The 114,370-nt window shown below is 61.0% G+C and carries 101 protein-coding genes and 1 riboswitch (2 of these 102 only partly in view); of the genes, 37 read left to right on the top strand and 64 right to left on the bottom strand.

Features of this window, described 5'->3' with window-relative positions; all coding sequences use genetic code 11:
- Positions 1-338, bottom strand: partial view of a thioesterase family protein gene (locus JTP94_RS08190; protein WP_204850029.1) — the 5' portion only. It extends 64 nt beyond the left edge of the window; 338 of the gene's 402 nt are visible here — the first part of the coding sequence; the start codon lies at positions 336-338; its stop codon lies off the left edge, out of view.
- Positions 339-506: 168 nt separating this feature from the next.
- Between JTP94_RS08190 and JTP94_RS08185 the strand changes: the two genes are divergently transcribed.
- From JTP94_RS08185 to dxs, 4 genes are all read left to right on the top strand, one after another.
- On the top strand, positions 507-1,448 hold the full coding sequence (locus tag JTP94_RS08185) for a histone deacetylase family protein (protein ID WP_204850028.1): 942 nt from the start codon (positions 507-509) through the stop codon (positions 1,446-1,448).
- A gap of 2 nt (positions 1,449-1,450) precedes the next feature.
- A complete protein-coding gene (locus JTP94_RS08180; RefSeq protein WP_034488124.1) occupies positions 1,451-1,702 on the top strand; it encodes an exodeoxyribonuclease VII small subunit in 252 nt (83 codons plus the stop codon).
- Between the two features lie 72 nt (positions 1,703-1,774).
- A complete protein-coding gene (locus JTP94_RS08175) occupies positions 1,775-2,698 on the top strand; it encodes a pirin family protein (RefSeq protein WP_204850027.1) in 924 nt (307 codons plus the stop codon).
- 125 nt (positions 2,699-2,823) lie between these two features.
- A complete protein-coding gene (gene dxs, locus JTP94_RS08170) occupies positions 2,824-4,740 on the top strand; it encodes a 1-deoxy-D-xylulose-5-phosphate synthase (protein ID WP_204850026.1) in 1,917 nt (638 codons plus the stop codon).
- A 306-nt stretch (positions 4,741-5,046) separates the two neighbouring features.
- Here the strand turns inward: dxs and JTP94_RS08165 are convergent, their stop codons facing one another.
- Complete coding sequence (locus JTP94_RS08165; RefSeq protein ID WP_204850025.1) at positions 5,047-6,987, bottom strand: methyl-accepting chemotaxis protein; 1,941 nt, start codon at positions 6,985-6,987, stop codon at positions 5,047-5,049.
- A 223-nt stretch (positions 6,988-7,210) separates the two neighbouring features.
- Positions 7,211-8,218: a DUF4424 domain-containing protein gene (locus JTP94_RS08160; protein WP_204850024.1), complete on the bottom strand. Its 1,008-nt coding sequence runs from the start codon at positions 8,216-8,218 to the stop codon at positions 7,211-7,213.
- A gap of 112 nt (positions 8,219-8,330) precedes the next feature.
- Between JTP94_RS08160 and JTP94_RS08155 the strand changes: the two genes are divergently transcribed.
- Positions 8,331-9,071 carry a TlyA family RNA methyltransferase gene (locus JTP94_RS08155; RefSeq protein WP_204850023.1) on the top strand — a complete coding sequence of 247 codons (741 nt, stop codon included), beginning with the start codon at positions 8,331-8,333 and terminating at the stop codon, positions 9,069-9,071.
- Positions 9,068-10,318, top strand: a complete 1,251-nt coding sequence (locus JTP94_RS08150; RefSeq protein WP_204850022.1) for a class I SAM-dependent RNA methyltransferase — start codon at positions 9,068-9,070, stop codon at positions 10,316-10,318. Before JTP94_RS08155 ends, JTP94_RS08150 begins: the two co-directional genes overlap by 4 nt.
- Positions 10,319-10,402: 84 nt before the next feature.
- Here the strand turns inward: JTP94_RS08150 and JTP94_RS08145 are convergent, their stop codons facing one another.
- Both JTP94_RS08145 and JTP94_RS08140 read right to left on the bottom strand, forming a co-directional pair.
- A complete protein-coding gene (locus tag JTP94_RS08145) occupies positions 10,403-11,155 on the bottom strand; it encodes a crotonase/enoyl-CoA hydratase family protein (RefSeq protein WP_204850021.1) in 753 nt (250 codons plus the stop codon).
- A gap of 9 nt (positions 11,156-11,164) precedes the next feature.
- Positions 11,165-12,943, bottom strand: coding sequence for an acyl-CoA dehydrogenase (locus JTP94_RS08140; RefSeq protein WP_204850020.1), 1,779 nt, complete (start codon positions 12,941-12,943; stop codon positions 11,165-11,167).
- Between the two features lie 288 nt (positions 12,944-13,231).
- On the opposite strand from JTP94_RS08140, the gene JTP94_RS08135 reads away from it, so the two are divergent.
- On the top strand, positions 13,232-14,233 hold the full coding sequence (locus tag JTP94_RS08135; protein WP_204850019.1) for a transporter: 1,002 nt from the start codon (positions 13,232-13,234) through the stop codon (positions 14,231-14,233).
- 73 nt (positions 14,234-14,306) lie between these two features.
- On the opposite strand, the gene JTP94_RS08130 is transcribed toward JTP94_RS08135, so the two are convergent.
- On the bottom strand, positions 14,307-14,768 hold the full coding sequence (locus JTP94_RS08130) for a BA14K family protein (RefSeq protein ID WP_204850018.1): 462 nt from the start codon (positions 14,766-14,768) through the stop codon (positions 14,307-14,309).
- Between the two features lie 291 nt (positions 14,769-15,059).
- Between JTP94_RS08130 and JTP94_RS08125 the strand changes: the two genes are divergently transcribed.
- Entirely contained in the window at positions 15,060-16,019 is a 960-nt protein-coding gene (locus JTP94_RS08125) for a glycoside hydrolase family 25 protein (RefSeq protein ID WP_246754727.1), read from the top strand.
- Between the two features lie 89 nt (positions 16,020-16,108).
- Here the strand turns inward: JTP94_RS08125 and JTP94_RS08120 are convergent, their stop codons facing one another.
- The 3 genes from JTP94_RS08120 to JTP94_RS08110 form a co-directional block, all read right to left on the bottom strand.
- Positions 16,109-17,197, bottom strand: a complete 1,089-nt coding sequence (locus tag JTP94_RS08120; protein WP_204850016.1) for a hybrid-cluster NAD(P)-dependent oxidoreductase — start codon at positions 17,195-17,197, stop codon at positions 16,109-16,111.
- 2 nt (positions 17,198-17,199) lie between these two features.
- Positions 17,200-18,444 (bottom strand): SRPBCC family protein, encoded by a 1,245-nt coding sequence (locus JTP94_RS08115; RefSeq protein ID WP_204850015.1) that lies wholly within the window; start codon positions 18,442-18,444, stop codon positions 17,200-17,202.
- 97 nt (positions 18,445-18,541) lie between these two features.
- Positions 18,542-18,747, bottom strand: a riboswitch (cobalamin riboswitch).
- Positions 18,748-18,964: 217 nt separating this feature from the next.
- A complete protein-coding gene (locus JTP94_RS08110; RefSeq protein WP_204850014.1) occupies positions 18,965-19,378 on the bottom strand; it encodes an ACT domain-containing protein in 414 nt (137 codons plus the stop codon).
- A 104-nt stretch (positions 19,379-19,482) separates the two neighbouring features.
- On the opposite strand from JTP94_RS08110, the gene JTP94_RS08105 reads away from it, so the two are divergent.
- The 3 genes from JTP94_RS08105 (at position 19,483) to JTP94_RS08095 (ending at position 22,691) form a co-directional block, all read left to right on the top strand.
- Entirely contained in the window at positions 19,483-20,094 is a 612-nt protein-coding gene (locus JTP94_RS08105; protein ID WP_204850013.1) for a DUF6656 family protein, read from the top strand.
- A gap of 58 nt (positions 20,095-20,152) precedes the next feature.
- Positions 20,153-21,127, top strand: coding sequence for an L-threonylcarbamoyladenylate synthase (locus JTP94_RS08100; protein WP_204850012.1), 975 nt, complete (start codon positions 20,153-20,155; stop codon positions 21,125-21,127).
- A 133-nt stretch (positions 21,128-21,260) separates the two neighbouring features.
- Positions 21,261-22,691, top strand: coding sequence for an FAD-binding oxidoreductase (locus JTP94_RS08095; RefSeq protein ID WP_204850011.1), 1,431 nt, complete (start codon positions 21,261-21,263; stop codon positions 22,689-22,691).
- Positions 22,692-22,976: 285 nt separating this feature from the next.
- Here the strand turns inward: JTP94_RS08095 and JTP94_RS08090 are convergent, their stop codons facing one another.
- Positions 22,977-25,946 (bottom strand): DNA translocase FtsK, encoded by a 2,970-nt coding sequence (locus tag JTP94_RS08090; protein ID WP_204850010.1) that lies wholly within the window; start codon positions 25,944-25,946, stop codon positions 22,977-22,979.
- Between the two features lie 218 nt (positions 25,947-26,164).
- Entirely contained in the window at positions 26,165-28,672 is a 2,508-nt protein-coding gene (locus JTP94_RS08085; protein WP_204850009.1) for a DUF1217 domain-containing protein, read from the bottom strand.
- 328 nt (positions 28,673-29,000) lie between these two features.
- Between JTP94_RS08085 and JTP94_RS08080 the strand changes: the two genes are divergently transcribed.
- Positions 29,001-29,567, top strand: a complete 567-nt coding sequence (locus JTP94_RS08080) for a DUF6101 family protein (protein ID WP_204850008.1) — start codon at positions 29,001-29,003, stop codon at positions 29,565-29,567.
- 123 nt (positions 29,568-29,690) lie between these two features.
- On the opposite strand, the gene ubiA is transcribed toward JTP94_RS08080, so the two are convergent.
- On the bottom strand, positions 29,691-30,653 hold the full coding sequence (gene ubiA / locus JTP94_RS08075; RefSeq protein WP_204850007.1) for a 4-hydroxybenzoate octaprenyltransferase: 963 nt from the start codon (positions 30,651-30,653) through the stop codon (positions 29,691-29,693).
- Positions 30,654-30,717: 64 nt separating this feature from the next.
- On the bottom strand, positions 30,718-31,527 hold the full coding sequence (locus JTP94_RS08070) for a MipA/OmpV family protein (protein ID WP_204850006.1): 810 nt from the start codon (positions 31,525-31,527) through the stop codon (positions 30,718-30,720).
- Positions 31,528-31,798: 271 nt separating this feature from the next.
- On the opposite strand from JTP94_RS08070, the gene JTP94_RS08065 reads away from it, so the two are divergent.
- Complete coding sequence (locus JTP94_RS08065) at positions 31,799-32,230, top strand: hypothetical protein (protein WP_051976594.1); 432 nt, start codon at positions 31,799-31,801, stop codon at positions 32,228-32,230.
- A 96-nt stretch (positions 32,231-32,326) separates the two neighbouring features.
- On the opposite strand, the gene JTP94_RS08060 is transcribed toward JTP94_RS08065, so the two are convergent.
- Both JTP94_RS08060 and JTP94_RS08055 read right to left on the bottom strand, forming a co-directional pair.
- The gene (locus tag JTP94_RS08060; protein WP_204850005.1) at positions 32,327-33,586 is read right to left on the bottom strand and encodes a cyclopropane-fatty-acyl-phospholipid synthase family protein; all 1,260 of its coding nucleotides are present in this window, start codon (positions 33,584-33,586) and stop codon (positions 32,327-32,329) included.
- Positions 33,587-33,731: 145 nt separating this feature from the next.
- Positions 33,732-36,041 (bottom strand): Tex family protein, encoded by a 2,310-nt coding sequence (locus JTP94_RS08055; protein WP_204850004.1) that lies wholly within the window; start codon positions 36,039-36,041, stop codon positions 33,732-33,734.
- Between the two features lie 248 nt (positions 36,042-36,289).
- Between JTP94_RS08055 and purD the strand changes: the two genes are divergently transcribed.
- The 3 genes from purD (at position 36,290) to JTP94_RS08040 (ending at position 40,302) form a co-directional block, all read left to right on the top strand.
- Positions 36,290-37,558, top strand: coding sequence for a phosphoribosylamine--glycine ligase (purD, locus tag JTP94_RS08050; protein ID WP_204850003.1), 1,269 nt, complete (start codon positions 36,290-36,292; stop codon positions 37,556-37,558).
- Between the two features lie 112 nt (positions 37,559-37,670).
- The gene (locus tag JTP94_RS08045) at positions 37,671-38,099 is read left to right on the top strand and encodes a plant virulence effector HPE1-like domain-containing protein (RefSeq protein WP_204850002.1); all 429 of its coding nucleotides are present in this window, start codon (positions 37,671-37,673) and stop codon (positions 38,097-38,099) included.
- 385 nt (positions 38,100-38,484) lie between these two features.
- Entirely contained in the window at positions 38,485-40,302 is a 1,818-nt protein-coding gene (locus JTP94_RS08040) for a methyl-accepting chemotaxis protein (protein WP_204850001.1), read from the top strand.
- A gap of 72 nt (positions 40,303-40,374) precedes the next feature.
- On the opposite strand, the gene JTP94_RS08035 is transcribed toward JTP94_RS08040, so the two are convergent.
- The 10 genes from JTP94_RS08035 to JTP94_RS07990 form a co-directional block, all read right to left on the bottom strand.
- Complete coding sequence (locus JTP94_RS08035) at positions 40,375-40,869, bottom strand: DUF523 domain-containing protein (protein WP_204850000.1); 495 nt, start codon at positions 40,867-40,869, stop codon at positions 40,375-40,377.
- 13 nt (positions 40,870-40,882) lie between these two features.
- Positions 40,883-42,997, bottom strand: a complete 2,115-nt coding sequence (glyS, locus tag JTP94_RS08030) for a glycine--tRNA ligase subunit beta (RefSeq protein ID WP_204849999.1) — start codon at positions 42,995-42,997, stop codon at positions 40,883-40,885.
- A 169-nt stretch (positions 42,998-43,166) separates the two neighbouring features.
- Positions 43,167-45,113, bottom strand: a complete 1,947-nt coding sequence (locus JTP94_RS08025) for a DUF2207 domain-containing protein (RefSeq protein WP_204849998.1) — start codon at positions 45,111-45,113, stop codon at positions 43,167-43,169.
- Positions 45,114-45,204: 91 nt separating this feature from the next.
- Entirely contained in the window at positions 45,205-46,461 is a 1,257-nt protein-coding gene (locus JTP94_RS08020; protein ID WP_204849997.1) for a 3-phosphoshikimate 1-carboxyvinyltransferase, read from the bottom strand.
- Between the two features lie 87 nt (positions 46,462-46,548).
- Positions 46,549-47,100 carry a LemA family protein gene (locus tag JTP94_RS08015; protein WP_204849996.1) on the bottom strand — a complete coding sequence of 184 codons (552 nt, stop codon included), beginning with the start codon at positions 47,098-47,100 and terminating at the stop codon, positions 46,549-46,551.
- 151 nt (positions 47,101-47,251) lie between these two features.
- The gene (locus JTP94_RS08010; protein WP_204849995.1) at positions 47,252-48,211 is read right to left on the bottom strand and encodes a glycine--tRNA ligase subunit alpha; all 960 of its coding nucleotides are present in this window, start codon (positions 48,209-48,211) and stop codon (positions 47,252-47,254) included.
- Positions 48,212-48,335: 124 nt separating this feature from the next.
- On the bottom strand, positions 48,336-48,527 hold the full coding sequence (locus tag JTP94_RS08005) for an NfeD family protein (protein WP_204849994.1): 192 nt from the start codon (positions 48,525-48,527) through the stop codon (positions 48,336-48,338).
- 16 nt (positions 48,528-48,543) lie between these two features.
- Positions 48,544-49,404, bottom strand: coding sequence for a S49 family peptidase (locus JTP94_RS08000; RefSeq protein WP_204849993.1), 861 nt, complete (start codon positions 49,402-49,404; stop codon positions 48,544-48,546).
- Positions 49,405-49,509: 105 nt separating this feature from the next.
- On the bottom strand, positions 49,510-50,286 hold the full coding sequence (locus JTP94_RS07995; protein WP_204849992.1) for a tRNA1(Val) (adenine(37)-N6)-methyltransferase: 777 nt from the start codon (positions 50,284-50,286) through the stop codon (positions 49,510-49,512).
- Between the two features lie 8 nt (positions 50,287-50,294).
- On the bottom strand, positions 50,295-50,525 hold the full coding sequence (locus JTP94_RS07990; protein ID WP_034508396.1) for a DUF2007 domain-containing protein: 231 nt from the start codon (positions 50,523-50,525) through the stop codon (positions 50,295-50,297).
- A gap of 108 nt (positions 50,526-50,633) precedes the next feature.
- On the opposite strand from JTP94_RS07990, the gene JTP94_RS07985 reads away from it, so the two are divergent.
- The 4 genes from JTP94_RS07985 to moaB all read left to right on the top strand — a co-directional run bounded on the left by JTP94_RS07985 (position 50,634) and on the right by moaB (position 55,104).
- A complete protein-coding gene (locus JTP94_RS07985; RefSeq protein ID WP_204849991.1) occupies positions 50,634-51,650 on the top strand; it encodes a polyprenyl synthetase family protein in 1,017 nt (338 codons plus the stop codon).
- Between the two features lie 123 nt (positions 51,651-51,773).
- Positions 51,774-53,627, top strand: coding sequence for a tetratricopeptide repeat protein (locus JTP94_RS07980; protein WP_204849990.1), 1,854 nt, complete (start codon positions 51,774-51,776; stop codon positions 53,625-53,627).
- Between the two features lie 8 nt (positions 53,628-53,635).
- Complete coding sequence (locus tag JTP94_RS07975) at positions 53,636-54,550, top strand: 4-(cytidine 5'-diphospho)-2-C-methyl-D-erythritol kinase (RefSeq protein ID WP_204849989.1); 915 nt, start codon at positions 53,636-53,638, stop codon at positions 54,548-54,550.
- The gene (gene moaB / locus JTP94_RS07970) at positions 54,550-55,104 is read left to right on the top strand and encodes a molybdenum cofactor biosynthesis protein B (RefSeq protein ID WP_204849988.1); all 555 of its coding nucleotides are present in this window, start codon (positions 54,550-54,552) and stop codon (positions 55,102-55,104) included. The genes JTP94_RS07975 and moaB overlap by 1 nt, the downstream gene beginning before the upstream one ends.
- A gap of 31 nt (positions 55,105-55,135) precedes the next feature.
- On the opposite strand, the gene JTP94_RS07965 is transcribed toward moaB, so the two are convergent.
- Together JTP94_RS07965 and JTP94_RS07960 are read right to left on the bottom strand one after the other, a co-directional pair.
- Positions 55,136-55,450, bottom strand: a complete 315-nt coding sequence (locus tag JTP94_RS07965) for a hypothetical protein (protein WP_204849987.1) — start codon at positions 55,448-55,450, stop codon at positions 55,136-55,138.
- Between the two features lie 176 nt (positions 55,451-55,626).
- Complete coding sequence (locus JTP94_RS07960; RefSeq protein WP_204849986.1) at positions 55,627-56,145, bottom strand: glycosyl transferase; 519 nt, start codon at positions 56,143-56,145, stop codon at positions 55,627-55,629.
- Positions 56,146-56,351: 206 nt separating this feature from the next.
- Here JTP94_RS07960 and JTP94_RS07955 point away from each other — a divergent pair, with 206 nt between their 5' ends.
- The gene (locus JTP94_RS07955) at positions 56,352-57,509 is read left to right on the top strand and encodes a PA0069 family radical SAM protein (protein ID WP_204849985.1); all 1,158 of its coding nucleotides are present in this window, start codon (positions 56,352-56,354) and stop codon (positions 57,507-57,509) included.
- A 110-nt stretch (positions 57,510-57,619) separates the two neighbouring features.
- Positions 57,620-58,279 carry a ribonuclease HII gene (locus JTP94_RS07950; protein ID WP_204849984.1) on the top strand — a complete coding sequence of 220 codons (660 nt, stop codon included), beginning with the start codon at positions 57,620-57,622 and terminating at the stop codon, positions 58,277-58,279.
- Between the two features lie 25 nt (positions 58,280-58,304).
- Here JTP94_RS07950 and JTP94_RS07945 read toward each other — a convergent pair whose 3' ends face one another.
- The 12 genes from JTP94_RS07945 to JTP94_RS07890 all read right to left on the bottom strand — a co-directional run bounded on the left by JTP94_RS07945 (position 58,305) and on the right by JTP94_RS07890 (position 70,490).
- A complete protein-coding gene (locus JTP94_RS07945; RefSeq protein WP_246754725.1) occupies positions 58,305-59,069 on the bottom strand; it encodes a phosphotransferase enzyme family protein in 765 nt (254 codons plus the stop codon).
- Between the two features lie 128 nt (positions 59,070-59,197).
- Positions 59,198-59,689 (bottom strand): F0F1 ATP synthase subunit B, encoded by a 492-nt coding sequence (locus JTP94_RS07940; protein ID WP_204849983.1) that lies wholly within the window; start codon positions 59,687-59,689, stop codon positions 59,198-59,200.
- A 3-nt stretch (positions 59,690-59,692) separates the two neighbouring features.
- Positions 59,693-60,286, bottom strand: coding sequence for a F0F1 ATP synthase subunit B (locus JTP94_RS07935; protein WP_204849982.1), 594 nt, complete (start codon positions 60,284-60,286; stop codon positions 59,693-59,695).
- A 78-nt stretch (positions 60,287-60,364) separates the two neighbouring features.
- A complete protein-coding gene (locus tag JTP94_RS07930; RefSeq protein ID WP_004109844.1) occupies positions 60,365-60,592 on the bottom strand; it encodes a F0F1 ATP synthase subunit C in 228 nt (75 codons plus the stop codon).
- Positions 60,593-60,658: 66 nt separating this feature from the next.
- A complete protein-coding gene (locus JTP94_RS07925; RefSeq protein ID WP_034508423.1) occupies positions 60,659-61,411 on the bottom strand; it encodes a F0F1 ATP synthase subunit A in 753 nt (250 codons plus the stop codon).
- A gap of 79 nt (positions 61,412-61,490) precedes the next feature.
- The gene (locus JTP94_RS07920; protein ID WP_204849981.1) at positions 61,491-61,835 is read right to left on the bottom strand and encodes an AtpZ/AtpI family protein; all 345 of its coding nucleotides are present in this window, start codon (positions 61,833-61,835) and stop codon (positions 61,491-61,493) included.
- A 307-nt stretch (positions 61,836-62,142) separates the two neighbouring features.
- Positions 62,143-63,324: a cell wall hydrolase gene (locus JTP94_RS07915; RefSeq protein WP_409456594.1), complete on the bottom strand. Its 1,182-nt coding sequence runs from the start codon at positions 63,322-63,324 to the stop codon at positions 62,143-62,145.
- 169 nt (positions 63,325-63,493) lie between these two features.
- A complete protein-coding gene (locus tag JTP94_RS07910) occupies positions 63,494-65,359 on the bottom strand; it encodes a potassium transporter Kup (RefSeq protein WP_409456593.1) in 1,866 nt (621 codons plus the stop codon).
- A gap of 53 nt (positions 65,360-65,412) precedes the next feature.
- Entirely contained in the window at positions 65,413-66,390 is a 978-nt protein-coding gene (locus tag JTP94_RS07905) for a magnesium transporter CorA family protein (RefSeq protein ID WP_204849978.1), read from the bottom strand.
- A 414-nt stretch (positions 66,391-66,804) separates the two neighbouring features.
- Positions 66,805-67,953 carry an iron-sulfur cluster carrier protein ApbC gene (gene apbC / locus JTP94_RS07900; protein WP_204849977.1) on the bottom strand — a complete coding sequence of 383 codons (1,149 nt, stop codon included), beginning with the start codon at positions 67,951-67,953 and terminating at the stop codon, positions 66,805-66,807.
- A gap of 664 nt (positions 67,954-68,617) precedes the next feature.
- Positions 68,618-69,358: a LuxR family transcriptional regulator gene (locus tag JTP94_RS07895; RefSeq protein WP_204849976.1), complete on the bottom strand. Its 741-nt coding sequence runs from the start codon at positions 69,356-69,358 to the stop codon at positions 68,618-68,620.
- A 322-nt stretch (positions 69,359-69,680) separates the two neighbouring features.
- Positions 69,681-70,490: an IclR family transcriptional regulator gene (locus JTP94_RS07890; protein ID WP_204849975.1), complete on the bottom strand. Its 810-nt coding sequence runs from the start codon at positions 70,488-70,490 to the stop codon at positions 69,681-69,683.
- A 135-nt stretch (positions 70,491-70,625) separates the two neighbouring features.
- On the opposite strand from JTP94_RS07890, the gene JTP94_RS07885 reads away from it, so the two are divergent.
- The 5 genes from JTP94_RS07885 to JTP94_RS07865 all read left to right on the top strand — a co-directional run bounded on the left by JTP94_RS07885 (position 70,626) and on the right by JTP94_RS07865 (position 74,856).
- Positions 70,626-71,396: an SDR family NAD(P)-dependent oxidoreductase gene (locus JTP94_RS07885; RefSeq protein WP_204849974.1), complete on the top strand. Its 771-nt coding sequence runs from the start codon at positions 70,626-70,628 to the stop codon at positions 71,394-71,396.
- 22 nt (positions 71,397-71,418) lie between these two features.
- Entirely contained in the window at positions 71,419-72,351 is a 933-nt protein-coding gene (locus tag JTP94_RS07880) for a 2-dehydro-3-deoxygalactonokinase (protein WP_204849973.1), read from the top strand.
- Positions 72,351-72,986 (top strand): 2-dehydro-3-deoxy-6-phosphogalactonate aldolase, encoded by a 636-nt coding sequence (locus tag JTP94_RS07875; protein WP_204849972.1) that lies wholly within the window; start codon positions 72,351-72,353, stop codon positions 72,984-72,986. Before JTP94_RS07880 ends, JTP94_RS07875 begins: the two co-directional genes overlap by 1 nt.
- Positions 72,987-72,989: 3 nt before the next feature.
- A complete protein-coding gene (locus JTP94_RS07870; RefSeq protein WP_204849971.1) occupies positions 72,990-73,880 on the top strand; it encodes an SMP-30/gluconolactonase/LRE family protein in 891 nt (296 codons plus the stop codon).
- A gap of 358 nt (positions 73,881-74,238) precedes the next feature.
- Entirely contained in the window at positions 74,239-74,856 is a 618-nt protein-coding gene (locus JTP94_RS07865) for a PRC-barrel domain-containing protein (protein WP_204849970.1), read from the top strand.
- 72 nt (positions 74,857-74,928) lie between these two features.
- Here the strand turns inward: JTP94_RS07865 and JTP94_RS07860 are convergent, their stop codons facing one another.
- Together JTP94_RS07860 and JTP94_RS07855 are read right to left on the bottom strand one after the other, a co-directional pair.
- Entirely contained in the window at positions 74,929-76,284 is a 1,356-nt protein-coding gene (locus JTP94_RS07860; protein WP_204849969.1) for a bifunctional diguanylate cyclase/phosphodiesterase, read from the bottom strand.
- A 125-nt stretch (positions 76,285-76,409) separates the two neighbouring features.
- On the bottom strand, positions 76,410-78,146 hold the full coding sequence (locus tag JTP94_RS07855; RefSeq protein ID WP_204849968.1) for a response regulator: 1,737 nt from the start codon (positions 78,144-78,146) through the stop codon (positions 76,410-76,412).
- Positions 78,147-78,491: 345 nt separating this feature from the next.
- On the opposite strand from JTP94_RS07855, the gene mutL reads away from it, so the two are divergent.
- Positions 78,492-80,324 carry a DNA mismatch repair endonuclease MutL gene (mutL, locus tag JTP94_RS07850; protein ID WP_204849967.1) on the top strand — a complete coding sequence of 611 codons (1,833 nt, stop codon included), beginning with the start codon at positions 78,492-78,494 and terminating at the stop codon, positions 80,322-80,324.
- Positions 80,325-80,407: 83 nt separating this feature from the next.
- Positions 80,408-80,638, top strand: coding sequence for a DUF2093 domain-containing protein (locus JTP94_RS07845; protein ID WP_047560846.1), 231 nt, complete (start codon positions 80,408-80,410; stop codon positions 80,636-80,638).
- A gap of 36 nt (positions 80,639-80,674) precedes the next feature.
- On the opposite strand, the gene lpxK is transcribed toward JTP94_RS07845, so the two are convergent.
- From lpxK to JTP94_RS07815, 6 genes are all read right to left on the bottom strand, one after another.
- Positions 80,675-81,724 carry a tetraacyldisaccharide 4'-kinase gene (lpxK, locus tag JTP94_RS07840; protein ID WP_204849966.1) on the bottom strand — a complete coding sequence of 350 codons (1,050 nt, stop codon included), beginning with the start codon at positions 81,722-81,724 and terminating at the stop codon, positions 80,675-80,677.
- A gap of 84 nt (positions 81,725-81,808) precedes the next feature.
- A complete protein-coding gene (locus tag JTP94_RS07835) occupies positions 81,809-82,540 on the bottom strand; it encodes an HAD family hydrolase (protein ID WP_204849965.1) in 732 nt (243 codons plus the stop codon).
- Positions 82,541-82,552: 12 nt separating this feature from the next.
- Positions 82,553-83,872 (bottom strand): lipid IV(A) 3-deoxy-D-manno-octulosonic acid transferase, encoded by a 1,320-nt coding sequence (gene waaA, locus JTP94_RS07830; RefSeq protein WP_204849964.1) that lies wholly within the window; start codon positions 83,870-83,872, stop codon positions 82,553-82,555.
- Between the two features lie 180 nt (positions 83,873-84,052).
- Positions 84,053-84,298, bottom strand: a complete 246-nt coding sequence (locus JTP94_RS07825; protein WP_034508466.1) for a DUF4170 domain-containing protein — start codon at positions 84,296-84,298, stop codon at positions 84,053-84,055.
- Between the two features lie 61 nt (positions 84,299-84,359).
- A complete protein-coding gene (locus JTP94_RS07820) occupies positions 84,360-85,169 on the bottom strand; it encodes a 3'(2'),5'-bisphosphate nucleotidase CysQ (protein WP_204849963.1) in 810 nt (269 codons plus the stop codon).
- A gap of 27 nt (positions 85,170-85,196) precedes the next feature.
- On the bottom strand, positions 85,197-86,549 hold the full coding sequence (locus JTP94_RS07815; RefSeq protein ID WP_204849962.1) for a TldD/PmbA family protein: 1,353 nt from the start codon (positions 86,547-86,549) through the stop codon (positions 85,197-85,199).
- 150 nt (positions 86,550-86,699) lie between these two features.
- On the opposite strand from JTP94_RS07815, the gene JTP94_RS07810 reads away from it, so the two are divergent.
- Complete coding sequence (locus JTP94_RS07810; RefSeq protein WP_204849961.1) at positions 86,700-88,520, top strand: monovalent cation:proton antiporter-2 (CPA2) family protein; 1,821 nt, start codon at positions 86,700-86,702, stop codon at positions 88,518-88,520.
- Here JTP94_RS07810 and JTP94_RS07805 read toward each other — a convergent pair.
- The 3 genes from JTP94_RS07805 to JTP94_RS07795 are packed head-to-tail and all read right to left on the bottom strand — an operon-like array spanning position 88,517 to position 92,038.
- A complete protein-coding gene (locus tag JTP94_RS07805) occupies positions 88,517-89,383 on the bottom strand; it encodes a patatin-like phospholipase family protein (RefSeq protein ID WP_204849960.1) in 867 nt (288 codons plus the stop codon). The genes JTP94_RS07810 and JTP94_RS07805 overlap by 4 nt on opposite strands.
- A gap of 18 nt (positions 89,384-89,401) precedes the next feature.
- The gene (gene rsmD / locus JTP94_RS07800) at positions 89,402-89,968 is read right to left on the bottom strand and encodes a 16S rRNA (guanine(966)-N(2))-methyltransferase RsmD (protein ID WP_204849959.1); all 567 of its coding nucleotides are present in this window, start codon (positions 89,966-89,968) and stop codon (positions 89,402-89,404) included.
- Positions 89,969-89,974: 6 nt separating this feature from the next.
- Positions 89,975-92,038: a pseudouridine synthase gene (locus tag JTP94_RS07795; RefSeq protein WP_204849958.1), complete on the bottom strand. Its 2,064-nt coding sequence runs from the start codon at positions 92,036-92,038 to the stop codon at positions 89,975-89,977.
- 72 nt (positions 92,039-92,110) lie between these two features.
- Here JTP94_RS07795 and JTP94_RS07790 point away from each other — a divergent pair, with 72 nt between their 5' ends.
- Complete coding sequence (locus tag JTP94_RS07790) at positions 92,111-92,569, top strand: nucleoside deaminase (RefSeq protein ID WP_204849957.1); 459 nt, start codon at positions 92,111-92,113, stop codon at positions 92,567-92,569.
- Between the two features lie 118 nt (positions 92,570-92,687).
- Here JTP94_RS07790 and JTP94_RS07785 read toward each other — a convergent pair whose 3' ends face one another.
- The 10 genes from JTP94_RS07785 to JTP94_RS07740 form a co-directional block, all read right to left on the bottom strand.
- Positions 92,688-93,323 carry a hypothetical protein gene (locus JTP94_RS07785; protein ID WP_204849956.1) on the bottom strand — a complete coding sequence of 212 codons (636 nt, stop codon included), beginning with the start codon at positions 93,321-93,323 and terminating at the stop codon, positions 92,688-92,690.
- Between the two features lie 135 nt (positions 93,324-93,458).
- Positions 93,459-96,341 (bottom strand): isoleucine--tRNA ligase, encoded by a 2,883-nt coding sequence (gene ileS / locus JTP94_RS07780; RefSeq protein ID WP_204849955.1) that lies wholly within the window; start codon positions 96,339-96,341, stop codon positions 93,459-93,461.
- A gap of 297 nt (positions 96,342-96,638) precedes the next feature.
- Positions 96,639-98,114 (bottom strand): monocarboxylate uptake permease MctP, encoded by a 1,476-nt coding sequence (gene mctP, locus JTP94_RS07775; RefSeq protein ID WP_204849954.1) that lies wholly within the window; start codon positions 98,112-98,114, stop codon positions 96,639-96,641.
- On the bottom strand, positions 98,104-98,301 hold the full coding sequence (locus JTP94_RS07770; RefSeq protein WP_007699805.1) for a DUF3311 domain-containing protein: 198 nt from the start codon (positions 98,299-98,301) through the stop codon (positions 98,104-98,106). The genes mctP and JTP94_RS07770 overlap by 11 nt, the downstream gene beginning before the upstream one ends.
- 271 nt (positions 98,302-98,572) lie before the next feature.
- A complete protein-coding gene (locus tag JTP94_RS07765) occupies positions 98,573-99,214 on the bottom strand; it encodes a response regulator transcription factor (protein WP_204849953.1) in 642 nt (213 codons plus the stop codon).
- Positions 99,211-100,587 (bottom strand): cache domain-containing protein, encoded by a 1,377-nt coding sequence (locus JTP94_RS07760; RefSeq protein ID WP_204849952.1) that lies wholly within the window; start codon positions 100,585-100,587, stop codon positions 99,211-99,213. The genes JTP94_RS07765 and JTP94_RS07760 overlap by 4 nt, the downstream gene beginning before the upstream one ends.
- Before the next feature lie 275 nt (positions 100,588-100,862).
- Positions 100,863-101,846: a bifunctional riboflavin kinase/FAD synthetase gene (locus JTP94_RS07755; protein WP_204849951.1), complete on the bottom strand. Its 984-nt coding sequence runs from the start codon at positions 101,844-101,846 to the stop codon at positions 100,863-100,865.
- A 15-nt stretch (positions 101,847-101,861) separates the two neighbouring features.
- Positions 101,862-102,710, bottom strand: a complete 849-nt coding sequence (locus tag JTP94_RS07750; RefSeq protein WP_204849950.1) for a TIGR01459 family HAD-type hydrolase — start codon at positions 102,708-102,710, stop codon at positions 101,862-101,864.
- A gap of 92 nt (positions 102,711-102,802) precedes the next feature.
- Positions 102,803-104,239, bottom strand: a complete 1,437-nt coding sequence (gene chrA / locus JTP94_RS07745) for a chromate efflux transporter (RefSeq protein ID WP_204849949.1) — start codon at positions 104,237-104,239, stop codon at positions 102,803-102,805.
- Entirely contained in the window at positions 104,236-105,057 is an 822-nt protein-coding gene (locus tag JTP94_RS07740) for a sulfurtransferase/chromate resistance protein (RefSeq protein ID WP_204849948.1), read from the bottom strand. Before JTP94_RS07740 ends, chrA begins: the two co-directional genes overlap by 4 nt.
- A gap of 265 nt (positions 105,058-105,322) precedes the next feature.
- On the opposite strand from JTP94_RS07740, the gene groES reads away from it, so the two are divergent.
- The 3 genes from groES to JTP94_RS07725 all read left to right on the top strand — a co-directional run bounded on the left by groES (position 105,323) and on the right by JTP94_RS07725 (position 108,258).
- Positions 105,323-105,619, top strand: a complete 297-nt coding sequence (groES, locus tag JTP94_RS07735; protein ID WP_034508496.1) for a co-chaperone GroES — start codon at positions 105,323-105,325, stop codon at positions 105,617-105,619.
- A gap of 75 nt (positions 105,620-105,694) precedes the next feature.
- Positions 105,695-107,332, top strand: a complete 1,638-nt coding sequence (gene groL, locus JTP94_RS07730; protein WP_204849947.1) for a chaperonin GroEL — start codon at positions 105,695-105,697, stop codon at positions 107,330-107,332.
- A 467-nt stretch (positions 107,333-107,799) separates the two neighbouring features.
- Positions 107,800-108,258 carry a hypothetical protein gene (locus tag JTP94_RS07725; protein WP_271024402.1) on the top strand — a complete coding sequence of 153 codons (459 nt, stop codon included), beginning with the start codon at positions 107,800-107,802 and terminating at the stop codon, positions 108,256-108,258.
- 256 nt (positions 108,259-108,514) lie between these two features.
- Here JTP94_RS07725 and JTP94_RS07720 read toward each other — a convergent pair whose 3' ends face one another.
- Positions 108,515-109,222 (bottom strand): glutathione binding-like protein, encoded by a 708-nt coding sequence (locus tag JTP94_RS07720; RefSeq protein ID WP_204849946.1) that lies wholly within the window; start codon positions 109,220-109,222, stop codon positions 108,515-108,517.
- Between the two features lie 215 nt (positions 109,223-109,437).
- Between JTP94_RS07720 and JTP94_RS07715 the strand changes: the two genes are divergently transcribed.
- The gene (locus tag JTP94_RS07715) at positions 109,438-109,881 is read left to right on the top strand and encodes a DoxX family protein (protein ID WP_204849945.1); all 444 of its coding nucleotides are present in this window, start codon (positions 109,438-109,440) and stop codon (positions 109,879-109,881) included.
- A 77-nt stretch (positions 109,882-109,958) separates the two neighbouring features.
- Here the strand turns inward: JTP94_RS07715 and hisG are convergent, their stop codons facing one another.
- The 3 genes from hisG to hisS form a co-directional block, all read right to left on the bottom strand.
- Positions 109,959-110,654, bottom strand: coding sequence for an ATP phosphoribosyltransferase (gene hisG / locus JTP94_RS07710; RefSeq protein WP_204849944.1), 696 nt, complete (start codon positions 110,652-110,654; stop codon positions 109,959-109,961).
- Entirely contained in the window at positions 110,654-111,772 is a 1,119-nt protein-coding gene (locus JTP94_RS07705; RefSeq protein ID WP_204849943.1) for an ATP phosphoribosyltransferase regulatory subunit, read from the bottom strand. The genes hisG and JTP94_RS07705 overlap by 1 nt, the downstream gene beginning before the upstream one ends.
- Before the next feature lie 204 nt (positions 111,773-111,976).
- Positions 111,977-113,500: a histidine--tRNA ligase gene (gene hisS, locus JTP94_RS07700; RefSeq protein ID WP_204849942.1), complete on the bottom strand. Its 1,524-nt coding sequence runs from the start codon at positions 113,498-113,500 to the stop codon at positions 111,977-111,979.
- 115 nt (positions 113,501-113,615) lie between these two features.
- Between hisS and JTP94_RS07695 the strand changes: the two genes are divergently transcribed.
- Entirely contained in the window at positions 113,616-114,143 is a 528-nt protein-coding gene (locus JTP94_RS07695) for a 2'-5' RNA ligase family protein (RefSeq protein ID WP_204849941.1), read from the top strand.
- 63 nt (positions 114,144-114,206) lie between these two features.
- A protein-coding gene (locus JTP94_RS07690) for a hypothetical protein (protein ID WP_246754723.1) crosses the window boundary here: on the top strand, positions 114,207-114,370 show its 5' end (the start). The gene runs 205 nt beyond the window's last position; 164 of the gene's 369 nt are visible here — the first part of the coding sequence; its start codon is at positions 114,207-114,209; its stop codon lies off the right edge, out of view.

Raw genomic sequence — 114,370 nt, 5'->3', positions numbered from 1 at the left:
TCGCCGCGCACGGCGAGCCAGAGAATCTCGACCTCCGCCGCCAGTTCATTGCCGGTCTCGACCATGACGACGAAGCCGACGGACTTGCCGCCGATCTTGTTGACGCTGATCGAGAAGCGGGCAAGGTCGTCGTAACGCAAGGCCCGGTGCAGGACGCAGGAGGCCTTGGTGGCGACATAGGCCGGTTCATCGTCGACCAGCGGCCGCGTGCGCCAGAAATTCGAGAGCGCCGCCTCCGCCTGCGAGATATAGGAGGCGATGAACATATGACCGTGCCGGTCGACATCACGCGGCGGCACTCTCAACTCGATGACATCGGATCGCTCTACACTCGTCATCCCGTGAAAACCCTGTCCGACGCCATGCGCATCTTAATGAAAGCTTAACATCGCACCTCAATAAGTAAACGGGCGCTGCTCCAAAGTGGTTAAGATGGATTGTTGACATTGTAGTGACATTGTCCATGTCCTGTAATAGGCGTCACACCTCATTTATAGATTGGCCCCATGAGCACACGTCTTTACGAACACCCGATTTTTCTTGAGCATATTGTACCGCCCGGCCACCCGGAACGGCCCGACCGGCTGCGCTCGCTGAACATCGCGCTGGAGCATCCGAATTTCGAGCGGCTCGACCGGCGAAAAGCCCCAGCGGCCAATGAAGACTCGGTCCTGCTTGCCCATCCCGAAGAGCATCTGGAATTCGTCCTGCGCTCGATGCCGGACAAAGGCGACGACGGCGAGATCAATCAGATCGAGGCGGATACCTATGCCAGCCCGAAGACGCTGCAGGCGATCATGCACGGCGTCGGCGGCGCCATGGCAGCGGTCGACGACGTGTTTTCCGGCGCTGCCGACAATGTCTTCGTCGCGGCCCGCCCGCCCGGCCACCATGCCGAGAAGAGCAAGGCGATGGGCTTCTGCTTCTTCAACAATGCGGCGATCGCCGCCCGCCATGCGCAGAAAGCTCATGGTGCCGAGCGCGTCGCCATCGTCGACTGGGATGTGCACCACGGCAACGGCACACAGGACATCTTCTGGAACGATCCGTCCGTGCTCTTCTGCTCGACCCACCAGATGCCGCTCTATCCGGGCACTGGCAAGAAGGACGAGCGCGGCGCGCATAATACCATCGTCAATGCGCCGCTTTCGCCCAATACCGGCGGCGATCATTTCCGCGAAGCCTTCAAGTCGCGCATCCTGCCGGCGCTCGATGACTTCCGCCCAGACATCATCATCATCTCGGCCGGCTTCGACGCCCACCACCGCGACCCCTTAGCACAATTGAACCTCACCGGCGAGGATTTCGACTGGGCGACGGGGCGGATCCTGGAGGCTGCCGATCGCAGCGCCAACAACCGGGTCGTCAGCCTGCTCGAAGGTGGCTATGATCTGGAAGGCCTCGCCGAGTCGGCGGGGATGCATATTCTGCGCATGATGAAGGGTTGACGATGAGCGAGAGCGCCAAGGTGGATGTATCAGGCTATTCCTTCGAGAAGGCCGTGGCGGAGCTTGAAAGCATCGTTGCGCGGCTGGAACGCGGCGACGTGGCACTGGATGAATCCATCACCATCTACGAGCGCGGCGAAGCCCTGAAGAAGCATTGCGAGGCGCTGCTCTCGGCTGCCGAAAACCGCATCGAAAAGATCAGGCTCGACCGCGCCGGCAAGCCTCAAGGCACGGAACCGCTGGACGGCGCGTGAGACAAGACGGGAAAGTTTGAGTTTCCCTGACATTCCCGGTAGGTTGAGCCTCAACCGAAAGGAGCGCCCGCCATGTCTTTCTTCCCAGGAAACGATCCACAGCCCGGCGATGCCTTCACCTGCGATGCGATCGAGAATCTCATCATTCCGCGTACCAGTGACCTCGGCGGTTTCTCCGTGCGGCGGGCACTTCCGAGCAGCCGGCGACGGCTGGTGGGGCCGTTCATCTTTTTCGACCGCATGGGGCCTGCAATTTTTCGGCCGGGCCAAGCGGTTGATGTGCGCCCGCATCCGCATATCGGCCTTTCCACCGTCACCTATCTGTTCGACGGCGAGATCCGCCATCTCGACAGCCTCGGCACGGCCAAGGTGATCCGTCCCGGCGACGTCAACCTGATGACGGCCGGACGCGGGATCGTGCACTCTGAACGCACCCCGGAAAATCTGCGCGACCATCCCTTTGCGATGTCAGGCCTGCAGACATGGTTGGCGCTCCCCGACGACAAGGAGGAGATCGATCCTTCCTTTGCCCATACAGAGAAAGACGAACTGCCTGTCATCGCCGATGGCGGCGTGACCGGGCGCGTGGTGATCGGAGATTTCGAAGGCCTGAAATCACCGGTGAAATCCTTCTCCGACACGCTTTACGTCGATCTGCAGCTTCAGCCGAACACGACGTTTCCTTTTGGTGCAGCGCACGAGGAACGCGCTGTTTATATCCTCTCCGGATCGCTCATCGTGGCCGGTGATCGCTTCGCGCAGGATCAGCTTCTCGTTTTCCGCCCCGGCGATGCCATAACCCTGGAAGCTGCGGAAAAAGGCTGTCATCTCATGCTTTTTGGAGGTGCGGCGCTCAATTCGAAGCGCTATATCTGGTGGAACTTCGTATCCTCTTCCAAGGAGCGCATCGAAAAAGCCAAGGAAGAATGGCGCACGGGCCGCTTCGATATCGTGCCGGGCGACGAGGAAGAGTTCATTCCCTTGCCGGAGGGCTAACGGGTTCATAACAGTGCCAAATGTTTCTTGTTCGGGCACTCCTTGAATTCGGCGTCTTTTGTCGCAATCTGTTTTGACGTAAAGGCGGGCAACCGCCCAAGAATAGCAAGAAAGAGGCTTCTGCCTTGACACAAATGCCAGAGACGCCGCTGCTGGACCGGGTCCATTATCCTTCCGACCTGCGAAAGCTGGAGGACCGGGACTTGCCGCAACTCGCCCGCGAAGTCCGTGACGAGATGATCGATGCGGTATCGCGCACGGGCGGACATCTCGGCGCCGGCCTTGGCGTCGTCGAACTCACTGTTGCCATCCACAGCGTCTTCGACACGCCGAACGATCGCCTCATCTTCGATGTCGGGCATCAGTGTTATCCGCACAAGATCCTGACCGGACGGCGCGATCGCATCCGCACGCTGCGCCAGGAAGGCGGCCTTTCCGGCTTCACGCGCCGCGCCGAAAGCGAATATGATCCCTTCGGTGCCGCGCATTCCTCCACATCCATTTCCGCCGGCCTCGGCATGGCGGTGGCCGCCGAGCTTGATAAAACCGACCGCCGCGTCATTGCCGTCATCGGCGACGGCGCGATGTCGGCCGGCATGGCCTACGAGGCCCTGAACAATGCCGGCGCGCTCGACGCGCGGCTGATCGTCATCCTCAACGACAACGACATGTCGATCGCGCCGCCGACGGGCGCGATGAGCGCCTATCTCGCCCGCCTCGCCTCCGGCCGCACCTATATGGGCTTCCGCGATTTCGGCAAGAAACTGACGGCCTATCTCGGCAAGAAGGTCGATCGCGCCATCACACGGGCGGTCGAGCATGCACGGGGCTATGTGACCGGTGGAACGATGTTCGAGGAGATGGGCTTCTACCATATCGGCCCAATCGACGGCCATTCCTTCGAGCATCTGCTTCCGGTGCTGCGCAACGTGCGCGACAATGCGCAAGGCCCGGTGCTGATCCATGTCGTGACGCAGAAGGGCAAGGGCTATCCCCCGGCAGAAGCCGCCGCCGACAAATATCACGGCGTCAACAAGTTCGACGTCATCACCGGCGCGCAAGCCAAAGTGAAGCCGAACGCGCCAAGCTACACCAGCGTCTTTGCCGATGCTCTCGTGCAGGAGGCGATGCTCGACGACAAGATCGTCGGCATTACCGCCGCCATGCCTAATGGTACCGGCCTCGACAAGCTGCAGGAATTCTTCCCCAAGCGCTGTTTCGACGTCGGCATCGCCGAGCAACATGCAGTGACCTTCGCCGCTGGCCTTGCCGCCGAGGGCTACAAGCCTTTTGCCGCGCTTTATTCCACCTTCCTGCAGCGCGCCTATGACCAGGTGGTGCACGATGTGGCGATCCAGGGTCTGCCGGTGCGCTTCCCAATCGATCGCGCCGGCTTCGTCGGCGCCGATGGGCCGACGCATGCCGGTTCCTTCGACACGACCTTTCTTGCGACCCTGCCCGGTTTCGTCGTCATGGCTGCCGCCGACGAGGCGGAACTGAAGAATATGGTGCGCACCGCGGCCGCCTACGATCTCGGGCCGATCTCGTTCCGCTATCCGCGCGGCGAAGGCGTCGGCATCGAAATGCCCGAACGGGGCCAGATCCTGGAAATCGGTAGGGGTCGCGTGGTCAAGCAGGGTTCGAAAGTCGCCTTGCTCTCCTTCGGCACGCGCCTCGCCGACAGCCTTGCCGCGGCCGAGGATCTCGACGCTGCCGGCCTGCCCACGACAGTCGCGGATGCCCGCTTCGCCAAGCCGCTCGACCACGATCTCATTCGCCAGCTTGCCGCCCACCACGAGATGCTGATCACCATCGAAGAGGGCTCGGTCGGCGGCTTCGGCAGTCAGGTCATGCAGTTCCTCGCCAGCGAGGGCCTGCTGGACAACGGGCTGAAGATCCGCACGCTCGTCATGCCCGATATCTGGATGGACCAGGCAAAGCCGGAAGTCATGAATGCCAAGGCCGGCCTCGACCGTGCGGGCATTGTGCAGACGGTGTTCAGGGCGCTCGGCCACGGCCGGATCGTCGAAGTCGCCGGGTGAGGCGCAGTCGCTGCAATCGATCCAGTGAATCGATTGCAGCGACGAACGCCCTGAGCCAAAGCGAAGGGCCGGTGGTGCGACCGGCTCCAGGCTTTCGCCTTCTTCGCTCGGGGAGAAGGTGCCCGCCCTTCGGCAAATTCGGGAAACGGATGAGGGGGCGTTTCTGCACACTGGAGCGGCTTTTCGCTTGCCGCTCAAAGCACCGTCGCTAACGCTCCGCGTGCCCCCTCATCCGGTCTCTCTCGATTTCGTTTCACTCAATCGTTCGTGCCCACCTTCTCTCCGGCGGAGAGAAGGTGTTTGTCGTCAGAACTCTTCCCATTCGTCCTGAGCGGCCGCAGCTGCGGTTGCCTTGCCGCCGAAGGCCTTGGCCACCGTGCGGCCGAGCGCCCGGGCCGGCGATACAGCAGGCTTCGAGCGTGTCGTTGCGGCTGCGGGACGCGCGGACGCTGCCTGCGGCGCATTGCTGAGCCGGAACTGGCGCAGCAGCTCGTTCAGTGCCGCGGCTTCGCGGGCGAGTGCGTGGCTGGCAGCCGTCTGTTCCTCGACCATGGCGGCATTCTTCTGCGTGCCCTGATCCATGTTGTTGACCGCAGTGTTGATCTCCTGCAGGCCGATCGACTGCTCGCGGGTCGCCGTGACGATCGCGCCGACGTGGCGATTGATTTCCTGCACTTCGGAAACGATCAATTCCAGGGCCTTGCCGGTCTCGCCGACCAGGGACACGCCGGTATTGACCTGATCGCTCGACGTGGTGATCAGCGCCTTGATTTCCTTGGCTGCGTTGGCGGACCGCTGGGCAAGCTCGCGGACTTCCTGGGCAACGACGGCAAAGCCCTTGCCGGCGTCACCGGCGCGGGCGGCTTCGACGCCGGCATTCAGTGCCAAAAGGTTGGTCTGGAAGGCGATATCATCGATGACGCTGATGATGTTGCTGATCTCGCCAGAGGACTTTTCGATCTGCTGCATGGCGGATACTGCCCTGCGCACGACTTCACCGGACTTTTCGGCACCGAGACGCGCACGCTCGACGAGATGGCCGACATCCTCGGCGCGCTTGGCCGAATCGCGAACCGTCGTGGTTACCTGTTCCAGGGCTGCAGCAGTTTCCTCGACGGAGGCAGCCTGCTGCTCGGTGCGGTGAGCAAGGTCATCAGCAGCCGAACGGATCTCGCCGGCGCCGGCATTGATGGCGGCGGCATTGGTGCCGACCGACTGCAAGGCCGCTTCCAGCTTTTCGACGGCATTGTTGAAATCAGCACGAACGCTGTCGAACTGCGGCGCAAAGGTGCGGTCGAGACGCGCAGCGACATTGCCGGCGGCAAGAGCGGAGAGCCCACCTGCGAGCGTCTCCATGGCGAAGCGGATTTCACCTTCTTCGCGCGCCTTCTGCTCATCGCCCATCTGGCGCTGACGCTCGGCGTCATCACGCATGCGATCGGTCTCGCCGGCAAGGCGCAGCTTCTCGATCGCCGCCTGCTTGAAGACAAGGACGGCATCGGCCATGCTGCCGACTTCATCGCCACGACCGAGGGCCGGAACGTCGATATCGTGCTCGCCACTAGCCAGACGGCCCATAGCGGCAGTCATGCCGACGATCGGGCGAACGATGATGCGCGACAGCAGCCAGGCGAGAACGGCAGCGATCAGCGCTACGAGGATGCCGCCCACGATGAGCGTCAGGCGCAGATCGCCATTGGCCTCATCCTGCGTGGCCGCCAGATCGCCGGCCTTGGCGCGGGCTGCCTGCTTGATCTTTGCGGCAGCCTCGCGGAAGCCATCGAGCTGGCCCTTGGTTTCGTTCTGACCGATCTTGACGATCTGATCGAGCGGCATCTCGGTTTCCTTGCGAGCCTTCGTCTGCGGCTCTGCAAGCTGATGGAAATAGATATCCGCGGCCTTCTGCATGTTATCGATGGCCTGCAGCAGATCCGGAGAGTCAGCGGCGACCTGCTTGGCTGCGGCGATGCTCTTCAACATCCGGTCGCGATTGGCGAAAACATCGCCATAGGTGCTGTCGCTGCGGAGCAGGAGGAAGCCGCGCAGGTTGACCGCCTGTTCCAGCATCGCCTGCAAGGAGTCGTCGATCAGATTGACGAGCTGCTGCGACCTGGCCTGCTCCGCCGCGGCGCCGGCCGACATCTCTTCCTTGGAATAGACGAATGCGGAAACGCAGGCGAAAATGGCGATCAGCGCCGTGAACGTTATGGCAAGCTTGCCATTCAGCGAGAGTTTTTTCGCAAACATAAGCGAGCGCCTCCTGAGCGCCGGTCCTGGCGAGCATCGATAGGCCGTGGGGGAAGGACGGCTGATGCTCGAAAAATTCAGGGAAAGGCATGATTGGGACGCGGAAGCGTGAAGCCGTCATGGCAGGCGATGATCTTGAAACAGACCATCGCAATCCCAAGCATCAGTAGAGGTTACGGCTTTAAAATTATTTAATTTTGACGATCTGCCGTTTAAATTTGGCTCAGTTCACGGGGGTCGCGGCGAGGATCAAAATATCCAGATCGTGTTCGGGATAAAAATCCTGCGCCGTCATCTGAAAGGTCGTCGGCCCGGTCTTTTTGACGTCGGTGCCGCAGAAGCTGATGTAGTTTTCCGGGCTGCCCTTGTCGACCGTCAGCTCGAAATGCTTGATCGGGCCGGACCAGTTGGCGCCCGTCGTCAGCACATAGGAGATCCAGCTTTCGATATAGGTGCGGCCGCCCTTGTCGGCGGTGGCGGAAAGCTTGGTCGCAGTCTTCAGAAAGGCATCGTCAACGCAATACTTGCTGCGGTAGGCCTGCAGCTGCTGTTTCTGGTAGTCCTCGTCGCCGGCAAAGGTGATGGCAACGGTGCCGCCGACGCTCGGCTTGTAGCTATGCTGTACGCCGATCCTGGCTTTGGCCGGAAACTTGGTGCGCCACCAATAGGTGGTATGCAACGTCCACATCGGCGTCGGATGATGCTTCATGCCCTGGCCATCATTGTCATATTCGTCATCCACGATCAGGCCGCGAGCCGTCCAGTCCTCCAAGACATCAACGGGCAGCTTGGCGACGGCATCCATCGCCGCCTTGCTGAGCGGCAGCAACGGTACGGCGTGCGCCTTCAATTCATCCGTCATGTCGACGCCGGCGACCGTGACGCTCTGCTGAAGGGTCGGCGCGATGGCCTTGCCGTCCTGTGTGACGGTGAAGCCGAGGAAATTGTCGGCATCGACATTTCCAGCATCGACCATGCTGTCGACATCGCCCTTGATATCGGGCATCGGGAAAGCGACGAGACTTTCGACATCCTTGTCCGATGTGTTTGCAAAGACGTAGTCGACGCGCACCTCGGCCGCCGAAATGAAGAGCTTCTCCTGATCCATGCTGATATCGCCGGTGCGGACGTAGGCGAGACCGCCGGTCTTCAACTCGGCCATGGTATCGTTCGCAAAGGCCGGCGCGGCGAACATCGCCAATAGCGCCGCATAGCCACCGATTCTTCGCATGATGCCCTCTCAACCGCTGATTTGTGCGATTATCGCCGGCTGCAGCCCGGCGTCAACGCGACATCGGCACAAAAGGCTTGCAACGCACTGCATTGCCCTGCATGGACAGCCTATGTCCGAACCGCAACGCCTCGACCAGCTTCTCGTCACCCTTTCGCTTTTCGCCAGCCGATCACGGGCGCGCGATGCAATTCAGCGCGGCACAGTCACCGTCGACGGCAAAGTCGTGACCAAACCGGGCACGCTGTTCACCGAAGAGGCGCAGATCGCCATCGACGATCCGGCCCAGGATTATGTCTCGCGGGCGGCCTTGAAACTGGTGGCCGCGCTCGATCATTTCCAGCTCGATCCGCAGGGGCAGCACTGTCTCGATGTCGGGGCATCGACCGGCGGCTTTACCGAGGTATTGTTGCAGCGTGGCGCCGTGCATGTCACATCCATCGATGTCGGCCACGGCCAGATGCATCCGCGCATATCGGCCGATCCGCGCGTGACCAGTATAGAGGGGCTGAATGCCCGCAACCTCACTGCCGAGGATATCGGCAAGCCGATCTCGTTCATCGTTTCCGATGTCTCCTTCATCTCGCTGAAGCTGGCGCTGGCGCCGGCGCTCGTTCTTGCCGAGCCGGGCGCGCGCGCCGTGTTGCTGGTGAAGCCGCAATTCGAGGCGGGACGAGATGCGATCGGCAAGGCCGGCTTGCTGAAAGACCCCTCCTCCGCGCCGGCTGTCGCTGCCGAGCTCGAACGCTGGTTCACTGAAGATATGGGCTGGCAGAGTCTCGGCCTCATAGCCTCGCCGATATCAGGCGGCGACGGCAATCACGAATTTCTTCTCGCAGGGATCAAGCCATGAGCACCGAAACCGTCACCATCCAGAAGCTCGGCGCCCAGGGCGACGGCATCGCGCAAGGCGCTGATGGCCCGATCTACGTACCCTTCACGCTGCCGGGCGAAAGCGTCGCCATCGCGCGGGTGAAAAGCCAGGGCACGTTGATGTCGATCGCATCGGCCTCGCCGGACCGGCAGGAGCCGCACTGTCGGCACTTCGGTCCCGATGGCGTCAACGGCACCTGCGGCGGCTGCACCTTGCAGCACTATGCCGATGCGCCCTACCGCGCCTTCAAGCGGCAGCTCGTGATCGACGCGCTACGCTCCAAGGGCCTGACGCCCGAGGTGGATGATATTATCGCTGCCCATCCCGGCGAGCGCCGCAAGGTCGTCTTCGCGGCGCGCAAGACCGAGAAGGGCACGCTGATCGGCTTCAACCAGGCCGAAAGCCACCACATCGTCGCGATCGAGGAATGTCCCATCGCCTCGGCCGGGATCATGTCGCAATTGCCGGCGATCACGGCGGTCGCGGCGGCACTCGCCGTCAACGCGGAAGCCTTCCGCATCTCCGTTTTGGAGATGCCTTCCGGCCTCGACCTCGCCGTCGACGACGTCAAATCCCTTTCCGACAAGCACCGTCGGAGCGCTATCGAAACCGTGCTGACGCTTCGCGGCATCGCTCGCGTCTCGCTGAACGGCGAAATCCTGGTGGAACCGGCAAAGCCGATGATCGATTTCGGCGGCGCGCAGGTCTCGCCACCTCCCGGCGCCTTCACGCAGGCGACCAAGCAGGCTGAAGATGCCATGGCCGAGCTGGTCAAGACCCATGTCGGCAAGGCGAAGCGCATCGCCGATCTCTTCGCCGGCAGCGGCACCTTCTCGCTTCGCCTGGCGCGCATCGGACGGGTGCACGCGGTGGAAAGCGAAGCCAAGCCCTTGGCCGCGCTCGATTACGCCGCCCGCAACACGCAGGGGCTAAAACCTGTCACCATCGAGCGCCGCGACCTCTTCCGCCGGCCGCTGATGACGCAGGAATTGAAGGTCTACGACGCCGTCGTCTTCGACCCGCCGCGCGCCGGGGCGGAATTCCAGTGCAAGGAACTGGCCCGCTCCCAGGTCAAGAAGATCGTCGCCGTCTCCTGCAACCCGCTGACGCTGGCCCGCGATCTCGCGCTGCTGACCGAAGGGGGCTATCGCATCAACAAAGTGACGCCCATTGACCAATTCCTGTGGACCTCGCATGTCGAGGTTGTCGTGGCGCTGGAGAAGTAGTTCTTTTCACCGCAAGTTGTGTGGCCGACCCTCGTGGTGAGGAGGCCCGCAGGGCCGTCTCGAACCACAAGGGCGGATGGTGATTCACCGCTTCATGAACGCCTCGAATGCGGCGCGTGCTTCCGCACTTTTCAGCCGTGCGGCGAAAAGCTCGGCTTCCTCGGCGATACGACCAAGGATGGCGTCCGGTTCGCCCCGCATCAGAGCCCTGGCAATCCTCAGCGCCTCAGGCGGCTTGGCTGCAAGCTTGGCGGCAAGCGATAGCGTTTCGGCCTCCACTGCCTCGGGCGCGGTCACTTTCCAGATCAAACCGGCCTCTTTCGCTTCGGCGGCGGAGAAGCCTTCGCCGAGGGCAAGCAGGGCGAAGGCGCGCTGATGACCCATGAGGCGCGGCGCGATCAGGCTCGAGGCGGCTTCGGGGACGAGGGCAAGATCGACGAAGGGCGTCTTGAACAGGCTGCGGTCGGAAGCCACAGTCAGATCGCAATGCAGGTGGATCGTGGCGCCGATGCCGATCGCCAGACCATCGACGCCCGAAACGACCGGTTTCTTCGCCGTCGCCAGTGCGGCGAGAAAATCCAGGACTTCGCGGCCCATGCTCCCGCCCACGGCGAAAGCCAGGAAATCGGCCATGTCGTTGCCGGCGGAGAAGCAGCCTTCGGTACCGAGGAAGACGTTGACGCGGATATCCGGCGTGTCGTCCGCCGCCTTCAGCGCATCGGTCATCACCTGATACATTCCGCGCGTGATCGCATTCTTCTTTTCCGGACGGTTGAACCGGATGATCTGGACATGCGGCGCGGTCTCGGGACGTTCGATGATAATATGGTCGGTCATTAGATCTCCTCAGGCAAGCGCGATGCGGGCGGCTTCAAGGCTCGACGCGCCGGCGACGATACGGTCAGTGAGAGCCGCTGTTTCGGCCAGAAGATTTTCGGCAGCAAAGCGGCAAAGCGCGATGCGCTTTCCGCCCTCGCCATCCGCCGCATCGACCAAGCCGCCTTTGGCCAGATAGGCTCCGGTCAGCACGAGACCGAAGAGCCGCTGATAGGGCGTCGCACCCGCCAGCGCCTCGGCGACGGCGCCTTCGGCCTGGCGCGAGAGCAGCCATTCGCTTGCCTTTTCGAGATCGTCGATGGCCGCTTCCAGCCGCGGCGCCGATTCCCCGAAACCGTCGAGATTGGATTTTGCGACGGCATCGGCGATCCCGCGCAATTCACCGAGGAAGGCGCGCACGTGATCGCCGTTCGCAATGGTCAGCTTGCGGGTCACGAGGTCGATGGCCTGAATGCCGTTGGTGCCTTCATAGATGGGGGCAATACGGGCATCCCGCAGCAGGCGCGCCGCTCCCGTTTCTTCGATGAAGCCCATGCCGCCATGGACCTGGATGCCAAGCGAGGCGACATCGACGCCGGCATCGGTGGAGAAGGACTTGGCAATCGGCGTCAAGAGCGCAGCCCGCTCCTGCCAATATCGTGCCTTCTCGGGATCGCGATGCGACATATCGATCGCCTCGGCGCAAGCATAGCAAATGGCGCGCGAACCCTGCGTCAGCGCCTTCATGGTCAGCAGCATGCGGGCGACATCGGGATGTTCGATGATCGGGCTCATGCCCGCCGCCGTCGCTCCCGGCGCGCGGCCCTGCGTGCGCTCCCTGGCATAGGCGATGGCTTTCTGGGTAGCGGCTTCCGCAATCGCGACGCCCTGAATGCCGACGGCGAGGCGCGCATTGTTCATCATCGTGAACATGCAGGCGAGCCCCTTGTTCTCCTCGCCGACAAGCCAGGCGACGGCCCCTTTTTCGGCGCCATATTTGCCATCGCCATAGATTATCGTGCAGGTCGGCGAGCCATGGATGCCGAGCTTGTGCTCCAGCGAATGGGCGAAATAATCGTTACGGGCGCCAAGCGATCCATCATCGTTTGCGAGGAATTTTGGCACGAGGAAAAGCGATATGCCGCGCGTGCCGGCCGGTGCATCCGGAAGGCGGGCCAGGACGAAATGGACGATGTTTTCCGCCGCCTCGTGATCGCCCCAGGTGATGAATATCTTCTGGCCGAAGAGACGATAGGTGCCGTCGTCGCGGCGTTCGGCGCGCGTGCGCAGCGCCCCGACATCGGAACCGGCATGCGGCTCCGTCAGGTTCATGGTGCCAGCCCACTCGCCTGATACGAGCTTCGGCAGGTATGTCTTTTTCAGGTCTTCGCTGCCGTGGGCAATGAGTGCCTCGACCGCCCCCATGGTCAGCGTCGGGGCTAGACCAAACGCCATCGAAGCAGAATTCCACATTTCCAGCGTCGCGATATTCAGCATATGCGGCAGGCCCTGTCCGCCGAACTCCTCCGGCGCGGTCAGCCCGTTCCAGCCGCCGGCGATCCAGTCGCGATAGAGCTTTTCCCATCCGTCCGGAAGAACCACCTTGCCGTCGACCAGCTTCGCGCCCTGCCGGTCGCCGATTTCGGCAAGCGGCTCCATCTCGTCGCCGGCGAAACGTCCAGCCTCCGCCAGGATGGCATCGAGGACGTCGGCGCTGAGATCGCCGAGGATGCCCTCTTCCATCGCCCGCTCCATGCCGGCGACATGCTTCAGCGTGAACGCGATTTCCTCGACAGGCGCCTTGTACATGATGCTTTCCTCCGCATTTGTGGTGCCGATGGTCCGCCTCACCCAGGCCATCGGCGACGTGTGGCTATTGCTAGTTGATTTTTACGTAAACGTCAATTTTACAAAGGCGATGCGATGCTCATTTCCACTTGATCGCGAACTCGAACAACACCTTCGCCCTGCACGCGCTGCGCGGCTACGACATCTGCGCCCGCGCATGCGATTATTCCAACAATGGGCAGACTTGCATAAACAATCGTCATGAACGAAGACTAAGGCAACTGTTCCGACAATGCGAATGATCCGGCCATGAACACGATCACGACTGCCACCACGATACCCGGCTTTGTCTGGGCCTATCGTCTGCATCCTGGCGCGGATAAGGCGGAACGGCTCCCCGACAATACCGATCGCGCCTCGCTCTTTGCCGGAGATGGTTTCCTCTGGCTGCATCTCAATCTCGTGGATGCCCGCGTCCCGACCTTCCTTGCGGATGCACCGGGATTGAACGAGGCAGCGCGCATAGCGCTGACCACACATGAGACGCATGCGACGCTTACCGTCGATGAACAGATGCTCTTCGGCACGCTGGTCGACTTCCAGCATGAGTTCGGTCAGGACACCCGCGACATCGGCTGGCTGCATTTTGCGCTGACCGACCGCATGCTCATCACCAGCCGTCTGCAGCCGCTTCGCAGCCTGGACCGAGGACGTATGCTGATCGAAAAGAACGCGGCGAGATTTTCCCGCCCGCTGGATATTTTCGAGCTGCTGGTCGTCGAGTTCCAGCGCACGCTGATCTCGCTCGTCATCGAGATCAGCGAAGAGCTGAATTCTATCGAGGACTTTCTCCACGGCAACACATCGCGTGACGAACGCACGCGGCTTCCGCCCATTCGACGGACGATCGTGCGGCTGCATCGCCATTTGCGCACCGTGTTGTCGCTGATGCGCCACGCCGCCGCCTCGGACGACGAGGAAATGCCGCTCGGTTTCGAGGATGTCGCGGGACGCTTGACGGGCCGGCTGGAAGCGGTCGAGCACGATGTCTATGCACTACAGGAGCGCGCCAGGCTGCTTCACGAGGAAATCGACTCGAAGCTCGCCTCCGAGATCAATCGCCATCTCTACGTCCTGTCGATCATGACGGCGCTTTTGTTGCCGCCGACGCTGGTGACCGGCTTCTTCGGCATGAACACATCGAACCTGCCGCTCTCGGGCGGGGGAGCCGGCACGGAATATGCGATCGGATTCATCGTCGCGTCGATGCTGCTGGCATGGTGGCTGCTTAAGCGGGTCAATATTCTCTGACATCAGAACATTGCATAAAAAAACCGCCCGGCATGTGCCGGGCGGCTCGCATCGATGAAGCCGTAAGCTCTGCTCAATAATAGGGTGAGTAGCACTGACGGCGCGAGCCCTGATTGGGCTGGAAGGTGTTGTCGTAGGCCCTATAGGAGCGATAGCGATCCTCGCACCATTCGACGTGACGCGGATTGATGCCGCCGGCCGGAGGAGGAGCGGCATAATAGCGCGGCTGGCTGGCTATCGCGCCGCCGATGATGGCGCCGGCGCCGAAGGCGGCCAGCGGGAACCAATAGCCGTCATGGTAGCGATAGCCATGGCGATAGCCCGAGTAACCACGATAGCCGCCATACCAACCGCGGCGATAGTAACCACCGTCATAGCGGCGCCATTGAATCTGCTCGATATTGGCGGGCGCGGTGTTTTCGGCGGTCGCAACCGGTGCGGCAGGCATCTGCAGTGCAAAGGACGGCGTGAAGCTCGTCAGGGTAACAGCGGCCGAAATAGCGATGGTCGCAATTCTCGCACGGAAACCAAGCATTTTTATCTCCATTCCCTGGTTTGTCTTGTGCTCAAGCGTATAGCGTTTGATATCGGGTATGCTTCCCGAGCAGGATTTAATTGCCTGCTTCGTCGCATGTCCGAATAGACGACAAGAAACGCGGCAACACGTTATTCTGTTCCTCAAATTGCTACCAATTTAAGGAGTTATGCGAGGGCTCCACGATGAATTTATAGTGATTTCATCCTTAACCCAAGATTAACCAGCAATCCTTACTATTATTTCATGAAAGGATCCCGGCAGACGTACGCCTTGATTTGCAGCTTTCTGATGGTCCTGGCCCTCATGGGGCCGGCTTCGAAGCTTTCGGCCGGCGAAAGTCCACCCTGGACGGATCCGAGAAACGCCCTCATCATCGACGCCTATGAACTGAACACCATCGACTGGACTGCGTTTCTGCAGGACAAGCGGATCGCCGGCTTCATCTCCAAGGCCTCCGACGGTCTGCCCGAAAGTTTCAGTTGTACAGGCGACCATGCCGGCGACACGGTCGCCCATTGCAAGACGATGTGGCGCAAATACGCCGTCAGTCGCGAGCTTTATCAGACGCGCCGCATGCTGGCGAAGATGAACGGCTTGTTGTGGGGCGCCTACCATCTGGGGCGGCCCGGCAATCCCATCGACCAGGCCAATCACTTTCTCGACTATGCCGATCCGCAGCCGGACGAGCTGATGGTGCTCGATATCGACGGCATGGACTCCACGCAATTCATGTCGCTGGAGGATGCTCAGGTCTTCGTCGCCCATATCAAGGTCAGAACCGGTCGCTACCCCATCCTTTATACCAACCACAACATCGCGCGCTATATCGCCGATCATCGCGACGTCTATCCGCTGCTGTCGCGGCTGCCGCTGTGGTACGCGCGCTACAAGACGGACGTAACGGGCACCTTCCCTCTCGGCAATTGGGACAGCTATGCCATCTGGCAGTTCGCTTCATCGGACAATTGTTCCGAAAAGAGCTGCCCCTACCGCGTTCCGGGCACATTGACCGATATCGACGTCAATGTCGTACCAATGACCAAGATACAGCTTGCCAAGATCTGGCCGCAAGGCGAGCTGCTGCCCGCCAAACCGCTGCCTGCGCCCGACTTGATGATCGCTCAGGGACCGACCTGCAACGGACCACGACAGACGCTTATCTCGCTGATGGTCGATCCCATCGTCACGGCCTCTACCCTTCAGTCTGAGCCGGTCGAGATCAATGAGCTGAATTACCAGGATTTCTAGAACGGTAACGGAGTAGCGTTACCACTCTATCATATTGTTTTCACGCAATTCCGGACGGAAAACCGCTGCGCGCTTCTCCTAGAGTTGCGCTAAGCTTCGACCTGGACATCCGTCTTCGGCCGCGAGCAGCAAGCCAGGATATAGCCTTCCTCGATCTCGTCATCGAGGATGCCGCCATTGTGGTTCATCTCGACCTCGCCCGAAAGCTTCATGACACGGCATGTGCCGCAGAGGCCGGATTCGCAGGCCGCACCGATGCGTACGCCCGCGCCGCGCGCGGCCTGAAGCACGGTCTGCCCCGCCGCGCAGACGACGTCCCTGCCGGCCATGGTGAAGCGGATCGTGGTTGCGGCTTCAGTCGACGCATCGTCGGTGACCTCAGCAAGCGGCGTTGCCGCATTCGCCGGCTGGAAGCTTTCCTGATGGTAGCGGGACATGTCGAAGCCATGCGCTTCCAGCATGGAGCGGACGGCATCCATGAAGACTTCCGGACCGCAGCAGAAGATCGTGCGATCCATGAAATCCGGCGCGAGCAAGCCGATCTTGGCCTTGTCGATGCGACCCTTCAGCCCTGACCAGAGCTCGGTGCGGCCGCAGCCCTCGACGATCAGGCCGAGATTGAGGTTCGGCATGAAGCGGGCGAGATATTCCAGCTCCGAACGGAAGATGATGTCGGCCGGGCTGCGCGAGCAATTGACGAAGGTGATGTCGGACAGCGGCGCCGTGTCTGCCATGTAGCGGGTCATGGCCATCATCGGGGTGACGCCGGACCCAGCTGAGACGAAGAGGTATTTCTCGCCGGGATGGTGGATATGGCTGAAATCGCCGAGGGGACCGAAAGCCTTGATGCGCATGCCGGGCTTGAGGTTCTCGAACATCCAGCGCGTGCCGATGCTGTCCTTCTGCGCCTTGACGGTCACGGCGACCGAAAAGGGCCGCGACGGCGTCGACGACAGCGTATAGGTGCGCATGACCGGCTCCGGCGCCGTCGGCAGCTCAAGCGTCACGAACTGGCCCGGCAGATAGCGGAACCAGTTGTCCTTGTCGGACCCGAATGTGAAGGTCATCACATCGGGCGCTTCCGGCGTGACCGAGAGGCATTCGAGCAGATGCTGCCTGTCGCTCCAGGGTTGCATCTGGTCGAGGTGTCGATGACGGAGGGAGACGGTCATGTTCATGCTCAGGCAACCGCCGACAGCTTGGCCTGATCGCCCTGCAGCCGGTTGATCATGAAATTCGTGTACCATTCGACGAATTGCATGACGCCGCCTTCATGGACTTCCGAATAAGGACCGGGCTCATAGGCAGGCGAGCGGATGCCGAAGGCATTTTCCTCGACGATGCGGCGATCCTGGTCGTTGGTCTCGGTCCAGACGTGGGTCAACTCCTCGAGATCGTAGTCGACACCCTCGACCGCATCCTTGTGGACGATCCATTTCGTGGTGACGGCGGTCTCGTCGGCGCTGATCGGCAGCACGCGGAAGGAAATCGCATGATCGCCGAGCATGTGGTTCCAGGTCGTCGGATAGTGGAACAAGAGCATCGTGCCGATGCCGTTGATCGTCACATCGGGCGAGAGCGGCCGCTTGACGGCATTCTGGCCGGACATGGTGTAGCTTTCGGCCCCTTCGATCAGCGGCATGCGAGCGGCGCGGAACTGGCCGTCCGGCGAAAGCTTGAATTCGCTCGGCAGGCCGGCGGCTTCACAGCGCTGCCAGTGCGCGGTGATGACGGGATCGCTCATCGCGCCCTGCACGCCACTCACGGTCGGCGCTTCCGGGAAGGTGCGGCAAAGCTCGGGGTGATTGGCCGCACAGTGGTAGCACTCGCGATTGTTTTCCCAGACGAGCTTCCAGTTGCCCTTTTCGATGATGGTGCTCTGGAAGGCGATCTTGGCCTCGCCGATGCGATGCGGCGCCATGTAGGGTTCGACCATGGCGCGAACCGGCTCGAAATCCGGAGCATTGTTTGCGAGGCAAATGAAGATGTAGCCGCCGACGCTTTCGCAGTGAACCGGCTTCAGCGAGAACTGGCTCTTGTCGAAATCCTCGGCCATCTGGCGGGCGAAGAGCAGCGAGCCGTCCAGCTCGTAGGTCCACTGGTGATAGGGGCAGACGAGCTTTGCCGAGGAGCCGCGCTCGCTCGAGCAGACGCGCGAGCCGCGATGGCGACAGCTGTTGTGGAAGGCACGGATGACCTTGTCGCGGCCGCGGACGATCACGACGGGATAGTCACCGATCTGGACGGTGAAATAATTGCCCGCGCGAGGCACTTCGCAATCATGGCCGATGAACAGCCAATCCCGATAATAGATCATCTCCATATCGAGCTTGAAGTAATCCGGGTCGGTATAGAAGGGCTGCTCTAGGCTGAAACCCTCACGGCGATTCTTCAATTGCCGCAGAACATTGCTGCTGATATCCATTTGCCTATCCTTGCGCAGTACCAAGAAACGGGCGAAGGACATGCATGGCCGGTCGGGAACGGCCCAAAGCAATGTCCCGACCGCCCGCCGCGGTCAGTAAACCATATGTGCCCAAGGCTGGTTTCCGGGCTCTGGAGCGGCCCTGTTGCCAGGACCCCATGGCACCTTCCCAGGTCGACCCGACCCAGTGGCTTTATCCGCCATGCCTTACTCCACCACCGTTGCGGGGGCAGCGCCGGATTTTGACCGGCTTCCCAATTCTCCGTCTCCCTAGCAGACGACACCTCGAGATTGATAACATCATAGCTCTGAGCCCCCTCAGCTGCTGCGCTACAATGCGACATCGGCTTCGAAATTGGCGACAGATGAAACGAGACGCCGGGACGGTTGCGTATAGCGGCAATATAGGAAGACAATTCAATCTCTTATGCATCGCCATGGGACGCAGGAATTGTGATGCCCCCACCTCTTGCGAGCGACGCTTTATTCTGAATGCGACAGGTCCGCCGATGGCAGGCGATCAGAGGGGTGCGTGCGCCTCGGAAAACGCCTGCAGCGCCGCCACCGCACGGTCGGCATCAACAGCCGGAACGAAGATATGATCGTGATAATAGCCGGCGACGACATTGGCGCTGATGCCCTCATTTCCCAAGGCCGTGGCAAAGGCTGCGGTCAGGCCGACCGCCTCCAGCGAGGAATGGATATCGAGTGTAATCATCCGCATGGCGGGGGCCGTCGCAAGCCCCGCCTGCCGTGCTGCTTCCAGAGGAAGGATCAGCGTCACTCCCTCCCTTTCCCGAAAGAGCCCGATCGGCTCCAGGTGAATATGATCGGCGAGCGCCGAAGCCGGCACGCTGCAATAGACGAACTCGCCCTCGGCAAGATTCGGCTTCATGCCTGATAGCAGCAGCTTGAGATCGGTAATGCCGGGCATGGTTCTGATCCTCTTCAACAATCCGCCCGCAAGAGCGCGCGCTTCAGCCCGGCTCAAGCTAGACGATCTATTATCCTGCATCCAGACCTCGATGGCGAGCCGGTATGGCAAAACTCAGATATTTCGATGCCAAGAGACCCGCCAACCCCGAGCCGGTGCTGCCGGCGGCGGGGTATACGGAATTCCTGCGCACCGGCCGCATCAATCGCGACAAGACACATTGGCTCGCTGAGGAGCGACGTTACCTCACGTTCGAGGAAGTGGCCGAACGCACGGCGAGCAAGCTGCGGAACGCCGGCGAGACGACCCATGACCGTCTCAACAGCTTTCACCAGTCGATCCGCTTTCCGAAACTGATCTTCCATCACACCTTGCGGGATACGCCGCATCTCGGCTATTGCCACGTCACCGCGGCGCGAACGCAATTCGCGCAATATGAGGAGGTAAGCTGGGCCTTCTACATCGCCAATTTCTTCGCCCGCCTCGGCCAGAACGATCATTTCTTCGAAGACATCAGCCTGAAATATTCGCGAATGTATTTCGCCGTCGCCGTCCATCCGGACAAGGAAACGTCTGAAAAGAAGCTGACGATCAATCGCGACATCCGGGGCAACGGCGTGCTGTTCCACACCCATGATCCGCAGAGCGCCATCCGCAACGTCCTGCTGCTCGGCGCCCGCAACGAGCAGCTTCGCGACATCATTCGCCAGCTTTGATCATTGATCCGAAAACTTGAAAAGCATAAGAACGGCCTGAACTGCAAACGGGCAGGCCATGGCACGACATATAGACATCCTTGAACATCCGCAAACGGCGATAGAAGTCGCCTCGGCAACGCTTGCCGAGGGCTTGCCGATCGGGTTGCCGACGGAGACCGTCTATGGGCTTGCTGCCGATGCCACCAATCCGGCCGCCATCGCCCGCATCTACGAAACCAAGGGCCGGCCGCGTTTCAATCCGCTAATCTGCCATATGAGCGATCTGGCCATGGCCGAACGCTACGCAATCTTCGATCCTATCTCCCGCAAGCTGGCGGAAGCCTTCTGGCCCGGTCCGCTGACGCTGGTGCTGCCGCTACGACCGGAGAGCGGCATCCATCCGCTGGCGACGGCCGGTCTCGACACGGTCGGCATCCGCGTGCCGCAGGGCTTTGCCGGCGAGCTGATCCGCGCCTTCGGAAAACCTCTTGCCGCCCCGAGCGCCAATACGTCAGGCAAGATCAGCGCCACCAGCGCCGATCATGTCGATGACGATCTCGGCGAACGGATCTCGCTGATCCTCGATGCCGGCGCCTCGGTCGTCGGCGTCGAATCGACCATCGTCAAGGTCGAGGACGGCGAGCTGCGGCTGCTGCGGCCGGGCGGATTGGCGGCGCGCGAAATCGAACGGATCGCGGGCAAGGCCGTGAAGCGCAAGAGAGGCGCGGCACCTGCCATCGAAGCACCCGGCATGCTTGCTTCGCATTATGCGCCGGGAGCAGCCGTTCGGCTCGATGCGACCGATGTTTCGCCGGACGAGGCGCTGATCCGCTTCGGAAAACCCGAGATTGCCGGCATCGGAAATGCCGTCGCCGTGCTGGATCTCAGCCCTAGCGGCGATCTTTCGGAAGCCGCCGCCAATCTCTTCGATTTCATGAAGCGCGCCGATGCGACAGGTGCCGTGACGATCGCCTTTTCCCACATTCCCGACGAGGGCCTCGGCGAGGCCATCAACGACCGGCTGCGCCGCGCGGCCGCGCCCCGAGCATGATCCCCAAAAGTGCGAAGCGGTTTTGGGATAAGATCATGCAAAAGCAAATAACTGGGACTTGATGACAATTCGAAGAAGGTCAGCAAGTTCCAGAGACTAAATCGGCCCGAACCCTATTGGCAAAGGACACGCCATGAGCAGCTTCGCCCCCTCCTCCGCCCTTCTCGACCGCTTCGCCGCCATCGTCGGCGAAAAGCATGCCATGCGGGACCCTGCGGAGATCGCACCGCATCTGGTGGAAAACCGCGGCCTCTACCACGGTGCCTCGCCGATGCTGCTGAAGCCCGGCTCAGTGGAAGAAGTGTCAGCGATCCTCAAGCTCGCCAGCGAGACCGGCACGGCCATCGTGCCGCAGACCGGCAATACCGGCCTCGTTGGCGGTCAGACGCCGCGCGAGGGCGGCTCCGACATCATCCTGTCGCTGGAGCGCATGAACCGCGTCCGCGACATCGATCCGGTCGGCAACACGATGATCGTCGATGGCGGCTGCATCCTGGCGGACGTCCACAAGGCGGCAGCCGAACATGGCCGCATGTTTCCGCTGTCGCTTGGCTCGGAAGGCTCCTGCCGCATCGCCGGCAACCTCTCCACCAATGCCGGCGGCACGGCCGTTCTCGCCTATGGCAACATGCGCCAGCTTTGCCTCGGCCTCGAGGTGGTGCTTCCCACAGGCGAAATCTGGAACGGCCTTCGCCGCCTGAAGAAGGACAATACCGGCTACGACCTGCGCGATCTCTTCATCGGCGCCGAAGGCACGCTCGGCGTCATCACCGGCGCGGTGCTGAAGCTCTTTCCGCAACCGCTCGGCCATCAGGTCGCCTTTGCCGGCCTGCAATCGGTCGACGAGGCGCTTACCCTGTTCAAAAACGCTTCCAGCCTCTGCGGCACTGCACTGACCGGCTTCGAGCTGATGCCGCGCATCGGCGTCGAATTCACCGTCCGCAATATTCCTGGCGTGCGCGATCCACTGGAGACAGCTTATCCCTGGTACGTGCTGATCGATATCTCCACCTCGGACTCAGCCGAAACCGCAGAGCGGATGATGACGACGCTGCTGGAGCAAGGCTACGAGGCAGGCCTGATACAGGATGCGACGATTGCCAGCTCCGAAGCGCAGCAGAAGGCCATCTGGCACATGCGAGAAAGCATGTCGGACGCGCAGAAGCCGGAGGGCGGTTCGATCAAGCACGACGTTTCCGTGCCGGTGGCGCAGGTCCCGCAATTCATGGCCGAGGCGGAAAAGGCGGTTATCGCAGCCCTGCCCGGCGCCCGCATCTGCGCCTTCGGCCATATGGGCGATGGCAACATTCACTACAACATCTCGCAGCCCGTGGGCGCCGACAAGGAAGAGTTCATCGGTCGCTGGCACGAAATGAACAAGATCGTGCATGGATTGGTCTTGAGGCACGGCGGTTCGATCTCCGCCGAGCATGGCATCGGCCAGCTGAAGCGCGACGAACTGGCTTCGATCCGCCCGGATATCGAGATGGACCTGATGCGCCGGATCAAGATGGCGTTCGACCCGGCAGGCGTGATGAATCCGGGCAAGGTTTTGAAGGTGTGAGGGTTCTCCCTTCACCACCGTTAGCTCCGTGTATGCCGAGCTTCTGATACCCCCCTCTGTCACTTTCGTGACATCTCCCCCACAAGGGGAAGATTGGTAACCCGCAGCATTTAGCCGCCTCAAATGAGCATCGCATCCGCAGAGACCAAATTACGATGACTTGGCGGTGCGGTACGACATACTCCCAACAATCTCCCCCCTTGTGGGGGAGATGCCACGACAGTGACAGAGGGGGGTGGCAAAGGTTCCGCATATTCGGAACCCGCGTCCATCACCCCCACTGAATCAATCAAAATCCTCATTGCTCGTATTGCCGCCGCCATTGCGGTTGCCCGAGATGATCTCGCGCTTGCCGACATGGTTGGCCGGACCGACGAGGCCGTCCTTTTCCATGCGTTCGACGAGCGAGGCGGCGCGATTGTAGCCGATGCCGAGGCGGCGCTGGATGTAGGAGGTGGAGCACTTCTTGTCGCGCATGACGACCTTGATCGCCTGTTCGTAGAGGTCGTCGCCGTCTTCGGAGGCGATCGCGCCCTTGTCGAAGACTGCGGTGTCTTCTTCTTCGTCTTCCTCGTCCTCGTCGGCGGTAACCGTATCGAGATATTCCGGGCGACCCTGCAGCTTCAGATGGGCGACGACCTTTTCGACTTCCTCATCCGAGACGAAGGGGCCGTGGACACGGGAAATGCGGCCGCCACCGGCCATGTGCAGCATGTCGCCCTGGCCGAGGAGCTGTTCGGCGCCCTGCTCGCCGAGGATGGTGCGGCTGTCGATCTTCGACGTCACCTGGAAGGAGATGCGGGTCGGGAAGTTTGCCTTGATCGTACCCGTGATGACGTCGACGGACGGACGCTGTGTCGCCATGATCAGGTGAATGCCGGCCGCGCGCGCCATCTGCGCCAGCCGCTGGATCGCGCCTTCGATCTCCTTGCCGGCAACCATCATAAGATCGGCCATCTCGTCGACGATGACGACGATGTAGGGCATCGGCGTCAGGTCCATTTCCTGGCTCTCTTCGATCGGGGCGCCCGTGCCCTTGTCGAAGCCGGTCTGGACCATGACGTGGATCGTCTCGCCCTTTTCGCGGGCTGTCGCAACGCGGCTGTTGTAGCCGTCGATATTGCGCACGCCGAGGCGCGACATCTTCCTGTAGCGATCCTCCATCTCGCGCACGGCCCATTTCAGCGCCATCACGGCCTTCTTGGGATCGGTAACGACGGGGGTCAGGAGATGCGGAATGCCATCATAGACCGACAGTTCCAGCATCTTCGGGTCGACCATGATCAGGCGGCACTGTTCCGGCGACATGCGATAGAGCAGCGACAGGATCATCGTGTTGATGGCGACCGACTTGCCCGAGCCCGTGGTACCGGCGACGAGCAGATGCGGCATCTTCGCCAGTTCGGCGATGACGGGTTCGCCGCCGATCGTCTTGCCGAGGCCGAGCGCCAGCTTGTAGCCGCTCTTCTCGAAGTCGGGGGACTCGATCATCTCGCGGAAATAAACGGTCTCGCGGGTAACGTTCGGCAGTTCGATGCCGATGACGTTGCGGCCGGGAACGACCGCGACGCGGGCTGACAATGCCGACATCGAGCGGGCGATATCATCGGCGAGATTGATGACGCGCGAGGATTTGACGCCGGGCGCCGGCTCGAATTCATAAAGGGTCACCACCGGACCCGGGCGGACATGGATGATCTCGCCCTTGACGCCGAAGTCCTCGAGCACGCTTTCCAGCAGGCCGGCATTCTGCTCCAGCGTTTCCTGGGTCATGATCACGCCGGAGCGAACCGCGGGCTCCTGCAGCAGCTCGCGCGGCGGAAACTCGTATTCTCCCTCGCCGCTCTTGGCGATCGGGCGCCATTCAGGCGGCGTCAGCGATGCGGGTCTGCGCGGCGCGATCCGCGAGGGCGGCGCATCGATCAGGCGCTGGGCGGCGGCTTCGACGGCGGGAACGGTCGGTGCTGCCTTGGCAACCGGCCCGGCAGGTGCAGGTGCTGCGACCTTGGCCGGCATAGGTGCCACGACCATTACCGGGGCCGGACGAGATTCGGCAACTGGAGCGGCCTCAGCGCCGTAGACGGCCGTTACGAAAGCGGGCGGTACGAATACTTCCGGCTGGGCTACGATTTGCGGCTCGACAACGGCAGGTGCGGCAATCTCTGATGCCTCTTCTACAACCGGCGCCAGAACGGCAGCTTCCCAAGCCGCCAGTTCGTCCATGGCCGGCGTGCTGACGGTTGCCGTCGAGCGGCTGAGAACGGCTTTGGCCAACACAACAGCTTCGACGGCAGAAGGCATTTCGACAGTCGGCAGGATCTCTGCAACCGCAGCTGGCCGGCGGCATTCCACGATGCGGAATTTCGCAACGATCGATTCGGCCTCGACCTCGAGCTGGGGCAGCATCACCGGCTGGGTTGGCGTACCCCTGATGGCGGACACAAATTCGCCATCGAAGGGCATCGCATCCCAGAAGGCAAAATCGGAGAGATGAACGAGCCGCGACTCGACCGCAGGTGCTGCAATGGATTCGGAAACACTCAACGATACTGGGGAAGCATCCAGCGCGATCGCCGGAGCCTTCGAAAATGCGGTAGCGATAACGGTCATCTCCAATGCGTCCGGCTCGGTTGCCGGAGATTTCTGAATTACTGAAGGCACGTAGCTCTCCACCGCAAAAGGCATGTCCTCAAGCAGCGGCAGATGGAACTCGGCGGGCGGCACCGGCTGCAGAGCAGCGCCGGTGGTCGGCGCTGCGATGACGGGCGGTTCCATGACCCGCATCGCGGCGTGAGCGGAGACCTGGGGCACGATTTCGGCCTGCGGCTCGGCGGGCGGGCGACGGCTGATGATCTCGTTTTCCCGCGTGCGGGTGAACCGAACGTTCGGACCCATCAGAAAAGCGTTCTGCCAGCCGGGCGAGGCAAGATCCTCCGCGGAAATCCCATGCGGCAGGACGGTCATCACCGGATCCTTCTCCGCGGGTTTCGCCTGCAAAGCCTCGACGACCGGTTTCGGTACGGCGGCGGTCCGCTGCCTTGCCTCTTCGGTACGCCGCAATTCCTCGGCGCGACGATGCTCTTCCGCCTTGCGCTTGGCTTCGCGGGCGTTGCGAATCTTCTCTTCCAGGAATGCACGGCGGGCAGCAATCTGCTCGATCCGACGCGCCTCCTCGGCGGCCTGTTCCGGGTCGAGTTCGCCCTCCGGCTGGACGCCTTGTGACGCATTCGAAAGTGTCGTTCGGGAAAGACGCATGAGACCTGCAACCCAGTCATTGATATTGCCGATGGCTTCTCAAATCGAATAGGGCAAGGATGGTTAATAAGTTCCTTCCTGTCGCATAGGAAAGCACTGATTTTCCCCTCTCTGTGCCGCCCGGACAACACCGGAAATTCCGCGCAAATAGGCGCGCATAAACACCTATGCCGCGTGGAAACGCGGCACGACGCAGATCAGATTTTTTTCGGGATTCGTTACTTGGACGAGGACAACTGCGCAATCGACAGCAGCGTGTCGGCGCTGATGCCGACGCCCGATGAAGAGCTCGTCAGAATCGACAGGGCCGGCGACGTGGACGACGCGGTATTGTTCTCCAGGTCGTACATGGCAGAGAATCGCTGCAGCAGCTTGTTGACCTTGTCCGGATCCTGAAGATCGGAAACGTTAACGATCTTGCTCAGCATATTGGCCTGGGTAGTGACATCCATCGAAGAGATCGAGCTCGGCAAGCTGTAGGTGGTGGTGATGACTTGGTAGAGCGCGGAGTCACCCATGATGTCGTAGATCGAATTGATACCCGGCGCCTTGCGCTGGAAGTAGAGGGCCAGGCGCACACCGGCGTTGGTCTGTCCTTCCTGATCCTCGAGCGTCTGGTGCAGGTAGAGATCGTTGGTCTCCGCGAGCGCGCCCTCGTTCTGCGCGGTGCCGAGCTTGCTGTCCGTCAAATTGCCATCGGTATCGAAATTGAACGCCTCGACGATGCTCTTGAACTTGGCACCATCAGTGGTATTGATAAAGCTCGTAGAGTCGGACGGATCGGAGGCGAAAGCCTTCTTCAGCGTTGCCGTGTCGACGGTTTTCGGGTCGATGCCGTTGGCGGTCAGGACGAAATCGGTGAGCTTGCTGTCGGCAAGCAGGTCGGTGACGCTGGTGACATTGACGATGTTGGTCGCGAAATAGGTGCCGGCATCCTTGGCATCGCTGGTCGCCTTGGTCAGCAGGGCGCCTGTCAGCCCGGTAGTGGTGCGGCTGGAATACTCGGAAATATAGCTGTTGATCTGCGTTTGCGACAGCGACTGGACCGGAGCCTTCAGATTGCCGTCACTGTCGAAATTAAAGGCCTTGGCAAGCGCGGTAAAGCGCGAATCCTTGAGCGAGCTGACATAGCTTGTGGAATCGTAGGGATCGCTTTCGAGGATCTTGGTGAGCTGGGTCTTCGTGACCTCGTTCGAACCGATGCCATAGGCGCGCAACGCCATCTGGTAGAGCTCGGGCATGCTGTCGTTGGTCGTGTCGCTATCGGCCGTGTTGCTCGTGAAGAAATCCTTGATGGTCTTCACGTCGGCGATGCGGTTCTTATAGTTGGTGACCGCATCGGTCGTCAGGTTCGACTGCGAAGACTGATAGTTCGTCATATAAGCGGTCGAGGCAGCATCGATCGCGCTCTGGGACTGGGCCGTATCGCCGGAAGCAAGCGTGCCGTCCGATTGGAAATTGAACGCGGCGACGACATCCGTCAGGCCGAAGATGGAAGCGGTCGTCGAATCGGAAAAGGCATTTTTGAAGACGATGGCGGGTGTGCTCTCGTCGATGCCATAGGCCGTCTTGATATAGTCGAAGAGACGGCTGTCCGACGTCAGCTGGTCGACTGACGTGACGGAGCCGATATGGTCCTTGTAATAGAGATCATTATCGGCGGCGCCGACACTCGTGGTGTATGAGGGCACGGTGGCGTTATAGGCGCTCATGACATCGGCCTGCTGGCCGAGGGTCTGCGGCCCTCCCGGGTAATTCGTCGTATAGGCCGTGGTCGTGGCGCTCATCTGAGTGGATGTCTGCGCCAGCGAGCCGGAAGCGACCGTGCCATCGCTTTGGAAATTGAATTCGGCCATGACGCTGGTCAGCCCGTTCGTACTCGCAACGCCTGCATCCTTGGCCGAGGCATTGAACTGGTCGGCGGTGATATAAACAGGAATATCGAAGGCTGTTTTGACGTACTGGAACAGCCGCGGATTGGACGTCAGCTGATCGACAGATGTGACATTGCCGATATTGGCCTCGTAATAGGCGGTGTCGCTATCGGCCGTGGATGTCTTGACCGTGCCATCCGCGTTGAAATTGAACTCCGCTACGAGAGCCTTGTCGGCAGCGCTGCCGTTCAGATTGACGTAGCTGTTTGGATCGCTGGTGTCGCTCGTCAGCATCTGCTTCAGGATCGAATTCGATGCGTTAGTCGGATCGATCCCGTAGGCCTGCAGGACGTAGTTCCTCAGGCGCGTATTGCCGAGCAGATCATCGACGGATGTAACGGAGCTGATGTTCTGGCTGTAGTAACTCGTTTCCGTGGCGGCAGCCGTCGCTTCATTCGTATATGATTGCTGATAAAGGCCGATCAGATCGTCTTCCTGCGCGCTGGATTGCGCCGTGTTCGTGCTGCCCGTACCGAAATTGAACGCTGCTGCAAATTCCTTGTAGCGCGGATCGGTCAATTTATTGGCAAAACTGGTGGAATCGCTGAGGTCGCTGGTCAGGACCTGTTTCATAAAGGCCTTGGCGTAGGTCATGTCGGAGAGCCCGTAGGCCTCCATTGCATAACTGTACAGCTGATAGTTATTCACGAAGTCATCGGCGTTGGTTACTTTGCCGATATTGGCATTGTAATAGTCGATCAGGCGCTTATTCTGAGACTGTGCTGCCACCTGATTGAGCGACGTTGACATATCTCTGGTTGCAACCGTATAACCAAGATAGGTGGAAATCATCAGCAGAATCCCAATAGATCTCTAATATAAGCTCGCACAAGCCCGCGAATCTAGAAGCATTGTCCCATACAAACCTTACCTGAGACTTACAACATCTCATCTTTTGCGTGTACCGCGATGGCGCAGCCGCTACGCCGTGTATTCACTTTATGGAAACCCTGATGCATTCGATTTCGCTAACCATTTGAGGACGCAAAGTTTTCTTAACCGCAATTTTTAAGCTGTCTGGAAGGGACGGCGCCTAATCTGCCCAACAACGAGAGGACAAAAGTTCTCCGAGAGAAAGACCGGAAAACCGGCTCTCAGGTAAAGCAAGGGTAGAGAATCGATGACAAATACCGTCCTAAAGCCCGACTGGGCTGGAACCACACTGCGGCTTGATCCGGCGCGCTTTCCGCAACAGGTCAGTTATGCCATGCGGGGTGCCGAGGGAGACGTTACCATCACGATCGACGAGCGTGGCGCCGTGCTGCGTAAGATCCTGCCGTCCAGCGGCTTGCCGCTGTCCGTCGCCCTGCCGAAACGCGCCTTCAAGGGCGTCGCCGCCCGCGCCATTGATCATGGCGATGGCGAAGTCACCGTTACGCTGGAACTGCATCACTCCGATCCGGACCTGTGCATCCCCCTCCTCGTCGCCCACGATCTCAGCGACATCGCTGCCGACTGGCGCTCCTGGTCGGAAGCTTTCCATATCCCGATGCTGATGATCGAGGCCGATGGCGTTGCCCGCCCGCTGGAAGAGCATCTGGGCAGTGTCCGCGCGCAGGACAGCCAGCCGCGTCGTCGTCATTCTTATTTCGCCGATCGCCGCCCGCGCTTCCTCGTGCGCCGCTCGACCGGCAAACTTGGCATCAAGATGAAGATCGAAGGCCGCGAGATCATCGCGCGGCACTGAGCTTGCCGGGATTAGAATTCGACATTACCAGAGATCGGCCGTGGGACACCCAATCCCGCGGCCGAAAGCTTTTAGGACTTCAACGAATGCTCATCGCCCAGTCATGCCCAAAGGGTACATCCCTCACGGAACAAGAAGCAGGAACGACAGGAAGAGCCCGGCAAAGATAATCAGGCCGACCCGGTTGTTGGATAGGAACAGGGCTCGGCACTGCTCGCCATCATTGATGTCAAGCACGGCGATTTGGTAGGCGAACATGCCGCCCGCGACGATCAAACCGACATAGGAAAGCCAGCCCGCTCCAGCCAGCGCAAAGGCAATCAGCATCAAAAGCACTGTCGCGCCGTAAAGGCCGATCAGCCAGAGGCGCGTCTGGTCGCCGAAGAGCCGCGCGGTCGAGCGCACGCCGATCAGCTCGTCATCCTCCTTGTCCTGATGCGCATAGATCGTGTCGTAGCCGATCGTCCAGAGGATGGCGGCGCCGTAGAGCGCGATCGGGGCAAGCGACAGGCTGCCGAACAGTCCGGCCCAGCCCATCAAGGCACCCCAGGAAAAGGCAAGGCCAAGGAAGAACTGCGGCCAGTCGGTGAAGCGCTTTGCGAAAGGGTAGAGCGCGACGATGGCAAGCGACAGCACGCCGAGAAGGACGGCAAACCAATTGAACTGCAAAAGCACCAAGAGGCCGACCAGAGCCTGGAGCACAATGAAGACCTTGGTCTGGAGGCGTGTCACGCGGCCTGACGGCAGCGGGCGCGAGCGCGTCCGCGCCACCTTCATGTCGATCTCATGATCGACCAGATCATTATAGGCGCAGCCGGCGCCGCGCATGGCGACCGCGCCGATGAAATAGAGGACGAGGTGATAGATCACCACAAAACCCGGCGAACCATGCCCTGTGGAAATGGAGGCATTAGCGGCAAGTGCCGCCGACCAGAAGCACGGCCACATCAGAAGCTGCCAGCCGATCGGCCTGTCCCAGCGCGCAAGCTGCGCATAGGGCCAAAGTACCGGCGGCAGAACGCGGTAAACCCAGTTTCCGGATGGCGCGTCAGCGACGCGCCCGTTGATGTCGCCTGTCTTTTGCATAGCCGATTAGTAGTGATATCCGGCGCTGAAGGTCAAGCGGCGGGGCCTAAGCCCCGCTCATTTCTCAGTTCATCGTGAAGTTGAACTTATAGCTGGCGGAGACGCCGACCAGCAACTGGTTGCGGTCGCCGCGCTCGCGCACGAGGCTGCTATCGGCAGCCGGGCCGGTCAGGCGGGTATACTCGATGAAAGTGCTGGTGGTCCAGTTTTCGGATGGCTTCCACGTCAGCGCGCCGCCGGCACCGACGGACTTTACGCCGCCGCCCGGGCTGTAGCGGCTGAGGCCGGATGCAGCCGACTCCCGTGCATTGACGCCGTAATAGGTGTCGAAATAATCGTTGGAGGCGAGCGTCATGCGCGGGCCGCCGGACAGGCGCAGTTCCGGGGTGATGTCGGTGAAGGCGTCGACAGCGGCATCGGCAACGATGCCGCTATGGGCGCGAATGCCCTGGCGGACTTCGACGCGAGCACGCAGCCAGTCGGTCGGATAGGCTTCGGCAAAGCCGCCGGCCTCAAGGCCCCACTTGACCTTCTTAAGGCCCCTCAGCTCACGGCCGTCGCTGCTGTCGCGGCTCGGCACGAACTTGCCGACGATACCGACGCGGAAGGCGTCACTCTCGATCAGAGCAAAGGACGGATTGTCGTTGCGCGAGGAGAAACGCGGACCAGGGCCTTGCTTGCCGACGGAGATCAACGGCGACCACTGCAGCTTGTTGTGCTTGCTGCCTTCGAATTTCGGCGCCGAGAAACCGGCCGCGCCGACGCTTAGATACCAGTTACCCGACCAGAAGTACTGGCCGTCTCCAGCCGAAGCCGCACCAGCGGAGGCAACAAGCAAGCCGAACGTGAAGAACAGACGCGATTTCGTAGACACAATGCAACTCCATAATACGCAATACAAAGGGCCATACACGCGGCCCCAGAGTTGCCTCAAACTATTCGGATCGCGTTACCGCTCTCTTAACCACGCGTGATTGGATTGAGGACCGACGACAAAATTCTCGATGAGACTCGCGTTGGTCTCCGACTTGCGCCGATCTGTCGCAGCGATTTAATTTCGGCATGCGCTACTCAATCAAAGGTAATGGCGCGACGCCAGAATTTGAGCGATCACCTAGTCATATTAGGGTTGAACAAGGGGCAAAATGAAAACCACATCTTGGATTTATCTCGGTGCGTTTCTCAGCGTCGGCTTGATGCTTTCAGGCTGCGTCAGCGCACCGATCGGGGGCGCCAAGCAAGATCAATATTCGCACAGAGTCATTTCCGGCAAGAAGACCGCGCTCGGAATGGCTTCGTCGGTGAAGCGGGACTGCACCTTCAACTCCTACCCCTATACGGCGGTGGTCAAGCAGCCCAGCCATGGCAAAGTCACATTCGAACATGGCACGGTTCACGTCAAATACGACAAGGATAGCGATGCCTATATCTGCAGTGGCAAGCCCATTGAAGGTACTACGATATACTACACGTCCGATCCTGGTTTCGTCGGCACCGATCAATTCACCCTGCGGGTGACCGTGTTGTACGGAAGCAAAGTCAGCGACGAGAATCTGACTATCAAAGTGGTCAAATAGCACCCATATCCTCGCTACCTGGCGGGACTGAACGCTAAAACGCCGGACTTTGGAAATCCAAAATCCGGCGCAACCATTCCAAACAATGGCGAAGGTTTAGAACACTATCTTTTCCAGAGGCGCCCGTGTTGCCTCGAACTCCTTCAGCTTCGCCTCGCGTTCCCCAATGTAGTTGCGGTTGTCGGGTACGGCGAACTGGTTCTTGGTGATCTGAATCTGCATGATGAAGAGCTCATCCCAGCGGAACCCCATTTCCGAGCCGGCCAGATAGAATTCCCACATGCGGAAGAAATTCTCGTCGTAGAGCGCCACGGCCTCGGCCCTGCGCGCCACGAAACGCTGGCGCCAGTGCCGCAGCGTATGGGCATAGTGCATCGGCAGGATTTCGACATCCTTGACGAGAAGCCCGGCCTTTTCCAGCGGCGGCAAGGTCTCGCCGACTGAAGGAATATAGCCACCCGGGAAGATATACTTCTCGATAAAGGCATTGGTGGCAAAGCTCGGCTTCGGACGCGCAATGGAATGCAGCACCATGACACCATTGTCGTCGAGCAGTTCCGAAACCTTCTTGAAGAACCTGCGATAGGCGCCGATGCCGACATGTTCGAACATGCCGACCGAGACGATGCGGTCGAACTTCCGGCCCGCCATGTAACGATAGTCCTGCAGCTCGAAACGGACGCGGTCGGACAATCCGCGCTTGGCGGCGCGTTCGCGGGAGACCTTGAGCTGCTCTTCGCTGAGCGTGATGCCGGTGAAATCGAGGCCGGGATTGGCTTCGGCGAGATACATGCCCATGCCGCCCCAGCCGGAGCCGATCTCCAGAACGCGCTGGCCGGGCTCCACCAGCAGCTTGGCGGCGATATGGCGCTTCTTGGCCACCTGCGCTTCGTCCAGGCTGATGCCAGGCGGCACGAAATAGGCGCAGGAATATTGCCAATCATCGTCGAGGAAGAGATCGAACAGCTTGGCCGAAAGATCGTAATGATGCGCAACATTGTATTTGTTGCGATTGACCGGCGACCGGCTCTTGAGCTGCTGCCAGACGATGCGCCCCATCAGCAGCGCCGCCATGCGCAGATCAAAGATTTCGTTGGTGGTGTTCTGCTTCACCAGAGAGAGGAATTCATAGATATCCCCCTGCTCGAGAATGAAGCGCCCTTCCATATACATTTCGCCGAGCTTCAAGGTCGGATCGCGCGCGATCGCGTCCTCCGCCTGCTGGTCGGCGAGGCGGATGGCGACCATTTCGCCGGACCCATCGCCGATCATGTGCGTCTCGCCGGACGCGAGCGTAAGTTTCAGCGAGCCTTTACGGACAAGTTTCGTAACAAGAGAGAAGAGTGCCGACGCCATGGACGCCTCGAATGTTATGACATGACATTAGGGCTGACTCTAGCGCTTCAGAACATTGTGGCAAGCGCACCTTTTCGCACTCTGTAGCACTCCGGCAACAACACTGCCAGAGTGTGACATTCTTGCAATGTCTCTCGCTAAGTCCTTATTTTCGCTTGAGTGCGTCGGCCAGAGCAGCACCGAAACTGCCCTGCTGCTCCGCCTTCGGGCGACTATCACCCCTACCGCCAGCGTTGCGTGCCCCACCTTGCTCTCGCGAATCACGTGCCGGCGGCGGCGCCACAGTGCCGCCATCTTTGCGCATCGAGAGAGCGATTCGCTTCCGTTTCACGTCGATTTCCACGACCGTGACCTTCACGACGTCGCCAGCCTTCACCACCTCATGCGGGTCCTTCACGAACCGATCGGCAAGCTGCGAGACATGCACCAATCCGTCCTGATGGACGCCTATATCGACGAAGGCACCGAAGGCGGCGACATTGGTCACCGTGCCTTCGAGAAGCATTCCGGGCTTCAGGTCGCCGATCTCGTTGATGCCCTCGGCGAAGGTCGCGGTCTTGAAGCTCGGGCGCGGATCGCGGCCGGGTTTTTCCAGCTCGGAAATGATGTCGCGCACGGTCGGCAGACCGAATTTCTCGTCGATGAACTGCCTGGGATCGATGGCCTTCAGCTTTGCCGTGTCGCCCATCAGGGTGCGCAGGTCGCGTCCGCAGGCGGCAACGATCTTCTTGGCGACGCCATAGGCTTCCGGATGCACCGACGAGGAATCGAGCGGCTCCTTGCCGTTGGGAATGCGCAGGAAGCCGGCGCATTGCTCGAAGGTACGCTGGCCAAGACGGGCAACCTTCAACAGATCGCGGCGGGTTTCGAAGGCCCCCTCGCCATCCCGATGCTTGACGATCGCATCGGCGATCGACGGGCCGAGGCCCGAGACACGGGCGAGCAGTGGGGCGGAGGCCGTGTTCAGATCGACACCGACGGCATTCACCGCGTCCTCGACGACCGCGTCCAGCGAACGCGACAGCTTCAGCTGATCGACATCGTGCTGGTATTGGCCGACGCCGATCGACTTCGGCTCGATCTTGACGAGCTCGGCCAGCGGATCCTGCAGGCGGCGGGCAATGGATACGGCTCCGCGCAGCGAGACGTCGAGACCGGGAAACTCCAGCGCCGCCGTCTCCGAGGCGGAATAGACAGAGGCGCCGGCCTCCGAAACAATAACCTTGGTCGGTTTCGGCGCCGGCAGATCGGCGAGCATGTCGGTCACCAGCTTCTCCGTCTCGCGGCTGCCGGTGCCGTTGCCGATGGAAATCAGCTCGACCTTGTGCTTGCGGACCAGTGCCGCCAAGGTCGCCTGCGTGCCGCGCACGTCGTTTTTCGGTGGGAAGGGATAGACCGTCGTCGTCTCCAGCAACTTCCCCGTGCCGTCGACCACCGCCACCTTGACGCCGGTGCGGATGCCCGGATCGAGACCCATCGTGGCACGCGAACCGGCGGGGGCTGCGAGCAGCAGATCCTTCAGATTGCGGGCGAAGACGTGGATCGCCTCCTCCTCGGCCCGCTCGCGCAGCTCGCGCATCAGGTCGAGCGACAGCGACATGGAAAGCTTCACGCGCCACGTCCAGCTCGCGACCTCCATCAGCCAGCGGTCACCCGGCCGGCTCGGACCGATTTCATAGGCCGTGGCGATCATCCGCTCGACCGGCTTGTTCGGCGAGATGGCGTCAACATCGACGTCGATGGTCAGTGTCAGAACCTCTTCGTTCCATCCGCGCAGCATGGCAAGCGCGCGATGACCTGGCGCGGTTGCCCAGCGCTCCTGATGCGAGAAATAATCGGAGAACTTGGCGCCCGCCTCCTGCTTGCCGTCCACGACCGTTGCCTTCAGGATGGCGGTGGTCTTCATATGCCCGCGCAGCTTGCCGAGCAGGTCGGCATTTTCCGTAATGCCTTCGGCGATGACGTCGCGCGCGCCCTCGAGCGCCGCCTTCACGTCGGGCACGTCGGCGGTGATGAAGCCTTCGGCGAGAACCGCAGGCTCCTTTGTCCGGTCTGCAAGGATGGTGTCGGCAAGCGGAGCGAGGCCACGTTCCCTGGCGATCTCGGCGCGGGTGCGACGCTTCTGTTTGTAGGGCAGATAAAGGTCTTCCAGCTCGGCCTTGGTGGCAACCTTGGCGATCTTGCCCATTAGCTCGTCGGTCATCTTGCCCTGACCGGTGATGGAATCGACGATGGCGGCGCGGCGGGCTTCCAGGTCGCGCAGATAGACGAGCCGCTCCGCCAGCGTCCGCAGCTGCCCATCGTCGAGACCACCGGTCACTTCCTTGCGGTAACGGGCAATGAACGGCACCGTCGACCCTTCGTCGAGAAGCTCGATGGCGGCCTTGGCCTGATCCGGGCGGGATTTGATCTCGGCGGCGATGGTTGCGGCAAGGGAACGGATATCAGCGGCCATGTGACTCTCTGGACTGGACAATGGTGAGGGGACCATAAGCACGATCCCGCGAACATAAGAAACTGTTTTCGACGCAGATCACCCCGATCCGGCTGGGGAAAGGCGACCTTACATCCAAAACCGCACCCCGCTTTAGCGACATAAAAAGGCATGGCAATGTTGGCCGCCATGCCTCCACAGGATTTGATGCTTGACCTTTGGCCCAACCCCCCTTAACCGCGCAAATGGATGCAATAAGAGGGCAAGCCATGAGAGTTCTGTTGATCGGATCGGGCGGACGCGAGCACGCACTGGCCTGGAAGCTGGCGCAATCACCACTCATGACGGAATTCTATGCCGCCCCAGGCAATCCTGGCATTGCCGAACATGCGACGCTTGCGGCGCTCGATATCGACGATCATGAAGCCGTCGTCGCCTTCTGCAAGGAAAGAGCCATCGACTTCGTCGTGGTCGGCCCGGAGGCGCCTTTGGTTGCCGGTATTGCCAACAAGCTCCGCGCTGAAGGCATCACGGTGTTCGGCCCTTCCGCCGCCGCGGCGCAATTGGAAGGCTCCAAGGGCTTCACCAAGGATATCTGCGCCCGCTACGATATTCCGACCGGCGCCTATCAGCGCTTCAACAACGCGCCAAAGGCCAGGGCCTACGTCCGCGCGCAGGGGGCGCCGATCGTCGTCAAGGCCGACGGGCTTGCCGCCGGCAAGGGCGTAACGGTCGCCATGACGGTCGACGAAGCCCTTGCTGCCATCGACGACTGCTTCGAGGGCGCATTCGGCGAGGCAGGGGCAGAAGTGGTGATCGAGGCCTATCTGGACGGCGAGGAGGCAAGCTTCTTCTGCCTCTGCGACGGCAAGCATGCGCTGGCTCTGGCCACCGCCCAGGATCACAAGCGCGTCGGCGACGGCGACACCGGCCCGAACACCGGCGGCATGGGTGCCTATTCCCCAGCCCCGGTCATGACGCCTGATATGGTCGACCGCACGATGAAGGAAATCATCGAGCCGACGATGCGCGGCATGGCGGAGAGCGGCCATCCCTTCTCCGGCGTCTTCTTTGCGGGGCTGATGATCACCGCCAAGGGACCGGAACTGATCGAATACAATGTCCGCTTCGGCGATCCCGAATGCCAGGTGCTGATGATGCGCCTGAAGAGCGATCTGCTACCGCTGCTTCTCGCCTGCGCCAACGGCACGCTGGATCAAGTCGGCGCCGAATGGAGCGATGACGCCGCGCTGACGGTGGTCATGGCTTCGAAAGGTTATCCAGGCTCCTACGCCAAGAACACGCCGATATCAGCGCTGCCGGCAGACGCCGATGGGGCGAAAGTGTTTCATGCCGGCACAGCCCTCAAGGACGGGGCGCTGGTTGCGACCGGCGGCCGGGTGCTCAATATTACCGCGACCGGCAAGACTGTGAGCGAAGCGCAGAAGCGCGCCTATGCCCTTGCCAGCGAGGTACAGTGGGAAAACGGCTTCTACCGAAGCGACATCGGCTGGCGCGCGGTCGAGCGCGAGACGTGAACGGCGCACCGCTCTCTCAATCCGCGGTCCACTAAATTTTTACCTAATCTCCTGACGGTATGGAAACAAAGGCTCGCTAGTGTCTTCGTCAACATAGACGGAGTTGTTTGTTATGCGTTCCTTCTTCCTGACCTTGGCATGCGTACTGGCCGGCGGCTCCGCTATGGCCTCGTCTATCCAGCCTATCGACGGCAAGTTGCTCGACCGCAACAGCAGTATTGTCGACAAGACGTGCGTCCAGTGCCCTCCCCTCAAGCCGAAGGCGGTCGAAAGGGAATATGTCGTGCCGACGCTGACGCCCGGTACGCAATCCATCGTCATCCGCAGCATCGACGGCGAGAAGAAAGTTGTGCGCACAGAGGCCTGGATGGGCGGCTCCCCCGTCGTCTTCGTCACCAAGCCGACCCCCGAGGCCCTGGCTGCGGCCGGCGAGCCCGTCGACGGCATCGATGTGGCGGTAAAGACCGCAGCCTTGCCGAAAATCGCCCAGGCTCCCGAGCTTGCGCCGCTCGATCTCTCCGGCTTCCAGCTTCGTCAATAGCCGCGAATTGTCATGTCCTGCTTCGCCCGCCCACCTTTCGGGTCGGCGGGCAGAGCCATGATGACAAGACAATACGCTCAGGCTAAGTCCCCGAGCGCATTTGCTATTTCTAAAATAAATCCCCGGAAATTCTGATTTTCACTCAAGTTATTCTCGAGTCTAAATAAATATTACTTATCCCGCCACGCCATATCCCAGGTTTCAACTCCCGGTAAGTACAACCAGGCTGCTCAAGTTAAAGGTTTTTTAGACATAAAATGAGATTTTACTGTCTACCGGACAGCAGCATGTCATTTCGAGCGGCGGCAAGCGTATTGGGAATCTCTCAGGCGATCGCACAGGCGGTAGGATACCGCACCGGTATTCACCTACCTGTGGAGGTATTATGAAGAATCTCAAGATCGCACATCAATTATTCGCCCTGCTTGGCGTCCTGATGGCCGCCTTTGCCGTGGCCACCTATTTCCAGATCCGGTCGCAGGCCGATTCCATCTATGACGACCGCTTTGACATGCTGCGCACGCAGGTCGAATCCGGCATATCCGTTTTGAATCAATATTACGAACGCGAAAAGTCCGGCGAGATGACGCATGAGGCAGCCCAGGCCGAGGCCTTCAAGCTGCTGTCGCATGTAAGCTTTGCGCCGGCCGGCTATTTCTTCGGCTTCGACTACAATGTCGTGCAGCGCATCCACCCGAGCCCGGTCAATATCGGCAAGGACATGTCCTCGCAGGTTGACAAGAACGGCACCCATTTCAGCAAGGAAATGGTGGAGAAGGGTATCAAGGGTGGCGGCCGGACGATCTACTACTGGAACAAGCCCGGCCATCCCGACAGCGATTTCTTCCTGAAGGGCAGCTATTCCGCCGCTTTCGCTCCCTGGCAGATCGTGCTGGGTTGCGGCGTCTACATGGACGACCTGCAGACCCAGATCAACGCGACGATGTGGCGCGGGCTGCTGATCTGCGGCCTCGTCTTCTTGATTGGCATCGGTGCAGCTTTCTATTTCATTCGCGGCATAACCAAACCGCTCGCCAATGTTCACGCCGCTCTCAAGGCCGTGGCCGATGAAGATGTCAAGATCGTTATCCCGCATGCCGATATGCGCAACGAAATCGGCCTGATGGCCAAGGCCACCCAGGCGCTTCAGGAAAAGATCCGCGAGCGCCATACCTTGGAGGAACGCCAGGTCGCGCAGGAGCTGGAGATCAGCAGCGAGCGCGAACAGAACCTGCGCCAGCAGCAGGACGAGGCGCACGAACAGGCGCGCGTCGTCTCCGTCATCGGCCGGTCACTCGAAGAACTCGCCCGGGGCGATCTGACGGTGCGTTGCAGCGACCTCGGCGCGGGTTACGAAGGCCTGCGCAACAATTTCAACGAGGCACTGTCGCATCTGGAGGCAGCCATGGGGCGCGTCACCTCCAAGGGCAACGATATCGGTCTCAGCAAGGAGGAAATTCGTCGCGCCTCCAATGAGCTGTCGCAGCGCACCGAGCGCCAGGCCGCCAGCCTGGAAGAGACCTCGGCGGCACTCGACGAGCTCACCGTCGCCGTCCGCCAGACCGCGGAAGGCGCTGACGAAGCCAGCAAGCGCGTTCATGCCGTCAGCGCCGAGGCGTCACGCAGCGATGCCGTGGTTGCGCAGGCAATCGAAGCGATGAGCGGTATCGAAAAGTCTTCGTCGGAGATCGGCAAGATCATCGGCGTCATCGACGAGATCGCCTTCCAGACCAATCTTCTGGCTCTGAACGCCGGCGTCGAAGCCGCCCGCGCCGGCGAATCCGGCAAGGGTTTTGCCGTCGTCGCCCAGGAAGTACGCGAACTGGCCCAGCGTTCCGCGGCAGCCGCCAAGGAAATCAAGGACCAGATCGCTCGCTCCTCTGGCCAGGTCAACCAGGGCGTTCGCCTCGTTGGCGAGGCCGGCGAAGCGCTGAAGCGCATCTCCGACCAGATCAAGGCGGCCAACGAGATCGTCTCGAAGATCGCCCACAGCGCCTCCGAGCAGGATACGACGCTGCGTTCGATCTCGTCCTCGATGAACCAGCTCGACGCCGCCACGCAGCAGAACGCCGCCATGGCGGAGGAGACGACGGCATCGGCCGAGACACTCGCTGCCGATACGGAAGATCTGCTCGCCCTGATCCGCGGCTTCCGCGTCACGGATGGGCGCCCGGCAATGGATCATCGTCGCCGGGCCGCCTAAGCAGATAGAATCAGTAAGAGCAAAACCGCCGGGCTCGCGTCCGGCGGTTTCTTTTTGAGCCGCAATTCTCCGTCAGTCCGCCGCGTCAAGCCGCTCGACCAGCCTGTCGATCTCGCGATCGGAATAGACTTCGATGCCGGCCTGCTTCAGTAGCGCAGCCGTAACGCCACGGCCCGAATGCCGGCCTCCGGAAAAGGAGCCGTCATAGATGAAGCCGGAACCGCAGGACGGGCTGCCATCGATGAGGAGAGCGTAACGGCAGCCGGTTTCGCGCGCGAGCGCCAAGGCGTTTTCGGCCGCCCGGAGAAATCCCTGCGTGACATCGTTACCGGTGATTTCCCTCACGCGCGCGGTGCCGGCAAGCACATCCTCGCCGCTCGCCCCACCGGCAATCTCAGCCGGTGGCCGGGGCACGACCATGCCGGCGGACATTTCCGGACAGATCGTCACCAGCCGCCCCTTCGCGCGCCAGCGATCGATCGCCGGATGCACAAGCGGCTTGGAACGGCCGTCATAACGGACGGCATGGCCCATGAGGCAGGCGCTAACGAGGATCTTTCCGGTCATCGCGCCTCCGGTTTTATCCCGAGATCTTCGAGAAGTCCGCAACGGTGCCTGTCGCCTCACGAATCAGGCGCAGCAGCGCCAAACGGTTGGCGCGGATGGCGGCGTCTTCATCGTTGACGAGTACGTCCTCGAAAAAGCGGTCGACAGGCGCACGCAGCTTGGAGAGTGCTGCCATGGCCGAACGAAAATCTTCCTTGGCGATCGCATCGGAGGCCTCGGCGGAAGCTGCCTTAACGGCCGCAAAGAGATCCCTTTCCGCATCGAGCTTCAGCAGCGCTTCCGAAACGCTGTCGGCGACAACCGTGCCCTTCTTCTCTTCGGCGGCCAGAAGCTGCGTGGCGCGCTTGGTGCCGGCGAGCAGGTTCTTGCCGTCTTCGGAGGTGATGAAGGCTGTCAGCGCCTCGACGCGGCGAGCGATCATCAGAAGGTCGTCCGTTTCCGGCGTCAGCACGGCGTCGATCAGGTCGTGGCGGGCGCCGAGATCGCGCAGGTAGACCTTGAGGCGATCATGGAAGAAGGCCAGCAGATCAGCATCCTTGGTCGTCGCCAGCAGTGGTAGGCGCACGCCTCGCTCCAGCAGGATACGAACGACGCCAAGAGCGGCCCGGCGCAGCGCGTAAGGATCTTTCGAGCCTGTGGGCTTCTCGTCGATCGCCCAGAAACCAACGAGCGTATCCAGCTTATCGGCGAGCGCTACGGTAACCCCTACCTTGTCCTCGGGGACGCGGTCCGAAGGGCCTTGCGGCTTGTAATGATCTTCGATGGCGGCAGCGACCGAGGCGTTCTCGCCCTGCAGTGCCGCATATTTGCGGCCCATGAGGCCCTGCAGTTCGGGGAATTCGCCGACGGCTTCGGTGCGCAAGTCGGCCTTGGCGAGCACAACGGCGCGATCGACCAAAACGGGATCGGCGCCGGTGATCTTGGCGAGTTCGGCTGCAAGTGCACGGATGCGGGCGACACGCTCTCCCTGGCTGCCGAGCTTGGCATGGAAGGTGACTTTGAGCGCGTCGAGCTTGGCCATGCGCTGATCGAGCGGCTTCTTCAGGTCGAGGCCAAACTTGGCGGCGGCAGCTTCCAGCGTTTCGAGGTCGGGCAGATCGCCCTGGTCACGCTTCCAGAAATGTAGCGCATCGGACAGGCGGGCACGCACGACCTTGCCATTGCCGTGAATGATCTCCTTGCCGCCATCCGTCGCCTGGATGTTCGAGACGAGAATGAAGCGGTTGGACAGCGTTTCGCCCACCTGCGGGCGGGTAACAAAACACTTCTGGTTGGTCTTGATGGTCAGACGGATGATTTCCGAGGGGATCGACAGATAGTCTTCCTCGAAGGAGCCCATCAGCACCTGCGGCCACTCGACCAGACCGGACACTTCTTCCAGCAGGCCCTCATCCTCGACCAGCTCCAGGCCATTGGCAAAGGCGATGTCGCGGGCATCGTGCAGGATGATATCCTTGCGGCGCTCGGCATCAAGGATGACGCTGGCCTTTTCCAGGCTCGCGACATAGTCGTCGAAACGCTTGACCGTGATCGCCTCAGGCGCATGGAAGCGATGGCCGTAGGTGACGTTGGAAGCGACGATGCCGTCGATCTCGAAGGGGATGACGACGGTCTCTTCATGCTCAGTGCCGAAGGTGCAGACGATCGACTGCAGCGGGCGCACCCAGCGCAGCGAGCCGGGCTTGGCCGAGGCCTTGCCCCAGCGCATGGATTTCGGCCAAGGGAAATTACGGATAATATCGGGCATCACGGCAGCGACGATTTCCTCGGCGGCGCGGCCGGGCTTCGAAATGATCGCAACGTAGAAATCGCCCTTCTTCGGGTCGCTCTGCACCTGCGCTTCGGAGATGGACGAGAGGCCGGCACCGCGCAAAAAGCCTTCGATCGCCTTTTCATTGGCGTCGGTGCGCGGCCCCTTGCGCTCCTCGCGCACATCGGCGGAGCGCGCCGTCAGGCCGCGAATATCGAGCGTCAGCCGCCGCGGCGTCCAATATTCCCTGGCGCCCTCATAGGAAAGACCCGCTTCGACCAGGGCATCAGTCACCAGCTTCTTCAGATCGCCGGCAGCCTTGCGCTGCATACGGGCGGGAATTTCCTCGGAGCGGAGTTCGAGCAGGAGATCGGGCATGTCAAGGTTCCTCACCCTCCCCTTGAGAGAGAGGGTCGGCACGGTGTGCCGGAGTGGGGTGAAAACGGTCGGCCTCTGCTAGCAAAATTTGCCGCTGCTGCACAATGGCAAATATCGTATCCAGAACAGCCTGCGCGGCGACCTCCCCCCTCAAGGGGGAGGTTGACAACTACCATCCCCCGCCACCTCCACCGCCGCCGCCACCCCCGGAGGAGCCGCCACCGCCTCCGCCCCCACCGCCCGAAAAGGCAGAAGATGAGCTGGATACCGGTGCGGGAATGGTGGAGGCGATTGTCGAAGCCATCGACGAGGAGAAATCGCCGATGGTTCCGCCGATATTGCCGGGGTTGAAATTGCCGGAATACCATACCGGCGCATAGGCTGCCGCCACGGTCGCTCCCGCGGCGGTGGCGAGCCAGGTTTCGAAAGCGCTCGACCAGGGCTTTTCGACGCCGAGGGCCACCGCATAGGGCAGCAGCTTCTCGAAATGCTGCGGCGACATCTGCGGCACGCCCTGCATGTTCATCCGATCGCGTTCGGCCAGCGTCAGATATTGCCGGAGGCCGTCGATGCCATCCATCATCTTGCGCCCGAGCGGCGTCGGCGCGCCCATCAGGAAGTAGAAGACGACGTTGAGGGCGAAAATGCCGACGATGCCGGCCGTCAGCGGCAGCAAGCCCGCCTCCCATAAAGGCACGACCGCGGCCCCAAAGCCGTTGACGACAGCGGATACCAAGATGAAGCCGAAGAAGGCGCAGATCAAAACGGAAAGAATTCGCTGGCCGAGACCGGCGTTATGACGGCGGAATCTCCGGCCGATGATGTTGGTAAAGATCGTCACGAAGATCGACAGGAAGCCGGGCATGATGATCAGCGGCACCACATTCTCGTGCAGCCGCCCGAAGATGATGATGGACGCCAGGATCAGAACCGATAGGGCAACGCCGATAATGACGTAGAGCGCATTAGCCTTGTAGTATTCATCGCGATGGTCGCGCTCGATGGCGCTGCGGAACTTCGAGCCGAGCTTCTGCACCGCCTCGCCGTTTTCCTTGTCGATGACAAGCGGGGAAAACGGCCCGACAGCCTGCATCAGCACCTTTTCGCCGCCGCCCAGATTGCTGCCGGCCGCCTTGCCTGTGGGGCGGATGACCACTTTTTCCTTCAGATCATCGAGGATGACATAGCCGCGCACAGCAAGATCGATCGCCGTCGCCGACAGCGCCGTCCATCCCGAGCGGGTGAAGCCCTTGTTGTCGATATAGTTGACCAGCGCCGGAGAAATACCGTCAGGCGGATCCCAGCGCGGAACCATCACGCCGCGCGCCGGATCGCGCCCGACTCTGACCCAGCTCCGCATATAATAGACAAACAGCACGATCAGGCCGCCGATGGCGATGACCGTATCGATATGATCGAGAATGAACCAGCTCCACTGCTGGCTATTGCTCGGCGGCTCGATCGCGCCTTTCGCGAGCTTGATGGCGATCGTCAGGCCTTCGGCCATGGCGAGCGGGCGGGTGGTGACGAATGTGGCAGTGTTGCCCTGCGTGCTGGCGCTTGCACTCTGCTCGCTCGCTCCGAGCGGCCCGGTGAAGAAAGCGAGCTGTTGGGGCTGGACACCATCAGGCAACGCAACAGTCGCCATGACGCGGAGAATCGGGAACTGCCAGCCGTTGCCGGTGACGTTCCAATAGAGCTCTTCGTGATCGTCGAAATAGCGGATCTGCCTGTTGGTGTCGTAGGTGATGCGGAAGGTGTGCGGGCCTTGGTTCAGGATTCGATCGGCGTTGCCGATATAGATGCGCTCGCCGCCCTCGATGCGTTCGCGGCGCCAATCCTCCGGTTGCCCGTCCCGCTCGACAGAGATGACCTTGAAATCCACCTCGGCCTTGCGGCCGTTGGCATCGGTGAATGTCAGCGGAAAATCCCGGAAGATGCCGCGCCGGATGGCACGGCCTTCCGCGTTCACGGCGATGGTCTCAACCACCCGCATCGAGCCGTCGCGATGCAAGGCGATGGCCTGATCGAAATTGGTGATGAGTTCTGCCGCCGATGCCACGGTTGCGCAAAGCAGCAGGAACAAAGCCAGGAGAAGCCCGGAAAGCCGCGTCATCACACCCCCAAGAGATATCCGCGGCGCCCTACAGGACGCCGTCTGGCGTAAAACATAGTTTCCGCACTCGGTTCCCTTATGAAGCGAGGCGTCAGTCTTCGTAGGCGACACCGAGCGATGCCAGCACATCCCAATAGGCCGGGAAGGTCTTGGCAACGCAATCAGGGTCGAGAATAGTGATGCCACCGATCTTCAGGCCGGCGAGCGCAAAGCTCATGGCGATGCGATGATCGGCGAAGCTGTCGATCTCGGCCGGCAGCACCTTGCCCGCAAGGCTCGGATCGGAAGCGACGATCAGATCATCGCCCTCTTCGGTGCCGAGGTTCGGCACGATGCGTGACAGACCGCTCGACAGCGCCCGGATACGATCGCACTCCTTGACGCGCAGGTTCTCGATGCCGACGAAGCGCACCGGTGTCTCGTTGAAGGCGGCGAGAACGGCAAGCGTCGGGATGGCGTCCTGCATCTGCGAACCGTCGATGACAGCAGGCAGGTGCGGAAATTTCGCGATGAAATCATAGGCGCGCGCATCCGGCTGCGAGAATTCCGTTGCCGGCGTGCCGAGATCGATCTTGCCGCCGCTCAGCACTTCCGCCGCCCAGAGATAGGTTGCGGCCGAGGCATCCGGCTCGATCAGGAAATCAGCGGCGTGGTAGCCCGTGGCCTCAACGCGCCACGCAACCGGGCTCACGCGCTCGACCTTGGCGCCGAAAGCGCGCATGGCTGCAACCGTCAAGTCGATATAACCGAGCGCGCCGATATGCTCGCCAAGCAGTTCGACATCAACAGGGCGATCGCCGCCGGCGGCCATCATCAGGAGCGCAGAGACATACTGGCTGGAAAGGCCGCCATCGATCTGCACGTGGCTTGCCTCGAAGCGGCCGGTGCCGTTGATGGTCACGGGCGGGCAGCCGGTCTCGGTCGAGGCGTCGATACCGAGCGAACGCAGCGCATCGACGAGCGGGCCGATCGGCCGCTTGCGCATATGGGCGTCGCCATCGACCACCACCTTGCCGTCAACCAAGGCGGCGGCAGCGGTCAGGAAGCGTGTTGCCGTGCCGGCATTGCCGAGGAAAAGCGGCTCGGCCGGCGGCTTCAGCTCGCCACTGCCTGTCACGATGAAGGTCGTGGCATCCGGCTCGTCGATCACAACACCCATGGCGCGCAGCGCTTCGGCCATATAGCGGGTATCGTCGCTCTTCAGCGCGCCGGTCAGCCGGCTCGTACCCTTGGCAAGGCCTGCGAGCAGCAGCGCGCGGTTGGTGATCGACTTCGATCCCGGCGGCATGGCGCGGCCGGTCAACGGCTTGCCAGGCGGGATAATCGTGAGTTTGGCTCTACCCATCATCATTCTCTTTGGTCAGTCAGGAAGGCGGCCGATGGCCGTCGGTCGGCCTCCTTTACCGCCTCGCATGAAAAACCGATAGCGGGAATCTCAGAACTTTACCGTGGGAACGGCGCGATCCGCTTCGTTGGTGATCTCGAAGTAGGCCTTCTTGACGAAGCCGAAGGGGCCGGCGATGAGATTATTGGGGAAGGTCTCGACCTTGACGTTCAGATCGCGCGCGGCACCGTTATAATAGCGGCGCGACATCTGGATCTCGTTTTCCGTCGTCTCCAGCGACTGCTGCAGCTCGACAAAACCCGTATTGGCCTTCAGGTCGGGATAGGCTTCGGAAACGACCATCAGACGGCCAAGCGCCTGGCTGAGGATGCCCTCGGCAACGGCGCGGCCGGCAACATCGCCTGATGGTACGGCCTGGGCCGCAGCGCGCGCCTGGGTGACCTCGATAAGTGTCTTGTTCTCATGGCCGGCATAGCCTTTGACCGTCTCGACCAGATTGGGGATGAGATCAGCGCGGCGCTTCAACTGCACGTCGATGCCGGACCATGCCTCTTCCGCGACCTGGCGCGCACGAACGAGCCCGTTGTAGATGAAGACGACATAGAGTGCTGCCAGCACTATGATCGCTAGAAGAATATACATCTCGACTCCCCGTGGCGACTGCAACCGCAGGGACACTAGGCAGATTTGCCGGCAATGTCACTCGGCTTTCGCCGCAGCGAAGGCCCAAGATTGGGCCGCGGAGCGATGCCGCAGCGCAAAAGCACACCCGCGCGCCGCTGCTTCTTGCCGTTCAGGCGGCCCGCTGGTTCCAGTTGATGCCGCCTGCATCCGTCAGCAGAAAGGCCTCGCCGCAGGCCTTGGCCAGCGTGCGCACGCGCAGGATGTAGCTCTGCCGCTCGGTCACGGAGATGACGCCGCGGGCATCGAGCAGATTAAAGACGTGGCTGGCCTTGATGCACTGGTCATAGGCCGGGAAAACGCATTTGTGCAGGCGCTGGTTATCGCTGTCGCCGGGCGCCCCGGCTGCCAGCAGCGCCAGGCATTCCTTCTCGGCATCGATGAAATGGCGATGCAGCATTTCGGTATTGGCATATTCGAAATTATGCCGCGAGTATTCCTGCTCGGCCTGGAGGAAGATATCGCCGTAGCTGATCTTGTCTTCGCCCTCGAGGCCGTTGAAATTCAGATCGTAGACGCTGTCGACGCCCTGGACATAGGTCGCCAGGCGCTCCAGGCCATAGGTCAATTCGCCTGCGACCGGCGCGCATTCGATGCCGCAGACCTGCTGGAAATAGGTGAACTGCGACACTTCCATGCCGTCGCACCAACACTCCCAGCCGAGACCCCAGGCGCCGAGCGTCGGGCTTTCCCAGTCATCCTCGACGAAGCGGATGTCATGCAGAAGCGGATCAAGGCCGATCGCCTTCAGCGAGCCAAGATAGAGCTCCTGCAGGTTCGGCGGATTGGGCTTCAGGATGACCTGATACTGATAATAGTGCTGCAGGCGGTTCGGATTCTCGCCATAGCGGCCATCGGACGGACGGCGCGACGGCTGGACATAGGCTGCCCGCCAGGGCTTCGGACCCAGCGCACGCAGCGTGGTCGCCGGATGGAACGTGCCGGCGCCAACTTCCATGTCGTAGGGCTGCAGAACCGCGCAACCCTTGTCGGCCCAATAATTGTGCAGCGTCAGGATCAGCGCCTGAAAGGAGCGCTTCGGGTTCATATGGTCGGGCACGTTGGCAGTCATGGGAATTGATTTCTTCCGCTAGCGAATGGTTTGGCGGACAGGTGCCACGACGGGGCGAAAGGGTCAAGACTTTGACAGGTAAACTGTCGACTGGCCATTGCCCGGCCCGCGGCATCCGCGAATGCTACTCATCATCCCGCTTGACCCGGTATTCCCCGGTCTTCGGATCCTTGACCAGGGTTCCGATCGCGCCCGTGCGCCGTTCCGTTTCGGCGCGGCGGGACTTCTCGGCAAGCCTCTGTGCGTCGCGGACGAAGCGCCGATATAAAAACCACAGGCCGCCGACAGCGGCGACAAAGAAGATGATCTGGGGCATTACCCAGCGCTCCCGATTACAATCCGTACCGGCTCCACAATGCCTTTTCCTCTGCCACTTCCGCAAGCCCGGAAGCAAGGCCGGCACCGAGACCATCGATACCAGACAGAGAAACGCCGGGCGCGCGACGGCCGAAAAGGCTGCGTGGCGTCGTGATCAGCGCGAGCTTGACCTTGTCGCCGAAACGCTTCCTCAATTCCTGGCGCATGTCGCCGAGACCGTCGATGAGGCCGAGCTCCAGCCCGCGGCCTCCCGTCCAGAAGAGGCCGGAAAACACCGTATCGTCCGCATCAAGCTTTCCCGCCCGCCGCTCGCGCACCATGTCGATGAAGACCTTGTGGATCTCGAGCTGCAGGCTCTTCAGATAGTCGATGTCCTTTTCCTTTTCCGGCTGGAACGGATCGAGGATCACCTTGTTCTCGCCGGCGGTATAGACGCGGCGCTCGATGCCGATCTTCTTCAACAGCTCCGGAAAGCCGAACCCGCCGGAGACGACGCCGATCGAGCCGACGATGGAGGTGGCATCGGCGATGATCTCGTCGCCGGCCAGCGCGATCATATAGCCGCCGGAGGCCGCCACATCCTCGACGAAGACCAAAACCTTCTTCTTTTTCTCAAGAGCCAGATCGCGGATACGATTATAGATCATCCGCGATTGCACCGGAGAGCCGCCCGGCGAGTTCACGGCGATGGCGACGGCCGGCGCGTCCTTCATGTCGAAGGCCTTTTCCAATGCCTGCGCGACACCCGCCAGATTCAGCGATTGCCGCAGCGGACCTCCGCCGGTGGAGATGACACCGCTCAACCGCACGACAGGTATGACTACCCTTTCCTTGCGAAACCGCTTCGGAAGCATGCGCCTGAAAAACCCAACCATTCGTCACCTTGAATCATGATGTTTGCTGCCCGTGATGTATGCATGGAAACGGCAAACGCAACATCGCCGATCGCATTTCATGCGCAGATTAACGCCAGCAACGCTTTATTTGCGCGGATAGGCGGCACGGCCGTTGTTCATGTCGTCGACGAAATCGGAGAATTTGTGCGTCCCCTCGCCGTGCATGATCAGTGGCGCGCGCAGCGCCAGCCTCGCCCTCGATCCCTTGATCGCCGTCACCAGGATGCGCACCGCGTTTTCGCCCTCGCGCGGATGGATCGGCGTGATCTCAATGCCACCGAAGCGGCGGCCGCAGGCGGCGATGATCTCGCCGATCGATTGCGGCCGGGCAATGAGCGACAGCTGGCCGCCGGGGATCATGATGGCGCCTGCCGTGCGTATCCATCGCTCGAACAGCCCCTCGGTCATGGCATGCGCCTCGGCCTTCAGCACGTCGGGCGTCAGCCGGTCGCTGGCGTCGTTGAAGGGCGGGTTCATGATGACGTGATGGAAGCTGTCGTCGACCAGCCCCGCCTCGTTGCGGTCCTTGCCCGTCAGCGTCACATCGGCCTCGCGGACCGAGACACGGCCGGCGAAACGGGCATTTTCTGACAGCAACAGGCTCTTGCGGGCGAATTCGGCCATGTCGGGCGAGCGCTCGAACAGCACGACATCAGCCCGATCGAGCCGCGACGCCACCGCCATGCCGGCCGCACCCGCGCCGGCGCCGAGGTCGGCCACCCTGATGGGGCGTTCGTCGGCGACGAGCGCGGCCAGCAGCATGGCATCCATGCCGGAACGATGCCCCCTGCCCTTCGGCTGGACGACATGGAACGCCCCGCGATGGAAGGCGTCGGTCGTTTCGGAAGGGCTCTCGGCCATGACGGACCTCAGGCGCGCGACGGGCGCAACTCGTCGCCGAGGCCGGCATCGACAAGAATGCGCCGTGCCTGATCGGCGCGCTCCTCCTCCACCAGAAAACGGCGCGGCAGCATGCCGAGCGAGCCCTCGAGAATGCTCATGGCCTGATCTGCGACGAAGCAATGAATCCCGGCGTCCTTCATCAGGCTCTCCGCGAAGGAGAGAAGAACGGGATCGTTGGTGCGGATCAGCTCGTGCATAAGCGTCAGGTTTCCTGTCAAATTTACGCGACGAGACAATTCGCCTCTTGCCGCCTCTTTCGCCCCTTCTTATGGTGCTTTGCAGAAAATGAACAGGAGTCCGGATCGTTGGGCGTCGTGATACCGCTAGAAGAAAGCAAGAATAAACTGGCATCCATCAAGCCTTTGGTGGACCTGACCAAGGCGGACATGGAACGCGTCAATCAGCTCATCCTGTCGAAAGCCGGCTCCGATGTACAGATGATTCCGGAGGTTGCGGAGCATCTCATCTCCTCCGGCGGCAAGCGCCTGCGGCCGATGCTGACCATCGCCTCGGCAGCACTCTACAACTACCAGGGCGACAACCACATCAAGCTCGCCACCTCGGTCGAGTTCCTGCACACGGCCACCTTGCTGCACGACGACGTGGTTGATGAAAGCGACCTGCGCCGCGGCAAATCCACCGCCCGCATGATCTGGGGCAACCAGGCGAGCGTCCTTGTCGGCGACTTCCTGCTCGGACAGGCCTTCCGCATGATGGTGGAAGTCGGTTCGCTCGAGGCGCTTGACGTGCTCTCCTCAGCCGCCTGCGTCATCGCCGAGGGCGAAGTGCTGCAGCTCTCCGTCTCCAAGAACATGGAAACGACCGAGGACGACTATCTTTCGGTCATCCGCGCCAAGACCGCAGCGCTTTTCGCCGCTGCCGCCGAAGTCGGCCCGATTGTCGCCAATGCCGGCAAATCGGAGCGCAATGCTCTGAAATCCTATGGCACCAACCTGGGACTTGCTTTCCAGCTCGTCGACGACGCGCTCGATTACGGCGGCAAGGCTGCCGATCTCGGCAAGAATGTCGGCGACGATTTCCGTGAAGGCAAGATCACGCTTCCGGTGATCCTGGCCTATCGCCGCGGCACCGAAAAAGAACGTGCCTTCTGGCGCGACGCCATCGAAACCGGCAACAACAGCGACGAGAATCTTGAGAAGGCCCTCGGCCTGATCACGAAATATGGCGCACTTGCCGACACAATCGCCCGTGCCGTTCACTATGGCACCATCGCCCGCGACGCTCTGGCGCCATTGCCGGAAACGCCCTGGAAATCAGCACTTCTGGAAGTGATCGATTTCTGCATCGAACGCGTTAATTGATAGCGGCGGACCGAATTTCTTGCAGGGCCGCTTCAAAAAAGCCATCCTGTTGTGAATCAGTTGACACGAATGCTTTATGCCGCCGGCGACTTCGCTGGCCATCCCTTGATGAAAGGCTTTCTAATGCGGCAGAGACTTGCCATCCGTTTCCTCTCGGGCGTAGCCTTGGCGGCGATCCTTTCCGTGTCCGCCCTGAATGGCGCGCGCGCTGAGGACAAACCGGCAGCGCCGGAGATCAACACCCCAGTCGCCTTCGATCCGGAAAATGTCGATACTTTTGCCGGGGCTTTCCTGGCCGCCCGCACAGCCGATGTCGACCACGACTACGACACCGCCATCGCGCTCTACAAAAAGGCGCTGATGATCGAGCCGGGCAATCCGGAAATCCGTCAGCGATTGATGATTTCGCTGCTGCTCAACGGCAATCTTGAAGAAGGCGTGAAATACGCCAACGAGCTGAAGAGCGATCCCTCCGTCGAGCGCGTCACGACGATCGTGCGCGGCATGGACGCCATCCGCCGCCACGAATACCGGAGCGCACAGGACATCCTGAAGTATAACGGTCCGAACGATCTCGACCGGATGATGACCAGCCTGCTCTCCGCCTGGGCCCGCGCTGGCTCCGGCCGCGGCAAGGATGCGATCGCGATGATCGACAAGATGAAGGGCCCCGATTGGTTCAACATCTTCAAGAACTATCATGCCGGCGCCATCGCTCTGACGATAGGCGATTTGAAATCGGCACGCTCGCATCTCAACGACGCCGTCCTCGACAAGACAGGCGGTGCGACGGCTCCCGACACCTTCATGCGCTCCGTCATGGCGCTGGCACGCCTCGAGGCGAAGGCCGGCGACAAGCAGAAGGCTCTCGACGCAATTTCGGTCGGCGACAACCTGGTCAGCAATTATGCGCCGTTGAACGCGCTCCGCGACAGCATCAGCAAGGGCGATACGCCCGACCAGCAGGTAACTGACGCGACGCAGGGTGCAGCGGCCGTGCTGTTCACCATCGGTGCCGCGCTCAACCGTGACGGCGCCGAAGATGTCGTTTCGCTTTATCTGCAAATCGCCAACTCGCTCGATTCGAAGGCCGCCGATACGCTGGTTCTTCTCGGCGGGCTTGCGGAAAAGCAGGAGCAGACCGATCGCGCCATCGCTTTCTACAGGAAGGTGCCGGACAATTCGCCGATGGCCCGCATCTCCGAGCTGCAACTCGGCCTTGCTCTGGCGCAGGCCGGCAAGGTTGACGATGCCCGCAAGCATCTGAAGGCGCTGATCGATTCCGACCCCAACGACGTCCGCAGCTATCTGGCCTATGGCAGCGTCCTTTCCGACGCCAAGGACTTCCAGGCCATGGCCGATAACTACGACAAGGCCGTGCAGATCATCGGACCCGTGCCGAAGCGCAGCGATTGGGCCGTGTTCTTCCAGCGCGGCATCGCCTATGAGCGGCTGAAGAAGTGGGCCGTCGCCGAGCCGAACTTCAAGAAGGCCCTGGAACTGAACCCGGACCAGCCGCAGGTGCTGAACTATCTCGGCTATTCCTGGGTCGACATGAACATGAACCTCGACCAGGGTCTGGACATGATCCGGAAGGCCGTCGACCTCAAGCCGGATGACGGCTACATCGTCGATTCGCTCGGCTGGGCCTATTTCCGCCTCAACCGCTTCGACGATGCGGTGAACGAGCTGGAGCGGGCCGCACAGCTCAAGGCCGGCGATCCCACCATCAATGATCACCTCGGCGATGCCTATTGGCGCGTAAACCGCAAGCTCGAAGCCGTCTACCAGTGGAATCGGGCGCTGGCCTCCAAGCCGGAAGAAGCCGATATTCCGAAGATCAAGGAGAAGGTCGACAAAGGCTTGCCTGCGCTCGACACCGATCCCAAGACGGTCGACAAGACCAAGCAGCCCGATCCGGCACCGGCGCCAGCTCCTGATTCGAACGCGCCGGCTCCGGTCGATAAGAAGTCCTAAGACTTTTCATGAACGCGATCTTGGCAGCGGGCGATTTCGACCTCACGGAGGAAGCGCCCGCAAAGATCAATCTTGCGCTGCATGTCACGGGCCGCCGCGCCGACGGCTATCATCTGCTCGATATGCTGGTGAGCTTTGCCCGTCACGGCGACCGCCTTGCCTTTCGCGCAAGCGAGCATGACGAATTCAGCCTTTCCGGGCGCTTTGCTCCTCTTCTTGCCGCCGACGTGGAGGCGGGAAATAACCTCGTTCTCAAGGCGCGGGATCTGCTGCGGCAGGCCGCAGGCGCGGCGGGGATCGATGCGCCGCCCGTCCATATCCATCTCGAAAAGAACCTGCCGATCGCCTCGGGCATCGGCGGCGGCTCGGCGGATGCGGCCGCGACGCTACGCGGGCTGGTGCGGCTATGGGGTGCAGCACTGCCGGTGGAAACGACAAAGGCAATCGCGCTGAAGCTCGGCGCCGATGTGCCTATGTGCCTTGCAAGCCGGCCACTGGTGGCGCGCGGCATCGGCGAGGCAATCGAACTCCTGCCGGACTTTCCGTCTTTTTCCATGGTTCTCGGCAATCCGCTTGTCGGCGTCTCGACGCCGGAGGTATTCCGCCTGCTTTCCCGTAAGGACAATCCGCCGCTGTTGTTCCCGTCGCGGATGCCGCAAGGGCGCGACGAATGGGTGGAAACGATCCGAAGCCTGCGCAACGACCTCGAGCCGCCGGCGCGAATGATTTGCGGCGAGATTTCAACGCTCGCCGGTTTGATCGGAAGCCAGCATGCTATTGTGACGCGCATGTCCGGCTCCGGGGCCACATGCTTCGGCATCTTCGATACGATCGAGCAGGCAGAGGCTGCGGCCGCCTTGCTTCACAGACAGAGGCCGGACTGGTATTTCCAGGCGACCGAGACGATTGCGGGAGAAGCATGATGGCAGGCCCAGGCACCGAAAGATCCTTCATCCCCGTCGGCATCGCCGTGCTGACCGTCTCCGATACGCGCACGCTTGCCGACGACAAGTCCGGCGATACGCTGGTCGCCCGTATCGCCGAAGCCGGCCACAGGCTTGTCGCCCGCGCCATCGTTCCCGATGACAAGGAGCGCATTCGCGCGCAAGTGGAAGCCTGGACACTTGATGATGCGGTCGACGTCGTGATTACCACCGGCGGCACCGGCTTCACCGGCCGCGACGTCACGCCCGAGGCACTTGAACCCTTGTTCGAAAAGCGGATGGACGGCTTTTCCGAGGTCTTCCATCGCATTTCCTACGACAAGATCGGCACGGCGACGATCCAGTCACGGGCAACCGGCGGTGTCGCCAATGCCACTTTCATCTTCGTGCTACCAGGCTCTCCCGGCGCCTGCAAGGATGCCTGGGACGGCATATTGAAGGCGCAGCTCGACTACCGGCACATGCCCTGCAATTTCGTGGAGATCATGCCGCGCCTCGACGAGCATCTGAAGCGCGGCGGCGGTTCCAAATAGATCCTGCGCGTCCGCAAGGCCTCACAGCCCGCTATGCCTTTGGCCCCGGCAGGGCAGGAATTGATTCCCAAGTATCACCACTGAGAATGATGCAGCTCCGTCCGGAGACGTCGGTGATCATCAGCGTCCAGTTGCCGCTTTCGGCAGCGTAGATTTCAACAATGGTGTTGGGATCGAGCTTGCCGGCAGCCGACAGCTTTTCGGAAAGATGGTCGCCAAGGAACGCGATGATATCAACGCGCTTAGCGCAGGCCAGTGTCGCTTGGGAGGCGGCAACGCCGGGATAGAGAATTGCACTTGCAACGAAGGCTGTTGCCATAAGGCGGTAAAGCATCGTGCGTTTCATAACGCACCTCCTTTCGCCGAAATCTCGGCGGAAAAGGAGAGTTCCGCTGACCAGTTCCGCCGTATATCGGCATCTTCATGGTCGGCCGCCCAACGCGACACGCGAAAGGTGCCGCCACAACAAAATTATGACAGCTATTCCCGGGTTTACAAATGGAATCTGGGAAGATGAGAGCTCTATCGCGCCGCCCGCGCGACCCAGGATGGAATGAGCTCGCTTGAAAGCCTGCGGCTTTTCTGGCCTTTGGCGAATTCCGCCAGCCGCATGCCGGTTCTGGCGGCGGCAATGGCCTGTGGCTTGGAAAGCAGCAATCCCAGCTCCAGGGGCGGCGTGCCGCGGCCGATGCGCTGCAGGAAAGGTCGGCGATAACCGCGCGACGCGGTAAAGCGCGCCGGCACCTTGTTCAGCGAAACATATTCCGCGATCTCGTCGATCCAGCCGGCCTGCGGGCGGGCGCCGGGCTCGACCAGCAGCAGCCATTCGCCGCGGGCCGTGCGCAATATGTCCTTTATATCCCACTGCGAATAGAACCGGCAGCCGGCGGCATCCGCCACCCGTGAGGTGCCGTCCCGCGAGCCGTGATCGAGCACGACGACATCACAAACCAGGCCCTCGATTGCGCCTGCCACCAATGCCGCCAATGTCTGCGCCAGCTCAGGTTCCTGATCCTGACATTCGATGATTACCGTCAACATTGCCCATTTATAGAGCGGCGCACAATTTATTGCCAGCGCATAACCCCTCAAACCCGAAGGTTTAGCGGGAAGGCTTATACACAGCTTCAAAGGTTGCAGCAGACTGCAATTTCGTATTTTGTTCTTGTATTGTTCTCATTTGTCGGATAGGAATTTAATCATCTTAGACGTGGCGTGCGGCGCCACGAACCGCCCTGGAGCTACCGATGAACGAGCAGTCCCTTGCAGGGCAGGCCGCATTCGCGCCTGCCAATACGCCAGACATTGCCAACGCCTTGATCGCCGACGCCGGCCTCAGGGTCGACGTCGAGCGCCGGCGCGGACGCGGCGCCGGATTGAATCCGAGTGGCCGGTTCGAAGCTCGGCAGCGCGAGACCTTCGATGACGGATGGCAGACCCTGGAGGAGCTTCCGCCCTTCAAAACCGAGGTGCAGGTGGAAAAGCCGCGCACCGCCATCACGCGCAACGAATCGCCCGATATTCCCTTCGATCGTTCCATCAATCCCTATCGCGGCTGCGAGCATGGCTGCATCTACTGCTTCGCGCGGCCGACGCATGCCTATATGGGCCTGTCGCCGGGGCTGGACTTCGAAGCCAAGCTGTTTGCCAAGCCGGATGCGGCAAAGCTTTTGGAACGCGAGCTGGCAAAGCCCGGCTACAAGCCGCGCGTCATCGCCATCGGCACCAACACAGATCCCTATCAGCCGATCGAGAAGGAATGGCGGATCATGCGCCAGATCCTCGAAGTACTGAGCAGGGCGAACCATCCGGTTGCCATCGTCACCAAATCGGCGCTGGTCATGCGCGATATCGACATTCTCAAGGACATGGCCGCCAGGAACCTGGTGCGGGTGGGACTGTCGGTGACGACGCTCGACCGGAAGCTGGCGCGTACCATGGAACCGCGCGCCGCGACACCGCCGCGGCGGCTGGAGGCGATCCAGGCCCTGAGCGAGGCCGGTATCCGCACCTCGATCATGGTGGCGCCGATCATTCCGGCTCTTAACGACCATGAGATCGAGCGCATCCTCGATGCCGGCAAGGCTGCCGGCGCACTGGAAGCAAGCTATGTGATCCTGCGGCTGCCGCTGGAAGTGAGCCCGCTGTTTCGCGACTGGCTGCTGCAGCACTATCCGGATCGCTACCGCCACGTCATGTCGCTGATCCGCTCGATGCGCGGCGGCAAGGATTACGATGCGGAGTTCGGCAAACGCATGAAGGGTGCCGGACCCTATGCCTGGCAGATCAGCCGCCGCTTCGAAATGGCAACGCGACGGCTCGAACTTACCCGGCGCAATATCGCTCTGCGCGACGACCTGTTCGTGCCGCCTGATGGCAGCGGCGTCCAGCTGTCGCTGCTCTGACCTTTCCTCGCGGGTTTTTCCCTGTGCCCGCTGGAAGAGAGCCCCCCAGGTTCGCCGCCCTGATCCACCGGGGGCTTGCAGGAGATCGGGTGGTGTGCGAGCTTCGCCGCATGCCACGCAGCACATCACCCGATTCTCCCATGCTTTTCGACGAAGCGCCGATCATTCCGACCTTCGAGCTGGAACTGATCGCCCGCCGCGCCGGACACTGGCCAGTCGCGGGCGCCGATGAGGCAGGCCGTGGACCTCTGGCAGGACCTGTCGTCGCAGCAGCCGTTATCCTTGATCCCGAGCGAATCCCGCAGGGGCTGAACGACTCCAAGCAGCTCACCGCCGCTAGGCGAGAAGCGCTGTTTGTCGAAATCCTCGCGACGGCAACCGTCTCCATTGCTTCCTCGAGTGCTACACGCATCGACACGACGGATATTCGCAAGGCAAGCCTCGACGCGATGCGCCGGGCCATTTGCGGTCTGGCGATGCCGGCAAGCTATGTATTGACGGATGGTCTCGACGTGCCAGCGGGCCTTGCCTGCCCCGGAAAGGCCGTGGTCAAGGGCGATGCGCGCTCCTTCTCGATCGCCGCCGCTTCGATCGTCGCCAAGGTGACGCGCGACCGGATGATGACCCGGGCAGGTGCTGTCTTTCCCGCCTATGGCTTCGCAGCTCATGCCGGCTATGGAACGGCACAGCATCGCGCCGGTATCGAGCAGCATGGGCCGTGCTCGCTGCACCGCATGACCTTTCGGCCTCTGAAGAAAGAAGCCGTCTGAGACAGCAGCGTGTCGCTACCTTCTCTCACTCGGCCAGCCCTGCCATGATCTCCGCCGACCATTGGGTGACGTAGGCTATGTCCAGACGATAAATTTGGTCATGCCCATCCTGCAGGTTCCGGCGGTATCGCTCGACGCCGCACTCCGCCTGCTTCTCCATGAATGTCAGCAACGCTTCGAGCCGTTCGACGACGGTATCGGGCAGAGACCGGCGTTCTGCAGCCGACATCCCATAGGCATCGGCAAAGATGCGGGCACGCCGGATCTGGTTGTCCAGCCCATCCAAGCCTTCCACCCCGATGCCTAAGGACAGCGGCGCCCAGCGATAGACGGCATAGGCCAGATCCCAGCACCGAGGGCCGGGATGAGCCGTCTCGAAGTCGATGATGCCAGTCACCCTGCCGTCATTCAGCACGACATTATAGGGTGCGAAATCCCCATGGCAGATGACTTCGCCTGGCGTGCGGGATGGCAGCTGCCATGTGTAGTTTGGTGCGAGGTCCTGCAGGAACAGCGCGGAACAATCGTGAAAGCGACGGAGGAGTGATGCTGCCGACCGCAAGGCCAGTTCGGAGCGCATTTCGACGTTGTCATCGAGATCGCCGGTGGTTCCGGGCAGATAGGTGACCTTCTCCCAGACCGCATCAAATCCAGCCGGCAGCGGAGCCGCAGCGAAGTCATGTCGCCGCAAGGCGGCCAGCAGGGCATGAACGCTTGATGTCCATGGGCGAACCGGCCGCAGGATGTGATCGCCCTGACGAAACGGTTCCTCACTGTCCAACATCTGCATCTACCCTCCCCGCGCGCTCAAATGATCTAGATGCGGAAGGCGGTCTTAGTCAAACACCGGGAAGACAGGAGGCAGAAACAAAAAAGCCCCGCCGAAGCGGGGCTCTTTTGAATTTCGATCTCTCGGGCTCAGTTCAGCCGGGTCTTCACTTCATTGACTGCGTCGTTGAAGAGGCCCGATTGAACGCTTCCACCGGTCTTCTGCGCAAGCACGGATTCAGCAGCGGCAATTGCCAGGTCGACGGCAGCGGAACGAACCGCCTTCATCGCATCGACTTCCGCCTGCTTGATCTTCTGCTCGGACAGCGCCGTGCGGTTGGCGACGAATTCCTCCGTCTTCTTGCGGGCTTCCGACGTCAGCATTTGAGCTTCACGCTCGGCAGCCGCAACGATGTTCGCCGCATCTGCTTCAGCTTCCTTACGCTTGCGCTGGTATTCGGCCAGCAGGTGCTGGGCCTCTTCGCGCAGGCGCTTTGCTTCTGCCAGTTCGTTGCGGATCTGATCGGCACGGTCGTCCAGCGACTTCGCCATCATGCCCGGAACCTTCAGATAGACGATCAGGCCGATGAAGATGAGAAGCGCGACAAAAGCGAAGAAAGTTTCATCAAGAGCAAATGTCATGGATCAACCCTCCCGCTTGGCGGATGCTGCGGCAACGGCCGAAGCGACATCAGCCTTGCCGGCGACGTTGCCGACCAGCTGCTCGACGACGGCAGCAGCCGTCTCTTCCGCGATCGCTCCGACATCGCCGAAAGCCTTTTGCTTGATCTCGCCAATGCGAGCCTCAGCGGCCTTGAGCTTCTCGGAAAGGCTTGCTTCGATTGCCTTGCGATCTTCCTCGGCCTTTGCCTTGGCGGCATCGCGGGCGGTGGCGCCGATCGAATTTGCCTTGGCGCGCGCAGCGGCCAATTCGCTTTCGTAGGTCGCGACAGCAGCGTCGGCTTCAGCCTTCAGACGCGAGGCTTCCTCGATATCCTGGGCGATACGGTCATGCCGGCTCTCCAGGATACTGCCAACGCGCGGAATGACGATCTTCTGCATGGCCACGTAGAAGATAACGAAGGTGATCACCAGCCAAAGCAGCTGTGACGCGTAGGTCGTATGGTCGAACGGCGGGAATACGCCGGCGTGATGGCCCTGCTCGGGCGCACCCGTTTCCGTGTGCACCTCGCCGGCGGCCGGCGGTGCTTCGTCAGCGTATGCCGGGGTCACAAACATGCTCACCTCCAGGTGGTCTGCAAATACAAAGAATCACGGCTCGCAGCTCGCGAACCGTGATCTATGACGCCGCTGATATCAGACGGCGAAGAGCAGGAGGAGAGCGATGAGCAGCGAGAAGATGCCCAGAGCTTCCGTAACGGCGAAGCCGAATACCAGACGGCCGAACTGGCTGTCAGCGGCAGACGGATTGCGCAGTGCGCCGGACAGGTAGCTGCCGAAGATATTGCCGAGGCCAAGAGCCGTGCCGGCCATACCAAAGCAAGCCAAACCTGCGCCGATGAACTTTGCTGCTTCCGCGTCCATGTTGAACTCCTTTGAAATGGTTGTGCGGTGAATGACTGACGCCCTTAGACGCCAATGTCTTTATCCTTAGTGGCCACCCGGGTGGATTGCGTCGTTGAGGTACATGCAAGTCAGTACCGCAAAGACGTAAGCCTGAAGGAAGGCGACTAGGAATTCGAGACCGGTGAGGGCGACGGTCATGATGAGGGGAAGAATGGCGCCACCGATGCCAAGCGCGCCAAGAGCTCCGAGCGAGGCGACGAAGCCTGCGAACACCTTGAGCGTGATATGGCCGGCGAGCATGTTGGCGAAAAGACGAACGGAGAGCGAAATCGGCCGGGACAGGAAGGAGATGATCTCGATGATCACCACCAGCGGCAGAAGAATGCCCGGGACGCCCTGCGGCACGAAGAGCTTGAGGAAGCCGAAACCGTGCTTGATGAAACCGTAGATAATGACCGTCAGGATGACCAGGAGCGCCAGCGCGAAGGTGACGATGATCTGGCTGGTGATGGTGTAGAAATAAGGAACCATGCCGAGCAGATTGGCCGTCAGCACGAACATGAAGAGCGAGAAGACCAGCGGGAAGAACTTCATTCCCTTCGTCCCCGCCCCTTCCTTCAACATGGAGGCGATGAACTCGTAGGCCATTTCCGCCACGGACTGAGCCCGCGTCGGAATGACGCCGCGCGGCGCGCTGGCATAATACAGGAAGCCGGCAGAGAGCACTGCGGAGGCGACCATGAACAAGGAAGCGTTGGTGAACGAAAAATCAATTCCACCGATATCGATCGGGATAATCTTGAAGATCAGGAACTGATGGGTAGGTCCGTTTGCCACCGCTTGTTCTCTTTCATTTTTCCGCTCTGCCGAACGGATGCCTCTTACTTGGAAACAGCGCCCCCGGCGTTGTTTCCGCTCATTTCTTATCTGGCCCACGCTCCTCGAGCCCCGGTGTCGCCACCTTGCCCGCGGAGCGCAGCACATTCAGCACGCCGGCACAAAATCCGAGAAGCAGCAAAATAATCATGCCCCACGGCGCCGTACCGACAAAACGGTCGAAGACATAGCCCAGAACAGCGCCCACGATGATGGCAGCAATGAATTCACTGGAAAGCTTCATCGCCTGAGCGTAGCCCTTGCGGCTTACCTCGGCGCGAACCTCCCCCGATTCATCCTCTCTCACCGCAGCGCGCTTGCTTGCCAGTTCGGCTCCCAGCTCCGCACGCCGCTTTTCCAGACTTTCGTCGCGATCATCCGTCATGGTGACATCCTCCCATTTTCGTTGCGCGTATCCCATTTCCCCGGTCAACGCGTAAACGAACGGCAGGTTTCGCCACCTTTCGGCCCGTTTTGAAGTCGCGCGCAACATAGTTTTAGGAAAAAGCATAGTCAAGGCGTAGACACCATCTGTCCAGCCATTAATTAGCCCAATTAAATCATGAGTTTACGCTAAAGAAGCCTTGCCGGGCGGAAACTGAGCCGAAGAATCCTCTTCAGCCCGCAGTTTCTTGTGGCTTTTTTGCCAGCCATGAGGCTTCAAGGCGCCTCAATTCACCGGCACGATCGCGTCAGCTCCATCCGCCGCCATAGGTGCGATAGAAGATGTGCATGCCGATGCGGCCGACCTTCACCATGTATGCCGCCCATTTCGGCCTGACATAAACAGCATGATAGTGGGTGGCTGAGCCGACTTCCGGAAGCCAGATCTTGCCGGCGGTCACGGCCATGGCAACCTGACGGGCGATGCGCCAATGCTCCGGTGAGTTGACCCGGTCCTTGACGCTGTCGCAGGCAAAGGAGAACTGGCAGGCATTGTGCCAGTCATCATTCTGGTAGACGACGCCGCAGATGGTCTTGGGGTAGGCCGGATTGCGGACGCGATTGAGAATGACCTGGGCGACGGCCGCCTGCCCTTTGACCGATTCCCCGCGCGCCTCGAAATAGATGCCCGTGGCGAGGCATTGCTGCTCATCGGAGGAGAATACCGAAGGCGGCAGGACATTGGCGGCCCAGGGATGATCCTTCGGCCCAATCTGCGGCACGAAACGGCCCTCGCCATCCTGATCCTTGGCAAGGATGGAATCGAAAGGCGAAGTCCGGGCATAGTCCGGCGCCGGCGACGCATAGGCGGCGGCCAAAACATCGGCATTCTGATTGGTGACCAGGCTCGCCAGATAGGTCGGCACACCGTCGTCCGGCTGCGGCGGCTGCTTCTTGTAGAAGGCGGTGGCAATCTGGATCTCCTTGCCGCCGAGTTTCGGCTTCAGGAACGCGGTCCGCTCGCCGGTGTCCGATTCCTGCCGAAACAGCATGCTTTGCCGCTGCAGCACAGAGCCTGCGGAAAAATCCTTCGGCGGCAACATCGGCGCGACGGAAACCACCCGGCCCTTCTTGTCCCGACGATTGATGCGCTCCTCATCCGGCCGGGGATCGCTGCCCTTCTGCTCGGAAAGGAAGGCTACGCGGCGGCCATCGGGCATCACGAGACCGCCATCGCCAACGGCCGCCGCCGTCTTTGCATCGCCGAAGGCCAGTTCTGCCTGGTGGGTGGAGCCCGCCGGCGAGTTGGTGATCACCATGCGCCAGTTGCTGCCCTCCCTGTCGATACCCGAAAGCAGGCCGGCGAGATCGGCGTAGGCAGCCGTCGATGGAAAGATCAGCCAGGCGCAAAGCCCGAAGACGGCTGGAGATATCCAATTTTTTGGAAGAAACCGCAATTTTCGGCTGATATGAGGCGGACGAGACAACACCGGACTCCAAACGGCACTCGGAACTAAGAGCCGGAATAATCTCCCATTAACCTTGATGGATGGTTAATTCGCGCAAAGGCGCGCTCATCAATGGGAAAGCGAAAGCCTGAAAGAAAAAGGCCCGGCGGATATCCACCAGGCCTTTGACAAAATAGCGATAGCATCTGCCTCAGATGATGACGTGCGAGCCCAGTTCCACCACGCGGTTGGCCGGCAGGCGGAAGTAGTCCGACGGGTCGGTCGCGGCGTTGGCAAGCGCGATATAGAGCCGATCCTGCCAGTGCGGCATGCCCGACTTGGCATCGGGCACCAGCTTGCGGCGCCCGAGATAGAAGGAGGTCGACATGATGTCGAACTTCAGGCCCGTCTTGCGCAGGGTCGCGAGCGCCTGCGAGACGTTCTGCGATTCCATGAAGCCGAAACGCAGCTCGACACGCGAGAAGCGGTCGGAGACCTTCTCGACCGAGTAGCGGTCTTCCTGGGCGACGCGCGGCTTGTTGATGGTGCGGATCGTCAGGATGACGTTCTTGTCGTGCAGGACGTGATTATGCTTCAGATTGTGGAGCAGCGCGGCAGGCGCGGATTCCGGGTCGCTGGTCAGGAAGATCGCCGTGCCCGGCACGTGCGCCGGCGAATGATCGCTCTTGCGCTCGATCGAGCTGACGAAGGATGACAGCGGGATATCGGTATGCCGCGTCTTTTCCATGAGGATCGCGGTGCCGCGACGCCAGGTCCACATGATCACCGTGAAGGCGGTTGCGATCAGCACCGGTACATAGCCGCCATCGTGGATCTTCAGCAGGTTGGCGCCAAGGAAGACGAATTCCAGCAGCACCAGCGGCGCCAGCACGGCGATAGCCATGGGCAGCGTCCAATTCCAGCGAACGCGGACGAACTCGAAAGCCATGATCGAGGTGACGACCATCGCACCGGTGACCGAGATACCGTAGGCCGTCGCCAGGGCATCCGAGGTCTTGAAGCTCAGCACCAGGAAGATGACGCCGAAGAACAGGACGGCGTTGACCGACGGCAGGAAGATCTGGCCGGTATTGGTCTCGGAGGTGAAGAGGATTTCCATGCGCGGCAGGAAGCCCAGGTGGATCGCCTGACGCGTGAGCGAAAAAGCGCCTGTTATAACAGCCTGACTGGCGATGATCGTCGCCATGGTGGCGAGGATGACCACCGGCAGGATGGCCCAGCGCGGATACATCAGGAAGAAGGGATCCGACATGGCAAGCGGTTCGCGCAGCACCAAAGCGCCCTGGCCGAAATAGTTCAGCGTCAGCGACGGAAACACCAGCGCGAACCAGGCCCACTGGATCGGCCGGCGGCCGAAATGGCCGAGGTCGGCGTACAGCGCTTCCGCGCCCGTCACGGTCAGGAAGACCGCGCCGAGCACGACCACGCCAAGAAAGCCCTCCTTGATGAGGAAGTTCACCGCATACCAGGGATTGAGGGCCGCGAGAATGCCGAAGTCATCGGAGATGTGCATGATGCCGACGACGCCCATCATGATGAACCAGAGCGCCGTGATCGGGCCGAAGAAGCGGGCGACGGCGCCGGTGCCATGCGACTGGATCGCAAAGAGCAGCGCCAGAATCGCAACCGATATGGGCACGATATAGGCCGACAGCTGCGGCGTCACCAGCTTCAGACCCTCTACGGCGGAAAGCACCGAGAGCGCCGGAGTGATCATCGCGTCGCCGAGAAAAAGTGCGGCACCCAGCAATCCGAGCAGCATCAGGATGGCGGTATGGCCATTTGCCGTCTTCATCAACAGCGCCAGGAGCGACAGCGTGCCGCCTTCGCCGTCATTGTCGGCGCGCAGCAGAAAAAGGACATATTTGATCGTGACGATGATGGTCAGCGCCCAGAACATCAGCGAGACGACGCTGATCACTTCGTTGCGCGTCAGGCCATCGACGGCCACCGGTTTCAGTGCCTCGCGAAAGGCATAGAGCGGGCTCGTGCCGATGTCACCATAGACCACGCCGACCGATCCGAGGGCGAGGTAGGCAAGCTTACGAGGGTTCATTTTCCCATCGGGAGAATGATCGGTTTGGTTAGACATTCAGGACCACTAGACTCTCAGAGCCAGCCTTTCCAGCGAAAAAAGAAAAACGGGACGATGGCGGATACGACCATCAGCAGCAACGAGGCCGGGTATCCGAAGGCGAAATGCAGTTCGGGCATAAGCTCGAAATTCATGCCATAGACGGATGCCACGAGCGTCGGCGGCAGAAACACAACAGATGCTATCGAGAAGATCTTGATGATGGTGTTCTGCTCGATATTGATCAGTCCGAGCGATGCATCCAGCAGGAACGTAATGTTCCCTGCGACGAAAGATGCATGCTCCGACAGGGATTGCACATCCCGCGAGACATTGCGGCACAATTCCTTGGCCTCATGGTCCTGCTGCATGGCGGATATGGTATGAAGGAAGGTCAGCAGCCGCGACAAAGAACTCAGGCTGTCACGCACCTTGCTGATGGTACGATGGTAGCCCGCAATGTCCTTGAGCTTCTCTTCCAGATAGTTTGCAGGGCGGCGGATCTTCTTGACGCGATCGCCGAACACATGCGCCGACAATATATCGATACCGGAGACCGTCTGTTCAAGGACCTCCGCGGTACGGTCGACGATCGTTTCCAAAAGCATGGTCAGGAGCGCGATACCGGTACGCCGCTCCTGGGGAATGCGCGGCAGAGCCGCGATGAACAGTGCGAAGGATTTCGGCTGCGCATAACGGATCGTCACCAGCCGATGTCCCGTCAGGATGAAGGCGACGTCGGTCAGCATCGGCAGATTGGTATCGGCCTTCCACAATAGCGAGGCCGTCAGAAAAACCGAGCCGTTCTCGACATAGAGCCGGCTCGACGGCTCGATATCCTTCATGTCCTCTCGCGTCGGCACTTCGAGCCCAAGCAGGCGCTCGATGTTGGCTTCTTCCTCGCGCGTGGGATCGACCATGTCAATCCAGATCACATTGTCGGGCAAGTGAGCGGCAGCCGAAAGGTCGGAAAGCACAAGTGGCTTTGAATCTGAGCAATGGGCAGTTATCAACTGCTGGCTCCCAGAGCAGCGGAGACAAAGCTACAGCCAAGGCGTTTTGCACGCACTCGCCGCGATCCCACCAATGGCCAATGAAAAAAACTCATAAAACTCCGGTCGTATCCCGCCGGTCCGGCCGGGAATCCGTGTCCATGTTCCATTGCGCTGCTGTACCAATCCTTCGTCCGTCCTGGCGACCCAGCCTAGTCGGACGAAATAAAACCACCGATCGGCGGAGGGCGGTCATCGGACATGCCCGACCAGTTCCACGCCGGCGGCGCATATGCAGCAAAGCTCGCAAAGAATCAAGTCACAACCTCTTCATTGCGCGCTTTCACCGCAGATTCCCGAATTCTGCGAAGTCATAGCACACGATGCCGGCAAGACAATCCGTCGCGACGGAGAAAGCGGATATGCCGCTGTGAATTATTCAAACACGATGGCGGGCGCGGCGCGTAGCGGTGTATTGGCCACTTGTGCCCAGACCTTGGCGGCGATCTCGCGATAGATACCGGCGACGACGCCTTCCGGTTCGGCGGCGACGAGCGGCGTGCCGGCGTCGGAGGTCTCGCGAATGCTCATGGTCAGCGGCACTTCGCCAAGGAAGGGCACGCCGATGCGTTCGGCTTCCTTGCGCGCACCGCCATGGCCGAAGATATCGTAACGCGCGCCCGTATCCGGAGCGATGAAATAGCTCATGTTCTCGACGATGCCGAGGACGGGAACCTCAACCTTGCGGAACATGTTGAGGCCCTTGCGCGCATCGATCAATGCCAGGTCCTGCGGGGTGGAGACGATGACGGCGCCGGCAAGCGGCACCTGCTGCGCCATGGTCAATTGCACGTCACCCGTGCCGGGCGGCATGTCGACGACGAGCACGTCGAGCTCGCCCCAGGCAACCTCGCGCAGCATCTGCAAGAGCGCGGACTGAACCATCGGCCCGCGCCAGATCATCGCGGTCTCTTCCTCGACGAGAAAGCCCATCGACATGACCTTGAGACCGTAATTCTCCATGGGATTGATGATGCGGCCATCGATCTGGGTGGGACGACCGGAAATCTTCAGCAGGCGCGGCATCGACGGGCCGTAGACGTCGGCGTCCAGGATGCCGACGCGCAAGCCATTGGCCAACAGGCCGAGCGCAAGATTGACCGCCGTCGTCGATTTGCCGACGCCGCCCTTGCCCGACGCGACCGCGATGATGGCGCCGACACCCGGAACGCCGATCTTGGCGGCGCGGGGCGGCTGTTGCGGGGCATGCGGATGGGAATGGGTATGCGGGGCAGCTTGCGGCGGCGCCGGGCGAGCCGCCGGGGCGCCGGCCTTCTTGTCGGCGGTCAGCGCCACCATGGCACCCTTGACACCGGGCATTTGCTTGATGACGCGCTCGGCCGCAAGGCGCATCGGCTCAAGATCCTTGGCGCGCTCGGCAGGAACAGTGATGGAGAAATAGACCTTGCCATCGGAAATGAAGACATCCGACACCATGCCGAGCTCAACGATACTGTGCTCCAGGTCCGGGCCGCGAACCGTCTTCAGCGTCTCCAGCACCTGTTCCTTGGTGATGTCTGCCATTCCATCCTCACTGCGCAATCTTCATCCGGAGCAAGGCATCAAGTCGCGCGCCTTCCGGAATCTCTATGGCTTAGATAGTGGAGCGAGAGGGCTTCGCCAAACGAAATTCAGGGCGGCTTCGACAAAAAGCGTCATCCGTTGCGGCCAGCAGGTCCGCCGGGTCTATGACCCTACCAGCCGCAACGCTCTCCCAAGACGAAAGACATTTGTGCGGGCCGGCATAAAGCAAAGTTTGGAAAGAAGTAGGGCGACGTCGCAAAAATCTTGCTTTCAACCCTACCGAATTGATCAGCGTGCCAAATAAGCAACAACCGCCGCCGATACCTTTCGCCGGGAGAAGCTAAGGCGATGGCATCGACGACGGTTGTTTGATCCGCGCGCATTGATCGGCGCTGTTATCAAAGTCCCCTCTGGACCTCTGTCTGTTAACAAGCAGGAAGCGTGCCAATTTCGTCAAAGACAGATAAGTCTATATTTTTCAAATACTTGAGGAAGATACGCCCAATTAAGCGGCGAAGCGCCGCAAAGCGCTCCATCAGTTTTTATTTGCAGCGCACAAAATTCGCTCAGGATGCTGCCTGAATTTCGTTCAATTGGGAGCAGCTCGGCCGTCGATCGCTCGCGAAACAAAATATCCGCTCGGACCGATGTCCACGAATGGGGCCTATTTTATCAGCCCGACGCGGAGCGCCTTGGCAACCGCTTGCGTGCGGTTGACGGTATCGAGCTTCTTGGTGGCCCGGTTCAGATAGTGATTGACGGTATGTTCCGAGAGCGTGAGGATTTCGGCAATTTCGGCGCTGGTTTTGCCGGCCGCCGTCCAGTTCAGGCAATCGATCTCGCGATCGGTGAGTGCATCGACAACGCGGACGTCGAGATTGCGGATCTCTGCAAGCCGATCGAAGACATGGGTTGCAATGTAGAAGAGATCCTTGACCTCTTCGCGCGAGAAAAGCTCGCGATCGCCTGCCAGCGAAACCGCTCCGCGAACGCCTGACACATCATGGGCCGGCAGGTAGATGAAGCGTGTCATGCGAAAACGCTCGAACAAAGCGACCGCGAGCTGCGACTTGCTCTCTTCCCTATTCGGGCTCGTGGAGACCTCGTAGACAAAGGGCAACGTCGAGGTGCGCAAGCGCTGCAACACCGGGCTGGTCGGCAACAACACTTCCTGATCATAGATGGACAGAAGCTCAGCCGGCCAGTTGTTGATCACCGAATTGCTCTGTAACTCGAAGGAGGTGATCGGCGGCAGATTGATGACCATGAAGGCCCGGCAACGATAGGCCTCCGTCAATCGCTTCATGAACCGAAACACATCGAATTGGGTCTTCAGCCTGCTGACTTCGTCGATGTAATCCTCGCCGCGAGGAGACGTTCCCACCTGCACCAATGCCGCCATCATCAGTCTTCTTTATGTAAAAAAGGGAAAAATACGAAATTTCCGTCTCTTGGCCCCGGGAGGTCATCGTACCAACGTCGGTAGCCGGCACTTGTTCAAATATAATTTTCTCAGGATCTCGCCCGCCTCAACGCTCGTTACTACGATGTCCGGTCGTCATTTCACCAAACCCCTTCACGCGCCCAGTAGTCACGCGAGGATAATGGCAGTTCTTACGCGCTTCTCAACAAGCAAATTCGAGATAAGCGTGCAATTTTGCTAAGGCCCAGCGCCTGAAGCATTAATTCAATGCAATTCAGCGGCCACTTGCGGAAAACATGTCGAGCTATCGCTTCGGACCCAGCCGGTTGCGCATATCCGTCATGATCGAATCGGCGGCGGCCACCACCAGGGGCGCCCATTGCTGCAATTTCTGCGATGTCACGCGATAGGCCGGACCGGTCACCGAGACGCCCGCCAGCATACCGCCATCATCTGCACGGATCGGTGCGGCAACGCAGCATATGCCGCTCTCGTGCTCCTCGCGATCGAAGGCATAGCCGCGCACCCTGATCTCCACGATATCGGCAAGCAGCCGGGCGGCATTGCGATGAGTATGCTGGGTGTAGGGTCGAAACTCGAGAGCGGCGATCCGCCCGGCGAGATCGAGATCGTCCAGTGCGGAGAGCGCCGCCTTGCCAACTCCCGTGCAATAGGCCGGCGAGGCATTGCCGATCTGGGAATACATGCGCACGGACTGTCGGCCTTCCACCTTGTCGAGATAGATGACCTCGGAGCCGCGCAAGACACCGAGATGCACGGTTTCGCCGGTCAATTCCTGCAAGTGGCGCAAATGCGGTTCGGCCACGGCGCGGAATTCGTTACGCGCCCAGCTGCGCGACGCAAGGTTCAGAAGCCGGATGCCGATAAGGTAGCGCCCGTCACGGTCGACCTCCAAAAGTCCTTCCTCGACGAGGTGAGACAATTGCCGATGCAGCGTACCACGCGGCTGATCAGACAATGAGAGGATGTCCGTGAAACGCATCGGACCATCGGCGAGCGCCACATGGTCGACCAGCGCCATGAGCTTTCCAAGCGTGCCGGTTTCACGGCCGCGGCGGCTATCCCCTTTTTCGCCATCCGAATTCAGACCCATGCGCCCTTCATTTATCGCTGGCACTGCCGCCGCATCCTTGACACGATGGAAGGGTAATCCGATAATTCCATATAGTCAAATTTCATTCCAAATAATGGAACTACAGATATCATCGATCCTGGGAGGGAAGAAACCTTGACCGAGACGCAGGCACAATTTCCCGATCTGAAGGATCGAACCGTGCTGATCACCGGCGGCGGCTCCGGCATCGGCGCGGCACTCGTCGAAGGGTTCGCCAGGCAAGGCGCGAAAGTCGCCTTCATCGACATTGCCGAAGAGCCGAGCAAGGTGCTTGCCGCCCGGCTTTCGGCGCAGTCGGCACATCCCGTCGTCTTCTATCACGCCGATCTGCGCGATGTCGGCGCCATCAGGAGCACCGTCGCAGCGGTCGAATCCGATCTCGGTGCGATCCGCGTGCTCGTCAACAACGCGGCCTGGGACGACCGGCACGATATCGACACGACCACCGAGGAATATTGGGATAATAGCCAGGCGATCAACCTCAAGCAGGTCTTCTTCGTATCGCAGGCGGCAGCGCCCGGCATGCGGGCGGCCGGTGGCGGCGCGATAATCAACTTCTCCTCGATCGTCTTCAAGATGAACCCGCCGGCGCTTTCCTCCTACGCTACTGCGAAATCCGGCATTATCGGGCTGACCAAGAGTTTCGCGGGCCGCCTCGGCCCGGAAAACATCCGCGTCAACGCCGTTCTGCCCGGCATGATCGTGACGGAGAGACAGCTTGAGCTCTGGCTGACGGAAGAAGGCATGGCCAAGACCGTCGAGCGGCAATGCCTCAAGCGCGTGTTGAAGGCCGCCGATCTGATCGGCCCGGTGCTTTTCCTCGCCTCGGACTGCTCAGGCAGCATCACCGCGCAAGCCATTACCGTCGACGGTGGCATTTTCTAGTGAAGAATCGGAGCATTTTCTTATGACTAAACCCGCATATGTCGCGGTGGACTGGGGCACCAGCAGTTTCCGGCTCTGGCTGATCGGCAAGGACGGCAGCATACTGGGGGAGCGCCGTAGCGGCGAAGGCATGACCACGGCGGCCCAGGCCGGCTTTGCCAAGGTGCTGCAGACCCATCTGGATGCCCTCTCGGCCCCAGCGGATATTCCCGTGATCGTCTGTGGCATGGCAGGAGCGCGCCAAGGCTGGGTGGAAGCCGGCTACATCGACACGCCGACATCGCTTGCCGCCATTCTCACCGGCGCGGTCGCCGTTCCCGGACAGTCGCGCGACGTTCGCATCCTGCCAGGTCTGGCGCAACGCAGCAGGCAAGCGCCTGACGTCATGCGCGGCGAGGAAACGCAGTTGCTCGGCGCGATTGCCGCCGACGCGAAGGGCGAGCAAATCGTCTGCATGCCGGGGACGCATTCGAAATGGGTGCGCGTGCTCGACGGCCAGGTCACGGGTTTCTCGACCTTCATGACCGGCGAGCTCTTTGACGTCATCACCAAGCATAGCATCCTGTCGCATGCCGTTGCCGGCAGCGCCGACATGCCCGCCGATACCGGGGCCTTCGACGTCGCCCTCAAGGCTGCTTTCGACAAGCCGGCGCTCGCTACCAGTCTGCTGTTCACCGCCCGCTCCGGCCAGCTTCTGCACGGGCTGTCGGCTGCCGGCGCCCAGGCATTGATATCAGGCACGCTGATCGGCGCCGAGATCGCCGGCGCCCTGGCTTCCGCCGGACAGGGAGCTTCCATCATGCTCGTCGCCTCCGGACGCCTGCAGACTCTCTACGAGGATGCATTCCGCACCCTATCTCTCTCCTACAAGACCATCGATGCCGATGCCGCTGTCCGTCGCGGCCTTTCCGCAGCGGCGGAAGCGATCTGGCTCAAGAACGAAAGCAAAAGCTGATGACCACCCGCATTCCCTTCCCTCCCATGAAGCGCCCGCTCATTGCCATTCTTCGCGGCATCAAGCCGGAAGAAACGGCTGATATCGTCGGCGCTCTGATCGAGACCGGCTTCACGGCCATCGAGATCCCGTTGAACTCGCCCGAACCTTTCCGCTCGATTAAGATCGCCGCCAAGATGGCGCCTGCCGATTGCCTGATCGGAGCCGGCACGGTGCTGACCATCGAGGATGTCGACAGACTGGACGGCGCCGGCGGCAAGCTGCTCGTCACGCCGAATGTCGAGCCTGCGATCATCAGCCGCGCCCGCGACAAGGGCATGGTGACAATGCCCGGCGTGTTCACCGCCACGGAGGCGCTTTCCGCGGCAAGGGCCGGCGCCACGGGTCTTAAATTTTTCCCGGCGGGTGTGCTCGGCGCTTCCGGCATTACCGCTATTCGCGCCGTGTTGCCGCCGGAGCTTGTTATTGCTGCCGTCGGCGGCGTTTCGGACAAGAATTTCGCTGATTACACCAAGGCCGGCGTTCTGGCTTTCGGTCTCGGCACCAGCCTTTACAAGCCGGGGATGACGGCGGCAGAGGTTGCCGAACGCGCCAAAGCCACCATCTATGCCTATGACGCAGCCATAGGAGCCTGATCTGTGACCGATATTCATGATTTTCAGGGCAATATTCTCTGCAATACTTCATCTGTCCTCGGAGAAGGCCCAACCTACGATCCCGATACGGACACGGTCTGGTGGTTCAATATCCTCGGGAAGGAGTTGCACGAGCTGCATCTGCCGACCGGCAAGAAGCAGGTTCATGAGCTGCCGATGATGGCGAGCGTGCTCGCCCGCGTCGATGCGGAGCGGCAGATGATCGCCACCGAAGAAGGGCTGTTCCTGCGTGACATCGCCAGCGGCGAGCTGAGCTTTTATGCGGCGATCGAGGCCGACAAGCCTGAGAACCGTTCCAATGATGGGCGCACGCATGTCTCCGGGTCCCTGTGGATCGGCACCATGGGCAAGCGTGCCGAGACGCAGGCTGGCGCCATCTATCATGTGGCCGCCGGCGGCAAGGTCACCAAGATCTTCGACCAGATCAGTATTCCAAATTCCATCTGCTTCTCGCCAGACGGCACGATCGGTTATTTCACCGATACCCGCATCAGCCAGCTCATGCGCGTGCTGGTCGATGCGGAAACGGGGCTGCCGGTGGGCGAACCGATCGTCATGGTCGACAGCATGGAAGACCCGGGCGGTCTCGACGGCTCGGTCTGCGATGCCGACGGCTATATCTGGAACGCGCGCTGGGGTTCCGGCTTCGTCGACAAGTACAGCCCGGACGGCCTGCGTATCGAGCGCTATCGTGTGCCCGCGATGCAGCCCTCCTGCCCCGCCTTCATCGGCAAGAACGCCGATCGGCTGGCGGTTACGACCGCCTGGGAAGGGCTTGATGACGAGGCCCGTTCCATGCAGCCACAAGCCGGCGCGCTTCTGGAACTTGGCGCGACGGTCAGGGGCGTTTTCGATCCGCCATACAAGCTTTGATTGTGTCCCGCCTTCGCTCTCTGCGGGTGTGAAGGCGGTGCCTGTAATACGAATTAGCGCCGTGATGCATCAAGCCATGTGTCGCCAGGGATCAGCGCGGATGTGATCCGTCGCCGACACCCCGCTCAATATCTTTAAGGTTGTTTTTCATCTACATAACAGATTGTTTTTCCATAATATTCCCTTTGACTGTAGCTTGAGTACATTTGCCTTTTGCAACTTTTAACGGAACCAAAGCCCCATTCAACCATTTGCCTTTAAGACCGGCACGATGATGGTCAGCAAACAAAGGCTTCACTCGTGCTGGTATGCATGCGCCTCTCAAAGCATGCCCATCAGAATGAAAGGTAGGTTCACGATGACTGGGAAACTCTTCACTTCCGTCGCTGCAGGCGCAATCTTTGCCACTGCATCCGTACTCTCACCAATGGCGTTTGCGCAGTCGCAGCAACCGTCGACCGGCGGTAGCGGCGCACCGTTGTCGCAGACGGCTCCGGCCACGCCCGACGCCACGAAGCCGGATAGCCCGGCTCCGCAGACCAAGGCACAGGCTCCCGCCGCCATGACTGGCACGGAACAGGCCGGTAATCTGACCGAACAGTCGGCAGACCAGATCAGTGCAAAGACCTATATGGGCCAGTCGGTTTATAACGGTCAGAACGAAAGCATCGGCAGCATCAACGACCTGATACTGCAGAAGCAGGGCGGTGTTGTCGCCGCAGTCGTCGGCGTCGGCGGCTTCCTCGGCATGGGCCAGAAGAACGTCGCCGTACCGTTCGACAAGATCAGCGCCACCCAGAATGCTCAGGATGGCACCATGAAGCTGACGACGACCGAAACGGCAGAGTCGCTGAAGGCTGCACCGGAGTTCAAGACGCTCGCGATGCAGGCTTCCGAAAAGGCGGCAAGTTCGGCGGGAACGTCGACAACGCCGGCAACGGACAACACGACGACATCGTCGACCACCAACAAGTAACGCAGGTAGTCAGATAAACGGACAAGCGGCGGCCCTCACCGGCCGCCGTTTTTATGGATTATATTTTCAGTCCTATGCGATCTCGCGCTCGCTGGCGGCTTCGAAATAATGGGTCTGCAGATAGCGAAGCGTGGCGACGCTATCGACGGGCTTGCCGAAATAATAGCCCTGCCCCATGGCACAGCCCAGCGCCTTCAATTTTGCGGCTTCCGCATGTTCTTCGATGCCTTCGGCGACCACGCGCAGCTCCAGCCCTTCACACATGGCAAGGACCGCCTTGATGATATGTTCGGAGGCTCTATCCGAATTCATGCGCGAGACGAAGGCACGATCGATCTTCACCTTGTCGAAGATGAATTCGCGCAAGCGGCCGAGGCTGGATTGACCGGTGCCGAAATCATCAAGGGAGATACGCACGCCCACTGCCCTGAGATCGGCAATGATGCGATGCGCTGTGTCGGCCGAGCTCATGACAGCCGTTTCGGTGATTTCAAGCTCCAGGCGATGCGGGTCCAGGCCGACGCGGGCGAGAATGGCAAGGACGCTGCTGCTGGTGCCCGGGTCCATCAACTGCGCCGAGGACAGATTGAAGGACAGGAAAAGCTCGCGTGGCCACGACAGCGCAGCCTCGGCAGCCTTTCGCAAAAGGGCCTCGGATAATGCGTCGATAAAGCCGCGCTCCTCGGCAAGCGGCACGAAGACGGCAGGTGAGACGAAGCCCAGATCGGGATCGTTCCAGCGGGCCAGGGCCTCGAAACCGAGAACCATATTATTGGCGAGCGAAACGATCGGCTGGAAATGCACATCGATGACATCGGAAATGATGGCATTGCGCAGCGCCTGCTCGAGCTGCGTCGCGCGCTTCATCTCCTGTGCGATCTCCTTGGAATAGACGGTGATCTGGCCACGGCCGCGACGCTTTGAGCGGTAGAGCGCGGTCTCGGCATTCTTGAGGAGATCGTCGAATTCGTCGCCGGCGAAGGGATGGATGGCAAAGCCGAAGGAGGCGGAAAGGCGAACGTTGCGGTCGCCAAGATCGTATGGCGCCGACAGCACCTCGCGGATCATCTGCCCGAATTTTTCGGCGCCGACGCGCTCAAAGACCAGCGGCAGGACGAAGGCGAATTCGTCGCCGTCATGACGGGTCACCGTCGCACCATCCGGAATGCACGCCTTGAGGCGATGCGCAACCTGGCAGAGAATTTCATCGCCGGCTTCGACGCCGAAAAGATCATTGATCGGCTTGAAGGCATCCAGATTGACGATGCCGATGGTGAAGGGGGCGGGATCGCTGGCGCGCTCAAGCGAAAGCTGCCGCGTGCGCTCGCGCATGCGATGACGATTGCCCAATCCGGTCAGCGGATCGGCATATGCCGTTGCCTGCGATTCCTGACTGACTGGCCCAAGCGGTATTTCAGCCGATTTCATATTCGATTCCGACGTTTTCTCCACCCTGAGAAAAGCATGAGGGCTAAGTCTTAACAAAGGATGGCAGGGTGACAGTCATTCGATGTGAGCTATAACTTGCCATCGGCGCTATACCATTGCGATACTTATCTGTTTTTCGCTTTGGCGGCGCCGCGCAGGTGCTTCTGGAATACCGTCTCGATGATATCAGGGCTGACCGGCTTCAGGATGACGTCATCCATGCCGGCCTCGCCGCATTCCTTGCGATCGCGCTCGAAAGCCTGGGTCAGCACACCGATGATCGGCGTATGCGATCCGCTGCCCTTTTCCGCGCCACGGATCAGGCGCGCCGCCTCGAAGCCGTTGAGGCCCGGCAGCGAAATATCCATAAGGATCAGTTCGGGGCGGTGCTCGCTCCACATTCGCGCTGCCTCATCGCCGCTCGCGGCAATTGCATAGGTGTAGCCGAGGCCTTCGAGAATCTGCGAAAAGACGATCTGATTTATATCATTGTCTTCGGCGACGAGTATCTGGATGCTGCGGCTTTCGCCGGCGGCGACCCGCCATTCCTGTACTATCCCCGGCTCCGAAATGTCTCCAAGCTCGCCACGAATATTCCGATTGAAATGACGTGCGATCAGAAACGTAAGCTCGGTAGAGAGTTGCGAACCATCGAGGGACAGGGCGGCTACGTTCTGCCGCTCGGCCAGTTCGATGCCGCGCTTGCCGAGCTGATTGTCGACGATCACAAGATCGATCTTGACGCCGTGCGCGCTTGCCACATCCAGAAACGCCGCCTCTTCGTTCTCATTATGAACGACACATGCCTCGAAGCCGTAATTCCCGAGCGTTTTCAGCGCGGCCGTCTCCGCGGCAAAATCTGATGTGACGACCAGAATCTTGCGGCCACTGAAATTCTCCGGGACGAAGGTCTCCATGGCAGCCGGACGGCGCGAAATGGTTTGTAAAGCAGCCATGGGAACATAGGCGCGCCGATAGGAGCGGTCGTTGTTCTCCCTGATCTGCGAAGCATGGGCGAATTCATCGAAATCGCCTCCGTCTTTCGGCAGATCCTGCATGGTGCCCACGAGGAAGTAACGGCCGGGTTTGCCGATGCGCTGCTTGCGCGTGACGATATCGCGCTCGACGCCGTCTCGGGCAATCTGGCGCTGCCGCGAGATCGACATCTCGCCGGTTTCGATGACATGTCGGTCGCTCTCATGAAAGCGATTGGCAAGATCGGTGGAGAAGAGATCGGTGCCCTTGCGACCCAGCATCTCGTCGGCCGCGGCCTGGTATTTATCGCAGAACGCCCTGTTGACAGCGACATAGACCAGGTTCTGGTCCTTGACGAAAAGCGGAAACGGCAGGTTGTCGAGGATGTCCTCGGTAAGCTGTACGCGCTCCATGTCGATGCGCCACTGCTCCTCGCGTTTCTTCACTTCGGAAATATCGGAGACGATGCAGACGCCAATGCCAGACGGCAGCCGGCGCTTGATGATGCGAACCCAGCGGTCATCCGAAAAATGTTCGGTCGTCTCAAACCGCTCGCGCCAGTGCGAGGCGATGCACTGCGAGATCCAGTCGTCGCGGTTGGCCGAAGACTTGGCATGGCCGCCGCCCAGAGGCCGTACGCCTGTGTCGAAGACGGCGCCCAGGAAGTCGCGCAGTCGCGTCGAGGGTCGCAGGAATTCCGGTTGGATCGGAAAGAAGTTCAGGACCTGACGGCTGGCGAACAGCAGCAGATCGTTCTTGTCGTAGGCGAAGAGGGAGCTGGAAAGTCCGTCACAGAGGGCATCAAAGAGCATTGCCTGCAGATTGCCGCCGGAAAGCGCATCTTCAGTCATCATTGCCAAGGCTGCCTTTTCAATTCCGGCAGTCATTCGTCCGATCCCTACACCCAACCAGTTTCACAGCACGAAAAATCGACAGAGCGACATTCACTCCGCCAGGCAAATTTATGAAAATATCATGCTGGCCTGGGCACTTGAAACAGATGGAACCTGGCTCATGGGAGTTGACGGCCACCAACCTGCCATCAAGAGCCTTCAGCGTGCACGGAGCGCGCCACCTGTAGTCATTTCAAGCTTCTTGTCACGCAACCTGTCATTATTCCCTTAAACATTGATTAAATTTTTTAACAAAGCCCCTGATGGAAACGGGTGGATGATGACAGGAGGATCGCCTTTCCTCTTTCCAGGCTCACGCGAATCCACGAGAATGAAGCCATGGCCATCAAGCAACTTTCCGAAACACTGATCAACCAGATCGCCGCGGGCGAAGTCATCGAGCGGCCAGCAAGTGCCGCCAAGGAGTTGATCGAGAATGCGCTGGATGCCGGCGCGACGCGCGTCGAGATTGCCACGGCTGGTGGCGGCAAGGCGCTGCTGAGGGTAACCGACAACGGCTCAGGCATGGAAGAGGCCGATCTCGAACTTGCAGTCAGGCGCCACTGCACTTCGAAAATCTCGGATACGCTGGAGGATATTCGCACTCTCGGCTTTCGGGGCGAGGCCCTGCCCTCCATCGCTTCCGTGGCAAGGCTGTCGATCGCCAGCCGCAGGACGGGTGCGGCCGGCGGCACGGAGATCGCTGTTGCCGGCGGCAAGGTGCTGCATCTGCGCCCCGCGGCGGCCAATCCCGGTACGATCGTCGAGGTGCGCGACCTGTTCTTTGCGACGCCCGCACGCCTCAAATTCCTGAAGACCGAGAGGGCGGAGGCGGCGGCGATCACCGAAGTCGTCAAACGCATGGCAATCGCCTTTCCGCGTGTGCGCTTCGTGCTGTCGGGCAGCGACCGCTCGACGCTTGAATTTCCCGCAACTGGCGACGACCATCTCGCCCGCATGGCGCAGATCCTCGGCAGCGACTTCAAGGACAATGCCATCGCGCTCGACGCGGTGCGCGAGGATGTGAGCCTCACCGGCTTTGCCGGCGTTCCCACGTTCAATCGCGGCAACTCGGCACACCAATATGCCTTCGTCAACGGCAGGCCGGTGCAGGACAAGCTGATCCTGTCGGCGATCCGCGGCGCTTATGCCGAGACCATTCCCTCCGGCCGCTACCCCGTCGCCGTCCTCTCGCTGACGGTTGACCCGGCGCTTGTGGACGTCAATGTGCATCCGGCGAAATCCGATGTGCGCTTCCGCGATCCCGGCCTCGTGCGTGGCCTGATCGTCGGCGCGATCCGCGAGGCGCTGGCCCGGGAGGGCGATCGTGCCGCGACAACGGGCGCCGACGGCATGCTGCGCGCCTTCAGCGCCGGCCGCTCAGGTTTCCAGCCGGGATGGCGGCCATCGCCTGCGGCCGCTCCTTGGACGCCAGAAGCATCGCCATCACGCCCTTATGAGAGGACCGCGACAGCGGGAGGATACGGTTTCACGGAAAGACCTCAAGCTGCCTTCGACGGGCTTGTCATGCCCACTGCCCGCGCCGAGGCCTCTCCGCCGATCGAGCCGGTGCGCGCCGAGGAGCCAGCCCGCTTTCCGCTCGGGGCGGCCCGCGCCCAGTTGCACGAGAACTATATCGTCGCCCAGACCGATAACGGCCTTGTCATCGTCGATCAGCATGCGGCGCATGAACGGCTGGTGTTCGAAGCGATGCGCAAGGCCCTGCACTCGAAGCGGCTGTCCTCGCAGGTCCTGCTGATCCCCGAGATCGTCGACCTGCCGGAAGAGGATTGCGACCGGTTGATGGTGTTTGCCGAAGAGTTTGGCGAGCTTGGCCTTGCCGTGGAGCGCTTCGGTCCTGGCGCAATTGCCGTGCGGGAGACGCCGGCCATGCTTGGCGAGGTCGATGCGCAGGGCCTGATCCGGCAGTTGGCCGATGAGATCGCCGAGTGGGATACGGCCTCCGGGCTTGCCGCCAAGCTGGAATATGTGGCCGCGACCATGGCCTGCCACGGTTCGGTACGCTCAGGGCGGCGGCTGCGGCCGGAGGAGATGAACGCGCTGCTGCGCCAGATGGAAGCGACGCCGGGCTCGGGCCAGTGCAATCACGGCCGGCCGACCTATATAGAGCTGAAGCTCTCGGACATCGAACGGCTCTTCGGACGCAGCTGAAGACGCCCAGTTTCGAAAGGACTGGAAAAGTCCCGTCCGGCGCGGTATGGCAAACAGGTGACAGAGATCGAGGACGCTGGCAGATGAATCTTTTCGAGGGACATGGAAACCGCGAGGCGAAAGTTCGCTACCTCGACGGCGATTTCCAGATCCTGATGCCGGGCTCCTACGTCATCTGCGCCATGACCGGCCAGCGCATCGCGCTCGATGAGCTGCGCTACTGGAGCGTTGCCCGGCAGGAACCTTATGCCGACGTGATGTCCTCGCTGGAGGCCGAAAAGCGGGCCGGCGCGCTTCCCAACCAGAAACGCTGAGTATCTTGGCTTGTGCCCTGGCACAGGCCGACAGCTTTAGCCGCTTTTGCCGATCCTTCCTTCCCGTAAACGCCGTTCGCGAGCTGTCGCGATCGCCCTCTCGATGATCAGCTCCGGAGCGTGCGGATCGTCGAAGACCATATCGATCTCGATGACGCGGCAACGCTCGAGCAGCTCATCGGCGCGGCCGTGATGGCCGATCAGGCGAACGTAATCCTTTGATGTCGTGACGATCTCCAGATCCTCGCGGGACGCAATGTCGAGAATATCGGAAACCTCGTCCTCGCTCGGATGCTCATGATCGCCAAAAGTGCGGGTCACTGCGATATTTGCGCCAAGCGTCTCGACCGTGCGGAAGAATTTGCTTGGGTCGGCGATGCCGGCGAAGGCGAGCACATTGCGGCCGCGCAGATCCTCCTGGCCGCGCACCCTAACGGAGGCGGCGAAGAAAGGCTTTCCGGCCCGCGCGGCAAGCCGAACGATGCGATCCGCGGCATTGCCATCGCCGACCTTCAACAAAGCGGATGCATAGAGAAGCTGCGTGCGCAACGGCGCGCGCACGGGACCGCCGGGAACGAGATGGCCGTTGCCGATGCCTCTGCCGGCATCGATCACGACAAGCGCATAGTCGATGGCGAGATGCGCGCTCTGGAAACCGTCATCCATGATGATGAGATCGGCGCCTTCACGCACAAGCCGCTCCGCGCCGTCGGCACGGCGGCGTGCGATGACCGTCAGCGCCTCGCGGGCAAGCAGCAGCGGCTCATCGCCGACAGCCGTGGCATGATGATGCTTGGGATCGACCACAGTCGTCACATCGAGCGATCCGCCAAAGCCCCGGCTCAGAAAGCCCGGCGTCAGGCCCCTGGCTTTTGCAACCTTGGCCAGAGCGAGCGCCGTCGGCGTCTTGCCGGCCCCGCCGACCGTGAAGTTGCCGACGCAAATGACCGGTACCGGCACGGAGGCACGAAGGCCATTCACCATGCGGTGCCCGGCAATGCGGCCATACAGGAATGAGAAGGGTGAGAGCCCCCAGGCACGCCAATCCGGTTTTCGCCACCAGAAAGGTGGTGCTTCCGATACCATGCGTCTAATCCAGCCTCACCCTTGTGCCTTCAGCAAGGCGGCAGGAAAGGGCAAATCGGGTGAAAAAGCAAGCCTTTGACAAGATCACGCCGACTGAGCAACCGGCATGAGCAGGCTCTCCAGTTCTGTAATGTCGTTGAGGCAATAGTCAGATGCGGCCGTCAGCGTCTCGCGCGAGCCGGTCCCCGTCAACACGGCAACAGTCAGGCCCACGCTGGCGTTGCGCCCCATGTGGAGATCGTGATTGTTGTCGCCGACAACGGCGACCTGTGCTGGCGAAAGACCGGTTGCCGCATAGAAGCCGAGCACCATGCCCGGCTCCGGCTTGGTGCCGAAACCGCTGTCGTAGCCGGCGATGTAATCGAGATAGTCGATGAAACCGAAGCGGCGGGCGGTCTGGCGAATGGAGCGTTCGTTGTCGCTGGAGGCGACCCCGAGCTTGTAGCCCCGCTCATGCAGTCGGCGGAAAAAGCCGGCGAGATCGGTGACTGGCGAGGAAAAATCCGCCGCATGCGCAAAGAGTGCGTCAAGCTTCTCTATCAGCTCCGACACATCAACTTTCGAGCCGGCCGCCACGAGCCCTTCGGAAATCTGCCGTGTATTGCCTGCTGCCAGCAGGCTGTCCGGCACGATATGGCCTGTTTTGGGATCCATGCCGCATGCGGAAAGCAGATGATCCGCGAGGGCGGCATCGCCTTGCGCGGCAATTCTCGCTAGCTCGCGATTAACCGGCAACCAGCTCGCGTCATAGTCGAGCAGCGTGCCGTCCTTGTCGAAAAGAATGCCCGCAATCGCTCCCAGCTTGACCGCCGCCATGCCCTTCCCTTCTTAACCGTTCGCAATCGTCTTCGGCAGCAGCCGCGCCTTCACCGTAAGCGGATTGATATAGGGCTCGAGCCCCTTGATCGTTGCTGCCAGTGCTCCGCGCATATCATGCACGGCCACGAAACCGGCATCGATCATACCGCGGCGCGCCGTGTCGTTGGTCAGCAAATAATGCACGCCGCGCGCCAACATCTCCGTGTCGCGCACCATGCGGGCACTGCCGCGACGGGCGAGCACCTGATAGGCATCGCGGAAATTCTGAACATGGCCACCGGTCAGGATCGCGCAGCCGAGCATCGCGGGCTCGAGCGGATTCTGGCCGCCCTCGTTGAACAGCGATTTGCCCATGAAGGCAACTTCGGTCATGCGCAGATAAAGCCCCATCTCGCCGATCGTATCGCCGAGGAAAACATCCACATCGGATGACAGTATATTGTTGCGGGTGCGGCGCGCCACCTTCAAGCCCTGCTCTACGAGCATCGCCTCGATCGCATCTGAGCGCTCGGGATGGCGTGGCACGATGATGGTGAGCTGGCCGTTATGCTCCTTCAGCATCTTGTGGACGGAGGCTGCAGCGCCCTCCTCGCCCTCGAAGGTCGAGACCGCGGCCCAGGTCTTGCGGCCGCCGATCTGCTTCATGTAGCCGGCAAGCGTTGGCGCATCGTAGGACGGTGCGTCGGTATCCACCTTGAGATTGCCCGATCTGGTCACCTGCAAGGCGCCGAGATCGCGGAAGCGCTCGGCATCGAGATCGGACTGGGCAACGACCAAAGCGAGATTTTCAAACAGCGCTTCGGCAAGCGAGGGATGCTTGCTCCAGCGGGCATAGGAGCGGTCCGACATGCGGGCATTGACGAGGATCTGCGGGATGCGCCGGCGACCGAGCTCGGTGATGGTCGTCGGCCAGATCTCGGATTCGGCGAAAATCGCGCAATCGGGCTGCCAATAGTCGAGGAAGCGCCTGATCGCGGGCTTGAGATCGAGAGGTACATATTGATGAATGACTTCCTCGCCGAGACGCTCATGCGCCACCTTGGCCGAGGTGATCGTGCCGGTCGTCAGAATGACGTGAATGTCGCGGCGACGGATTTCGCGGATCAGCGGGATGACCGCCGAGGTCTCGCCGACGCTTGCGGCATGGAACCAGATCAGCGGCCCTTGCGGGCGGTTGGCGCTTGCATAGCCGGAGCGCTCCAGCTTGCGGGTACCATCCTCCTTGCCCTTCGCGGCACGAACCGCGAGGTAAGGCCCGATGAACGGATAGACAGCGATCCCGCCAAAACGATAGGCGCTCAAGGCAAAGCGCGCCCTGAGGCTGCTCATCTCGATCGACTCCTATCCCAGCTGATCATCATCGATGCCAAATCCCAATTATCAAACGGCCGAATAAACGGCCGATTTTTCGTTCTTATTGTGTCAAAGATACTGTTTCACGGCCGGATTTAAAGCGATAACGCCTCATCGGAGGGAAATATCAAATGCAAATTTCGGTATGAGACGGCCTCAAGATGCCGCTTTTTCCTGCGGATCGAGCAGACGATGCAAATGGACGATGAAATAACGCATGTGGGCGTTGTCGACAGTCTGCTGCGCCTTGGATTTCCACGCCGTCAAGGCACTCGCATAATCGGGATACATGCCGACGATATCGAGTTCGTTGAGGTTGCGGAACTGGACCTCTTCGAGGTTTTCCAATTCACCACCGAAGACTAGGTGCAGGAGCTGCTTTTTGCCGCTGGTATCAGTCATTTTCGTCTCTTTCTACTCTCGTCCCCCTCCGCCCTTCATCTGCGGGATTTTGACCAAAAGGTCAACCGTCTCGCCTGTGCGAAAGCTGGCGGAGAAATTCAGGAAGCTGCGATGCCGGCGCGCCGCAAAGCTCCTCATGCGATACCTCGGCGCGATTGTAACGCAGCGCATTGCCCGAGAGATCGACGAGCGCGCCGCCGGCCTGCTCCAGAATGAGGTCGGCGGCTGCCAGATCCCAGTCGTGGGAATTGCGCTTGACGATCGTCCCTTCCAGGCGACCGTCCGCAACCATGGCAAGACGATAGGCAAGCGAGGGGATGTGTTTTACCCGTTCGACCGTCTTGCGGAAATCCGGATCGAATCCGCTAAGCATGTCTTCGCCAGTCGCCAACCGATGAGGATCGTCGCCCAATCTTTGAGAGACATGGATCGGCTTGCCGTTCTTCGACGCCGCGCCTCCGGCGGTCGCCACGAACAGCTCATCCAGGGAAGGCGCGTACAGAACCCCCGCTACCGGGCGACCATCGGTGACGACGGCGACGCTGACGCACCACAAGTCCGATCCCGCAAGGAAGCCCCTGGTGCCGTCGATCGGGTCGACGACGAAGACGGTTTGATGCGACAGCCGATCGGCGTCATCATCGGTCTCCTCCGAAAGCCAGCCATAGCCGGGGCGCGCCGAACGCAGGATAGCGGCAAGGCTTTCATTGGCGGCAAAATCGGCGGCGCTCACCGGAGACTGACCGCCATTCTTCCACCAGACCTCCGGCGATTGCCGGAAGAAACCGAGAGCGATCCTGCCTGCCTCGAGCGCGGCCTCGACAATCAGGTCCACATCGCTCAGCTGGCCGGCCTTCTGGCTATCGCTCATTCACAGGTTCCAATCTCGACTTACTCCTCAGCGTCCGGCCAGCGTCATGCCTTCGATGGCGAGCGTTGGGGCGGCGACGCCGAAATCGCGGTCGATATCGTTGGCCTGCGTTACGCGCATGAACATGTCCTTCAGGTTGGAGGCAATCGTCACCTCCGAAACCGGGAAGGTCAACTCCCCATTCTCGATCCAGAAGCCCGTGGCGCCGCGGCTGTACTCGCCGGTGATCATGTTGACGCCCTGACCGATGAGTTCGGTGACGTAGAAACCGGTTCCGACACTGCGGATCAGCTCCTCCGGGGAGATATCGCCCGGTTCCAGCGCCAGATTGGTGGAGGACGGGGATACCGTCGTGCCGCCGCGAACGCCGCGGCCGTTGGTCTTGAGGCCGCCGCCGATCTCGCGCGCGGCTGAGGTGGAGAGGAACCAGGATTTCAGCACGCCGTCCTCGATCATGACGAGCCGCTTGCCGGAGACACCTTCGCCGTCGAAGGGCCGCGAAGCCGGGCCGCGCACGATCAGCGGATCGTCCGTGATCGACAGACCGGCCTTCAAGACCTGCTGGCCCATCTTGTCGCGCAGGAAGCTGGTCTTTCGGGCAACGGAGGCGCCGTTGATCGCGCCGGCGATATGGCCGACGAAACCGCGCGCGACGCGCGGATCGAAAACGACGGTGACGTTCTTATCCGTCGGCACCTGACGCGGATTGATGCGCTTGACGACACGGTCGCCGGCGCGGCGTCCGATCTCCTCGGCCGTATCCAGCTCGGCGAAATAGAGACGGCTGTCGAAATCGTAGTCGCGCTCCATGCCGGTGCCCTCGCCGGCAATCACGCTGACGGAGCGGCCGAAGCGCGATCCCATATAGTGGCCGGCGAAGCCATGCGAGGTGACGAGAACCAGGCCGCCCATGCCGGCGGACGCAGACCCGCCCACGGAATTGCTGACGCCGGGCACGGCGAGCGCCGCAGCTTCCATCGCAAGCGCTGCTTCCCGCAATTCGGCGGAGGAAACCTCTGTGGGATCGAAGAGTTCGAGATCGGGGTAGCTCTTGGCAAGGTCGGCTTCGTCGGCAAGGCAGGCAAAAGGATCTTCCGGCGATACCTTGGCCATTGCCACGGCGCGCTCGGCAAGCGCCTGCAGATCGAAACCAGGATTGGCGGAAACGCTGGCGACACGGTTACCGACGAAGACCCTCAGCGAGAAATCATCGCTTTCGGAGGACTCAGTGCCCTCGACCTGGCCGAGGCGAACGCTGACGGACTGGGCTCGCGATCGCACGACGACGGCATCGGCCGCATCCGCCCCGGCTTTCCGGGCTAGATCGATCAACTGGCTGGCACGGGAAAGCAGAGCGGCGGAATCGATTTCAGAAGACATGATTTGGCCTTTCATTCGCGTTCCATTTATTGTGCACTACATAAAGCATCAAGGGCGGCAAAGCCGATTCTTGTTCTAAACCCTTCACGCATGGCTGTTTATCATGGTCATGTGTCGCAACACCGCCTGCCCTACGGAAAGAAACAGACGATGTCCGCCCCCAATAGCCTTTTCACCGAAACCCTGATGCTGCTCGGAGGCGCTGTCGTTACGGCGCCGATCTTCAAGAAACTGGGGCTGGGCACAGTGCTCGGCTATCTGGCGGCCGGCGTGGTGATCGGCCCGATCCTGCACGGTATCGGCGACAGCGAAGCCGTGCTCGCCGTCGCGGAGCTGGGCGTCGTCTTCCTGTTGTTCATCATCGGCCTCGAACTGAAGCCATCGCGGCTGTGGCAGATGCGACGCGATATTTTCGGCCTCGGCTCCGCGCAGGTGATCCTGAGCGGACTGGCGCTGACTCTTGCCGCTTATCTCAGCAATATTGCCGGCTGGCAGGGCAGCATCATCATCGGCTTCGGCCTCGCGCTCTCCTCTACCGCCTTCGCGATGCAGATCCTGGAGCAGCAGGGCGACGTCAACACGAAGTACGGCCAGCGCTCCTTCTCCATGCTGCTGCTGCAGGATCTGGCGATCGTGCCGCTGCTTGCGCTCGTCACCGTTCTCGACGGGCCGAAGGAGGCCACCAATCCCCTGCCCGATCTTGCGGTCGCCGTCGGCGCGGTGGCGGCGATGATCATCGCCGGTCGCTATCTGCTGACGCCGCTGTTCCAGGTGATCGCCCGCACCGGCGCACGCGAGGCGATGATTGCCGCCGCCCTCCTGGTCGTCATGGGATCGGCGACCTTGATGCAGCTTGCCGGCCTCTCGATGGCAATGGGCGCTTTTCTCTCCGGCGTGATGCTGGCCGAATCCTCCTACCGTCACGAGCTGGAAGCCGATATCGAGCCCTTCCGCGGCGTGCTGCTCGCCATTTTCTTCATTGCTGTCGGCCTGTCGCTGAAACTCGACGTGATCGTCGACAACTGGGTGCTGATCCTGCTTGCCGTCCCCGTCGTCATGATCGTCAAGGCAATCGTGATTTACGCGCTCTGCCGTGTGGCCGGCTCGCCGCATAACGACGCCGTCCGCATCGCCGGTCTGCTGCCGCAAGGCGGTGAATTCGGCTTCGTGCTGTTCAGCGCGGCCAGCGCCAGCGGCGGCCTCTTCTCGGCCAGCACCGCATCGATGCTGATCGCCATTGTCACGCTGTCGATGGCACTGACGCCGCTCAGCGCGGCGCTTTCGAAACGCCTGATGACGGCGGATACGCAGGAGGAACTCGACGAGGATTTCGAGGGCGCCGGTTCTGACGTGCTGATGATCGGCTTTTCACGTTTCGGCCAGATCGCCGCGCAGATCCTGCTCGCCAGCGGCCGGGACGTGACCGTCATCGACTTTTCCGCAGATCGTATCCGCCAGGCGTCGAGCTTCGGTTTCCGCATCTATTTTGGCGACGGCACCCGTAAGGAGGTGCTGCGCTCCGCCGGCATCGATCGCGCCAAGATCGTCGTCGTCAGCACGCATCTGCGCGAGGTTACCGACAAGATCGTCGAACTCGTCCAGACGGACTATCCGCATGCGAGCATCTTCGTCCGCTCCTATGACCGCGTTCATTCGATCGAACTGCGCCACAAGGGCGTGGATTACGAGCTGCGCGAGACGCTTGAATCCGGTCTGCTCTTCGGCCGGCGCACGCTGGAAGCGCTTGGCGTCAGCGAAGCCGAAGCCTATGAGATCGGCGAGGATATCCGCAAGCGCGACGAGCAACGGTTGATTCTGCAGGTGAGCGAAGGGCTGCAAGCCGGCCGCGACATGCTCTATTCGCGCCCGGTCAAGCCGGAGCCGCTTATCAAGCCCAAGCGCACGGCCGACACGTACAGCGACGCCGACGATCTCGTGGCGCTGCCGCAGGAGGAGCCGGAGCGGGCTTAGTTCTTCGCTGTTATCACCCGGTCGAGGGCGAATTTCAGTTCGTCCTTGACGCCGGCGGACATCGCGAGAATCTCGCGCGCCTTCAGGAAGTCCAGTACGCCGGTGCGGCCGACGGCCGGTCGCAGGAAGATTTGCGGTGCCTGCAGGCGGAGCTTCAGGGCGATGTTGGACTGCATGGTAAGCTGGCCGGCGCCGAACAGGCTTTCGATGCGGTTCGGAATATGCCTGCCATTGCCTTCCGGGCCGCCGACGACGTCGATGCCGATGATGATATCGGCAAGCCCGGCCAGATGCTCATAGGGAACCGGGTTCATGATGCCGCCGTCGATCATCACCCGTTCGCCGAGTTTGACCGGCATGAAAACGGCAGGGATGGCGGCGGATGCGGCAAGAACCGGAAAAAGCTCGCCCTTCTCGATCACCACCTCGGCCTGCTCGTAATAATCCGTCGTCACGACTTTCAGCGGTATGTGCAAATCCGCAAAACTCTCAGGAAAGGTGGTCGGCAGGAAAGTGCGCAGGATGCGTTCGAGATTGAACTGACCGAAGCGGATGCTGCGCATGTTTACCGGCCGCAGACTCCAGATCTTGTTGAGCACGGCAGGGCGATTGCCGACCGTTGCGAGCGTATGATCGCGGATCTCGGCGCCGCTCATGCCGACCGCCATGGCCGCGCCCATGATCGAACCGATGGAAGCCCCGGCGATCGCGACCGGGCGAATGCCGAGTTCGTCCAGCGCCTCGATGATATGGATATGGGCGAGACCGCGCGCACCGCCGCAGCCGAAGGCAACTGCCACGCTCGGCGTGCTGGAGACAGCAAGCGTATAGTCGCTGCCGACGAAATCAGCGTAGTCGCCCATCTTTCTCTCCTTCCCCCGTTAGGCCGCCTGTGGCTGATAACGGAAGAAATGCATCTTGCTGTCGCCGAAGGTCCGCTCCTCCAAAAACAGGAAATCCGACGGTACGGCAACCGTAACGTCTGCCCGTTCTTCGAGGATAGCCAGGGCGCCCGGCACGAGCCAGCCGCCGGCGGCAGCGGCCGCAAAGGCCTTCTCGCCCATCCCCTTGCCGTAGGGTGGATCGGCGAAGAGAAAATCGAAAGGTTCGAGGTTACCGACGCTGCCGAGATCCGTCGCATCGCGCCTCAGCATGCGCGTGCGGCCGTGCAGGCCGAGCGCATCGATATTTTCCCAGAGCAGGCCACGGCCCTCGACACTGCTTTCGACGAAAAGCACATGGCGGCAGCCGCGGGATGCCGCTTCCAGCCCGACTGCGCCGGTGCCGGCGAAAATATCCATCATCCGCGTGCCGTCCATGGCTTCGGGATAGGCATGGCTCAGAATATTGAACAGGCTCTCGCGCGTGCGATCCGCCGTCGGACGAATATCGTTCGACTTCGGCGTTGCAAGCGAGCGACCGCGAAACTCACCGCCGACGATCCTCACCGCGCGTCAACCCTTTCCGCCCTTGGGGCCGCCCCTACCGGGGCCACCACGGCTCGGGCCGCTGCGACTTGGGCCACTGCGACTTGGGCCACCGGCCGGACGGCCTGCGCCGCCGGGCTTGCCTGAGAAACCACGCGAACCGCCAGGCTTTCCAGCCGGCTTGCCGCCAAAGGATTTGCCGCCGCCCGGCTTTTTGCCGAAGGGCTTGCCGGCCGGCCGGTCACCGAAAGAACGTTCGCCCTGTGGGCGGTCACCAGCGGGCCGATCGCCACGCGGCGGACGATCCCCAAATGGGCGATCGCCGCGAGGACGTTCGGAACGCTGCTCGCCATCGAAAGACCTTGCGCGCGGACGTTCCTCGCCTTCGGCGCGGGGCCGGCGGTCGTCACGGGGACGGTCGCTGAATGGCCTATCGCCACGGGGCTTATCACCATAAGGGCGAGCACCGCGTGGCTTGTCGCCGAAGGGACGGTCGCCACGCGGCGGGCGATCCCCGACTGGGCGCTCACTACGGGGACGCTCAGAGCGGGCTTCGCCCTGGAAAGATTTCGCGCGGGGACGGTCATTGCCCTCCGGCCGCGAGCCACGTTCACCGCGGGGACGATCGCTGAACGTCCGCTCGCCACGAGGCTTGTCACCATACGGACGGTCACCACGGGGCTTATCGCCGAAAGGACGGTCGCCACGGGGGCGATCTGAGCGCTTGCGATCGGAACCTTCGTCATCACCGCGCGACTTGCGCGGTGCTTCCTCGCTCGAACGGATCCATTCACCATCCGCCTCGTCGACGCGATTGACGCGAACGCGGGGGCCTTCGTCCGGACGGTCGAAACCGCTGCGTTGCGGACGCTCGGGCTCGCCGCGCTTGGCAGCAGTTCTGGTATTCTTGGCAGCTTTAGCGGCCGCCTTTTCGCCGAGCGGACGGGCACCGGGCGCCATCCAGACATTGGCGCTGCGGCGCGATCCAAGCGGCTGGCGCTTCGGGCGGTCATCCTCCTTGCGGCCACCTTCGCGACGCCCCTCGTCGCGACGATCATCGCGTTTGGTGTCGAGGCGGCTCAAGGCGCGCGCGCGCTTGTCCTCGGGACGCTCGCGGTCACGCCTCGGGCGCTCTTCCTTTGCGGTATGTGCTGCCGGTTTGGCCTCGGCCTCATCCTCGTCGGCAACTGCCGGGGCATTGTAGAGCGGCGCATCGAAATTCGCCTTGGCATCCTCGACCAGACGCGGGCCGAGCTGATCGCGCAGCGTGCGGCCGCGCACTTCCACTACGCGACCTTCCGGCAGATCGCCAAGCTGGAACGGGCCGTAGGAAATGCGGATCAGGCGGTTGACCTCAAGACCGAGCGCGCCCATCACGTTCTTGATTTCGCGGTTCTTGCCTTCGCGCAAGCCCATGGTGATCCAGACGTTGGATCCTTGCGTGCGGTCGAGCGTCGCCTCGATCGAGCCATAGAGCACGCCGTCGACGGCAATGCCTTCCTTCAGCTTGTCGAGCGCGTCCTGATCGATCTCGCCATGGGCGCGCACGCGGTAACGACGCAGCCAGCCGGTGGTCGGCAGTTCCAGCACGCGGGCGAGCCCGCCGTCGTTGGTCAAAAGCAGCAGGCCTTCGGTATTGATGTCGAGACGGCCGATCGACATGACGCGCGGCAGTTCTTCGGGCAGGTTGTCGAAGACGGTCGGGCGCCCTTCCGGATCGGCATTGGTGGTCACCAGACCGGCAGGCTTATGGTAGAGCCACAGGCGCGTGCGCTCGATGCCGCGGATCGGCATGCCGTCCACTTCGATCTTGTCAGTGAGGGTCACGTTGACGACTGGCGTATCCAGCAGCACGCCGTTCAGCCTGACACGGCCGTCCATGATCATGCGCTCGATGTCGCGGCGCGAGGCCACGCCGGCGCGCGCCATCACCTTGGAAATGCGTTCCGCCTTTCCGTCTCCGGCCGTTGCCTCATCGGTAGCGCGGGCTACCGCGGCCTTTACCGGCTTCGTGCCATCGCGTTTAATCGTCTGCTTGTCGCCAGCAAAGGGTTTAGACCCAGGCCGCTTGGGCTTGTCATTCATTGTCATTTGTTGTTTGCCTGAGTTTTTAAGGCGTGTTCCTATCAGGTCGCGCCCTTGCGGTTAAGTGGAAAATCTTGAATGGCGGCTACAAATCAATTCATGGAGCTTGCGCTGGCCGAAGCGCGCAGCGCCGGCGAACGTGGCGAAGTGCCGATCGGCGCTGTCCTCGTGCTTGACGGCAGGGTCATCGCCAAGGCCGGCAACCGTACCCGCGAGCTCAACGACGTCACCGCACACGCCGAAATCGTCGCCATCCGCCTGGCCTGTGAGGAACTGGGGCAAGAGCGTCTTGCAGGCGCTGATCTCTACGTCACGCTGGAGCCCTGCACCATGTGCGCAGCTGCCATTTCGTTTGCACGCATCCGCCGCCTCTACTATGGCGCCGAGGATCCAAAGGGCGGCGGGGTCGACAATGGCGTGCGCTTTTACCATCAGCCGACCTGTCATCACGCGCCGGAAGTCTATTCCGGTATCGGGGAAACGATATCTGCCGAGATCCTCAGAGGCTTCTTTCAACCGAAACGCTCCGAAGACTGAAAAGCGGCGGCTTACAGCGCCGCGCGGCGCTCTAACACTTTAAGATGCTGCATAATTTCCCCTTAAATCGATTCCGATTTAAGGAATTATGCAGGAAGGCCGCCGCTCTGTGAACTGCTTATTGGAAGGGCTTCCACCAACTGCTGCTGTTGGACTGCTGTGCGGCTTCGGCGTCCTTCTTGCGCTGCTTTTCCTTCTTCGACTCGGGCGTACCGACATCGTTCAGGGCAGTCGGATCGGAAACCTGACGATATTGCTGCGGCGGGTCGACCAGGTAGCGGCGCTGGTCGATATAGGTGCCGGCCTGATCCTGACGCGCGGCGCGATAGGCGGCCGTCTGCTGTGCTTCGGTCATGCGATTTTTGGTGCTGTCGGCCTGAGCCAGCGGCGAACGATAATTGACGTCGTTCTTTTTCTGGTCGGCTTCATCGGCAAGACGCTTGCGTGCGTCTTCAGGCGATTCCAGCCAGGCCGGATTGTCCTTGCTTGCCACCGACTGCTGCGGCTGAGTCAGGTTAGCCTTGTCCTTGTCGGGAGGGACGACCAGACCGGGGCGGTTCGGATATTTCACGCCCTTGTCCTTCGGCGTCGCGGCCGAAATGGAAGCGATATCGCCAAGGTCGTCCAGAAGCTGCACACCTGCCGTCTTGTCGGTGCCGTAAGTCGGGCTGCTGAGGCAGCCAGACATCACGCCACAGCCAATCACAAGTGCCGCCAAGCTGACGCCGACACGAACGCTATGCATCGCTCTCATGAAAACCCTTCCCAGCCATGCCGGAACAAAATTTAATAGAACCCCATTCAACGGCAACTGCCGTAAAAATCAGGCCATTTTCAGGCAGCTTTTACCGGATGAACGCCGCAAAGGCAATTCACCCGGCAATTTTCTTCAGTTGACATCAGTCAATTCGCGCAGGGCCGCGGCGTCACGCGCCGAGACATCCGGGTATTGCGGATCGGAGCCTACATCGGTGGTGATGCGCCAGGAGCGGGCGCATTTGCGGCCTTCGGCAAGCTTCGGCACGACGCTGACCTTAGCGGCATCATCGAGACGGAATGCATCCGCCGGGCCTTCGCCGCCCTCGATGGTGATACCAGACGTGATACAGATTTCGGAGAAATCCTGTCCTTCAAGCACCTTCAGCAGCTCCGGATCGGCGACGTAGACGATCGGGGCGGCTTCCAGCGACGAGCCGATACGCTTGTCCTTGCGCTCGATTTCCAGCGCGCCGGTGACGACGCTGCGCACGGCGCGGATCTTCTTCCATTTCTCGGCCAGCGCCTCGTTCTTCCATTCGGCTGGTACGGCGACGAACTGCTCGAGATGGACTGATACCGCCGACGGATTGCGCGACAACCACGCCTCTTCCGTCGTGAACGGCAGCATCGGCGCCAGCCACGTCACCATGCAATCGAAGATCGTGCGGATGACGGCGAGCGACGCGCGGCGGCGCAGGCTCGACGGCGCGTCGCAATAGAGCGCATCCTTGCGAACATCGAAATAGAAGGCCGAGAGCTCGACATTCGCGAAATCGATGAGGGCACGGGCAATGCGCTTGAAGTCGAAGGCGTCGTAGCTTTCGCGCACGAGCTCGTCGAGCTCGGCGAGGCGATGCAGCATCAGCCGCTCCAGCTCCGGCATGTCGGCGTAAGCGATCACCTCGCCCGTGTCGTGCGCCAGCGTTCCCAGCATCCAGCGGATGGTGTTGCGCAGCTTGCGATAGGCATCGACGTTGGTCTGGATGATGGCCTTGCCGAGACGCTGGTCTTCCCAATAGTCCGTGGTCATGACCCAGAGGCGCAGGATATCGGCGCCTGCATCCTTCATCACATCCTGCGGGGCGACGACGTTGCCGAGCGACTTCGACTGCTTGCGGCCCTGCTCGTCCATGGTGAAGCCATGCGTGACCACCGTGTCATAAGGCGCGCGGCCACGCGTCGCGGCACTTTCGAGCAATGACGAATGGAACCAGCCACGATGCTGGTCCGAGCCCTCGAGATAGACGTCCGCCGGCCACTTCAAGTCCGGGCGATCTTCCAGCGTGAACGTATGGGTGGAGCCCGAGTCGAACCAGACATCGAGGATATCCATGACCTGTGTCCAGGGCTCGTTGGCCTTCTCGCCCAGGAAGCGCTCGCGCGCGCCGTCTGCGAACCAGGCGTCAGCCCCCTCACCTTCGAAGGCTTCGAGGATGCGGGCGTTGACGCCGTCATCCTGCAGGATATTGCCCTGTTCGTCGACGAAGATGCAGATCGGTACGCCCCAAGCGCGCTGACGCGAGAGAACCCAGTCCGGGCGCTGCTCGATCATCGCGCGCAGACGGTTCTGGCCGGCAGCAGGCACGAAGCGGGTATCGTCGATCGCCTTCAAGGCACGCGACCGCAGCGTCGTACCATCCGCAAAGTCCTTGTCCATGTAGACGAACCATTGCGGCGTGTTGCGGAAGATCACCGGCTTCTTCGAGCGCCAGGAATGCGGATAGGAATGCTTGAGCCGTCCGCGCGCGAAGAGCGTGTTCGTCTCGATCAAAGCCTTGATGACGAGATCGTTGGCATTGCCCTTCTTGCCGTTGTCGTCCATGACGCGGCCGCCTTCGAAGCCGGGTGCATCGGCGGTATAGAAGCCGGCGTCATCGACGGGGAACGGGATGGTGGACGAGATGCCCCGCGCTTCGAGCGCGCGCGCATGTCCCGTCCACGCGTCGAAGTCTTCGCGACCATGGCTGGGTGCGGTATGCACGAAGCCGGTACCGGCCTCGTCGGTGACATGATCGCCGTCGAGCAGCGGCACCTTGAAGCCGTAGCCGAGTGAAGCCAGCGGATGCGCGCAGGTAAGCGCAGCCAGGTCTTCTGCGGTAACGTCTCGCAGGCGCTTGTACTGCAGCTTTGCCTTGGCGAAGGATTCTTCGGCAAGCTTGTCGGCAAAGATCAGCTTCTCGCCCGGACGCGGGCCGAAATCATTGACGGCTTCGGTCACTTCATAGAGGCCATAGGAAACGCGCGACGAATAGGCGATCGCGCGGTTGCCGGGGATCGTCCAGGGCGTGGTCGTCCAGATGACGACAAAGGTCCCGGCAAGGTCAGCCGGGCCTTCGGCCACTGGGAATTTTACCCAGATCGTATCGCTCTCGACATCGGCATATTCGACTTCGGCTTCCGCCAGCGCCGTGCGCTCGACCACCGACCACATGACCGGCTTGGAGCCACGGTAAAGCTGGCCGCTGCGGGCGATCTTCAAGAGCTCGCCGGCGATGCGGGATTCCGCATGGAAATTCATCGTCAGATAGGGGTTCTCGAAATCGCCTGTTATGCCCAGGCGCTTGAACTCCTCGGACTGGATCTTGATCCAGCCGGCGGCAAAGTCACGGCATTCCTGGCGAAACTCGTTCACCGGAACCTCGTCCTTGTTCTTGCCCTTCTCGCGGTATTTTTCCTCGATCTTCCACTCGATCGGCAGGCCGTGGCAATCCCAGCCCGGAACGTAGTTGCTGTCATAGCCGCGCATCTGGAACGAGCGGGTGATGACGTCCTTCAGGATCTTGTTAAGGGCATGGCCGATGTGGATATGGCCGTTAGCATAGGGCGGGCCGTCATGCAGCACGAACTTGTCGCGGCCGGCGGCGGAGGCGCGCAGCTTCCTGTAGAGATCCATGTCCTGCCAGCGGCTTACCAGCTCCGGCTCCTTCTGGGGCAGTCCGGCGCGCATCGGAAAGTCGGTTTCCGGCAGGTAAAGGGTCTTGGAATAATCCATCTTTTCAGCGGTATCGGTCATAGTTCTGACAATTGCCTCAGTGTCTCGGGCGTCTTGCGCCGAACAGGCGCAGCCATATGGGGATTTTTCGGCGGCGGAAAGCGCCTCGGGAACGGGCGCCAAGAACCCGGACCTCCCGGCAGCTTAAAGCGCGCGGAAGGCCGGGCCAATAATTCGTATCGATAGGCTCAGCCGAAATTGGGTCATGGTCGCCGGTTCATAGGCGTTTTTTCCAAGGAAAGGAAGAGGAAACAACGCCGGCAACGCACAGAAAGGCCGCGGACGTTTCCGCCCGCGGCCGATAGGATATTGCTCCGATCAGGCGCGTGCCGTCGCCCGCACCGGCATGACCGCATTGAGGATCACCGACACAACGATGTTGGCGGCCAGCGCCAGCAGCCCCGTATAGACGGTGAAGCTCGCGTCTCCGAGCGCGACCATGTGCAGCGGTTTCCAGCCGGCATCCCACACGAGGTAGGTGCCGCCGAAGAAGCCGACGAACCAGCCGGCAAGCAGGGCCGGCGCGCGGAACCACTTGGTATAGAGGCCGAAGACCAGGGCCGGCAGCGTCTGCAATATCCAGATGCCGCCGAGCAGCTGCAGATCGAGCGCGAATTGCGTCGGCAGGAAAATGATGACGAGAAGCGCACCGATCTTGACGACGAGCGACGTCATCTTGGCGACCTTTGCCTCGCCGGCATCGGAAACCTGCGGATTGATGTAGGCCTTCCAGAAATTGCGGGTGAAGAGGTTGGCAGCGCCGATGCTCATCACCGCAGCTGGCACCAGCGCACCGATGGCGATCGCCGCAAAGGCAAAACCGGCAAACCAGCTCGAGAACAGCGCCTGGAACAGGGCCGGCACGACATCATTGGGGCTATCCAGCTTCAAATGTGCCGCGTGACCCATATAGCCAAGCAGGGCCAGCAGGCCGAGCAGCAGCGTATAGGCCGGCAGCAACACGGCATTCTTGCGTATGGTCTTGCCGCTGTTGGAAGCGAAGATGCCGGTCAGCGTGTGCGGATACATGAAGGCCGCGAGCGCCGAGCCGAGCGCCAGCGTCGCATAGGCGACATACTGGTTGCCGCCGAGCAGCAAGCTGCCCGCCCCCTTGGCCTGGAAGTCCGCATCCGCCGCCGCGAAGACATTGGCATAGCCGCCGAGTTTCGCCGGGATGAGCGCGATGGCGGCAATGACAACGATGTAGATCATGATGTCCTTGACGAAGGCGATCAGCGCCGGCGCGCGAAGGCCGGCCGAATAGGTGTAGAGCGCCAAGATGATGAAGGCGACAGCAAGCGGCAGTTCGCCATGAAGCCCCAGGGCCTTGAACACTGCCGTCATGCCGACCAGCTGCAAGGCGATATAGGGCATGGTGGCAATAACGCCGGTGAGCGCGACCGCCAATTCGAGCGCCCGCGAGCCGTATTGGCCATGCACGACATCGCCCGCCGTGACGTAGCCATGATCCTTTGCCCGCCTCCAGAGAAGCGGCATCACCATGAAGACGAAGGGATAGACGACGATGGTATAGGGCAGCGCGAAGAACCCATAAGCGCCGACCGTATAGACCAGGGCCGGAACGGCGATCACCGTATAGGCCGTATAAAAGTCGCCGCCGACGAGGAACCAGGTGATCCAGGTGCCGAAGGTACGTCCGCCAAGGCCCCACTCGTCGATACTGGCAAGGGTCTTCGGCCTGCGCCAGCGCGCGGCGACAAAGCCCATGACGGTCACGAGCGCCAAGAAGAAGATGAAGACGGCGAGTGCTGTCGGGTCGATCTCAGTCGTCATGGCGCATGCTCCGATAGGCGATCCACGTCAGGAAAGCGGTGATCGGCACCCAGGCAAGCTGGTACCAATAGAAGAAGGGAAAACCGAAGAGAACCGGATCGTGGCTGTTGTAAAAGGGGACCCAGAGCAAGCCGATATAGGGAATGACGAGCAGCCAGCAGGCCGCCGTCCCAAAGCGTTTATCCATTTCCGATACCTCCCAAGCGGTGCGTAGGCGCCGCCTCGTTGCAGTTGTCAGAGTGGAAGGCGGTGCGTCAGTCCGTGATCGCAGTATGGAGTACCGACGGCCCGAAGCCAATGCGCTTCTGGCTATGCGGAAACAGACTGACGGATGTAAATTCCTCCCAGCGGCCGCCATCGGCCAGCCGCTGGTGAAGTCCTATGGTGAGCCTGCTGCTTGAACAAGATATCCGCACATGCGAAGTACCGAGGCCTACCCATAAGTGGGTAGACGGGCGCTAGACCGCTCTCGTCGCGATCCCGTGGTCAAGGGCGTAGCGGATCAGCCCAGCTGTCGTTGCGATGCCGAGCTTTCTCTTCAAATTCTTACGATGCGTTTCGGCCGTCGCAGGCGTAATCCCCAGTTCTTCGGCAATCTCGCGATTGCTCCTGCCTGTGACGATCAAACCCAGAATGTGACGCTCGCGTGGCGTCAGAGGGTCGGCTTCCATTCGCGCCTCGTCCGCCATCAATATGTCGCGAACACCTGACGAAAAATAAGTTCCGCCACTCGCCACGGTCTCAATCGCGCAGACGACTTCGTCCGTCGACACGTCCTTGAGAATATATCCGACTGCACCGTGCATGATCGACGACGAGATGTATTCGCGGCTATCGTGCATGGATAGCATCACAATCCGCGTAGCCGGAAGCTCGCGACGAAAGAGTTCGATCGCATCAATGCCGCTGAGCTTCGGCATGTTGATATCCATCAAAGTAACTTGTGGGCGCCTCTGTCGAGCTATCTCCAAGCCGACTTGCGCAAGGCTTGCCGTACCAATCACCTCAATATGGTCAAAGGTCTCGAGCACAGCTTTCAGTCCATCGAGCACCACGGGGTGATTGTCGATCAGTAGAACGCTGATCCTGTCTCTTGTCATGCGGCATACACCCTTGCGCCCGGCGAAGCATTGGCCGACTTTGGCAACATCGCCGTCAGTGTCGTGCCGTCAGCCGTGCTTTGAACGAGAAGCAGGCCGCGGAAATGCGCCATCCGTTCCTGCATGTTCCTCAGCCCAAGCCCTCCTTTGCCTTCTCCTGCGCTCTCAAAGCCTGTGCCATTGTCTGAAATCCTAAAGCGTGCACGCCCCCGCTCGCTCCAAAGTTTGATCACGAGAAGCGTCGCACCGGAATGACGTTCGACGTTATTCAAAGCCTCCTGCGCGACACGGTAGAGCGCGGTACTGGCTTCTGGCTTCAATATGCTGGTGAAGCCCACGGATTCGATCTCTGTTGCAATCCCGGTCCGCTCAGCGAAATTGTCCGCGAGTGCGGTCAGTGCCGCTGTTAAGCCGAGATCATCGAGTACGCGGGGGCGAAGATTATGAGAAAGCCGCCTTATGTCCTTGATCGCGCCGTTGAGCGCGTCCACCCCCTTCTCGATCGTCGTGGCAGCATCGTCTACTTGGTTTCTGACCTTGCGGCTGGCAAGATCCATGACATAGCGCACTCCGAGAAGATTCTGCGACACGCCGTCGTGCAATTCGCGGGCAAGACGTGCTCGCTCCTCCTCCTGAGTATCGATCACTCTTTGCGTTAGCTCCTTGAGCCGGCTATCGGCCATCCGCCGCTCGCGGAACGTCAGCAGCATGCAGGTCGTGAAAACGACCAGAACGGCAGGAACAGCAATCAGTGTGACGACGATGAAGGTTCTTTTTATGTTTGCCCGCATGCCGGCATTGGCCGCCGCAGTCTGCGTGAAAATATCGTCCAGATAGACGCCGGTTCCGACAACCCAGTGCCATTTGTCAAGGCCGACGACAAATGACAGTTTATCGGCAATACGGCCGCTGGAAGGCTTCTCCCATTTGTACTGGTGCAGCCCACCGCCCGCCTTTGCCGTCTTGATGAGTTCGGCGATAACCCTGTCACCGTCGGGATCGGTCAAATCGAGCCAATTGCGCCCGTTGCGAAACCCCTCGCGCGGGTGAACGATATTGTTTCCGTCATAGTCGTAGACGAAAAAATATCCGTCCGCGCCGTAGTCAAGTGAAGTCAGGATCGCCGCAACCTTGTCCTTCGCGGCTTGGTCGTCCGGCTTTGCGTCCCGATAGATCACCTGAATGGCTGACACAGCGAGGTTTGTAAGGTTGACTATTTCCGTTTCCTTCGCCTTCAGCATGTTTTGTTCGAACGTCTCGATATTGTTCCTGGTGAGATTGGCCGATTGCCAGGTAATGAAGGCGGTAATAGCCAGGATCGAGAAAACGAGAGGTACGAGCGCAAGCGCGATGATCTGGTGGCGCAGTGTCAACGATTGTTCCTCCCAAGAACCGGCCACGAACCATGACCCTTGTCGGACACGAATTCAACAGCTTGTCAGCGGCGCTGCGTGCACGCCCGAAATCGGGGCGATTGCCTTGAAACGGCAATGCCGCGTTCGAACAGTATCTCTTCCACCGGCCGGCCGCAGGCTCAGGGGAAATCGAGCAAAGGGCCAGACCGCATGGGCAATGACAAAGGGCGGGAAACGATGACGTTTGTAGCTGCGGCGCAACACACTTTGCCCAGCCAACCCCTTGCGCTACATCAGGAAAAGGCGATGGCCCGGTCGATGTCTCCAAGCGGCTGGACGCCGGCGAGCAGCGCCCTCGCCTCATCCTCGTCCTTCCTGATCTGCGCCACCAGCGCATCCAGGCCGTCGAACTTCAGTTCGGGGCGGAGATAGCCGAAGAAGGAAACCGAACAGATCTGGCCGTAGAGGTCACCGCTGAAATCGAACACATAGGTCTCGAGCAGCGGCGCGCCGTTGTCTGTCACCGTCGGACGGCGGCCATAGCTGGCAACGGCGTCGCGGATGACACCATCCGCTGCGCGGAACCTGACGGCATAGATGCCGGCCTTCAGCGATATTTCCGGCGGAAGCTGCATATTGGCTGTGGGGAAACCGAGCGTGCGGCCGAGCTTCTCGCCGCCGATCACGGGCGCTTCGACGGTATAGCGGTATCCAAGCTGCGCGGCAGCCTGGGCCACTTCTCCCTCGGCCAGCAGCGTGCGGATGCGGCTCGAGGAGATGACCTCGGTATTTTCGTCGCGAAAGGCGTCGATAAGCGTCACGCCGAACCCGTTATGGCTGCCGGCGTTCATCAGGAAGGCCGGGCCGCCCTGACGGTCATGGCCGAAATGGAAATCGAAGCCGGTGACGACTTCGGAGGCGTGCAGCCAGTCGATCAGGATCGAATGGACGAACTCATCCGCCGAGCGCTGCGAAAAAGCGCGGTCGAACGGATATTCGATGACCGCGTTGAAGCCGAGGGCTTCCAGCAGGCGCGCCTTCAGCGGTGCCGGCGTCAGGCGGAAGACCGGCTGATCCGGCTTGAACACGGTGCGGGGATGCGGCTCGAAGGTCAGCACCAGGGCTGGAATGCCGCGTTCCCTGGCAATCTCCAGCGCGCGATCGAGGACCGACTGATGACCGCGATGCATGCCGTCAAAATTGCCGATGGCGATGACGCCGCCCTTGAGTCCGTCGGGAAGCGGTTCGCGGGTCTCGTTGCGATGGAAAACGGTCATCGGCTACCACTCCGGTCAGGCAAGGCGCGGCATCCACCACTTCGGCGAGGCCCGCTCGCGCGCCAGGAAGGCGTCGAGAGCTGCTTCGTCGGTGTGACCGTCGACGACGTATTCGCGGGCGTGGATACCATGGCTGATATAAAGAAGATCGAGGCCGTAATCGAGCGCGCCGCGCACGTCGGTCGGCATGCCGTCACCAATGGCGACGACGCGCGACAGCGGGAATTCGCTTCGCACCTCGCGGGCGGCGGTGAGCGCTGCTTCATAGATCGGCCGATGCGGCTTGCCGGCGATCCGCGTCTGCCCGCCGAGCCGCTCGTAATAGGCGGCCATGGCGCCGGCGCACGGGATCATCCGGTGGCCGCGCTCGACCACGAGATCGGGATTGGCGCAGATGAGCGGCACGTTGCGGGCAGACCAGGCCGTCAGCATGTCGGTATAATCGTCAGGCGTTTCGGTCTCGTCGTCGAAGAAGCCGGTACAGACGATGCATTCAGCTTCGTTCGCGTCGACACGCTGAACGTCAAGCCCTTCGAGGATGCCGATGTCACGCTCCGGACCGAGCAAAAATACCTTCTTCGGACCTTCGGCGATCAGCTTGCGCGTCACATCGCCCGATGTGACGATGCGGTCGTAAGCGCTGTCGGGAACCCCGATCACGCGCAGCTGCTCGACCACCCTCGGAGCGACGCGCGGGGAATTGGTGATGAGCACGACGGTCATGCCCTCGCCACGGGCCGCTTCCAGCGCGATGGACGCTTCCTTGTAGGTGGAAACGCCGTTATGCAGCACGCCCCAGACGTCGCAGAGCGCAACATCATAAAGTCCGCCGATCTCGCGAAAGCTTTCGATCCGTTTGCCCATGCCGTCCTCGCGCCAAGTAAATCACGGGCTGACATCGCAAACCGGCTGGCAAATTACAAGAGCGATACGCAGGTTTTTGCGCCGCATGGGGCTCAAACGGCAAGCTGGAGCAAGGAACCCGCCACGGCCGAAACGCCGAGCACGGTCGCAACGCCGGCGCGCTGACGGAAAACCAGAACAGTCGCGAGGACGAAGAGCAACAACGCCGAAATATCAAGGGTGCCCCAATTCGGCCACGCGATACCAGCGATCGGTACATTGACGAAATCGCCGCCGTCAATCCTGACAGAGTGACTGAACAGCACCAGCCGATCCACATTCGCGAACAGCACATGCAGGCCGAACCAAACCGAAAGGTTGGCCATGACGCCGACGATGGCCGCCGTGATGGCGGCGAGCGCGCCCGAAAGACCCGCATGGCCGCGCAATCTTTCGATGTAAGGCGCACCGGCGAAGATGAAGAGAAAGCTCGGCGCAAATGTCGCCCAGGCCGCGAGGCTCGCTCCGAGAAAGCCACCGAACAGAGGATCGAAGCCGAAGGGATTGCGAAACCCCGCCATGAAGCCGACGAAGCACAAAACCAATACGAGAGGCCCGGGAGTCGTCTCGGCAAGTGCCAGACCATCCAGCATTTCGCCCGGCTTCAGCCAGGCATAATGCTGTACCGCTGTCTGCGCGACATAAGCCAGAACAGCATAGGCGCCGCCGAAGGTGACGACCGCCATGCGTGAGAAAAAGGAGAAAATGGCGCCGAATACGCTTGTTTCGCCGCTGAGCGCCTCGGCGACGACATCCTGCCGGCCGTGGAGGCCATGCACCAATAACAGTGGCGCCTGCCAGATCAATACCCAAAGCAGGATCGTCAGGACGGACGCCTTCGCTTGAGCGCCTCCGAGCCAACCGAAGCGGCTGACTGGCGCCGTCAGGCGCGGCAATCGTGGTCGCCACTGTCCGTCACGCCAGGCTCGATAGAGGACCCGCCCGTATCCGGTAAGGCCGGCCAGCAGCACGACCATCGGAAAGGGCAGATCGAAGACGAAGAGAAGGACGAAGCTGGCAATCGCCATCCCCACATGGAACCTGGTCTTGAGGGCACGGCCGCTCAGCCGCATCAGCGCCTGCAACACGATCGCCAGCACGCCCGCCTTGATGCCGAAGAAGACGGTCGCGAGCAGGCTGGTGTCATGGAAAAGGGCGTAGAAAGCCGAAAGCGCCAGGATGACGACAAAGCCCGGCAGGACGAACAGCAGACCGGCAATCAAACCGCCGCGCCAGCCATGCAGCAGCCAGCCGATATAGGTCGCAAGCTGCTGCGCCTCCGGGCCTGGCAAGAGCATGCAGTAGCTCAAGGCATGCAGGAAGCGCTCCTCATCGACCCAACGCTTCTCGTCCACGATCATGCGATGCATGAGGGCGATCTGCCCGGCCGGACCGCCGAAGCTCAAGACGCCGATGCGCGCCCACACGCGCGTGGCTTCGCTGAGGGATGGGCTCGCAGCCAGATCGTCAGCCAAAACGGTTTCGCTCACGATCTTCTTGCTCCATGCGATACCCAATCATGCTTTTCCTGCATCGCGTCTCGCGCCCAGCGATAAAGCGCGTCATAACACAACATGCCTGCATCCAGCTGTTCGATATCGTCAGCAAACATGCGCGACAGGCCGAGCGAAACGGCAAGCAAACCAGCCGCCTGCGGTTCAAGGTCGAGCCGGTTGGTATCGGCGCCCCTGATGATGCGGGAAAGATGGTGAAGTGCCGGGAGGTCGAGCCGGAATTCTTTCACCATCGTGTCGAAAGTGCATTCCTCCTCGCGGTGGCTCCAGAATACCCCCTCCACATCGAAGGGTGTCGCGTCGAAGCGTTCGGCGACGCCGTCGACTTCCTGAGCCGTCACGAAGAGAAACGAAGCGCCGGGATCAACGAAGCGGCGGATCAGCCAGGGACATGCGATACGATCGATCTTCGGCCGGGCGCGGGTCACCCATACGGTTGCACCGGACGCGTTGGCATCGGGCAGGACCGAAACCGGGATCAGCGGCAATCCTGCCGCCCGCCAGGCGTCGAGACCACCGTCGAGGATTTCCGCCGCAGCACCAGCCAGCCGCAACCAGGCAGCGACGCCTTCGCTGAGCTTGCCGCCGTGCTGACAGAGGCAAACGACATTCCGGTTGTGAAATTCGGCGGCCCAAGCCTGAACATCCTTGTAATCCCGGCGGCGCGAGGCCGGCACCAGATAGGGATCAGCATCGAAATCCTCGGCGTTACGAACGTCGAGTATCGCGGGCGCTTTAGGCGTACCCAGCAGACGAAGAAGCTTTTCGGGGGTGATGGCGTTGAACGAAGTCATGTTACGTCCCTTCCAAAAGAGATGGACGCGAAACTCCGGCGTGACGCCTCGTGGGGTATCCGCAAACCCCATACCGGAGATTTTCCGGCAAAACCGGCAGCAAGTCAATGAAGAGCCGTTGGAAAAAATTCACGGGCACGTTCTTGACTCGTTTGCTACCCACCCCTAAATCACCGTCGCTAGCACTCGCCAATGCTGAGTGCTAACACAGCCCATACGGATCCCCCGCTGATCCGTGAATGTCATTTGATCGAGGGATTAGACAATGGCAAGCACCAATTTCCGCCCCCTTCATGACCGCGTCGTCGTTCGTCGCGTCGAGTCCGAAGCAAAGACCAAGGGTGGTATCATCATTCCCGATACCGCCAAGGAAAAGCCGCAGGAAGGCGAAATCGTCGCCGTCGGCTCCGGCGTTCGCGATGACTCCGGCAAGATCGTTCCGCTCGACGTCAAGGCCGGCGACCGCATCCTGTTCGGCAAGTGGTCGGGCACCGAAGTCAAGCTTGACGGCGAAGACCTTCTCATCATGAAGGAAGCCGACATCATGGGCATCATCGGCTGATCCAGCCGGTTTCCCCTTTTCCGATACAGCTGACGGGCCACAAACCCGGACAACGCGAATTCAGGAGTTTCAAACATGGCAGCTAAAGAAGTAAAATTCGGCCGCACCGCTCGCGAAAAGATGCTTCGTGGCGTCGATATCCTCGCCGACGCAGTGAAGGTAACGCTCGGCCCGAAGGGTCGTAACGTCGTTATCGACAAGTCCTTCGGCGCACCGCGCATCACCAAGGACGGCGTCACCGTCGCCAAGGAAATCGAACTTGAAGACAAGTTCGAAAATATGGGCGCCCAGATGCTTCGCGAAGTTGCATCGAAGACCAACGACATCGCCGGCGACGGCACCACGACCGCAACCGTTCTCGCCCAGGCCATCGTTCGCGAAGGCACCAAGGCAGTTGCAGCCGGCATGAACCCGATGGACCTGAAGCGCGGCATCGACCTCGCCGTTGCTGAAGTCGTCAAGGACCTCCAGGCCAAGGCCAAGAAAATCAGCACTTCGGAAGAAGTCGCACAGGTCGGCACGATCTCGGCAAACGGCGAAAAACAGATCGGTCTCGATATTGCTGAAGCCATGCAGAAGGTCGGCAATGAAGGCGTCATCACGGTTGAAGAAGCCAAGACCGCCGAAACCGAACTCGAAGTCGTCGAAGGCATGCAGTTCGACCGTGGCTACCTCAGCCCCTACTTCGTGACCAACCCGGAAAAGATGATCGCCGATCTCGAAGACGCGTTCATCCTGCTCCACGAGAAGAAGCTCTCGAACCTGCAGGCCATGCTCCCGGTTCTCGAAGCCGTCGTTCAGACCGGCAAGCCGCTCCTCATCATCGCCGAAGACGTCGAAGGCGAAGCTCTTGCTACGCTCGTCGTCAACAAGCTGCGTGGCGGCCTGAAGATCGCCGCTGTCAAGGCTCCGGGCTTCGGCGATCGCCGCAAGGCCATGCTGGAAGACATCGCCATCCTGACGGGCGGCACTGTCATCTCCGAAGATCTCGGCATCAAGCTTGAGTCTGTTACCCTCGACATGCTCGGCCGCTCCAAGAAGGTTTCGATCTCCAAGGAAAACACCACGATCGTCGACGGTGCCGGCGCCAAGTCCGACATCGAAGGCCGCGTTGCCCAGATCAAGGCCCAGATCGAAGAAACCTCTTCCGATTACGACCGCGAAAAGCTGCAGGAACGTCTTGCCAAGCTCGCTGGCGGCGTTGCCGTGATCCGCGTTGGCGGCTCGACGGAAGTTGAAGTCAAGGAAAAGAAGGACCGCATCGACGACGCTCTCAACGCGACGCGCGCTGCTGTTCAGGAAGGCATCGTACCGGGCGGTGGCACGGCTCTGCTGCGCTCCTCCGTCAAGATCACCGTCAAGGGTGAAAACGACGATCAGGAAGCAGGCATCAATATCGTTCGTCGCGCTCTGCAGGCTCCTTGCCGCCAGATCGCTGAAAACGCTGGTGATGAAGCCTCCATCGTTGTCGGCAAGATCCTCGACAAGAACGAAGACAACTGGGGTTACAACGCTCAGACGGGTGAATATGGCGACATGATCGCCATGGGCATCGTCGACCCGGTCAAGGTCGTTCGCACGGCTCTGCAGGATGCGGCTTCGGTTGCCTCGCTGCTGATCACCACCGAAGCCATGATCGCCGAGCTGCCGAAGAAGGACGCTCCGGCTATGCCGGGCGGCATGGGCGGCATGGGTGGAATGGACATGATGTAATAAGGCCTTAGCCTTATTACGATGTTCATTCCGGCATCCGGAATTGATGAAGGGCGGCCCTTGGGCCGCCCTTTTCATTTGTGCCGAAACAGTTTTGATGCAAGTTCGGCAAGTTTCATGGCGATGCAAATTTACGCAAACTGCCCCATTGCCGTTTTCAAAAAAGTCCCTATAAATCCCAGCGCAGCGATTTTAAGGGGTAAGCTGCAATGCACAAAAATTTTACTTCTTTTCGGCACGCTTAAACAGCGTCTGCGTACAATCATAACCTCAGGGAATGATGGCGTCCGGATTTATTACTTGAAATGACTTCATAGACGGGATCGACAACCCGAAAAAGCATGGCGAAAGATGGAATAGGCGGAGATGCGGCTCTGCTTTTCCTGAAGGCGCAACATGCGGGGAGACGTTCCATCCGAAGATGCACGGAATTGGAATGAAGCGCCCCCGGGGAACCATGCGCTCAAGTGAGGATCATATTGTTCAAGATTGCCAAGGCCAATTTTGCCGCACCCTTTGCTCCCGGCTCGCTGGAATTCGACGGGCATGATCCCGATCTTCTGGCGCAGTTTTGCGTTTCCGAAGGTTGGACGGGCGACCTGTCGAGCGGCATCATCCGGCTCGGCCAGTGGAGCACCATGCTGCACGGGCTGAGCTCTTCGGAGTGCGGTCTCTTGAGCCTGATGCATTGCTACGATGCGCATGATCGCGTCCGCATCCTCGATATTTTCGAGCAAGCGGCTACCGCTGCATCCTGCTTCTGCTACTCAACGACGATCCTCGGCACCAGCGGTCATCGCCAGCCAATCTTCTGCGTCGGCGAATCCATCGCCGCGGACGGAAAACATGCCGGCAGCCTGGTCGGCGTCTTCCTGTTTCCGCGCTTCAAGCTGGAGCCGGGCAGCCAGCTGGCTACTCGGCAGTAAAAGCCACTGTTGATGACGGTCGGGTGAATTCATCATCGTCGCACTTGCGTGCCCGGCCCCTCACCCCAGCCCTCTCCCCGCGAACGGGGAGAGGGAGCCTCTCCTTCTAAAATTGGCATCTTCATTGCTGGACGCGAACCCGCCGCAAACGCGGGACTGGCCCCGTCTCCCCGTAGACGGCAGGGGTAAGGGGCCAGGCACATGGATGCGGCAAAGACGGACATGACTGACTTGCTCCCGAAGAGATCGGAGCCAATCAATCCCGCTTCGGAATGTTCAGCCCGCGCTGGCTCGCCGGACGCGCAATGGCACGCTCCAGCCAGCTCATGACCGAGGGAAAGCTCGCGAATTCGAGAACGTCCCGGCCGCCATAAAACACGTCGACGCCGCGAACCCACGGAAATGTCGTGATGTCGGCAATGGTGTATTCGTCGCCCATGATCCACTGCCGCCCTTTCAGGCGCTCTTCCAGAATCCCCAGAAGACGCTTGGCCTCGTCGCGGTAGCGCTCGACCGGATAGGGATTGTTGGCGACCTTATCGGCCGCAAACTTGAAGAAGTGACCGAACTGGCCGAACATCGGGCCGACGCCGGCCATCTGGAAGAAGACCCATTGCAGCACCTCGTAACGCCCGGCCGGGTCCTTGGGCATAAGCTTCCCGGTCTTCTCAGCGAGATAGACCAGGATCGCGCCGGATTCGAACAGACCGATCGGCTTGCCGTCCGGGCCATTGGGATCGATGAGCGCGGGAATGCGGCCGTTCGGGTTCAGCGAAACGAATTCGGGAGACTTTTGGTCGTTGGTGCCGAAGGAAACCAGATGCGGCTCATAGGGCAGATCGAGTTCTTCGAGCGCGATGGACACCTTGACGCCGTTCGGCGTCGGCAGCGAATAGAGCTGGATGATATCCGGATTGCTGGCGGGCCAGCGCTTCGTGATCGGAAATGAGGATAGATCGGCCATGACGGTTTCCTTCCGAAGATCGTGATTTGGCGGATGATTTCGCGCCACCATAGCCGATACGGAGCCGATGGGAAGAGCGGTTAGCGATCGTCATTGTTCACTGATTGTGAACTAATCGTGCGCAGTTGTTTATCTTTCCAATCTCCCAAAAATCACGAATATCAGTCTTCAGAAATTGTCGCCACCGACCTTAACCACTTTCACTGGAGACCGTCATGTCCAACACCAATAACATCATCATCCTCGTGGCGCGCATCCTGCTCGCCTTCATGTTCATCTTCGCCGGCTTCGGCAAGCTGACCGATCCGGCAAGCACCGCCGGCATGATCGCCGGCGCCGGCATGCCAGCCGCAACGCTGCTCACCTACCTCGCCGGCACCTTCGAATTCGTCACCGGCGTCTGCGTTCTCATCGGCTTCCAGGTCCGCATCGTCGGCTGGCTGCTCGCCGCCTTCTGCATCTTCACCGGCGTCGTCTTCCACCTGACGCCCGTCAACGTTCCGGACTTCCCGGCTGCCGCCAACGGCTGGATCAACGGCCTGAACTTCGTCAACTTCCTGAAGAACGTCACGCTCGCCGGCGCCTACATCATGCTCGCCACCAACGGCGCAGGTGTCTATTCGCTCGACGCACGCCGCGGTGCTTACGCTACCGCCTGATTGCAGCGCATCTCCCAAGACTAAAAAAGCCCGCCGGATCGCTCCGGCGGGTTTTTTATGCGCGAATATCCGAAAAATCAGAGCGCGGCACGCACCGCAGCGACGATGCGCTGAACCATGGGATTGCCCTCATGGCTTTGCTTGCGGGCGCGAACGAGACACGCTTCCGAGCGCAGGATGACGCCATCAGACAGAACCTTGAGATGGTTCGCCCTCAGCGTCGAGCCCGTGGAAGTAATGTCGACGATGATATCGGCGGAGCCGGCAGCCGGCGCACCTTCGGTAGCGCCGAGGCTTTCGACGATGCGATAGAGCTGGATGCCGTGCTGGCTGGAGAAGAACTGCTGCGTCAGCCGCCAATATTTGGTGGCAACCGTCAGCCTGCGGCCATGGCGGGCGCGGAAATCGGCGGCGACATCGCCGAGATCGGCCATGGTGTCGACATCGAGCCAGATATCGGGCACGGCGACCACGACATCGGCATGGCCGAAGCCGAGGCGGGCCGAGAATTCGACGCGGCGATCCGCCTCCGCCATGCCTTCGCGCACGAGGTCCTCGCCGGTGACGCCGAAATCGACGCTGCCATTGCCGAGCTCGCGAGAGATTTCCGAGGCCGACAGGAAGGCAATCTCGACATCGTCCCAGCCTTCGACCCGGCCGCGATAGGAGCGGTCATTGCCGACGGCGACGATGGGCATGCCGGCGCGCTCGAATATCCCGGCGCAATCGTCCTTCATCCGGCCCTTGGAGGGAAGCGCAATGGTGATGGTCATCAGGCTGCCCTCGCGGTTTCGATACGGTCGAGCCAGAGCGCGAAGCCGACGGCCGGGATATGATCCTTGGCGCCGAGAAGGGTCAGCAGGCGGTCGAAGCGGCCGCCGCCGGCGAGCACCGCCGTCGATCCCTCCACCGTCACCTCGAAGACGAGGCCGGTATAATAGTCGAGCGGGCGGCCAAAGGCGGCGCGATATTCGATAATCGATGTATCGACGCCGGCATTGGCGAGGGCCGCGACACGGGCATCGAAGCCTTCGAGCGCCGCGCCCAGCTTCAGGCCCGCCGCATCGGCGAAACCGGCCAGCGCTGCCGAGGCGTCTGCCAGCGGCAGGCTGAGCGATAGAAACTCCTCCAGCACGCCGAAGGCGGCATCATCGAGACGGGTTTCCGACAGAACCAGCTTCTCGCGAAGACGGCGGGCGATCTCCTGTGGCGAGCGGCTGGCATTGGTGGAATAACCGGTCGCCTGCATGGTGTTGTCGATGTGGATGACCAGCCCCTGCTCGTCGCCGCGGTTGAGGAAATCGAGCACATGCGGATCGAGGCCGGTCACCCGCTGCGGGCTTGCCAGACGCGCCAGCAGGGTTTCGAGCTGCATCATGTTGCCGAAGGCATGGATCAGCCGCTTCTGCCAGCCGGAAGGCAGACCGAGTGCCTGGACGACCGCCTCGAACACAGCCTGGTCACCCAGGGTCACGGACAATGGCTTGCCAGGCACCAGGCGATCGAGAATGGCGATGGCGTCGCCTATGGCGCGCGCATCGGCGCTTGCCGTATCGCGGTCGCCGAGATCCTCGATGCCGGCCTGATAGAATTCATGGCCGCCCTCGCGGCGCTGGCGGAAGATTTCGCCCAGATAGGAATAGCGCTTCGGCGTGCCGGTCGCGGTTTCGATATGGCGCAGGCAGACGGGAATGGTGAATTCTGGACGCAGGCAAAGGCTGGCGCCGGTTTCGCTCTCCGTCATGAAGATGCGACGACGCAAGTCTTCGCCCGCCATATCGAGAAACGGCTCGGCCGGCTGGATGATGGGCGTATCCACCCGCTCCGTCCGCCGGCCGGTAAATTCGGCAAGGAGATCGCTGGTAAAATCCGGGAGGTTGATCAGGGGCATGGGATAAAAACTCCCTTCTCGCTTCCACCAAGGCCCCTCATCCGGCCTATCGGCCACCTTCTCCCCGTTCTGACGGGGAGAAGGGGATAGACGCGCCCTCTGTTACCTCTCGGCCCCATGGGAATCGACAGGCTGCAGCGAAAGAGGTCGTCCCCTCGCCCCGCCTGCGGGGAGAGGGTTAGGGTGAGGGGCAAGGCCACGCACTCAGACATTACCGTTCGCTCTCTTCCGATCTTCCGCCTGTGCCGCCAGTATTTCCAGTACCTTGGCGACCAATTCTGCCTCCGGCACAACGTCCTGCGCGACGCGGGCTTCGCGCCAGCTGGCATTGTCCTCGATCTCGCCGGAGAGGCGCTTGCCCTCGATCAGATCCTTGAGCTGGACGACGCCCTGGGCGCGCTCATCGCCGCCCTGGATGATGGCGATCGGGCAGCCGCGGCGGTCGGCATATTTCAGCTGATTGCCGAACTTCTTCCAGTTGCCCTGGAACATTTCGGCGCGGATGCCGGCGGCACGCAGCTGCTGCGTGAAGCGCTGATAGCGGCCCATGGCCTCGACATCGCCATCCATGACGGTGACGAGGACCGGAGCGATCACCTCGTCCTGGCCGAGCTTGCCGAGGTTTTTCAGCGCCGTCATCAGGCGGGAGACGCCGATGGAGAAGCCGGTGGCCGGCACGGGCTGGCCCATGAAGCGCGAGACGAGCCCGTCATAACGGCCACCACCGCCGACTGAGCCGAAGACGACCTTTTCGCCCTTCTCATTGGTGACGTCGAACAGCAGCTCGGCCTCGTAGACAGGGCCGGTATAATATTCGAGGCCGCGCACGACGGACGGGTCGATCTTGATACGATCCGCCTGATAGCCGGCGCTGGTGACGAGGCTGCCGATGAAATTCAACTCCTCGACGCCTTCACCACCATTCGAGGTGCCGGCGACCAGCTCGGCGAGCTGGACGGCGCTTTCGGCATAATCCTTGATGCCGACGAAGAAGAGCACCTTGTCGATCTGCTCGACATCGAGCCCGGCGCCCTTGGTGAAATCGCCGGACTCGTCCTTGCGGCCGGGCCCCAACAGCAACGCCACGCCTTCGGGGCCGAATTTGTCCAGCTTGTCGATGGCGCGCAATACGTTCAACCGCTGGCCGGCCTTGTCGTCGCCGCCGAGACCGATCGCTTCCAACACGCCATCCAGAACCTTGCGGTTATTGACGCGGATCACATAATCGCCGCGCTTGATGCCGAGAGCTTCCAGCGTATCGGCCATCATCATGCACATTTCGGCATCGGCCTGTACGCCCGGCGCGCCGACGGTATCGGCATCGAACTGCATGAACTGGCGGAAGCGGCCCGGACCCGGCTTTTCATTGCGGAAGACATAGCCGGCGCGATAGGTGCGGTAGGGGAGCTGGATCTCGTTGAAATTCTCCGCGACATGACGGGCAAGCGGTGCCGTCAGGTCGTAGCGCAGCGACATCCATTGCTCGTCATCGTCCTGAAGCGAGAAGACGCCTTCGTTGGGCCGGTCGCTATCGGGCAGGAACTTGCCGAGCGCATCGGTATATTCGAACAGCGGCGTCTCGACGGGATCGAAACCATAATGCTCGTATACCCTACGGATCTTTGCGGTCATCTCGTTGACGGCGCGAATATCGCTTGCCGAACGATCGACAAAGCCGCGCGGCAGGCGGGCCTTGAGCTTCTGTGGTTTCTTCTGCTTGTCGCTCATCTGTAGGGTAATCCGGTACGGGAACAGTGGCGGTTAACTAGCGGATTGGGCGGAATGCGGCAAGGATTGTTATATGTTAGCGGCCGACAAAAGCGAGACAGCGAGACAGAGACGCATGCCATACGCGATCGTTCTGAAATGTTCGAATGCCAGCGCCGCTCCCGTCGTGGATCTCTGGCGAGAGGCCAGCAGGTTCGAAAGCATCCCGTCTATGGAGCGCCTGGACTATCCTCCACATCTGACTTTTGCCATCTATGAGGACATTCTGCCGGCGGATCTTTTCGCAACGGCTGAAAAAGTGTTCGCCAACGTGCCGGCCATAGCGATCGAATTTTCGGATATCGGCCATTTTCCCAACGAGACGCTGGTTCTGTGGGCGCGCCCCGCCGACGACCGCATGCTGAGACGCGTTCATCGTGCCATCCATGACGACATCGATCCCGCACTGTGCCATGAGCATTATCGCCCGGACCATTGGCAACCGCATTGTACCATCGCCATGAACATTCCCGCCGCCTCAAAGACGCAAGCACTGGAATGGGCGGCGCGAAAGCGGGCGCCATTTATCGTGACCTTCGATGCCATCGATTGCATCAGCTTTCCTCCGGTCAAAATCATCAAGCAGGTCAAACTGCTGCCTTGATCGCCGCCCAGCATCGGATTGATGCAATTTGCGCTTGCCTTCGAAGCATGCGCAGCTAGGTTCATGCCCATGCGCTTCTTCGCGATCCTGACGATGCTGATTGCCTGGCTGTTCTACGGTGCCATGCCGGCGCTGGCGAACTGTCCTATCTGCGATTCAGGGATGGCTACGCCGGCTGCATCCGCCATGGACATGCGTGGCGATATGACCGGCCATGGTCAGATGGC

Source organism: Martinezella lusitana, from assembly GCF_016901135.1.
In the GTDB taxonomy this organism is placed as follows: Bacteria; Pseudomonadota; Alphaproteobacteria; order Rhizobiales; family Rhizobiaceae; genus Rhizobium; species Rhizobium lusitanum_D.
This window is presented reverse-complemented; position numbering and strand designations above follow the sequence as displayed.

What these genes read in the sequence shown, in the direction of transcription:
- JTP94_RS08185 (WP_204850028.1), top strand. Translation starts at nt 507, where the DNA reads ATGAGCACACGTCTTTACGAACACCCGATTTTTCTTGAGCATATTGTA.
- JTP94_RS08085 (WP_204850009.1), bottom strand. Translation starts at nt 28,672, where the DNA reads ATGATTTCCACCTATCTTGGTTATACGGTTGCAACCAGAGATATGTCA.
- JTP94_RS07740 (WP_204849948.1), bottom strand. Translation starts at nt 105,057, where the DNA reads ATGACTTCGTTCAACGCCATCACCCCCGAAAAGCTTCTTCGTCTGCTG.
- JTP94_RS08120 (WP_204850016.1), bottom strand. Translation starts at nt 17,197, where the DNA reads ATGAACATGACCGTCTCCCTCCGTCATCGACACCTCGACCAGATGCAA.
- JTP94_RS07845 (WP_047560846.1), top strand. Translation starts at nt 80,408, where the DNA reads ATGAATCTTTTCGAGGGACATGGAAACCGCGAGGCGAAAGTTCGCTAC.
- ubiA (WP_204850007.1), bottom strand. Translation starts at nt 30,653, where the DNA reads ATGCAAAAGACAGGCGACATCAACGGGCGCGTCGCTGACGCGCCATCC.
- JTP94_RS07960 (WP_204849986.1), bottom strand. Translation starts at nt 56,145, where the DNA reads ATGTTGACGGTAATCATCGAATGTCAGGATCAGGAACCTGAGCTGGCG.
- JTP94_RS08005 (WP_204849994.1), bottom strand. Translation starts at nt 48,527, where the DNA reads ATGCCCCAGATCATCTTCTTTGTCGCCGCTGTCGGCGGCCTGTGGTTT.
- JTP94_RS07835 (WP_204849965.1), bottom strand. Translation starts at nt 82,540, where the DNA reads ATGGCGGCGGTCAAGCTGGGAGCGATTGCGGGCATTCTTTTCGACAAG.
- JTP94_RS07765 (WP_204849953.1), bottom strand. Translation starts at nt 99,214, where the DNA reads ATGACAAGAGACAGGATCAGCGTTCTACTGATCGACAATCACCCCGTG.
- JTP94_RS08130 (WP_204850018.1), bottom strand. Translation starts at nt 14,768, where the DNA reads ATGCTTGGTTTCCGTGCGAGAATTGCGACCATCGCTATTTCGGCCGCT.
- JTP94_RS07945 (WP_246754725.1), bottom strand. Translation starts at nt 59,069, where the DNA reads ATGCAGATGTTGGACAGTGAGGAACCGTTTCGTCAGGGCGATCACATC.
- JTP94_RS07770 (WP_007699805.1), bottom strand. Translation starts at nt 98,301, where the DNA reads ATGGATAAACGCTTTGGGACGGCGGCCTGCTGGCTGCTCGTCATTCCC.
- JTP94_RS07875 (WP_204849972.1), top strand. Translation starts at nt 72,351, where the DNA reads ATGACCACCCGCATTCCCTTCCCTCCCATGAAGCGCCCGCTCATTGCC.
- JTP94_RS08015 (WP_204849996.1), bottom strand. Translation starts at nt 47,100, where the DNA reads ATGTATATTCTTCTAGCGATCATAGTGCTGGCAGCACTCTATGTCGTC.
- JTP94_RS07785 (WP_204849956.1), bottom strand. Translation starts at nt 93,323, where the DNA reads ATGAGAGCGATGCATAGCGTTCGTGTCGGCGTCAGCTTGGCGGCACTT.
- JTP94_RS07920 (WP_204849981.1), bottom strand. Translation starts at nt 61,835, where the DNA reads ATGACGGATGATCGCGACGAAAGTCTGGAAAAGCGGCGTGCGGAGCTG.
- JTP94_RS07790 (WP_204849957.1), top strand. Translation starts at nt 92,111, where the DNA reads ATGGCGGCTACAAATCAATTCATGGAGCTTGCGCTGGCCGAAGCGCGC.
- JTP94_RS08150 (WP_204850022.1), top strand. Translation starts at nt 9,068, where the DNA reads ATGAGCACCGAAACCGTCACCATCCAGAAGCTCGGCGCCCAGGGCGAC.
- JTP94_RS08145 (WP_204850021.1), bottom strand. Translation starts at nt 11,155, where the DNA reads ATGACCGACCATATTATCATCGAACGTCCCGAGACCGCGCCGCATGTC.
- waaA (WP_204849964.1), bottom strand. Translation starts at nt 83,872, where the DNA reads ATGAGCAGCCTCAGGGCGCGCTTTGCCTTGAGCGCCTATCGTTTTGGC.
- JTP94_RS07895 (WP_204849976.1), bottom strand. Translation starts at nt 69,358, where the DNA reads ATGATGGCGGCATTGGTGCAGGTGGGAACGTCTCCTCGCGGCGAGGAT.
- JTP94_RS08155 (WP_204850023.1), top strand. Translation starts at nt 8,331, where the DNA reads ATGTCCGAACCGCAACGCCTCGACCAGCTTCTCGTCACCCTTTCGCTT.
- JTP94_RS08135 (WP_204850019.1), top strand. Translation starts at nt 13,232, where the DNA reads ATGAACACGATCACGACTGCCACCACGATACCCGGCTTTGTCTGGGCC.
- JTP94_RS07855 (WP_204849968.1), bottom strand. Translation starts at nt 78,146, where the DNA reads ATGACTGCCGGAATTGAAAAGGCAGCCTTGGCAATGATGACTGAAGAT.
- JTP94_RS07980 (WP_204849990.1), top strand. Translation starts at nt 51,774, where the DNA reads ATGCGGCAGAGACTTGCCATCCGTTTCCTCTCGGGCGTAGCCTTGGCG.
- ileS (WP_204849955.1), bottom strand. Translation starts at nt 96,341, where the DNA reads ATGACCGATACCGCTGAAAAGATGGATTATTCCAAGACCCTTTACCTG.
- JTP94_RS08125 (WP_246754727.1), top strand. Translation starts at nt 15,060, where the DNA reads ATGGTCCTGGCCCTCATGGGGCCGGCTTCGAAGCTTTCGGCCGGCGAA.
- hisG (WP_204849944.1), bottom strand. Translation starts at nt 110,654, where the DNA reads ATGACCATCACCATTGCGCTTCCCTCCAAGGGCCGGATGAAGGACGAT.
- JTP94_RS07965 (WP_204849987.1), bottom strand. Translation starts at nt 55,450, where the DNA reads ATGAAACGCACGATGCTTTACCGCCTTATGGCAACAGCCTTCGTTGCA.
- JTP94_RS07890 (WP_204849975.1), bottom strand. Translation starts at nt 70,490, where the DNA reads ATGGGTCTGAATTCGGATGGCGAAAAAGGGGATAGCCGCCGCGGCCGT.
- JTP94_RS08165 (WP_204850025.1), bottom strand. Translation starts at nt 6,987, where the DNA reads ATGTTTGCGAAAAAACTCTCGCTGAATGGCAAGCTTGCCATAACGTTC.
- JTP94_RS08140 (WP_204850020.1), bottom strand. Translation starts at nt 12,943, where the DNA reads ATGTACAAGGCGCCTGTCGAGGAAATCGCGTTCACGCTGAAGCATGTC.
- mctP (WP_204849954.1), bottom strand. Translation starts at nt 98,114, where the DNA reads ATGACGACTGAGATCGACCCGACAGCACTCGCCGTCTTCATCTTCTTC.
- JTP94_RS08080 (WP_204850008.1), top strand. Translation starts at nt 29,001, where the DNA reads ATGACAAATACCGTCCTAAAGCCCGACTGGGCTGGAACCACACTGCGG.
- JTP94_RS08010 (WP_204849995.1), bottom strand. Translation starts at nt 48,211, where the DNA reads ATGACTGCCAACGTGCCCGACCATATGAACCCGAAGCGCTCCTTTCAG.
- JTP94_RS08025 (WP_204849998.1), bottom strand. Translation starts at nt 45,113, where the DNA reads ATGACGCGGCTTTCCGGGCTTCTCCTGGCTTTGTTCCTGCTGCTTTGC.
- groES (WP_034508496.1), top strand. Translation starts at nt 105,323, where the DNA reads ATGGCAAGCACCAATTTCCGCCCCCTTCATGACCGCGTCGTCGTTCGT.
- apbC (WP_204849977.1), bottom strand. Translation starts at nt 67,953, where the DNA reads ATGGCAGACATCACCAAGGAACAGGTGCTGGAGACGCTGAAGACGGTT.
- JTP94_RS07810 (WP_204849961.1), top strand. Translation starts at nt 86,700, where the DNA reads ATGTCCGCCCCCAATAGCCTTTTCACCGAAACCCTGATGCTGCTCGGA.
- JTP94_RS08035 (WP_204850000.1), bottom strand. Translation starts at nt 40,869, where the DNA reads ATGACCGGAAAGATCCTCGTTAGCGCCTGCCTCATGGGCCATGCCGTC.
- JTP94_RS07825 (WP_034508466.1), bottom strand. Translation starts at nt 84,298, where the DNA reads ATGACTGATACCAGCGGCAAAAAGCAGCTCCTGCACCTAGTCTTCGGT.
- moaB (WP_204849988.1), top strand. Translation starts at nt 54,550, where the DNA reads ATGGCAGGCCCAGGCACCGAAAGATCCTTCATCCCCGTCGGCATCGCC.
- JTP94_RS07860 (WP_204849969.1), bottom strand. Translation starts at nt 76,284, where the DNA reads ATGAAATCGGCTGAAATACCGCTTGGGCCAGTCAGTCAGGAATCGCAG.
- JTP94_RS07880 (WP_204849973.1), top strand. Translation starts at nt 71,419, where the DNA reads ATGACTAAACCCGCATATGTCGCGGTGGACTGGGGCACCAGCAGTTTC.
- JTP94_RS08060 (WP_204850005.1), bottom strand. Translation starts at nt 33,586, where the DNA reads ATGGCGTCGGCACTCTTCTCTCTTGTTACGAAACTTGTCCGTAAAGGC.
- JTP94_RS08095 (WP_204850011.1), top strand. Translation starts at nt 21,261, where the DNA reads ATGAGCAGCTTCGCCCCCTCCTCCGCCCTTCTCGACCGCTTCGCCGCC.
- JTP94_RS08045 (WP_204850002.1), top strand. Translation starts at nt 37,671, where the DNA reads ATGCGTTCCTTCTTCCTGACCTTGGCATGCGTACTGGCCGGCGGCTCC.
- JTP94_RS07755 (WP_204849951.1), bottom strand. Translation starts at nt 101,846, where the DNA reads ATGACCGTTTTCCATCGCAACGAGACCCGCGAACCGCTTCCCGACGGA.
- JTP94_RS08065 (WP_051976594.1), top strand. Translation starts at nt 31,799, where the DNA reads ATGAAAACCACATCTTGGATTTATCTCGGTGCGTTTCTCAGCGTCGGC.
- JTP94_RS07955 (WP_204849985.1), top strand. Translation starts at nt 56,352, where the DNA reads ATGAACGAGCAGTCCCTTGCAGGGCAGGCCGCATTCGCGCCTGCCAAT.
- JTP94_RS07820 (WP_204849963.1), bottom strand. Translation starts at nt 85,169, where the DNA reads ATGAGCGATAGCCAGAAGGCCGGCCAGCTGAGCGATGTGGACCTGATT.
- JTP94_RS08110 (WP_204850014.1), bottom strand. Translation starts at nt 19,378, where the DNA reads ATGCCCGGCATTACCGATCTCAAGCTGCTGCTATCAGGCATGAAGCCG.
- JTP94_RS07815 (WP_204849962.1), bottom strand. Translation starts at nt 86,549, where the DNA reads ATGTCTTCTGAAATCGATTCCGCCGCTCTGCTTTCCCGTGCCAGCCAG.
- JTP94_RS07795 (WP_204849958.1), bottom strand. Translation starts at nt 92,038, where the DNA reads ATGACAATGAATGACAAGCCCAAGCGGCCTGGGTCTAAACCCTTTGCT.
- JTP94_RS07805 (WP_204849960.1), bottom strand. Translation starts at nt 89,383, where the DNA reads ATGGGCGACTACGCTGATTTCGTCGGCAGCGACTATACGCTTGCTGTC.
- JTP94_RS07720 (WP_204849946.1), bottom strand. Translation starts at nt 109,222, where the DNA reads ATGGCCGATCTATCCTCATTTCCGATCACGAAGCGCTGGCCCGCCAGC.
- JTP94_RS08090 (WP_204850010.1), bottom strand. Translation starts at nt 25,946, where the DNA reads ATGCGTCTTTCCCGAACGACACTTTCGAATGCGTCACAAGGCGTCCAG.
- JTP94_RS08040 (WP_204850001.1), top strand. Translation starts at nt 38,485, where the DNA reads ATGAAGAATCTCAAGATCGCACATCAATTATTCGCCCTGCTTGGCGTC.
- JTP94_RS08000 (WP_204849993.1), bottom strand. Translation starts at nt 49,404, where the DNA reads ATGGTTGGGTTTTTCAGGCGCATGCTTCCGAAGCGGTTTCGCAAGGAA.
- JTP94_RS08020 (WP_204849997.1), bottom strand. Translation starts at nt 46,461, where the DNA reads ATGATGGGTAGAGCCAAACTCACGATTATCCCGCCTGGCAAGCCGTTG.
- JTP94_RS07695 (WP_204849941.1), top strand. Translation starts at nt 113,616, where the DNA reads ATGCCATACGCGATCGTTCTGAAATGTTCGAATGCCAGCGCCGCTCCC.
- JTP94_RS08175 (WP_204850027.1), top strand. Translation starts at nt 1,775, where the DNA reads ATGTCTTTCTTCCCAGGAAACGATCCACAGCCCGGCGATGCCTTCACC.
- lpxK (WP_204849966.1), bottom strand. Translation starts at nt 81,724, where the DNA reads ATGGTATCGGAAGCACCACCTTTCTGGTGGCGAAAACCGGATTGGCGT.
- JTP94_RS08180 (WP_034488124.1), top strand. Translation starts at nt 1,451, where the DNA reads ATGAGCGAGAGCGCCAAGGTGGATGTATCAGGCTATTCCTTCGAGAAG.
- JTP94_RS07935 (WP_204849982.1), bottom strand. Translation starts at nt 60,286, where the DNA reads ATGTTTGTGACCCCGGCATACGCTGACGAAGCACCGCCGGCCGCCGGC.
- JTP94_RS07940 (WP_204849983.1), bottom strand. Translation starts at nt 59,689, where the DNA reads ATGACATTTGCTCTTGATGAAACTTTCTTCGCTTTTGTCGCGCTTCTC.
- hisS (WP_204849942.1), bottom strand. Translation starts at nt 113,500, where the DNA reads ATGAGCGACAAGCAGAAGAAACCACAGAAGCTCAAGGCCCGCCTGCCG.
- JTP94_RS08160 (WP_204850024.1), bottom strand. Translation starts at nt 8,218, where the DNA reads ATGCGAAGAATCGGTGGCTATGCGGCGCTATTGGCGATGTTCGCCGCG.
- JTP94_RS07705 (WP_204849943.1), bottom strand. Translation starts at nt 111,772, where the DNA reads ATGCCCCTGATCAACCTCCCGGATTTTACCAGCGATCTCCTTGCCGAA.
- JTP94_RS07910 (WP_409456593.1), bottom strand. Translation starts at nt 65,359, where the DNA reads ATGAACCCTCGTAAGCTTGCCTACCTCGCCCTCGGATCGGTCGGCGTG.
- JTP94_RS07950 (WP_204849984.1), top strand. Translation starts at nt 57,620, where the DNA reads ATGCCACGCAGCACATCACCCGATTCTCCCATGCTTTTCGACGAAGCG.
- JTP94_RS07865 (WP_204849970.1), top strand. Translation starts at nt 74,239, where the DNA reads ATGACTGGGAAACTCTTCACTTCCGTCGCTGCAGGCGCAATCTTTGCC.
- JTP94_RS07995 (WP_204849992.1), bottom strand. Translation starts at nt 50,286, where the DNA reads ATGGCCGAGAGCCCTTCCGAAACGACCGACGCCTTCCATCGCGGGGCG.
- JTP94_RS07715 (WP_204849945.1), top strand. Translation starts at nt 109,438, where the DNA reads ATGTCCAACACCAATAACATCATCATCCTCGTGGCGCGCATCCTGCTC.
- JTP94_RS07750 (WP_204849950.1), bottom strand. Translation starts at nt 102,710, where the DNA reads ATGGGCAAACGGATCGAAAGCTTTCGCGAGATCGGCGGACTTTATGAT.
- groL (WP_204849947.1), top strand. Translation starts at nt 105,695, where the DNA reads ATGGCAGCTAAAGAAGTAAAATTCGGCCGCACCGCTCGCGAAAAGATG.
- JTP94_RS07990 (WP_034508396.1), bottom strand. Translation starts at nt 50,525, where the DNA reads ATGCACGAGCTGATCCGCACCAACGATCCCGTTCTTCTCTCCTTCGCG.
- JTP94_RS07930 (WP_004109844.1), bottom strand. Translation starts at nt 60,592, where the DNA reads ATGGACGCGGAAGCAGCAAAGTTCATCGGCGCAGGTTTGGCTTGCTTT.
- JTP94_RS07975 (WP_204849989.1), top strand. Translation starts at nt 53,636, where the DNA reads ATGAACGCGATCTTGGCAGCGGGCGATTTCGACCTCACGGAGGAAGCG.
- purD (WP_204850003.1), top strand. Translation starts at nt 36,290, where the DNA reads ATGAGAGTTCTGTTGATCGGATCGGGCGGACGCGAGCACGCACTGGCC.
- JTP94_RS08055 (WP_204850004.1), bottom strand. Translation starts at nt 36,041, where the DNA reads ATGGCCGCTGATATCCGTTCCCTTGCCGCAACCATCGCCGCCGAGATC.
- JTP94_RS08100 (WP_204850012.1), top strand. Translation starts at nt 20,153, where the DNA reads ATGGCACGACATATAGACATCCTTGAACATCCGCAAACGGCGATAGAA.
- mutL (WP_204849967.1), top strand. Translation starts at nt 78,492, where the DNA reads ATGGCCATCAAGCAACTTTCCGAAACACTGATCAACCAGATCGCCGCG.
- JTP94_RS08105 (WP_204850013.1), top strand. Translation starts at nt 19,483, where the DNA reads ATGGCAAAACTCAGATATTTCGATGCCAAGAGACCCGCCAACCCCGAG.
- JTP94_RS08115 (WP_204850015.1), bottom strand. Translation starts at nt 18,444, where the DNA reads ATGGATATCAGCAGCAATGTTCTGCGGCAATTGAAGAATCGCCGTGAG.
- glyS (WP_204849999.1), bottom strand. Translation starts at nt 42,997, where the DNA reads ATGCCCGATCTCCTGCTCGAACTCCGCTCCGAGGAAATTCCCGCCCGT.